We start from the raw sequence: 98628 nt of genomic DNA on the forward strand, positions 1-98628 counted from the left end.
TTGACATAAATACGGCATCTTTTTTATCAGTCTGCGATACAACTGTATAGTTGAGGGCACCTAATTCGACATCAGCTACGTCTTTTACTCTCAATATCTGCCCGTCCTGAGAGCGGATAATAATATTAGCAAACTCCTCGGCCGTTTTTAGTCGTCCTGTAAATTTGAGGTTGAATTGGAATGACTGGCCGCTGTTTTGCCCTAATTCACCCGGTGCAGCTTCGATATTCTGGTCTGTTAAAGCTCCGATGATTTCTTGCGCAGAGATTTTGTATGAAGCCATTACATCTGGCTTTAGCCATATACGCATAGAATAGTCCCTGGCTCCGTAAACTCCGGCTTCACCAACCCCATATACACGTTTTACCTGCGGTAAGATATTGATATTGGCGTAGTTCTGAAGGAACTTACCATCATAATCAGGGTTATCCGTTGTTAATGTAAAACCGAGTATCGTACTGTTCTGTTGTTTTGCCACAGTTACCCCGATCTGTGTTACTTCCTGAGGTAATAATGGTGTAGCCCGGGCTACGAGGTTCTGAACATTAACGGCTGCAATATCGGGATTTGTTCCATTTTTAAAGAATACTCTGATCTGGGCCATACCATTGTTCATAGCTGACGAAGTCATATATGTCATCCCTTCTACTCCGTTTATCTGTTCTTCGAGGGGGATTACAACACTGTTCATTACCACATCCGCGTTAGCACCCGGATAGGTAGCAGAAACCTGTACTGTCGGAGGCGCAATATCCGGATACTGCTCGATGGGCAGCGTAGCCAAACCGATAATACCCAATACAACGATGATGATTGAGATTACGGTAGACAATACGGGTCTTTCTATAAATGTTTTTAACATTATATTCTATATTTTTTGTTTAATAACTAAACCTTATTTTACTATAATTTTCTTACCGTTAGAAAGAGTGATAATACCATCTTCAACAATCCGGTCTCCGGCTTTAAGCCCATTTGTAACAACATAACTTTGTCCATCAGGTGTAGGTGTTACAGTAATCATAGTGCTAACAACAGAATCTCCTTGTACCTTGTATACAAGGAATTTATCTTGTCGTGTATATGTAGCTTTCTGAGGGATCAGCAATGCGTTATCAATATGTTTAGGAATAGAGATTTTGCCACTGAATCCACTTTTCAGGATGCCTTGCTTGTTCGGAAAATCTGCCCGGAAATTTACTGTACCTGTTGTCACGTTGACTTGTCCGGTTACAGTTTTTATTTTTCCTTTTTCAGGATAAATGGTACCATCAGCCATAATAAGTGTAACTTCAGGAAGATTATTTATTTTTTCGGCCTGGGTCTTACCTTCAAGTCCGTCAAGCATACTTACCAACTCTTTTTCATTTATAGAGAAATAAACGAATACGTTGCTTGTGCTTGATACTGTAGTAAGTGTATTATTTGAGTTCACCAGGCTTCCCAAACGGTAAGGTATTGAACCTACAACTCCATCTACAGGACTTGATACATTCGTCCAGCCTAATGTCGCATTCGCATTAGCCAAAGTGGCTTTTGCTTGTGCCAGTGTAGCCAGGGCTGTCTGATATGAGTTCTCGTAAGTGTTTAATTGAGTTACGCTTACGATACCTTTATCTGCAAGTGGGCGAATCCTGTCGACATTCAGTTTTGCAGTGTTCACCTGAGCCTGTGCACTTTCTATTGCTGCTTTAGCCGTATTTACGGTTTGCTCAGACGATGGTGAATTAATTTTAAACAGAATCTGTCCTTTTCTCACAACAGAACCTTCATCTACATAAATAGCATCGATAAAACCATCGATACGTGGTCTTATCTCTATATCTTCCTGACCTTTGATAGTCACTGGGTATACATTTTCCAATTGTACATCCTGCTCACTTAACACCTGCGTAGGATATTCCTGAGGTGAGGTGTCTTGCTGACCAAAAGGATTGGCGTTCTTGTTCCCACAAGAGGTCATAACCACAAGAGCTGTTGCTCCTAAAACAATCTTCTTTACATTCATAAACTTAAAAATTATTTAGTTGTTGTTTATTTTGCTTAATCTATCCATTTCGCCTAATAATATTTGAAGCTGGACTACCAGTGCATCTTTATCAATGTTCTTGAATAACAGTTCCTGGCCTTCTTTAACTTTTGTCATGGCTTTGGAAAAGAGTTCGGCTCCGGCTTCTGTAACTTCTACAATCCGGGCTCTGGTGTCGATAACGCTTTCTCTCCGGCTTATCAATCCTTTCTTCTCTAAGTTCCGTAAAATAGTAGAGGTGGTCATGGGATCAATTTCTGTTTCCTGAGATAAAACAATTTGAGTAGCTTCCATGTTCTGACAAGACATATGATATATAGCACCAAGTAATTCCAGCTGAGTTCCGGTGAGCCCGTATTCGTCTAGCAGTCTGAGCTTGCCTCTTTGCCAATACTTGGAAATCCTCCATATCAGATAGCCTACATCTTCATAAGGATTGCCTAATTTGTTACATTTTACATCCATTATTAATTTGTTTAATTTGGGTGCAAATATAATAAGTGTACTTATAATAAGTAGATTTTATTTTCATTAAAAGTTAGCTTTTTAACTTTTTTTGCATAAATAAGTGAACAGTCGTTCACTTATTTGCATTTGTTAATTTTTTTGTAAGAAAATCTTTGGTTTATACTCTTCTCCAGAGAATTATTAACCTGATAGTATGTAAGTGTTTACACTTTTTGTTGCTGCTTCACATTTTTTCGGGCTGTGATATGAGACTAATTATTTAATTATTCCATTGTGATTATATTAATAAAAAGAAGACCACTCTCTTTTAATAAAAATACAAAGGAATAGCTTTTTTTATAAATATTGTTCTTTTTAATGAAAAAAAACAGTCGGATTTTTATAATCCGACTGTTTTCGTATATATGTGAATTTATTGATCCTTTTAAATTCCCAAATCTTTACAAACCTGTTCTATTTTCTTCTCGGCTATGGCATCTACAGAATCATAATCTTCTCTCGATTTCAATTTGCCGTGGACTTCAATATAGAACTTGATCTTAGGTTCTGTTCCCGAAGGGCGGATAGATATTTTTGTGCCGTCTTCGGTAAAATATTGAAGAACATTGGATGTAGTAGGCATCTCAAGTATATATTCTTCGTTTAGACTAAGATCTTTTGCTTTCAGCGAAACGTAATCTTTAATCAGGTTGACTTTAGATCCGGCTATTTCTTTTATTGGGTTTTCTCTGAAGTTTTTCATCATTTTTTCTATTTCTTCAGCTCCCGTACGACCTTCTTTATATACAGAAATTCCTTTTTCTTTAGAGAATCCGTATTCTATATAAATGTCTTGTAACAGTTGGAATAGAGTTTTTCCATTGTCTTTAGCCCATGCTGCGATTTCGCCGAATAGTATGGCTGCAGAAACAGAGTCTTTGTCGCGAACGAAGTCTTCGGCCAGGAATCCGTAGCTTTCTTCTCCACCTCCTATGTATTTACGTTTTCCTTCCAGTTCACGCATTACTGATGCTATCCATTTGAATCCGGTGTAGCATTCGAACATTTCCACCCCGTTTTTTTCTGATACGGTTTGCATCAGGGCGCTGGTAACGATCGTGCGTACGGTATATTCTTTACCGGTAAGTTGTCCTAATTGTTTTTTGCGCGTGATGATATAATATATAAGCATCAACATTGTCTGGTTTCCGTTCAGAAGAATAAATTCTCCCTTGTCGTTACGGATGGCAGCGCCAAAACGGTCGGCATCAGGGTCTGTGGCAAATACAAGCTCTGCATTTGTCTCTTCACCTTTCTTCACAGCCATGGCCATTGCTGCAGGATCTTCGGGGTTTGGAGAAACTACAGTCGGGAATTCTCCGCTTATCACATCCTGCTCCGGTACATTTATTATATTAGTAAAGCCACAGGCCTTTAAAGCTTTTGGTATAATGGTAAATCCTGTTCCATGTAGAGGGGTGTAAACAATACCGATGCTTCCGTGACGTTTTACGGCATCAGGAGTGAGCATTACCGTTTTAAGGTCAGTAATAAACTGATCGTCCATATCTTTTGTCAATACTTCGATCAGATTCTTATTTCCCTTAAATTTGATGTCTTCTACTTTTACACGATTCACCTCGGCGATAATATTTTTATCATGAGGTGGCACTACTTGTGCTCCATCTTCCCAATATGCTTTATATCCGTTATATATTTTAGGGTTGTGTGAGGCAGTGATCATAATTCCGCTCTGGCCTCCCAATTTACGAATGGCGTATGAAACTTCAGGTGTAGGTCTCAGGTCTTCGAACAGGTATGCTTTAATTCCATTTGCCGATAATATTTCTGCAGATATTTCAGCATATTTCCGGCTGTTGTTGCGGCAGTCGTGACCAATTACTACTTTTATTTCTTTCAGAGAAGGGAATTCTTTCAGTAAATAGTTTGCTAATCCCTGGGTCGCACCTCCTATAGTGTATATATTTACTCTGTTTGTGCCTACTCCCATAATTCCGCGAAGCCCTCCTGTCCCAAATTCCAGATCTTTATAAAATACTTCTATCAGTTCTGTTTTCTCTTCATTGTCAAGCAATGCTTGTACTTCTTTTCTTGTTTCAGCATCATAGTTGTCAGAAAGCCATACTTTGGCTTTGGCGGTCACTTGCATCAGCAAATCATTGTTTTCCATTCCTTCTTTATTTTATTTTAGTTTCTTAGATAATTCAATTACGAAAGAGAAAAACAAAAATAATAAATTTTTGCGTTAAAATGGTTGCCAATTCTGTTTTTTAGATATGAAGTTATTTCTATCTTCTGTTATTTCGGCTCTGGGTGTGGTCAATAGTAGAAATATAAAAAAAGATAATACCAACACTTCGAATGCTGGTATTATGCTTCTTCTGTTTTGCTAAAAATTCTCCTTTTTGTAGATTTTTATAATTTTTGACAGGGACTTCTCCCGAAGTTTTTTATCACGCTCTGAGGCTGAAAAATGCCATGCTTCTTTACGTAGCTTCAGGTAGCTTTCATAAACACAACTGTCCAGCAATCCATTTTCTACTGCTTCAATTACGGCGCATCCGGGTTCGTTGGTGTGTGTACAGTCCACATAATGACACGATTCCTCCAGATCCGAAATGTGCATGATGGATGATAAGGTGTCCGGATCGACCGAAGTAATTCCGAATTCACGCATGCCCGGAGTATCTATCAATACTCCTGAGTGATCCATCAAGATCATTTCACGCCGGGTTGAAGTATGGCGGCCCTTTCCGGTAGAATCACTGATAGAAGATGTATCCAGTATCGTTTTCCCGCATAAGGCGTTTACAAGTGTACTCTTTCCAACTCCTGAAGAGCCTGTGAATACAATAGTTTCACCTTCTTTGATGTAATTACGTAAGGTGTCTATCGTATCGGGAGTATGCATACTTGTTACGAAAACAGGCATTTTATCGGACAGGTGTTTCAACGAATCGGAAACCGATTTCTCATCGTAACCCAGATCGGCTTTTGTGAGAATAAGCACAGGCGTTATCCCTTCGTTAAGAATCTGAACCATAAAACGCTCTATCCGGCGCACATTGAAATTATCATCCAGGCTTTGTACAATAAAAGCCTTGTCTACATGAACGGCTATTGCTTGCAGTTGTGCTACAGTACCACTTTTCTTTCTATATAAAGCTTTTTTTCTGGGCAGGATATCGAATATTATACCGTTGTTATGATCTGTCGGTTGAAAAATAACCCAGTCTCCGGTACAGGGATATTCTTCAGGAGATCTTCCATATAGCATATTTCCTGATAATTCACATTGAAACGTACCTTCTTCCGAAATTACTTCATAGCATGTCCTGTGTACAACTGATACACGGCCATGGGGAAAATGATTAAATTGTGATGATTGTTTTTGCTGGAATAATGTTGTATTCCATCCGTATAATGACAGATTATTCATTGTCGTAAAAATTTAATGATTGAAATAATAGTAATTAGAATAGTATCCGTACAGTTTTAATCCCACATGAAAACAAGCTTATCTTAAATATATAAGCTGAGTTATGAAAAACAAAACTGACGGAATCAAGCAATTATTCCGCTCATTAAATAGTTGTAAATGAATATTTTTGTCATAGGCTGCAAAGATACAAAATATTCTTTAATATATAAAATTTTGTATAGAAAGGATCTCTTACAGTAACTGTAATGCTATTTCCGCACAGGCCTCGGCATCGGCTAATGCATTATGGTGGTGGGTAAGATTGTATCCGCAATCTCCGGCAACAGTATGTAACTGATGATTGGGTAAATGTTTTAGCTGGCGTCTCGATTCGGCTAAAGTACAGTAGAAGATATAACCGGGATAATCCATCTGATAGGTTTTGAATACTGCTTTCAGACAAGCTTCGTCGAAGCCTTTATTATGAGCGACCAGAGGCAGGCTGTCTATAAGAGGCTCTATTTGCTGCCATACTTTCGAAAATACCGGTTCGTTTACAGTGTCCTCATAGGTCAATCCATGTACACAGCTGTTGCCATAACGATAGTAGTTTGGCTCTGGCTGGATAAGGCTATAGAAGCGGTCTGAGATTATACCATTTCTGACAACAACAAGCCCAACACTACAAATACTTGATGGTTGCTCGTTAGCTGTTTCAAAATCTATGGCGGCAAAATCACGGAGCATTTATTTAGTTCAATTATATGATGTTTATGAGGATAGATGTAAAGATATAAAAGAAAGAAGATTTATACTATAAGTGATGTTGTAAAATATTTTTGTCGACGAAAAATATAGGTTCGTCGCAAAAGTAGTCAGTTTGGTCTCATAAAAAAATAAGGTTCGTTAAGCTCGTGTACATTCGCATTATGAATAAGAAAAATAATAGTACAATTGAATTAATACACGAAATTATGCAACAGAAAACTAACATTATTCTATTTTTTATTTGCCTGTTTTGTTTTATAAACGTTTCGGCACAAGATAACCGTCCGCGACAGACTATTAAAGGTATAGTTATAGACAAAGCTTCAGGGGTTCCATTACCATCTGTAACTATCGGATTGCTGGATATGCCGCAGATGGGAACGATTACCGATGACAATGGACGATTCTCTTTAGCAGGGGTGCCGGTAGGACGCCACGATTTGCAGGCCACATCGGTGGGTTACGAAACTTCTGTTTTCCGTGAAATAATGGTGACCTCGGCCAAAGAGATCAATCTGGAAATACAACTTAAAGAAAACACACATGAATTGGGCGAGGTTGTGGTTGTTAGTCAGACCAACAAAGACCAACCGCTTAATAAGATGGCACTGTCCGGTGGCCGTATGCTTAGTGTGGAAGAAGCAAGGCGTTATGCCGGAGGGATGGACGATCCTGCCCGACTGGCCAGTTCATTTGCCGGGGTATCACCAAGTGCAGGCGATAATGGAATATCTATTCATGGGAATGCACCTCATCTGTTGCAATGGAGGCTGGAGGACGTGGAAATTCCGAATCCTAACCATTTCGCCGATATTTCTGTTTTGGGTGGAGGAGTGCTTTCGTCATTGAGCAGTAATATATTAGGTAATTCTGATTTTTTTACAGGAGCTTTCCCTGCCGAATATGGTAATGCGGTATCAGGCGTATTCGATATGAAAATGAGGAATGGTAATAATCAAAAATACGAGCATACTTTTCAGGCCGGTATTTTAGGTCTTGATTTTGCATCGGAAGGACCTTTCAGTAAGAAGCATAATGCGTCTTATATATTTAACTACCGTTATTCTACAACATCTTTATTGGGTAAACTCGGAGGGAGTGTAGATAATGGTTCTAAGATTGATTATCAGGATCTTAATTTTAAATTGAATTTTCCTACAAAAAAGGCAGGAGTGTTCTCTGTGTGGGCTACAGCTCTGATAGATAAATATAAACAGAGTCCGGAAAAAGATATGGAAAAATGGGAAACTATTGACGACCGGCAACTCTCTAAAGCAGACCAGACGGTGGCGGCAGTAGGTATTACTCATCGCTATTTCTTTGGCGACGATACACAATGGAAGACATCCCTGGCAACTACTTATTCAAAATATAAGCTGAGTATGGATATTGAGGATTATTCCCGGAATATGACTCCTTATCTGGCTTCGAACAGTAAATCCACGAATCTGATATTTAAGACTTCGTTCAATAAGAAATTCAGTTCCCGTTTTACGAATATGACGGGTCTCACATATACCAAATTATTCTACAATATGGATATGGATATGTCAGCGCATGAAGGATATCCTTTAGAGAATATTTCGAAAGGAGATGGAAATACAGATTTGATTTCCGCGTATAATTCTTCTTTGATCGGACTAAGTGATAAGGTGAGTTTAAGTGTAGGTGTAAATGCTCAGGTAATGACTCTGAATAAAGAATGGACTGTAGAGCCCCGGGCTGCATTACGTTGGCAGGCATCACAGAAAAGTGCTTTTGCTATAGCTTACGGATTATACAGCCGCATGGAGAAAATGGATGTTTATTTTGTAAAGACTAAAGGGACAGGCGAGACTGCAAACAAGAAACTGGGATTCACCAAGTCGCACAATTTCATGCTGACTTACGATTATAAGATCAGCGATGATATGCGTCTAAAGATAGAACCATTCGCCCAATTCCTGTTCGATGTACCTGTGATGGCAGACAGTTCGTATTCGGTGCTCAACCGTAAAGAGTTCTGGGTAGAAGACCCGTTGGTAAATAAAGGTAAGGGACGGAATATAGGTATAGACATCACTTTCGAAAGATATCTGACTAAAGGTCTTTATTATATGATCACCGCATCTTTGTTCGATTCAAGATACTGCGGAGGCGATGGTGTGTGGCACAATACCAGATATAACCGTAATTATATCGTGAACGGACTGATCGGAAAAGAATGGATGATAGGACGGAATAAGCAAAATGTGTTGAGTGTAAACCTCAAGCTAACATTGCAGGGAGGAGATCGTTATGCTCCAATAGATGAGCAGGCAACAATGAATGATCCTGACAAGGAAGTGCAATATGATGAGACAAAAGCTTACTCCAAACAACTTTCCCCAATGCTTCTTGGTAATTATTCCATTAGTTATAAGATGAATAAAAAGAAGGTGTCGCATGAATTTGCTATTCAGGGTATAAATGCGACAGGCTATAAAGAGTTTCACGGGCATGTTTATAATACAAAAAAGGATGTTATAGAGCCGTACAGGTCTTCAATGACTTTAACGAACGTGAGCTATAAAATCCAATTTTGATAATCAGGGTAGAATAACTGCACACAGAACAAAAATTATTAATCACTGTGTGCAGTTATCGGAAATGTGTATCTTCGGCTAATTTTAAATGTTTATGGAACAACAATCCTTTATCCGCGATTTTTTATTATCACCACGGTTTAGAATCTGGAGATATTTATCTCTGTTTCTTTTCTTTATAATTATATCTGTAAACCAATCGATAGTAAGATATCGCGAAATACTGACGGTGTTAGGGAATAAGGTTTATATAATAACGGCTTTGACAATATTAACATACACGGTTGTCTTTTATATCACACTGCGTGTATTCGTCTCGAAGTATCTGTTGTCTGCCAAATACGTTCAGTTTGTAATCTCTATTTTTGTAACTGCCGCTATTTTCGAAATAATACCTCTTACCACATTCGGTTTGTATATTGAAGATTACGACTATTTTTCAAGAATCAATATTGTAGATACTATATCTTCTTATATTATATATCTGCTATGTATTTCGGGAGTAATCATTCCTGTATTTCTCAGAAACTGGATCATATCGAGACAGCGGGTCGATCAGTTGGAGAAAAAGCGTATGTTCTCGGAAGTAGAACAGCTTAAAGAACAGATAAACCCGTCATCTTTTTTTAAGACGTTGAACGAAACGAGCGTCTTGATAAAATCTGATCCCAACAAAGCATCGATGATGTTGATGAAATTGAGCCAGTTGCTTCGCTACCAATTATACGATTGCAACAGAGAGACTGTTTTGCTCAGATCCGAAATTTCTTTCCTGCAAAATTATCTTGAATTGGAGCGTTTGTATTCTTCGAAGTTTAATTATAAGATGACGGAGAATAATATAAATACTGTTTTTATAGCATCTTCCATCTTATTGCCATATGTGCAAAGTGTGGTTAATGTGATAGAGAACCAGGACGAACCTACGGTTCTTGATATTTATATTTCTAATGAGCAAACACATATTAATGTTGATCTGAAGTTAACAGGTATTTATGATGAATTTCTCTTAAATAACGAATTGTCGAAAGTGAAGGAGAGATTAGAAACCCTGTATAAAGATCATTTTCGGTTATCTGTTACTACTAGTGAATCAGCTGATAATACGGCAATAAGTTTAGGACTGGATAAAGAATAAGATATGCGTCAAAACAATCATAATATTTTAATAGAACTATTAGTTTCTCCTCGTTACAGAATAGTAAGGCATCTCACTTTATTTATTTTTGTCCTGTTTGTAGCCATGAATTTTGTCGGATTTATGGAAGAGGATGGCGTGGAAATTTCTACACCTTTAATGTTTATAGGAATCACTTTTTTCATTATAGTCTTTATGGGAGGCAATTATTTAAATATTTATATATTAACTCCCAGATTCTTGCTGAAAAATAAATTCCTTCAATACTTTTTGAGTTTATTCGGGTTGGTTATAATAATAATGGCTATTATCACTCTGATCCCATCGCTTATTATTGAGGTGGGAAATCAGCCATCTGCCAATCCTGATCCTGTAAAGGCAGTTGTGAGTGTTGTATCGTCAACCCTGTCTTTCCTGTTTTTCTTTGCAGGTTCTACCTCCTTTGTCTTATTCAAGCATTGGATTTTAGATATGCGGCGGGCTAAGGAACTGGAGTCGGCTACGATGCAGTTGGAACTGAAAATGTTGGAGAATCAGATCAATCCCCATTTCCTTTTCAATATGCTTAACAATGCCAATATTATGATAAAAAAAGATCCCGATATGGCGTTGCATATTATAAATAAACTGGAAGAAATGCTGCGTTACCAGATGGATGAAAGCGGGCGGGAAAAAGTATCTCTGAAAGAAGAAATATTATTCCTTTCCGATTTTCTCGAATTGGAAAAAACGCGCAGGGATCGCTTTGATTATTCAATATCAGTGGAAGGAAACCAGGATAATATTCAGATACCGCCTTTGTTATTTATCACGTTTGTAGAGAATGCAGTTAAGCATAATCTGGATGGATACGCGGCATCGTATGTAAACATATCATTTGAAATAACAAAAAAGAGTTTGGTGTTCATTTGCGAAAATTCTATACCGCAACAAGTTACAGTAAAAGAAACCGGAGGAATAGGCCTTGCAAATATTAAACGCAGATTGAATTTATTATATGACAATAACTATTCTCTGGAACAAACTAAGACAGATAGCATTTATACCATAAAACTAGAATTGAAATTATGAAATGCATAATTGTAGACGATGAACCCATTGCCCGTGAAGGAATAAAATTGCTGGTGGAAGAAATCTCCCAGTTGGAGCTGATGAACTGTTTTAACAATGCGGAAACGGCATCTGACTATATTGATAAGACCAGTGTCGATCTGATCTTTCTGGATATTAATATGCCCGGGATCAATGGTATAGAGTTTGCCCGTAGTATACCGAAGCATACACTGATTATTTTCACAACGGCTTATTCCCAATATGCGTTAGATAGTTACGAAGTCGATGCCATCGACTATCTGGTAAAACCCATCGACTCGGTAAAGTTCCGTAAGGCTGTCAATAAGGCGATCGTGTACCATTCTCTTTTGCTAAATGAGGACAAAAAGAATGTAGATTCTGTGGAGGATGATTATATCTTTGTCAAGTCCGATCGGAAATACTTTAAAGTAAATCTGGAAGATATTCTATTCATTGAAGGTCTGAAAGATTATGTCATTATTCAGATGGAGAGCCAACGTATTATCACCCGTATGAGCTTGAAGTCCATTTATGAATTGTTACCTGCAAGCATATTCTTCCGGATCAACAAATCATATATAGTCAATAAGAATCGTATCGAATCTTTCGACAATAACGATGTATTTATCAAAACATACGAAATTGCTATCGGCAACTCCTTCCGGGACGATTTTTTCAGGGACTTTACTAATAATAAATCCCTTTGATATAATAATATACTGGTTTATATGTTAAATTAAGAGTCTGTTTCACTTTTTGCATACATATAAGCTTGACCAGAAAATGAATATTCGAATAGCTCTTCCTCTTTAAAGAATCGTTTGATTTCAGATATAGCCGATTCAGCGGAATCGGAAGCATGAACAATATTTTCCTGAACACTCATTGAGAAATCACCCCTGATAGTGCCCGGAAGCGCTTCACGTCCGTTTGTAGAGCCGATCATATTCCTCACTACTTTGGCGGCGTCTATGCCTTCCCAGCATTGCACGATCACAGGGCAGCTTTTCATTGAGTTTTTGATCTCTGCGAAGAAAGGTTTATCTTTCAGGTGAGCATAATGAATGTCAAGGATATCATCATCCAGTTTCATCATTTTCATGCCTGCCAGTTGGAGACCTTTTTGTTCGAAGCGTTTGATTATTTCACCGATTAATCTTCTTTGTATAGCTGAAGGTTTTAATATCAAGAGAGTTCTTTCCATATTCAATAAGAAATAGTATTACTATTGCAAAGTTGGATAATAATCGGATGTTTCTTATGCTCTTATTGTCTGTAAAAATGTTCCGATCTTCGTTATGCCCGTTTATCAAGGTAAAAAGGCGACAATTAGGACATTTTGTTAGACTACTAGGACGTGACAAATCGAACCAATCTTCAGACCTTTGTAAAACCTGATTGGCAACATCTTTTATCCTTTCAGAAATCTAAAGAATGAAATCGATAGTATATATATATTTGCTGTTACTGTTTTCAAATACAGTTGTAGCACAGACTATAGAGGGATTGATAACCGATACATCCGGAAAACCTTTGGATGCGGTAACTGTTATCATACCCTTATTAAATCAGGGATTAATCACAAACGCAGAAGGGCGGTTTAAAGTAAAAGTCAATCCCGGGAATTATACATTAATATGCAGACATCCAGGTTATAAGGACGTGCAATTTACAATAGTCGCTGGCTCAGATAACCGGGTTGAAGAATTCGTTCTTAAAAAAGATACTCTACATACTGGTTTAAAAGATATCTCACAAACAAAATTAGCTGAAGCAATAATCAGGGAGAGTATCATAAAGGCTCCGTCTTATTTTGATGCGGTAAAATGGTATGAGTCTGAAAATTATCAGACCGGGATATTAACACTTAAAAATGTTCACTCTTTAATAGATAATGCAAGCTACAGGTTTGGTAAGGTTCATGTGTCTGAATTTAAGGATAAAGCGCTCTTTCAGGAGATCTATTATAAAACAGAATTCATATTCCCTGACTTTTATAAAACAACAGTTGATGGTATAAACGGTAGCATTCCCGGTAATTTCACGGATAAAGGGGCTATGGATATACAAAATGGTTCTATTTATGCGAACAGATTCGGAAACTTTATATCTCCTCTGAGTCATAATGCGTTCAGGTTCTATAAGTTCAGATATATTGGCTATTACAATAATGAAGGAAATGTATATCATAGAATACGGATAGAGCCAAAAGTAAAAGATCCGGAACTTCTGAGCGGAGATCTTTACATCGAAGAAAGCTCATGGAAAGTGTATTTTGCCGTGCTAAAGAGTGAATCTCAAGGACTGGAAACAACAACCTCAATCTCTTATCATGATTTCGGGGATGATATTTCATTGCCGGTTTCTTATTTCAGTGATGTGAAATTCAATTTGTTATTGTCCAAAGGAATAATACGCTACTACACAGCAGTAAAATATGATAATATATCAAGATCAGAGATTGAACTAGACCTGCCTGAAGACGAAGAACCGGTGAAAAAACAAGTATTGACTAATGAATTAGCCAGTAAAAGAGAAGATGCATTCTGGGATAATCACAGATTGCAACCGTTAATAAAGGATTCCACATATCAAATGATTAGTGTACCTGACAGAACTCATATAAATTTCTCTAAATTCTGGTTGGGCAAAGTAATGCTGGGTGATTATATAGCCGGAAATGACACCACACGTTTTTCCCTGAAATATAATGGCGTGAAATATATATTCCGTGATTATAATTATGTGGATGGATTCTGGCTGGGAAATAAATTCGATCTGAAATACGATATAAATGGGAAAACAAATATAGAAGCTTATCCTTATATTTATTATGTGACCGGAAGAAACCGTATTCTGGGAGGGAGTGATATCACTTACAATTACAACAGAAGACGAAGAGGGCAATTGGCTCTTAACTTTGGTTCCCGATCCGACGATTTCAATAATCTGTCGCTTACCCGTTACCAAAATTATTTTGCTTCGCTGGTATTCGGAGAAAACTACAATTTCTTTTACCAGCGTGATTTCATAAATGTCAGCAACAGTATCCATCTCAATAAAAAGATAAAGGTGGCCGCTTCTATCGGAGCAGAAAAAAGATCAGGATTATCGAATCATACCGATTTTAATATTTTGGGGCGTAATCGTATAAAAGATAATATTTTCCCGAATGACCGCTTCGACAGAACGTATTACTCGGTTGGTGTTTCGTACTCTCCCAATTCATACTATTCTATAACAGAGGCTCTGGATATGTATGAGAAGAAGGTTACTCCGGTTCTCAGTATTGAATATCAGGAGGCTTTTTCTTCATGGCAAACAAATAATTCCACATACAAAAAACTGAAAGGAGGTTTTTCTCATAACATAGAATTGGACTATTTTAACTGGATCGACTATAAAGTAGAAGGAGGAGTATTCTTTGATAAAGGAGCCAATATGCACTTCACCGATTATCAGCATTTCGGAGCTTCGGATTTGTTACTCAATCTGAATTCGCTGTTTGATTCGTTTCTGTTGCTTGATAATTACGAATTACAAACAAACAGGTACTGGGTTAATCTGTTTCTTAACTATTCCGGAAAGTATGTTCTGATGAAGTATATCCCGTTTTTACAAGGAAAACCTTTTACTGAAAATATTCATCTGAAAACCTTGTTTACTCCTGATATTAAATCGTATGTGGAAACCGGTTATTCTATTTCCTTCAACCGCCATTTCGGTATTGGCACATTTGTGTCATTCCATAATGCGAAGACTAAGAAGATTGGAATTCGGTTCTCACTAAACCTGAGAGCTTTCAAATTCACTTAAATATGTGGACCGGTGATTAAACCTGTATTTTTTTTTGAAAACTTTATCAATGAATAAATAGTAGTCAGCAGTCAGTAAAGATGATTTTTTAATGAAGAATATCGAAAATAAAATATGTAAGAAACAACGTTCAGCGGAACGTAGAGTAGCTAATTGGCTCCGCTTTGCTCTGCCGAACGTTGTTTGTCCGGTTTTAGTAAAAAGCTAATAGCTAATAGCTAAAAATATGCGTCAACTTTGTCAACTTTTTAGGACTTTAACAATTGTACAAAACAATAAAGAATGAAGATAGATTTTAAAAGAGTATTATTCATAATACTATGTATACTTTTCTTTGATAACACTACTGCTCAAAATAGGGAAATTAGTGATAGCCTGGATCTTGTGATCCAAAGGCATCTCGATAAGACTCCCTTTTACAAAAGGGATCAATTGAATATCGATGAAGAAGATATTGTTAAGTTTGTTGATGCCAGGCCGGCTTTCGGGGTGTATAGAGATACATATTTTACTACCGGAGTTCCCTTGAACCGCACTATAGATAAGAACACAGCAGATGTATTATTCCAGATAAGTGTCAGGCACAGGTTGACCAGAAGCCGTTTACCTTTCAATACTTTCCTTTATCTGACTTACACCCAGAAGTCGTTTTGGAACCTGTATGCGGAATCTGCTCCGTTCCGTGATACCAATTATAATCCGGCTCTGGGTCTGGGGAAATATATCATTCATAACAATACGCTTAAAGGAGCCACCTTTTTTCAGATAGAACACGAATCGAACGGAAAAGATGGGGACGATTCAAGGAGCTGGAATATGATCAGTTTCTCGATGAGGTATTTTTTTAATCTGCAACTTGCCTTCGGTGGCAGAGCCTGGATTCCGATAGTTGATGGATCTAAAAATAAAGACTTGGTGGATTATCGGGGAATCGGTTGCCTGACAGCTGAATACATTACCAAAGATCAGAAGTGGTGGTTGACAGCAGAGCTGAATCCGAGAAAAGGCTTCGGAAATATAAATACTGTGTTTACAGCCGGATTTAAAGTATCAAAGAATCAGAATCAATATATCTATGCACGGTTTTATAATGGAATAGGGGACAGCCTGCTGGATTATAACAGGTATGATATGAACATCCGTCTCGGTTTCTGTATTAAACCGGATTTTGGAAGTATATTTTAATAATTAAATCTGATATGCCATGAAAGTAGCCATTTTTGTTAAAGATGAAAAAATCAGTTCTATCAGTCCGGATGCTTTCTATGTGTTGGTTTTCACTCTCAATGAGGACATTATCATTGGTTTGGAGATTGAAAATTTTTATAATAATAACATCGGTTACATCTCCGTATGGCTTTTAAATAGAAAAGTAAATGTGGTCTTTATGGAATCTGCAGAAGATGGTATCAGATATTATTTCTCTCAGATGAACATCGAAGTCCGGTCATTCGATGATCTGAAGAAAAATCATATTTTCAGAGCTTTTTTAATGTAGTTGATTCTTTTTATAGGGGGGATTAGATCCCAGTTTCAGTTTATAACTAAAATCCACATATACTTGTATATACGCTTAATTTATTCTCAGGAGCTACTGCTTCTTTATCGGGATTCGAGGAAACAGCTTGCGGAAACGAACCAGGGAGGTTTTTATATTGCTGCCTGCAATAATAAGTGTTACAGCCAGAATGATAAGTATAATCCCCGAAATGATACGTAGAGTGAGTGCTTCACCAAAGGCCATCACTCCGAAGAATACGGCTGTTACAGGTTCCAGTGCGCCGAGTATAGCAGTCGGTGTAGAGCCTATATATTGAATTGCACTTGTCGTACAAAGAAATGATATAACTGTCGGGAAAATGGCTAATGCCAGAAGATTAAACCATAAATACCATTTCTCCGGTATTATCAGGCTTATTCCGAAATCGACACGTACCAGAAATAGGGAAAGGCCGAACAGCAGAACATAAAAAGTAATGTTTAGTGTTGCAACGTCTTTTAGGAAAGGACGATTGACTCCTACAATATAGATGGCATACGATAAGGCTGAAGCCATAACCAACAAGGTTCCTGCGAGGCTTAGTGTGGAACCATCACCACTCTTGAAGAGCAAGCCAATCCCACTCAATGCCATTAGGATGCAAAATACAGTCAGCAAAGTTACTTTTTCACAAAAAACAACAACCATAATCAAAGCTACCATGATGGGGTAGACAAATAGCAGGGTTGATGCTATTCCGGCCTCCATAAAATTGTAACTTTGGAAAAGGGTAAGAGAAGAAAGAGAGACCAGAAGTCCCATAATAATCAATGGGAATATTTCCTTCCGTTTTATTTTAAAGTCACGTCCACGCGCCTTAATCATAATTCCCAGGATGGGAATTGCTAAAAGATAGCGGAAAAACAATACGGAATCGGCATTCATTCCCGACTGGTATAACGGAAGTGCGAACAGGGGATTCATACCGTATGTGGCAGCAGCTGTAGCAGCCAATAAATACCCTTTCGCTTTTCCGTTCATATCCTTAAATCATTAATTAAACGGATGCAAAAGTACAATAATATTAAGTATAGAAATATCCCGGAACAACTCTTTTTATCAAGCTTAGAGAATATAGCTATAAAAATTGAAGAGATTATAGTTTGTCAACCATTTTTATTAGTAAGAGTAATTCTTACCGCATTCATACCTTTTGGGCCGCGCTCCAATTCGAATGTTACCATATTTCCTTCTGTAATAGAGGCTGGCGCACTGCTAACATGGAAAAAATATTTGTCAGTACTTCCTGTATGTTTAATAAAGCCATATCCTTTATCCGGATTAAAATATTCTACTCTTCCATTCAATACAGGGTCTTCGATATCCTCTTTCTTCGGAGTAGATATTGCAATATCTTCTATATCGACTTTTTGCTTATTTGCACCATCAGGAGGGGTGCTTGTAATAACGCCATTTTCATCGACATACGCAATCATATCCTCAAAGGATGTATTACCCCCATTTGCTTTCCGCTCTTCTTTGCGCTTTAGCTTTTCTTGTCTTTTCTGTTCTTTTTTCTTTTCTAATTCTCTTTTGTTAAATGATATAGCCATTGGCACTGTTGTGTTTTTAGTTTTTAATTTTTTTATATTCTTGCTAATTCCGAGTTTCAAAGTTTATGCAGGAACTGCTGCGGTATTCAACTTTTTTCCTGTTAGTTTCTGTATGTCTTTGACCATCGGGTATTCTTCGCTGGAACAAAATGTGAGTGCTGTTCCGCTATGTCCGGCACGACCCGTGCGGCCGATGCGATGGACATAAGTCTCGGCTACATCGGGGAGGTCATAGTTGATAACCAGTTCCAGATTGACAATGTCTATGCCCCTTGCTGCAATGTCCGTAGCTATGATTACACGTGTTTTTCCCGATTTGAAATTGGTAAGGGCCCGTTGCCTTGCATTTTGGCTTTTGTTTCCGTGAATAGCTTCACATCCGATTCCTTTCTTATTCAAAACCCGTGCAATTTTATCAGCTCCGTGTTTTGTGCGGGAGAAGACGAGTACTGTTTTATCTTTTTCTTTACCCAGAATATCTATAAGGAGTTCACTCTTCTGAGGCTTTTCAACAAAATATAAACGTTGATCTATAATATCGACAACGGATGATACAGGGGCAACTTCTACTCTAACAGGTTTGTAGAGTATTGTTTTCGACAATGTTGATATTACATCGGGCATAGTCGCTGAGAAAAACAGCGTTTGTTTCCGCTTGGGTAACAATGGCAGTAAACGTTTGATGTCATGTATAAAACCCATATCAAGCATACGGTCGGCTTCGTCGAGGACAAAGTGGCGGATGTAATTGAGGGTGATATGTTTCTGAGAGATCAAATCCAATAAACGTCCCGGAGTTGCAATCAGGATGTCGACTCCCTGCTTTAATCTATCTACCTGAGGTTTTTGATTTACCCCTCCGAATATTACAGCATGGCGCAAACCTGTATATTTGGCATAATCACTGAAGCATTCTTCAATCTGGATAGCCAGTTCCCGTGTGGGGGTAAGGACCAATGCCTTTATTTCCCGTTTCTTATCAGCAGTTTTGTTTTGATATAGCTGTTGAATGATAGGTATTGCAAAAGCAGCGGTCTTGCCCGTTCCTGTTTGAGCCAGTCCTAGTAAATCATTTTTGTTCAACGCTGAAGGTATAGCTTGTTCTTGTATTGGAGTAGGATTTTCGTATCCTTTTTCGTTAAGAGCCCTCAATACCGGCTCTATAATTCTTAGTTCTTTAAATGTCATTAATTAAATAATAATCCGGCTGCTGTACCAGCAGTCATTTTAAGTTTATAAATTACAGATTGTGAGGGAAAAACTATTAAGGTAAGACCGACACTAAAATGTCTTAAAGCACAAAGGTAGTTATTATTATTTAATTATCAGAAGGATCTGAGCGAAACATTATATTTGAGGATCTAGCAATTAAATATTAGTTGAAAATAATTTCAATTTGGCTTTTAACTTTTTCTCGGAATTATATTTTATTTTTCAGAGAAAGAAGGAATGTTTCCTTTGTTGAAACAAGAATGTTTGATCAATCATTTTCCCGCTTTCAACTTTGTAAAAACGCTGGTTGGTAGTAGCATTATCCAATCCGCCATACCTTTCAATATACGCCCCAAGCTTTATATAGTCGAAGTTCTCAATAAAAACACTCTCTGGCAATTTTATCCTTCCCGAATACCATCCTGTTTTTATATTGCCGGTTGATTTTTCGCGTACAAATACAGATAATCTTTCCACTTCTTCCGGATCAATATCTCCACCCATAAAGCAAATGCAAGTGACAGAGTTACCATATTTATCCAGTAAATGTTCGAGGACATATTCATCAAATACTTCTCCTATATCCTGTTGCAGATAAAGGCTGTGGCAACCCTTGCATCTGTTAGGGCAGTTGGAGAGGTTGACTGCAAGTGTCACCTCTCCCGGTATTTCCTGAAAAACGATATTATAATTGCTGTACTTTAGCATAATGCCTTTGTTTAGCCTCCTTTTGCCTGCTTTGTGAAAAATTGCTTACGCGTTTCATATAACCTATAATCCGGGTCAGATAATCGAGATTTTGACTTTTACAGGAAGGACACTCTTTCAGGTTATGCTTACTAATATGTCCGCAATTATTACAAACAGTATTCGGTATATTGAAAGTAAAATAATTGCAACCTTCCTTTGCTGCGACTTTCAGTAGGTGTATATATTGTTGTTTACTAAGGTGCTCATCCAGATTCATATGTAACGCCGAACCACCGGTGAGTCTGTCGATATACCTTCGTCCGTGCAGCCTGAATTTATCTATAATATTCAAAGATTCATCTTCAACAATATAGAAATAGCTATTATAACAGTCCCGCTTTACAATATATCCGGCTTCTTTATCCCATTTGGCATGTTTTACACCTACATTTTCTGCCGGAATCATTTCGCAGTTGAACATTACCTCTTTGCTGCGGTATCTTTTGTTAGCATCTTCAATGAGGCCTAGTACGTTACCCACAAATTCTTCATAGCGGGGATTGTCACTGATTTCAATACCAAGCGATTCGGCGGCTTCTACCAATCCATTAACTCCTATAGTAAGATATTGGCGGCTCATATTGATATAGCCTGCATCAAACAGAGGCAACATACCTTTCGATTGCATATATTTCAGGTTTTCATTATATGCCATCTGTACCTTATGTACAAGATCAATCACCTCTTCGAGGAAAAACTGGTATGTCATTCCTTTCCTTGTAGCATGCTGGATACAACGGTTCAGGTTAATGGTCAATACACTCTTCGATCCTGTAGAGACGCCTCCCGCCCCTAGAGTATAGCTAAATCCATTATCCTGGATTTCGTTACGGAGACGGCAGCAACTGCTGAGAGAGTCAGCATTGTCGCTAATATATGTAAAGAATGAGTGCCCTTCTGCGTACATTTCTGCTGTAAATTCACCATATTCCTTATCTTTTGGTTCTTCATTTTCTGTAAGTAGCGCCATTGTCTCTACCGGGAAAGTCAATACAGTGCGGGTACGCTCCTGATTAAACCATTTCATGAAAAGCTTTTGAAGCCAGTTGAGGGAATCCCAATGTGGTGCACTGCCATCAGGGAACACGAAGTTGCCGAAAAGACTCTCAAAGTAATATTTATCATAATAAGATATATTCCAGAAAACAGCCTGAAAGTTTCTTGCTCCGGTAGGCTGATTGATTGAATAGACGATTTGCTCAAAGTAGTCGTAGATCATTTTCTTCAATGTGCGCTGTTTGGTAGAAAGATCTACAACTCTATCCGCATTCAGATAGTAATCTTTCCCATATTCCAAACCTATAAAGTAATTCATATACATCAGGAATTCGGGTGTGGCACATGCCCCGCTAAGCATACTGGATACCATAAATACCATATTAATGAATCCTCCGCAAAAAGATTTAAGATTGGTAGGAGCCTTTGAATTTCCACCAATAGAATTTGTTCCTCCAATCAACCATGGATACATGGTGATACTGGCACAGTAATTAGCCAGACTTGTTTCATCATTTTTATAGATGTAGTGATTATTCAGTAATTGAATGTAACGGTCTGATAGTTCCTTGCCATACATTTCCTTCAAACGGTCGGTAAGCATTCTGCGATTGAGGCGGATAAAGTTTGATTTCGGTAATTCACCTATCAAGGTAGCCATATTCTTATTTTCAACATTTGCATTTGAGTCGTATTTGCTGCCTGATGCCGCATTTTGTGCATCGCAATACTCCATAAGAAAGTTCAGCTTATCCCTTACCTCCCTGTCTTCAAGGTGTTTTTGCCTGTAAAGCATAAAAGATTTGGCTACCATGTAATATCTTTCGGCCATCAGAGCGACTTCTACCTGATTTTGTATATCTTCAACGGTAGTACCGTTAGTAATACTTACACGGCTGAGTATATTTGTTATTACATCTTCAGTGGCAAAGCTTCCGACTGACAGGAATGCTTTAGCTACGGCATTCTTGATTTTTTCAAGAGAAAAAGGTTCTCTTTTTCCATCCCGTTTAACAATAAGTATCTCCATAAGTTGAATTATAAAATGATTTCAATTTATTGGGAGAATCGTTGCAGAAGCAGAAAGCAGGAAGGTTTTTTACATTTGTGAAGTAGCAATGTAAGTCATCCATCCTGTCGCTTTCACCCGAAGCTCCGGACTTTCCCTAAATACGGCAGGTCTTCTGACTTATTTCAGAGTTAGACGCCTTCCCATCTTTTTTGTTTCTGACAGTGGCGCGAATGTCTAATTCTTTTACGAAATTTACAGCTACGGGGATAGTTCAGGACTTGCACCTGATTCCCTTTTATCCGATTTTTGCCGGAACCGTATATGAAAACAAAGGTATGTTATTTATTTAATATAATCGTAAAAAGTTTATGATAATAATTTTGTGTTTTCGAGTGATTTCTCTGAAAATATTTTCATTTAATTGATTATTAATTTATTAAGTTTTTATATTTGTTGAAAAGTTTTCCAAAATGAAAATTGTAATAATCTTTTGATATCTTTGGTGAAACTTTTTGTTAAACAATATGCTCTCTGTAAAGAATTATTTTTCATATATACCGATAGTAGATTATATTGCAGATTATAGGGATGTTGATAAATTTATTGTTTTTTGCAAACAATGTAGCAAATATGGTAATTGTTGGGCTTGTCCTCCTTATGAATTTGACACAACCGACTATATATTGAAATATAACCGGGCTTATATTATCGGAACGAAAATCAATCTGTCGTACGATATTCGTAAAGCATCTAAGGATGCAGAAGAAAGCAAATTGACAGGGGCTAATATTATAACTGATGTACGGAAAGTATTGGATGAACAACTTTTAAAAATAGAAGCGGATATCCCGAATAGTAAAGCTTTTTTTGCCGGAACTTGCCACATATGTGAGCCGGAAGGGTGTATGCGCATTCAAAATGAACCTTGCCGTTATCCTGATAAAATCCGTCACTCACTGGAGTCTATAGGTTTTGATATTGGCAAAACAACTGAAGAATTGTTAAATATAAAACTGAAATGGAGTAATGATGGTTTTTTACCCGAATACCTGACATTAGTGAGCGGCTTATTTACAAATAGCAGAGTGGATAATCTGGAGGATTATTTTACCTGAAGATTTATGCCATTAACCATCTGTATTCTAGTATTATAGAATGGTTGTTCTGGGGAATTAAGGTTTTGAAGTCTTGTAAGGGGTGAACTCATATTTGGTATTAATTTGTCGTTCAATTCCCTTACAAGACTTATTCCTGATTTTATATTTTATGTATTAATTCTCTCTTACAATCCGGAGATAGGTATCCATTTCGCCGTACTTGTCGAAGATGTGCTGACTATAGCATCTTCTCCACCTTCGCTATCGGATATAGAGAAATTGACGAGAATCTCTCCTGATTTAATATTTAACTTAGAACGAGGTATGGCTATTTCTGTAATATAACCACTCTTATCATTTTTATTGTTCTCGTATTTTACTTTTCCGGATACACCCAAATCAGTATTTGTCCAGCTACTACCGTTATAGACTTCGGAACTAACGATTCCATCATATGATACCTTTATCCGGCAAGCTTCGCTGGTTAGTTTATTGTCTCCTGTAACTGGATTCAGATAAATCGCAGCATAGTCTTCTTTTGCTATTGATTTGTCGAGGACTTCGACCAGAAAATATACATTATCTTTATCGAAAGAGCATCTGAGCGTAGCTTGTGCCTGCGATTTTCCGCCGACAAAAAGCGCGTGGTCGGTATCTGTCCATTCCGAGTTGGAGCCATCTATTACAACACTCCGGCTGGTAGCTGCAATGCGATGATTGAGGACGAACTGTGCCAACAAGATTGCTCCTTTTGAAGTATTAGGCATTACTCCGATGAGCTGATGGTCATTCATTACCTGCAACGACCCCCAGAAACCACCTGAAAACGGAACATAAGAGTCTCCGAAATTACGTGCCTTAGCATCACCCATTTTAAGGTTGAACTGATTGGACCGGTTATAGGAAAGGACTGTTTCTCCTGATGGAAATTGTACGAGATATGGTGCAGCACCTAAGAATACTTTGGTGTTACGGTCTTCCGGGCCAGCCTGGTCGGCTGTGAGATATGTCCATTCCCCATCTTCCCCAGAGTAGGCATAGGATATGTAATACTCATTTGCACTATTGGTGGTTTCCATAACGGCTGCCAGTTCGTTGCTCCCATTGAGTTTGATGACAGATGGCATTTGATCATTGAAATATGTTTTTCCATCTATTGTATGCTTCGATCGTATCACATAATAAGGATTGCTCCCCAAAAATGGAGTCCATGTCTGACCATTATCTTTGGAAACTATCATTGCTGTTCCTGTGTCTTTACCCTGAATGCCCGTTCGGTTGCTATCCGTAAAGTAGCAATGAATTTCGCCTGAAGGCAACTGTAAGAGGTATGGTTCCCAGTTGACTCCCTGAAAAATCTTGACAGGATCACTCCAGCTTGTCCCGTTATTTGTACTGCGCCTTAACATTATACCGGCATCAAGAGGGCGTTCCTTATAGCCATTGTTGGCTCTGTATGAAGCTACAGCTAGAATATCGCCATTGGACAGTACCACTGCATCGCATGTGGAAAAACGACACTCGTTTTCATCTCCGAAACTGTCTGTAATCTTATAAGTCGAAAATATTTTTCCTTTAGGACTCCATAGTTTAAGGTTTTGACTAATTGAGTAATCGCAGCCGGATCCAATTTGATTGTTATGAAAGAACATGATGTAGTTGCCGTTAGCCATTTTCTTCACCCGCGGGTAATGAGGGACGGTTACCCCAAGTGCTTTCTGGCCCAATTCCACATAGCTCCTGAAATTCATCTTTATTGACGAACGTGATGTGACATCGGCGTGTGAATTGATGGTAGAAGTTCCCTGATTGAGTTTTTCTATCGACGTAATATTTAAAGCACCGGGATTCGGGGTAGGAGTCTCATTATTATTGCCAGCATCCGGATTGTCATTATCACTATCGCCACAAGAGAAAAGAATACAACATATTGTTGCCGTTAAAAGTATTGATTTGAAAATCTTTCTCATAAATTTGTTGATTTTTATATGATTGCTCTTATTTGTTAAATATTTATTTTACACCTAAATAGAATTCTGTCATCTGTACAGTTCTTATCATTGTTTTCAATGTCATCACCACAGCTTGTAAATGACAATCCAGCAAATACGAATGTGATAAAAAAGAATACTAATTTGTTCTTTTTCATAATTTTTAAATTAATGTGGTTAAAAAAGATAGTTCCACTAAAAGGTGTCACTACTATGTATGACTTTCTCGATATTCTTTAGGCGATTGATTATAGCGTTTGGTAAATTCTTTGTAAAAATGAGATCTTGTAGTAAATCCTGTACTATACATTATCTCTTGGATTGTGAGATTTGTTTTTAATATCAATTGGGCAGCATATGTGATACGTTGTTCTTTTATAAAATCTTTAGGAGGAAGAAGTTCCAGATCCTTAAATTTACGATAAAGGCTTCTCATACTTACTCGCAGGTTATCAGCCAGATCCTCGGGGCTAAATTCAATATTATTGATATTTTTTTCTATAATATCTATGGCTGAATTAACAAAAATACGATCTTCTTTGGTTAATAACTGTCCATTGAGATAATCGTAGGCGCTGAGCGAACTGTTATAGTACTTTTTAAGGTTTTTCTCTTTTTCGATCAATTGTTTAATAACGGTTTTCAGGTATTGTGTATCGAAGGGTTTGGATATATAGGCATCAGCCCCTGATTCTATTCCGCTTATCTTATCATTAATTGCAGATTTGGCAGAAAGAATTATAAGAGGAATGTGCATAGTATGTGGATTACCCTTTATTTTTTTCGTTAGCGATATGCCATCATAGTTTGGCATCATGACATCTGTTATAATAAGGTCGGGTGCCATATCTGTCAGCTTACTGAATCCCTCGTTTCCATCTTTTGCAATTAAAATATTATAGTCGTCGCAAAGTATATCTTTCAATAAAGAGAGAACAGCTTCATTATCATCGATAACTAATATTGATGGACGTTTTTTCGAATTATGACAGGGATTATCAACTTCTGCCTTATTTTCTTCCAGTGTAAACAGATTCTTATTTTGTTTATTTGGATCATCCTTATTGACAATATTCTTTTCCTGTCCGGTTTGTTCCGTTCTTTCAGTTTTAGATAGATTAGCTGCTGGTAATCTTACTATAAACTCGGCATATTTTCCCACCTCGCTTTTTACTTCTATATTTCCACCCAGCAGGTCAACCATACTTTTGCATATTGCTAAACCTAATCCGTTTCTGGAAGAAAGTCCTTTTATAGAATTCGTTTCCACATCATCCAGAACAGAATATCTGTTGAAAATATAAGGAATGTCTTTTTTATCTATTCCTTTTCCGGTATTGTATATTTTCAGAACCAGTTCTTCCTTTTCGGTATAAACCGTTACATTTATAAATCCGTTTTCAAGAGTATATTTAAAAGCATTTGAGATCAGATTGTTCAATATTTTTGTTATACAATTTTGATCTAAATTCCATATTATTGTAGAAGCAATATTGAGACAGAAATTAATATGGTTTTCTTCAGCAAGGTCAGTAAACGATTCGGCAATTTCAGAACAGATGTTATTTATATTGCAACTTTCAATCTTACAAATTTTATTCCCGGTTTCTATACGGCGAAAATCAATTATCTCCTGGATCAGATTATTTAGCTTTTCGGCATTCGATTTTATAGTCCATGCGTATTTTTTGACAAAAGAGTCACTTCCTTCGTAGTTAAGTATGCGTTCGCTGGGTGTATATATCAAGGTTAGAGGTGTGCAGAACTCGTGTGTTATATTTGTGAAAAAGCGGAGCTTGTTTTCATACATTTCCTCTTTGTATTTCTGGGCGAGTAGCTGCTCTATTTTCATATTCTTTCTCTCATACTTCTTTTTTATATACCGGTATAGCAGAATAAGCAAACAAATAGAAGCTATCCCGTACAAGAATTTTGCATATATACTCAAATACCAGGGAGGTAGAATTATGATATTTAAATTCGCTATTTGACTGTCACTTGTATTTGCTCCGTAATATTTTACTCTTAATACATATTTGCCCGGAGGAATATTGGTAAACTGTGCTTCACAGGAATTTGCGTCCATCCACACTTCACTGAAATGATCCAGTTTATATGAATATTTCCCATTCATTCCATTAATGAAGTCATTTGCTATAAATGAAACAGTAAAGAAATTTTGATTGTATTTGAGTTGCAGGTGACTTTGCTTTCCTTTGTCGACAAGAAAATCATTAATGTTAAATTCTTCATTAAAAACCCGGAGACGTGTAAAATAAACCGGAGGTGTAAAGTACTTGTTCGTTTTTTCTTCATGTTTAATCCATACGACACCGTCGATGCCACCAAAAAAATACCTCGACTGTTGCTCATCTTTAAAATAAGCATTATCGCTAAACTCTATTACTTTTAAACCCGTCCTTTGATTGAAACTTCTGAATGTTTTTTCAGACGGATCGAATAATGTAATTCCTGCATTGGTGCTCAACCATAGTTTTCCGTCATAGTCTTCTAGTATTCCATGAATTGTATTATTGGGTAATCCATTACTTTCATTAAAATTCTGATAATCAAATTTGCCATTCGGCAGTATTTTTACATTGTTTATACCGTAGCTGGATCCAAACCAATTGTTCCCTTTTTTATCTAAACAGATACTCAATATATCATTCATCGGGGCAATACCTTTTTCGTCAAACGTAACAAGCCTGTAGCTTCCATTACTACAATTAAGACGAATAGCACCGTTTCCCCGCATCGCAAGCCACATAATTGAATCGTTCTCTTGTCTGATTGAGAAAATTTGATTAAATCTTTGCTTATTTTTTATATCAAACTCATATTTGCGAATATTCTCAACTTCCAGTCTATTCCTGCGTTTTTGGATATTAACCTTAAGCAAAGCGTGTGATGAAGCGACCCAAAGAATAGAATCACAAGTTTCTAATAAGCTATGCACTCCGACAAAACCAATGGGATTATTATTCGTAAGACGATGAATTTTTTTATCTTCATAAGAGTAATAATCAAGGAACGGGCCGTTTGATCCTATCCAGAGAACATTATTGCCCTGGCTCATTTCAAATGCGAAAACAGCGTCATTACTTAATCCATTTTCGTTAGTCAGATGCTCTACATTCGATCTGTTATATTCCTGGGCATTGTCATAATTTTTTATTTTGATGATCCCATTTCCTTTTGTCCCAAGCCACAGGTCATTATAACGGTCGGTGTAGATGGCACGTATTGGCCTTTGTTTGTTTATGGATAGCTCTTCCAGATTGATTCCGTTGAATACATATTCTTCTTTCATACAGGCATATACACCTTGCCCGTCGGTGCCAACCCATATTATATCCTGAGTATCGTCTTTTAATAAAGAGAAAACGCCGCAATTGACAGGCATCTTTTCCGCTTCATATTCCTTTTTGTGATTGAGCTTTATTAATCCGCTTATCCTGAATGCAATAAGGATGTCGAGATCATCAAATATGATAGAAGTAATGTCTCCATATTCTGCAATTGCAGAATATATATTTCTTATATATTTCCTCTCATCAGGTCTGACTACGAATAGATCTCCTTTTTTATCAACAATAATTAAGCTTCCTTTGTCATAAAAAGTATAGACAATAGCTTCCTGATGTTTGAAGGTTTCAACTTTGGATAACTTTGGCTTAGAGTTGTTCCACCAGTCAATGGTAAACTGTTTAATTATACCATTATGTGTAATCCAGATTTTATTATCCTGGTCGATTATAAAATTCCTGCAGTTATTGTATGCTTCAGGCTCGGGAAAGGATATTTCATTAAACTCATTTTCTATAAAGTCATAATAATATAGTTTCCCAGTTTGTGTCATAATGAAAAGATTACCTTTACTATCGCTCGTAATAAAGCAGTCTTCTCTGAATTCATTGAAGTGGGCTTCGACTTTGTCGCTCTTTTTAGAATATTTATCTAAACCTGATTTAGTTATAATCCATAAATAGTCATTTTTCGATTCTACTATTTTTCTGATTACATTTCCCGAAAGGCTATATTTATTATTAATGCTGGGTTTGTATATCTTTATGTCGGTACCATTATACTTGTTTAGTCCGTCATAAGTACCTATCCATAGATAACGTTCGGCATCCTGGAATAAGCATATAACAGCACTGTTAGACAGCCCATCTCTACTATTAATATGACGGATATTATAAGCACCAAGATAAATGGAGGAGCTGAAGAATGAAAATAATAGTATTATTATCCGGATGTGCTTCATCTGCTTTACTATTAGAATTTAAGTAAATCTTTACAAAGAAAAGTAATCATATTTTTAAATGCATACTTTTGGCCTGGAAAAATGTCTTTATTTCCGCCAAAATAGTCCTTCATGTTAAAATCGTGAGAAAGAGGATATGTTTGGCAGAAATGAGAATGTCGATTTTGTAAGATCAATCTACATTTGCCAAGACATTAAAGTACCATAATATTTTTAATACGAATGAAAAAAACGCTATTAATCTTTATTCTCTTTTTTACTACAATTACTTTTTTTGCGCAAGAAGTGCTGAAAGAGCGTACTTATAATTACATTCTGACTTCGGTCGACGGGCATGCAGGGAAGTTTGTCTGGAAGATGAAAAAGGCAGATGAATTGAATGTCCGGGCAGAAGACATTTCGACAAGCAATATAAACTCAACCAACTGGTTGCCAGCCATAGTCCCGGGAACAGTGTTGAATTCACTTGTGTATAATAAAGTATATCCTGAGCCATATTATGGACTGAACAACAAGCTGGAATCAAATTTAATTCCTGATTTGTATCATGTTGGTCGGGATTTTTATACATATTGGTTTCGTACGGAGTTTAATCTCGATAAAAACCAGCTCATAAATAAAAAGGTTTGGATGCAGGTTGATGGTATTAACTATCGTGCGGAAATATGGCTTAATGGAAGTATGATAGGTAATATTTCAGGTATGTTTGTGCAAAACCAGATTAATATTACCGATAATGTAGTTTATGACAAAGAGAATGTTCTTGCAGTAAAGGTATATCCTATTGATACTCCGGGGACGATTAAACCTAAAGGAGGAAAATCTTTTGGCGCAACCGGAGAATTTCAAAATGGAGGAAATGGTGAAATAGGTAAAAACGTAACACAGTTGATGACTGTAGGCTGGGATTTCACTTTTCTGGATGGTATAAGAGACCGGAATACCGGAATATGGAAAGATATTTCAATTTTCACGACAGGGAAAACAATATTACGTCATCCATTTGTAAAATCTGAATTGGAAAAGCCGGAGTATAATGTCTCAAGACAAACTATTTCGGTAGAAGTAGCTTTTCCTAATTATCTCCAGCAGAACCGGCGGCAGAAAGTAAAAGTGATAGGCGAAATGAAAGGAGAAAATATCAGGTTCGAAAAAGAGATTTCGATGTTCAGGGAAGAGGTAAGCGAAGTGGTGTTTACACCCGAAGAGTATCCTCAACTCATCATAAATAATCCGCGGTTGTGGTGGCCTGTGAATAAAGGGAAGCAGGAATTATATGATTTGGTATTAAAAACGGAAATCGACGGGGAAATAACAGACTCCATCTCCACACGCTTTGGAATAAGGGAAATAACCTCTACAACAGATACTCCTGATAAGTCCAGAACATTCTATATCAATGGTAAGCCCTTATTTATCAGGGGAACGAACTGGTTGCCCGAAAATATGCTTCGCACATCAAACGAACGGACTTATGCCGAACTAAGATATTCAGCCCAATCGGGAATAAACCTCATACGTTTTTGGGGAGGAGGCATAACAGAATCCGATTATTTCTTCCAGTTGTGCGATGAACTGGGAATACTGGTCTGGCAAGAGTTTTGGATGACCGGCGATACCAAACATCCCGGAGATTTAGGTTTATATTTATCAAATGTAGCCTCTACCGTGAAAAGAATTCGCAATCATGCGAGCCTTGCATATTACGTATCCTCAAATGAGAGCAGTGAAATGCCCTACACAAGATCTTTGATTAACTATTTGGATGGTACACGGGGATATCAGATGGAATCGGAAAGCGAAGGAATACACGATGGCAGTCCCTACAAACAGGTAAATATTATGGCGCACTATGAAAATACAGCGTCGGACAGGGGGAGCCGTGTTGACGGATTCAACCCTGAATATGGTGCACCGTGCCTTCCTACGGTTGAATGCTTGCGTGAAATGATGGATGAAAAAGACTTGTGGCCTATCAATAAGGAGGTATGGGATTACTCTGATGGAAATGGTTTCCACCTCATGTCGTCTATGTATACCGATATGACCAATGAATACGGGTTATCCAATAATATAGATGAGTTTGCGATGAAAGGGCAATTTGTAGGAGCCTTCAACTACAAGAGTATATGGGAAGTATGGAATTATAATAAACTGAACTATGGAGATCGCTATACATCCGGATTCTTGTATTGGTACCACAATTCGCCTATACGTCAAGTATGCGGACGTATGTGGGACTGGTCGTTGGAACCGACAGCCGCATTGTATGCCGCACAAAACGCATGCGAACCATTGCACCCTCAGTTCGACTATCTGAAAAATACAGTGTCAATTGTAAATGATTATTACCAATCATTTAATGACTATAAGGTTACGGCAGATGTATATGATTTGAATATGAGAAAAATATTTTCAAAACAGGCTTCTGTCAATCTGCCCGAAGACGGAGTGGTTAATGATGTTTTCAGGATTGATTTTCCGGATAATATTACCTCTGTGCAATTTATCAAACTAAGACTGTTTGATGATAAAAACCGACAAGTGGGAAGTAACTTTTATTGGCGTTCGAATAACAAATATGAAGGTCGTAAAACTCTTACCGGGCCTACTACGGCAGGATTTCAGGATATAAATAGACTTGCAAAGACTAAAGTTGCTGTAAAATATACAACATCAGTAAAAGAAGGGAAGCACTTTATCGATCTCAATTTGAAAAACACGGGGAAAACCCTTTCTTTTTTCACTCAGGTACAATGGCTCGACGGTAAAGGTAATCCTGTACGCCCTTCGTTCTATACAAACAATTTTATGAGTTTGCTACCCGGAGAGACAGAGCAGATAAAAATAGAAACAGATATGAGCAATCTTCCCGAAAATGAGTATCATTTGGTAATCAAGGGATTTAATATAGAAAGACAAGAATTCAAAGTAAGACTAAGGTAAATATAGATCTACTTCAATGTTTCTTTAAGTCCAGAAATAAATTCCATGAAAAGATATTATTGTTTTTTATGTATATCTGTTGTTGTTCTTCTATTCAGTTCGTGTATAAGGGCGAAACAAACAGAACCGGAACAACCAGACAAGTTGCCCGAATGGGCATTAGGTGAGTTTGTTCGTCCCGGAATAGACTCTCCTGTTATTTCGCCGGATACCATAAACGAGTTTTATTGCCCAATGCGTAAGAACAAGGTTAAATGGGAGGAAAGCGATACATTCAATCCTGGGGCGATTGTCAAAGATGGTAAAATAGTAGTATTATACCGGGCAGAAGATAATTCGGGACAAGGTATCGGAAAACGCACTTCCCGTATTGGTTATGCCGAAAGCAGAGATGGCATTACGATGGAAAGGAGAAAGACTCCTGTCATGTTTCCAGATGATAAATTTAAAGATCTCGAATATCCCGGAGGATGCGAAGACCCTCGGGTAGCAATGACCGAAGACGGATTATATGTGGCTTTTTATACAGCGTGGAATCGTAAAATTGCCCGTTTAGCGGTAGCTACTTCAAGAGATCTTGTAAACTGGGAAAAGCATGGGTTGGCTTTTGGAAAAGCATATAAGGGGCGGTTCGAAGAGCTGTTTTGTAAATCGGCATCGATACTTACAACAATAAAGAATGATAAGATTGTTATTGAAAAAATCAATGGAAAATACTTTATGTATTGGGGTGAACGGGCGATACATGCCGCTACCTCTGACGATTTGATCAATTGGGAACCTGTGTTGGACGATAATAATCAGCTGAAAATAATAGCACAGCCTCGCGACGGACATTTCGATAGCCTGTTTACAGAGTGTGGCCCGCCGGCTTTACTTACCGGTAAGGGGATTGTCTTGCTGTATAACGGAAAAAACGGGAAAAAAGATGGAAAAGGAGATCCCGGTTATCCATCAGGGGCATATTGTGCCGGACAGATATTGTTAGATGCCAAAGATCCATTCAAAGTATTGGACAGATTAGATAAGCCTTTTTTCTATCCGGAAGCTTCGTATGAAAAGAGCGGGCAATATGTACAAGGAACGGTATTCATACAAGGTTTGGCCTATCTCCATGGAAAATTATATCTCTATTATGGATGTGCCGATTCACAAATCGGAGTAGCAATATGTGATTATAAGAATAAATAAACAGTTTCTTAAAATAAAATTAATAACCCGATAAAACTATCTCGATAATAAACAGAATATTAAGTTTAATCAAAAAAATTATAATCAAAATTCAGTATCATGAGTAAAAAACTATTTTTCTTATTTTTTTTATTACCATTTCAATTCTTAGTCGCGCAGGATAACGTGTTGACCAATTTCCCTAAAGGTTCTACTCCTGAAGAAATTGGAAAACGTTTAGCATATCATTTCGTGGGAGCCAGGCATGATCTCTATGCCGGAAGATATATCCATTATGCCGAAGTATGCAGTTGGACAGGTGCACTCGGTTATGCTGTTCAGGTAAAAGATCAGGAACTTACTAAACTCTTAATAAACAGATTTGAACCTTTGTTTGGTAGAGAAAAAACTTTGTTGCCGCCGATGAACCATGTCGATTACAATATGTTCGGAGGTTTGCCTCTGCAACTTTATCAAATAACAAAAGATAAACGATACCGGGATATGGGAATGGCATATGCCGATAGCCAGTGGGAACTACCGGAAAATGCGAAAATGGAAGAAAGACATTGGTCAGAAAAAGGACATTCATGGCAAACGCGTTTGTGGATTGATGATATGTATATGATAACCTTTGTGCAGGCGCAGGCTTATAAAGTAACAGGAGACTCCAAATATCTCGACCGCGCTGCCGAGGAGATGGTACTCTATCTGGAAGAGATACAACGTCCCAACGGCCTTTTCTATCATGCACCGGATGTTCCCTACTATTGGGCACGTGGAGCCGGCTGGATGGCTGTAGGTATGACCGATATATTGCGCTATTTGCCTCAAGATCATAAAGATCGTTCGCGTATAATGAAAGGTTATCACGCCATGATGGAAAGCTTGCTAAAATATCAGGGTGCAAATGGAATGTGGAATCAGTTGATTGATAAATCTGATTGTTGGGCCGAAACATCCGGTTCTGCTATGTTCACCTATGCATTTATTGTAGGAGTGAAACAAGGATGGTTAGATGCCGCAAAATATGCTCCGGCCGCACGAAAAGCATGGTTGGCATTAGTTACATATATTGATGAGCGTAACAATGTAACAGAGGTTTGTGTTGGTACCGGTAAAAAGAATGACAAACAGTATTATTACGATCGTCCACGCCTTGCAGGAGACTTTCACGGGCAGGCTCCTTACTTGTGGTGCACTGTTGCTCTTATGGAAAAATAAGGTTAGCAGACCTTTTCTAAAGTATTTTTTTCTGCGCAGACAATTTGACTCTTTTTCCTGCGCAAGGTATACATAGAATAAAAAGAAATTTTAATGAAACGATTATCTGTCTTATTGTTTTTTGTCCTTTCTATCGCATATAACACCTATGCCTCCGATTACGATATTGTAATAGTAGGCGGTACTCCTGCTGGAATTACGACAGCTATTGCAGCAGCTCGAGAAGGTAAGAATTGCCTTATTCTGGAGAGAACGGAACATATTGGAGGGCTTCCGGTCAATGGGCTTGGAGCAACCGATATTGGCACTCGGGGGGCAACAACAGGATTGTTCGGTCAATTGGTAGCATTAAATAAGGCATATTATGCAGAGCGGTATGGAGCTGAATCTGTTCAGGTTCGCCATTGTAGCGATGGATATCACTTTGAGCCTCACGTAGCTGCTAATACGTTTGACCGGATGATTGCACAAGCAGGCCCCGGTAAAATAGATATACTAACGTCCCGTCAATTTGATTCTGATCCTCGTTATGTGATTAAGATGGGAGATAAGATCGAATCTATTCGTATTCTCAATAGATTAACGGGCAAAGAGGAATTTTATAAGGCAAAAATATTTATAGATGCAACTTATGAAGGAGATCTGGGTGCCGCAGCGGGAGTCCCATACAAATTAGGTCGTGAAGCTGCGGATGAATATAACGAACCATGTGCCGGCAAAATCTATCGTTGGTGGAAACATGGCCCTGACGAAGCCGGGACAACATATCAGGGTGATAATGCAATACAGGCATATAACTATCGTCTGTGCCTGACGAATAATCCCGATAATCGCATGCCAATACCTAAGCCAAAGGACTATAGCAGGGAAGAATTTGTCTCGCTGATCGACGATGTGCTGACCGGACGCAATACCGACATACTTTTTAGCCGTGTGGACAAAACTAAAATAGAGGAGAACAGAAGGAATATTTTAGCAGGAAAAAGTACATCTATACAAGGAGATCCTTGGGGAATACGGAAGCTGAGCAGCATGACTCAATTACCTAATGGAAAGGTTGATGCCAACAACCAACATCTGGCTCTTATATCTACCGACTTACCCGAAGAGAATTGGCCTTGGCCTACCTCCGGATGGGATTGGCGCGATCGTTTTGCCGACAGGCTCAGATCATATACGATCGGATTATTATGGTTTGCCCAAAATGATGAAGAATTACCTCTGCATTTTCGCGAAGCGTGTCGCGAGTGGGGATTTGCCAAAGATGAATATCTTGATAATGATGGATTTCCACGTCAGGTTTATGTTCGTGAAGGCAGACGTCTCGAAGGGACATATTTTTTTACGGCCAATGATGCTCTTCCTTTAAGAGAAGGAGGACGTCCGCCTGTTCATTCTGTATCTGTTACTGCCAGCCACTATGCATTAGATTCGCATGCAGTACGCAAACGTGAGCCTGGACGTGTACATCTTGATGGTTTTTTTAGTCATCCTTCGTCTGTTTATACAGTTCCATATGGTGTAATGGTACCGAAAATAATAGATAATCTGCTCTTTCCCGTAGCCGTATCTGGCAGCCATGTTGGTTTTTCTACTCTGCGGATGGAACCTTGCTGGATGGCACTCGGAGAAGCGGCGGGCATAGCGGCGGCATTGGCGATAGATAATTCGCAAAGAGTAAGGGATATTCCGACTAATATTCTCCAGGAAAAACTGCTAAACTATGGCGCTACTTTAATTTATTTCAAGGATATAAAGAGTACCGATGTCGATTTTGTTACAGTTCAGCGATTGGCATTGAGAGGGTTTTTCCCGGATTGGGAAGCACGTCTCGATGAAGTGGTAAATGAAAATACGGCTACTTTGTGGAGTAAACTTAGCGGGAAACAGCTTGTGAGTGGAGGGAAGACTAAAAGGGAAATAATCAGGTCAGTTTTATCCGATCTAAAGGAATAATATTCGATGATGAATATCAAGGAAATTGATAGTGAGCCCTATTCGCTGACTACAATTATAACTTTTGGAATATATGTAATCTGTTATATGATAATTAAAACAACTATAAGTTAAACTTAAATCTTATTGTATGATATCAAAAATTAAGTTTTGCATGCTGATGTTGTGCAGCATGTTCCTATGCATTTGTGCAAATGCACAAACAGGAAATAAGAATATCACAGGCGTGGTTCTTGATGGTAATCAGGAAGCTGTGATAGGAGCAACAGTTGCAGTGAAAGGTACCACTTTAGGTACAATGACTGATGTAGATGGTGTATTCAAGTTAAATGTTCCGGCGAAAGGGACACTTGTAATATCTTTTCTTGGATACGCTACTAAAGAGGTTCAGATAACAGCAAATTCCGAGTATAGAATTACAATAGAAGAAAACTCTTTGAACTTGGATGAAGTTGTGGTGGTAGGATACGGAACCATGAGAAAAAAAGACCTGACAGGCTCTATCGTCCAGATTCGTCCTGATAATATTGCAATCGAAAACCCGAAAACGGTTCAGGATATTTTGCGGGGAACTCCCGGCTTGAAAGTCGGTTTCGATTCGTCGGCTAAGGGAGGGGGAACATTAGAGATACGCGGGCAGCGTTCGGTTTATACTTCAGGAAATCACAACAGCCCATTGCTTGTCCTTGATGGAATGATTTTTTACGGAGAACTATCGGAGATCAATCCTGATGATATCGGTCAAATAGACATTCTGAAAGATGCTTCGGCCGCGGCGATTTACGGAGCGAAGGCTGCTAATGGTGTTATCATCATTACTACAAAGAAAGGACAGCAGGGAAAACCTACTATAAATGTAACAACTAATTTTGGCTGGTCACAATTAACCGCAAACAGGGAAAGATGGAATCCGGAAGACTATATGCAGCATCTTCAGGATTGGCTGGTGAAGAGTACTTATGGGGTAAATCCGCTGACAGGAGTTTATGAAGCATATCAAACCGGAGCAAATGCTTCACAGCCCGGATATCATATGAATCCCAACAAATTGCCATCGAATGTCTCTATCGAAGACTGGCGTGCTTATACAGTCAATGATGGCAATGAATCCGATTTAAGTATATGGGCTAAACGATTAGGACTTAAAGGCAATGCTTTGGAAAACTATCTTGCCGGCAAAACTGTAGATTGGAAGGATCATGCATTCAGGGTAGGCTTCAATCAGGATTACAATGCAAGCGTAAGTGGAGCCGGAGAGAAAGCTAATTACTATTTTTCGATGGGTTATTTAAAAAATCAGGGTGTGCTGAGAAGTGATGATTATCAGGCTGTACGTGCCAACATGAAAGTAGATATGGAGGTTACCAAATGGCTTCAGATTGGTGCCAATGTAAATTTTCAGGACAGATCGGATGGTAATGTGGACTTAACATTGGGAAGCCTGTTAGAAAATAGTCCTTATGCTGACTATGCCGACGAAAACGGTAATCCCGTACAGTATCCTCTGGACGATAATTTCAGTAGGAGGGGGTACAACTATGATTTTCAGAAACAATATCTGGAACTGGAGAGAGGTTATACGGTGCTAAACAGTATATTTAATGCGAAAGTAAAACTTCCGTTCAATATTACATACTCATTTAATGCCGCGCCGCGCTACCAGTTCTACTATAACCGTTATTTCATGTCGGCAGATCTGCCAAACTCTACAGCAAGTGATCGAGGTGTGGATCGTGAGCATACAAAGCGTTTTGATTGGTCACTTAACAATACCATCAATTGGGATTACGTTTTCGATAAAAAGCATCATGTAGTACTCACACTTGTACAGGAGGCTGAGGAACGTCAATATTGGAGTGACGTCATCAAAGCCCGCAATATTTTACCATCAGATGCTCTGGGTTTTCATAATACACAGAATGGGAGCAAAGAAGATAGTTCTTTTTCTACTTCAGACAGTTATGAAACAGGAGATGCTTTGTTGGCCCGCTTATTTTATTCTTTCGACGATCGCTATATGGTTACTGCTTCTGTACGCAGGGACGGGTATTCTGCTTTTGGTTCATCCAATCCATATGCCACTTTCCCTTCAATTGCAACAGCATGGACATTTACGAATGAGAAGTTTTTCAAATGGCAGGAGATTATGAATTACGGTAAATTACGCTTCTCTTATGGGAAGAATGGCAACCGGTCATTATCCAGCCCTTATTTAGCACTGGCTAACCTTTCTGCCGGAGGGGGAAAAATGCATGGCTATATCGACAAAGATGGAGAACAGGTGCTTTATCGTTACTTGATGGTGGACAGGATGGCAAATCCGGCTTTACAGTGGGAAAAAACCGAGTCATGGAATTTTGGACTCGATTTTGGCTTTCTCAACAATCGTTTGTCTGGAAATATAGAGTATTATCAAATGAAAACACACGATATGATTATGACCCGGCGTCTGCCCGAATTTACCGGGTTTGCTGATATTACTACCAATCTGGGGCAAGTCAATAATAGCGGTATAGAAATTTCGATAAATACACTGAACATAGATAATGAAGATTTTAAGTGGACTACCTCTCTTGGTTTTTCATATAACAAAAATGAGATTAAGCATCTTTATTACGACTATCAGAATGGAACAGAAATGGATGATAAAACAAATGGATGGTTTATAGGACAACCTGTCAGTGCTATTTGGAACTATCGTGTTACAGGTATTTGGCAAAAAAACGAGGTGGAAGAAGCTGCAAAGTACGGACAAAGACCTGGAGATCCGAAAGTTGCCAACCTCTACACCGCTGATGACAAAGTAAACGATGACGGGTCTGTTACCCCTGTATATAATAACAATGATAAAGAGATACTTGGGCAAACAAGCCCGCCTTATCATTGGTCTTTACGTAACGAGTTTACATTGTGGAAAGATCTTACTGTCTCGTTCAATATCTACTCTTATATGGGACACAAAAGCTTATCGACTAATTATCTGAACGATGATGATAATGGCGCCCGTTTAGCTAATGGAATAGTAAATCTTCCGGGGAAGGAGTATTGGACGATTGACAATCCGACCAATGAATATGCCCGTATTGATGCGGTAGGACCAACAGGAGCTGTGGCTCCGGGTAAAATATATGATCGTTCGTTTATTCGTCTGGAAAATATTTCAATAGGATATGTATTACCTAAAAAATGGACTTTAAAATATGACCTGGAGCGTGTCAAAGTATTTGGTTCTGTCCGTAATGTTGCCACATGGGAAAAAGAATGGGAATATGGTGATCCTGAAACCGAAACCTGGGCATCACGCATCTATACATTGGGAGTGAACTTAACTTTTTAACATCTAATAAAAGGAATTATGAAAACGATGATACAAAAAATGAATTATAGATGCCTTTCCTTACTTATTGGCATCATCATCTTGCTAAGTGGATGTTCAGACGACTTTCTGAAACCTGATCCTGTATCTATTTACGAACCTTCCGAGACATTTTCTACCGAGGCTGGATTGATGTCTGTTATGGCATTTTGCGACCGTCATATGAAATTATATTATGCGGCAGATCATGGCGAAATAGTACCTATGGGAACCGAATATATCTTTTCCGATTTAATGGTTGCTTCAGCGACCGATAGAGCTAAAATGCTTTGTGATATGGCCAATGCGCTTACTCCTACCAGTATAGGCATAACTGATGATAAAGGTGAAAACAGATTATTCAACTCATTGCTGCAGACCAATAGTATCTGGCACTTTTGGCACGAAACCTATTATATCATTATGCAGGCTAACACAATCATCCAATATGTAGATGGGGTAGAGTCTTTGGACGAGGCCACCAAGAATATGTATAAGGGCAGGGCATATTTTCATCGTGCCTTTCGCTACCTGAATCTGGTGTTTCAGTTTGGCGATGTACCATTGATCACAAAGGTTACGGAAGTACCTAAGCAGAATTACCGTAGTACCAAGCGGGATGCCATTCTGGAAATGATAACCCAGGATATGGAGTTTGCCGTGGAATGGGTGCCTGACCAGAAAGATATGAACCTGATAGGCATGGTGAATAAAGGAGCCTGTCGTATGTTGCTGGCCAAATGCTATCTGGCATTAGGTGAATATGGCAAAGCAAAAGAGCAGACAGATATATTGATAGATCAGTCAGGCTATTCGTTAATGCAAAACAGTTTTGGGACATTTAATGAAGGAGGAGAGCCTGAAACATGGCCTATTACCCGTAATATAATCTGGGATTTGCATCGTGCAGAGAACAAACTTATTCCTGCTAATAAAGAGGTTATTTTAGGCATAGTAAACCGTGGTTCGGATCAGGAAGCATTTGTTAAAATGGTTACAATGCGTATTTTGTATCCCTTCCTTTTTAACGACCAGGTACAAACAAAGGATGGCAAACGGGCATTGTTAAATACAATTCGGACCAGTAGCAGTTATAATAAGCAATATGACTATGCGCAGGCAATGGGACGTGGAGTCTCTACATTCCGTCCCACTTATTTCCAATCTCATACACTATGGAAGGTTAATGGCAGGATGGATGCTACAGACTTGCGTCACAGTTCAACGAATGGGAACTGGGTGCGTATGGAAGATTATAAGGTAAATAATCCGGCATCTTCCGAGTTTGGAAAACCTCTTTCTCTTTACGATGATAACGGAAAACTGTTGTGTAGCGACACTATCCGTCGTTGGTACGATGTCCCGCATTATAAGTTTTATCTGGATGACCCTGTAAATAAAGCAAAAATGAGTTCTGACGGTATTCAGGGAGCTACTACCGGAGGTAATGCAGACTGGTATCTTTACCGTTTGGCTGAGGCATATTTACTGCGGGCCGAAGCTAAATTTTACTTAGGTGATGCCACCGGAGCAGCTGATGATGTAAATGAAGTGAGGAAAAGAGCGCAATGTACTGAACTCTACAATGGTACTGTTACCATTGGAGATATAATGGACGAACGCGCCCGTGAGTTGTATTGGGAAGAATGGCGTAATGTAGAGTTGACCCGTGTGTCATTGTGTCTTGCCCGTAGTGGTAAACCTGATGAATGGGGTAATACCTACAGCCTCGATAATTTTGATAAACAGGAGGGTACGGATCCTAATGGCGGAAGCTATTGGTATCAGCGTGTTACCAAGTATGGTATGTATAACAAAGGCCCTATAAGTATCACCGCTACCGGCAACAACAATCCTAATTATACTATGGATAAAAAGAATATTTACTGGCCGATCTTTGATGCCTCTATCACAGCCAACAGCAAAGGGAAACTGGCTCAGAATTATGGATATGACGGTTATGATCCTGCTACTCCTAAATGGCAAACCTGGCAGGAAGCAGTAGCAGATGAAGATAAAACAGAATAAGATTGTTGTCTATTCGGGATAAGAATTAGGATAGGTTTAGGGTTAAGTGTGAATGAAGGAGTCTCAAAATGGGATTCCTTCATTTTTTATGGACCTATACAAATCCGTAGCAGATAAAGGCGGTTTTAAAAATAAATATCAAAGCTCGTCCAGTTATTTTTCGAGTCAAGATCGAATTTGCAATTGTGATTTAGCAGTACTTCCCTGACAAACATCAAACCTATACCTTGCCCTTCTGTTTTGGTGGTAAAAAACGGAGTGAAGAGTTTATGGCGAACTTCTTCTGTTATATCGCATCCGTCATTCATTACTGTAATGGATAAGGGATTACCACGTGTGATTATCTTTATTATCCCATCTTTATCAATCGCTTCATAGGCATTTTTTACAATATTCACCAGCACTTGTTCAAATTGAATACTGTCTATGCTGACCGGCTCTATAGGCTCTGCCAGTTCTAATTCTAGTCTGATATTCCTTCGTTGGCACTCTATCCTTGTCAAAGCATCGACAGAACGCGCTAGTTCGTTCAGATCTGCATCTCCCAGAGCTGGTTCTGGTATCTTGACTACTTCTGCAAAATTACTTATAAAGCGGCCTAAGTGCCTGCTACGCTCGTAAGAAGCATCTACAGCCGGTATCACATCTGTTAACTCCTTATATTCGTTTTGCCGCAATATATCCGATATTACATTCAGTGTAGCGCCAATCGCCCCTACGGAGTTATTCACTTCATGTGCCATCATGCGGATAATGCCCTCATATGATTTCTTCTCTATTTTGAGAAGCTCATGTGTTAGTTCCTCAATTAAAATAAAGGGGTGGGAAAATCCTCTGTCCAGAAAAAATGAACGTACACAACGATACATGGTAATTCCCGAACTGCGGATCACAATATCTTCTTCCGGTTTTAATGCAGCTAATTCAGTAGCGATACTGATACCGGAATCAGTCAGTTTCGTACCAATTACTTCAGATAGGTTGGTTATATTCAATAAGCGCATTCCCGCAGGATTGATACCAGTTATGTGTTCATCAAAATCCAGTATTATAACGCCTTGAGGAGAAGCATTGATAAGCAGATCGAGAAAATGATTCTTTTCCCTTACCTGCAAACGTTCATCTTTCAACTGATCCATCATTCTGTTGAAAACCGCAATCAGTTCGTTCGCTTCGCTGCTCGATGTTGGTCTTATGCGGGTTGAGAAGTCCTGGTTCTTGATCAGTTCCATGCCGTCCTGAATGATCTGGTACGGTTTGATCAATCTGTAATAGAGGTTAAGGAAAAGAAATATGGATAATATACCGATCCCTTCTATTATAAGGAATATATATAAGTTGGTATTAAAAAATAAAGTACCTATATACAAGATACTTCCAAATACCAAAACAGCAAGTATCCAAAAGATGATCTTTGATTTCATATTATACTATTCGTATTTTATACCATACTTCTCCAGTCTCCTGTATAAAGTTTGTCTGGTCAGGCCCAAGGCTGTAGCTACTTTCGAATGATTGCCGCTATATAATTCCATAGCTTTGATTATCATATTCTTCTCCAGTTCATCCAGAGGATAAACCGAATCTGAAGATATAGATGAATTTCCGGGAATCTCTATATATTGCCCCTTAAAGTCATCATAGCCAATCACCTGCTTACCGGAAACCAATATAACCCTGTCAACCAGATTCTTCAATTCCCTTATATTCCCGGGATATGACAATTTTTTAAGAAAAGATATGGCTTCAGATGTGATCTCGATATTGCCTAGTCCGTTAATCTCTGCTTGTTTCCTCGCAAAATAATCAACAAGAAGCGGTATATCATCAATCCGTTCGCGTAATGCCGGAACCCTGATCGTAATCAAGTTGATACGGTAGAATAAGTCTTCCCTGAAAGTCCCTTTAACAACCATGTCTGCCAGATTCCGGTTAGTTGCGCTGATAACCCTTACGTCGGCTTGTTTTTGCTTGCTGTCTCCTAACGATTCGAACGTCTTGTCCTGTAAAATCCTTAGTAATTTCACCTGGCAGGCTGCATCCAGATCGCCTATCTCGTCCAGAAAGATAGAACCTTTATTCGCCAGTTCGAAACGTCCTACCCTGTCGTAATGGGCATCTGTGAAAGCACCCTTTTTGTGGCCGAACATTTCACTTTCGAACAAAGACTGGGATATGCCACCGAGATTTACTTTTATAAAGGGGTTTTTACTTCTGTTACTGTTCTCGTGTATGGCTTCAGCAATCAGTTCCTTACCTGTTCCACTTTCTCCGGTAATCAGTACGGAAGCATCTGTTCTGGCTATACGCGATATCGTATTGAATACATTCTGTAACAAGGGTGACTTACCTATGATCTTATCAAAATGAATGTCGTTTTCCTGATAACCGGAGGTAATATTGCTGTTTTCCTTATTGTTCTGCAATTGTAAAGCTGTTTGTATGGTATTCAACAAAGCCATATTATTCCATGGCTTTGTGACAAAATCGAACGCTCCGGCCTGAATGCCTTTTACCGCCAGACTAATAGAGCCCCATGCTGTTATCAGGATAACAGGTGTATTGGGACAATATATTTTTACTTGTTTCAGTAGTGTCAACCCTTCTTCACCGCTGGTTCCCTTCGTGTAATTCATGTCCATCAATATAAGTTCAGGAACAGTATCCTTCACAAAATTGATGGCCTCTTTAGGAGAAGAAACACTGGCCGTCTCATATCCTGCACGTTTGAATACCAATATCAAAGATGAGCGTATAGCTGCATCATCATCACATATCAATAACATAAATATATCCTTTCAACAAATAAAGTTAACCATTTACCTATAATTAAAGCGAATCAGTAGTCGAAAAGTTGACAAAGTTGACACATATTTACAGTTAACAGTCAACAGTTATCAGTTAACAAAGGATTTCCACACTTCTGATTTTTAAATAAAAACTCTGTGTGACTCCGTTTACTCTGTGGTTTAACTAAAACCTGACAAACCTTACATATTTTGCTCTTATTATCTTTCATCTTTAAATTCTAAAATTACTGAATTTTAAAATCAACATAGTATAGATAAATAAGTTTTTAATTAATGATATTATCGTAGCTTACAGCCAGATCTTCCTTATTTATAAAATCATATAGCGTAAGACTGCGTATCTGGTAATAGTATGACCATAAAAGATACATTTGTTCTATATAATTTCTTCTGGCCTCATCTTTTGACGACTGGGAATCGTTCAGATTTAATACATCAATTTTTCCTAAGACGAAAGCTTCGATAGAAGTATTATAACGTTTTTGGGCTACTTCATCAGTTACTTTAGCCAGTTCCAGTTGTTTCGACTGACTATTGAAATTCTGCACCCGGAGATACACATTCTGATTAAAGTCCATCTGATCTTTTTCTACCTTGGCCTTCTCTACATCTCTGTTGGCTTCTGCTATTTTCACCTTTCCTTTACCACGTCCCCAGTCTAAGATTGGTATTGAGATTCCCACATTCACAATCTGGTTATTGCGCCAGTTATTACTGTTAAAAGCTCTGGAGAAGGTATCGTCTTGCCCCGACATACCAAACGATACAAAAAGTTTAGCATTCCAGCGATCCGCTTTTGCCTGGCTTATATCCCGGTCAGCCTCCAGCATCCGCCTTTGTATAGTCTGGGTAAAAGCATTGTTCTGGCGGGCCAGTGAAATAACCTCCGGATAAGATAAAACAGGCAGGGTTTCAGAAAATATATCCGGAATTACCGGCCTTATGACTACATCTTCGCCATATCCCAGATAAGAGCGTAACTGAAACATACGGGAATTGAACGATGCTTGGGCGTCGGTCATATACGATTCCGATTTTAATAAAGATACTTTGAGCTGCAATAGGTCATTCTCTGATATCTGCCCTATTTTTCTTTTAGCTTCGGCTATAGTATATAATTTTTCCGAATTCTTTAGATTCTGGTATGCTATCTCCAGGTTTATTTGCCCTACCAGTAGATTGAAATAATATGTAATAGTTTGATTAGATACACTTTCCATATCAGCCGTCAGCTTTCGTTTTGCTTCATTATATTTTACAGGTTCAATTTTTTGTAACCATTTCACCCGGTTGAAACCGAAAATAGGCTGTTCTAATGTAACAGACGCAGGTATAGCCATATAACGTGTCGTGTTATTATCCCCGTATTGCTGTAACCGTTGCAGGCTGCTTTCTACCGAGATAGAACCTCCTGTCAAAGGAATATTTTGTGAGATCGATAAGGAGGCGTCCATCTGGCTGTAATCATTACTTACATATGTGTAACTACCGTCAGAATTCTGAAATGCATTATAAGACTTGGAATAATAGGGTAGAGTAGTACTTAATGTAGCCAAAGGCAACAATTCGGACTTATAGGTACGGTATTCCCAATAACTGGACTTGTATTGGTTCCGTGCAACCACGGCATCCACAGAGATTGTTCTGCTGCGCCCGATGGCATCCACCAGACTGACAACAAGGGTATCCTGTGCCACCAGCCCGGCGGTAATGCCGGAAAGAAAGAGTATAATAATAAAAAGCTTTTTCATAATGTTCATACATAAAATTTCGGTTACTCGTCACGTAATGCTTCTGCCGGTGCAATTTTTGATGCCCTGTTTGCGGGATACCATACGGCGATAATGGAAATGATAAACAAAAAAGAAAATGTTAATCCATAGTTTATTAAATGTTGTATGGCGGCCACGGATTCCTCCCCCCTGGCAGGCACCGGAACATTTATCATTTTCACAATATCTCCGATGGCTATATTTACGCAAACAATGCTGGCAATAATACTTGCAAGGAATAATAACATGAAGGTTTCAGCTATAAACATTTTTTTTACATTTGCCTTACTGGCTCCTAATGCCAGTCGTAAGCCTATTTCGCTACGTCTCGATTGTATTCTGAACCAGAATGTTCCGATTACACCTAAAAAGATATTTATAACTAAAAATATAGTAATTGAATAAATACTTTTAAAGTTGTCGCCATAGCCTGACCAGCCAAGATATTCCTCTTTGGCTTTAGAAATAGGTTCAATTCCAGATAAGTAATAATATCCGAGTTGTAGCTGGCTACGCATATCTTCGGCAAACCGTTCCCTGAAATTTTTATCAGCTTCGGGCTTTACCCGTATACATAATTCCCGGTAGCCGGCTATAGATTGGCTCCATCTTTTTATCGGACTGTACATTATGGGTTCATAAGGTTCGTAGTCTATGCGTTTGTTCCTTTCGGCTACTCCGATGACCTTCCGGGCAGATTCTTCTGCTCCTATCAGCTCCACTTTTTCCGGATTCTTATCTGCAAACAGGTTATCATTGTTTGCGCTAATAATCACCGGATTGTCAGTTGCGATATTTTCCCAGTTGAAGGCTGTGCCATGTATTAATTTTATTTTAAATACATCGAAAAAACCTGGTGTGACAGACTTTATACGGAACCCGAAATTTACCGAATCAACATTCATGCTGGTTGATGAATATGAACCTGTATAAGGATAGGCCTGATTTGAAAAACTTATTGCTTCTATGGCCGGATATTTTTCTATACGATCATATATAGTCCATATATCTTCTGTAATTTGCTCCTTGGCTTCGGCATCAGAAGAAGATAATATTTTTCTGCCCTCGTCTTTCATACTTATGTTTATACGATATGTATGGTTTATATCAAAACCCTTAGGTTCAAGCAAACCTTTCAGTGTGAAAGACATATAGTCCATGCAGAACCATAATATGCAAAAGACAACAACGAGTTCCAGCAGAATCCAGGCATTTATTTTGCGCTCATTCCATATTGTTTTAAAAATATGCTTTATCATGGTTATCGGGTATTTTTATTAATAGAATCTACAATTAATGTTCTTGCGGCTCTGTATGCCGGTATTCCGGCCGAGATCAGGTTCAATAGCAGGCATACTACAAACACAGTGACGAATACAGGTAATGAAATAAAGGTTTCGAGAGGAAGAGAAGCCGTAGATCCTACACCTAATAGCCATTCCTTTAGCCAGACGACTACAATGTACGACAAGCCAAGACCTATAATGCCGCCAATAAGTGATGTTATAAGGTTTTCGAACAGTACCTGTATTAATATTACATAGCGTTTAGCTCCAAAAGCCTTTCTCACACCTATTTCTTCGATGCGTTTTTTCATCTGCGACATGCTGAAGCTAGACAGGTTGATAGCGGGTACCAGTAAGAATACACATAATATGAATATTGTCTTACGAGTTTCTCCCTTCATATCTGGTTCCAGGTTCGAAACATTCAATATATTCGTTTTGTGGTCGTATGGACCCAAAAGGGTAAGATTCCATTGGGTATCCACTGTATTGTGCCTCCGTTCAGCAGCGCGAACTTCTCCGGCTATTGTTTCAAAGTCTTTTTTGTCTTTTGCCAGAAGATAAATAGAGTAACTACTCTTTTCATAATCAGCATTAGAGGTGTAGGGAATATAAATTTCGGCATAAGCATGTTTAAATACCTGAGATACGTCTTTTATAATTCCGGTAATTGTATATGGATGGTAATCTATATATATGATCTTTCCCAAAGCATCTTCATTACCATAAAGCATCTTTGCTGTATTCTCCGTAATGACTGCTTTTCTCAGGCCTGCGGTAAAATCCTCCTGTGTAAACGGTCTGCCTTTGATAAAAGAAAAAGACATGAGTTTCCAGAAGTTTGCATCCACCGATATTGCCTTAAACTCCTTTATGTCAGCTTCATTTTCAGCCGTTGCTACCTGGCTTTTTTCCCAGGATCCTTTGACTAATGTAATAAATTCCGGGATTTTCATATCAGACAGATACTCCTTATATATATTGTAACCGATACCATAATTGGAGTTCATCGAATCATTATTTTTACCTTTTTTTATTTCAAATTTCATATACATAGTCCGGTCACGATTTATTTCGGGAGCAATGTTCATATTCTGTATAGATTTTGAAACGATTATTACCATAATCATCATAATAGCCAGAGCTGTACCGATAATGGTTATTAAGCTGATAAACTTATTCTGTTTCAGCATTTCTATGGCTTGTTTGAAATATATTTTATACATAGTCGTTGATGTTTTTATTTTATTCTTCATGAAGAGCCATCGCAGGTTGTATTCCTGATGCCCTGTTTGCCGGATTCCATACTGCTATAACCACAATAAAGGATATGAAAATAAAGGTGATGATATAGTTGATTATATACTGGTTTATACTCATCAGGTCACCTCCTCTTTCAGGAATAGGGACACCTATATCTTTCAATATATCGGCAAAGGAGATATTTATGCAAATAAATGCAGCAAGTATACTGGAGATGAACAGAAGTGATAATGCCTCAAAAATGAACAGTTGTTTGATATTTTTTTTTGAGGAACCTAATGCTATGCGCAATCCTATCTCGCTGCGTCTCGATTGTATACGGAACCAGAAGCTACCAATAACAATAAGAAAAATATTGGCCAAAAGAAACAGGGATATGGCATAAACACTCTTTAGGTTCCCGTCATAACCTCTTCTTTCCAGATAGTTTTCCCTGTTTTCTTTTATTGGTATTACCGAGGAAAGGTAAAAGGGGTGGATATCCAGCTGCGCATCCATATCCTGAACAAATTGTCCGGCAAAATTCTTATCTGCATCGGGTTTTACCCTTACACTTAAGTCGCTCATTTCTATGGTCATCGGGTTTTGCCTTTTTAAAGGGGTGTATACAACGCACTTATAATCATCAAATTCGCTGAATTTCTTTCTGTCGGCAACTCCTGATACTTTAAATGTTCCGGCTCTTTGCTGTATTTCTTTTAAGTTCTGTGGAATTTTCTGAGCAAAAAGCCCATCATGGTCTGCGCTTATTACAGCATAATTAAGTGCAGCATCGTCCCATGTGAAAAATAGGCCTGAGAGTTTTTTTATCTTAAAAACGTCAAAGTATTCAGGACTTACAAAATTTTCTGAAACGTCTTGTTCTACCGAATCAATCATATATTGAGTACTAGTTCTCATTCCGTAAGGGGTTGCAAATGTGGAAATAGTTACGGCCTCGATTGCCGGATGCCTTTTTACCCTGTCATAAATAGTCCAGAAGTTATTGTATATCTGATCTTTTTGAATAGAATCGCCTGAATATAACATATTTGCCTCATCATCTTTGATCCCCAGTTCTATATTATAAGTATGTTCTATATCAAAGCCGAGAGGCTGTAGATAACGCTTAGCCATAAAGTACAGATAGTCGACGCAGAACCAAAGTATACAGAAAGCAAGGGTGAGTTCCAGTAATATCCAGAAATTAATCTTACGATCCGACCATATTATTTTTAATATATTCATTATCATCGCTTCAACTGTTATTTACGGTTTAAAGAATCTGTTATTTTCATTCTGGACGCTTTATAAGCCGGAACTCCGGCCGATAATATATTAAGTAAAAGACATGCGACGAACACCGACATTACTATGGGTACAGATATGAGAGCCTGAACAGGTATGGCGTCGGCAGTAGTTATTCCCAGCAACCATCGTTTGAACCACAAAATGATAAAATAGGAAAAAACAAGTCCAATAAATCCTCCTGTAAGGGTCGTAATAAAATTTTCATACAAGACCTGAATGAGAATGACTGATTTCTTTGCCCCAAAAGTTTTTCTTATACCGATCTCTTCGGTGCGACGCTTGATACGCGAAATGCTTATTCCTGACATATTAATTGCCGGAATAAGGAGTAAGACCAATATTATAAAAATCATTTTCCGGTCGGCTTTTTTTACATTTGGTTCTTCTCCGCCTTTGTCCAGTTGTTGTACTTTGTGATCATATGGACCGAAGAGAGTAAGAGTCCATTGTTCGTCTACGGCATTGTATCTTCGTTCGGCGTTCCTTACTTCATTACGGATAGCATCGAAGTCCTTTTTATTTTTTGCTTTTAATAACAGAATACATATATCGCTTTCTTCGGATGGATATGGCAGGAACAGATCGGAATATCCATATTCAAATACAGGCGACACGTCTTTTATCACGCCACTTACGATATAAGGTTTAAAGTTTACCTGTATTTCTTTTCCAATAATATCATCATTGCTTCCGAATAACTCAGATGCAGTACTTTCAGTCAGGATAACTTTCTTAGCCTGAGTATTCAGATCGTCTTTTGTAAATGGCTTTCCTGCAACAAAATCAAACGACATAATCTTCCAGAACGAATCATCCACATTACGGCTTTCCAAACCAATATTTCGTGAAATATTGGCAGACCTGACTTTTACCTCTTTTCTGGAAGGACTGATGACTGATATCATTTCCGGTGTTTTCATTTCCGGCAACAGATAATTCTTGTAGATTGAATATGCTATATTGCGATTACGAAAATTGCTCCCATCTTTCATATCCATCCTTTGATATTTCAGATATAGTGTTTTATTCCGGTTGACCTCAGGAGAAATACTTGCGTTCTTTATTGAATATGCCACGATTATTACCATAATCATCATAATAGCCAGAGCTGTACCGATAATGGTTATTAAGCTGATAAACTTATTCTGTTTCAGCATTTCTATGGCTTGTTTGAAATATATCTTATACATATCCGTTAATACGATTTTCAATTGATATTATTCGTTACGTAAAGCATTGGCCGGTTCGATCAGCGATGTACGGTAGGCCGGATAACATACTCCGGAAAAGATTATACATGCCATTATCAGATATGTTGCCAAGATACCAAGAAGGAAACGAAACGGTGTAAATTCGATCCATTCCAGGTGTACGAGTTCGAATAATCCGATATTTAAAGCAATTATTATTACCGGAATCATGGCTAGTGAAAGTAAGGCCAATCCTTCGACAATGACTAGTAATTGCAGTTTCAGTTTGCTGGAACCTAAAGCTATGCGCAATCCAAGTTCACTTCGCCTCTGTTGGACACGCAAACCGAATACCCCCGATATTCCCAGAAAAATATTAACCAGCAAGAAACCCAGAAGAAGAGACCTTACATAAATTGTACTAGCCACGGGCCCTATAGTTCCTTTTCTTATATAAGATGCCGGACGCACATCCATCATATAAATATTTCCTACCATCAGCAGGGGAGCCATATCTTTGATAAAAGCATCTATAAAGCCGGGGCTTTCTTCCGGTTTTGTCCGTATACACAACTCCATATTCGATAGATTACCTGAATTGACCGTATGTGTAATATCATCTTCTGATAATAAGCTGAAAAAAGAACGATGCGGTTTAAAATATTCAGACCATCTGACCGGTATATATTCAGCTGTTATTTGTTTTTCCTGTCCATTCTCTCCGACTATCACATTCTTTCCAATGATATTTCCTTCTTTAGTCAAATCTTCGGCCATATTTGAAGAAATAATTATTGAATGCTGGCTCAATGCTGTCTTCGGGTCTTTTCCATCCGGTGACTGGATTTTAAATACATCGAAGAATGACAATGTAACCCGGTATTCCTGTGCAGAAACCCCAGTGTCATTATAAAGCAGTTTTTTATAGAAAGTCTGACTATACGGAGTTGCGGCATAAGGTTGTGAAGCAACAGACAGAGAGACCGACTCTATTGCCGGATATTGCCTGATGCGCTCCATTACAGCTAATAGATCTTCTCCTGTTGTAGTTGTTTTATCTTCCGGCGATATATAATTATCGCTGCCTTGTGTCCGTTCACTCAAGTCGATGCGATATGTGTTTTCTATGTTAAACCCCAGAGGTGTATTCTCAATCGTATACAAAGCCCCCATATAATCAATTATATACCAAAGGCATACTGATACGAATATCAATTCCATTATTATCCAGAAATTACTTTTCTGCTGATTTAATATTATTCTAAATACCTGTTTAAGCATAAATTAGTCCTCCCTTAACGATTCTACTATTGGTGTCGATGAAACTCTCCACGCAGGAATCCCTGCACTCAATACATTTATTACAACACAAAACAAAAATGTAAGAAAAAACGTACCCGGAGTAATAAAAACAGAGGGATTAAGAGCCGCTTCAATATCCAGCCCAAAATAATTATTCTGATTGAAACCAAAATCTTTCATTAACGAACAGCCTATATAAGAAAAAGCCAAACCCAAAACTCCTCCTATTAAAGAATATACCATTTGTTCGCTCAAAACCTGCCATATCAAAACATTCTTAGTCGCTCCATAAGCTTTTCTTATACCTAATTCGGTTATTCTCTTTTTCATTCGCGATAGAGTAAGCCCGGAAAGATTTATTGCCGGAACAATCAGAAGAATGAGTATCAGTCCGATATCTGACAGATATGATCTTTGCATATCGGGATAGCCGGCTCCAAAGCGGTGATCTTCAACATATCTTGTGTCCGGTTGACCGTAAAAATCAACTTTGTAGTCTGCAAGCGTTGTATTATAACGACTGACCTGCTGTTCGACTTCCTTGCGGATAGCACCAAAATCGCTTGAAGAGTGTGCTACTATCTGACATTTATACATTCCTGTTATACCTTCCGAGTCAGAGCTTTGCCCTGCCTGTACCGATGTATAAGGAATCCATGCATGGGCATAAGTAGCAACTGTAATCGGGGAAAGGTCTTCAACCACTCCGGCAACAATATATGGTATAAAATTTAACTGCACCTCTTTGCCTATGACATTCCCGGTTGTACCGAATATGGTGCGTGCAAGCTGTTTGCTTATAACTATTTTTTTAATACCAGCATCAAATTCTTCTTTATTATATCCGTTTCCCTCTGTAAACTTAAAATCGAAGGCTTTCCAGAATACATCGTCGGTATAGAGTACATAGCATCTTTTTTGATTGCCTCCTCCCGGTAAAGTTGCAAGGTGAGAATGGATAAAAGAGGACACAGTCACCGCTTCAGGTATTTTCAGCGATTGAAAACATTCCCTGATTGTTTTTAAAGACATAAAACCATTGACTACCCTGTTATCAGACTCTTTTTCTTTAACACCTACCCACTTTACATACAAAGAGCGGGTACGGTTATTTTCAGGAGACAGGTTCATCGTCTTTGCCCTTATTGCAACCAACAACGATATTATCATCCCTATAGATAAAGCTATCCCCAATATGGAAATAAAGGCAGAATAAGGATTGTCTTTCAATGATTTTAAAGCTTGTTTCAGATAACTTGCTTTCATAATGTTATTCCTCCAGTTTTAAAGCTATAGCGGGTTGAGTTTTTGATGCCAGATGTGCCGGATACCATACGCTGACCAAAGCAAACAATAGCATGAGGATGATAGTGGCTAAAACTGCAATTAAAAACAATAATATATCTATTTCAGGAAAAACAGTTCTATATAAATTCACAGCGATAAAGCAGCCTATCAGTATTGTAAGGGCTGTACTAAATATGCTGAGAAGAGAATAAAACCTATTCTTCAACAGTGACCGGAATATTATTTTAAAGTTGATTAGATTCATATTTGGGTAAATTGCTTTTCTTGTTTCTGGGATTACTTACTATTCTACTCGTCTTCCGTCAAAGAAACGTACAATGCGTTTTGTCGTTTTTGCAATATGTTCGTCATGCGTTACCATTACAATAGTTGTTCCTTCACTATTCAGGTTGAACAGAAGATCCATAATTTCCGATCCCATCTTACTGTCCAGATTACCGGTAGGCTCATCGGCAAGTATTATTTGAGGATTGCCAATAATAGCACGGGCTATAGCGACACGCTGGCATTGTCCACCAGACAGCTGAGACGGAAAGTGTTTCATCCGGTGCGATAATCCTACTTTGTCCAATACAAGTTTGGCCATTTCGCGGCGGCTCTTATCTCCTGACTTACGATAAAGAAGCGGAAGTTCCACGTTATCAAGTACATTTAGTGAGTTTATCAAATGGAAACTTTGGAAGACAAATCCTAATGTTTTATTACGGAACCCCGCCATTTCTTTATCTTTCATATTATTTGTTTGAGTATTGTTTATAAGGATCTTTCCTTCTGTCGGTACATCCAGAAGTCCCATAATATTCAGCATGGTACTCTTACCACATCCTGACGGGCCCATTACAGAAAGAAAATCTCCTTTTTCTACTTCAAGATTTACATTTTCCAGTGCTACTGTTTCTACTTCTTTTGTGCGGTATATCTTTGTTATACCTTGCATACTGATAATTGGCATAATCGTATTGTTTTTAATTTTTAATTTTTAGTTCTTTCTTGTTCCTATATTGATTCATATCCGAGATAATCACTTTTTCTCCCTCATTCAGGCCATCAATTACTTCGACATATTCAAAGCTGCTTTCGCCCAGTTTTATTTTTCGTTTTTCGGCTTTATTACCATTTACCACCCACAATTCGTAATCGCCTGCTCCGATATAATAAGATGCATTGGGTATACGTATGGCTTCATCCTGAATGCCGTGAGTAACATATACATCTGTTTTCAACCCGCTTCTAAGACGGGAATTGCCGTTATCTTTGAGCATAACAATAAATTGTATTACACCATTCTTCACCGAAGGTGTAATATTTACTACAGTACCGTCTAATTGCAATTGTCCGATTTTAATAATAGCTTTTGCTCCCGAACTCAATCGTTCTGCATAGCTGTCTGCGATCTCAGCCTCTACTTTGAAATGGCTTAAATCTGAAACTATGGCAATCTGTGTTCCGGCAGATACCTGAGATCCAATTTGATTATTCACATATGTCAGTGTTGCATTCTGAGGCGACAAAATACGGGCGTCTTTCAGTAACCGGGCACTTTCTGATAATGATTTTTCAAATATGCTCAGGTCGAGTTGTTGAACACGGGCTTCAGCGGTTGTATTTTTCTTCTGATTTTCTATTTGTTGTTTTAGTTGTTGCAGTTCCAATTTGGCAACCTCATAGCTTAATGCCGCCTGACGTACTTTGTCGGATGTGCTGGCTCCAATGCTATCCAGATAACGTTCATTGTCAAGTTCGGTTTGCATTTGTTTCAGGTTCATTTCCTTAACTTGCTTCTGCATTTCCAACTCTGAAATTTTATTATCTAAAGATATTTGCGATTGGATGAGTTTGCTTTTTTTCATTTCCAGCTCATCCAATTTTTGCTTATGTTCTGTTTCTATAGATGCCAGTTCCAGTTTTAATATTGGTTCTCCGGTGTTGACAGAGTCTCCGGCTTCTTTATATACTTCGAGTATACGGCTGGCTATAGGCGAGACTATTATTTCTTCGGTTAATGGTATTACTTTTCCCGATGCGTTCACTGTAACTTCTATTGTTCCCTTGTCTACTGTTCCTATTACAAGATTTTTTGAAGGAATAGATCCTTCCATTATATTTAATATAATGACAATGACTACAACAATTGCTACGAATATACTACCATACCGTATTATTTGCTTATTCCGTTCTTTCTTTTGAATACTCAAAGGTATTTCTCTGTCCATTTTTCAATGTATTATAGTTTTCTGTATATATTAGGCAACTCCTATGCCGAAAATATAAAGTACTTTAATTCAATGTAATATGAAAATTAAACATGTCCGTTATCGGACATGTTGTACGGAAATATTATTACATTTTGATTTATCTTTAAATAATGCAAAAGAGTTAAAGAAAATTACAATTTAAGTTCATACCCTAAAAAGAGATCTTGAAATCTGATTCAAAGACTAAAATTAGCATGTAAAGGTTGTTGAAGAACTGGATATAAATGCTGTAAAATGAGTTGGTGGGTAAATATTGCAGACTAATCAATCTGATGTAAAGAGGAGATGTATAAACAAATTTTTGTATTTTTGTATTCACTTACACACTTATTATGATAAAAGCAATTTTCTTTGATATTGATGGAACTCTTCTGAGTTTTAAGACACACGCATTATCTCAATCTACAATAGATGCAATAAATTCTGTAAAACAAAAAGGAATAAAAGTTATCCTGGCTACAGGACGCTTATTGAAGCAGATCAAAAATCTTGGAGATATTGAATTTGACGGTTTTATTACAGTAAATGGTTCTTGTTGTATCACCACCGAAGGTCAGGTTATTGGAAAAAGGCTTATACCTAGAGAAGAACTGGAATCCTTGCTCTCATACCAGGAAAAAGTAATGCAGTTTCCTTTTGCTTTTATGGTTCAGGAGGGATCGTGTGTTAATTATGTAGATGATACGGTAAAATTGATTTCTGACCTGGTAAAGGTGCCTGTGCCTCCTGTGAAGGATCTTAGAGCAATGATTGATGAGGAAATACTCCAGATTAACCTTTATGTAGATAAACCTACAGAAGACAAAATTATGAGGGAAGCATTAATTAGTTGTGAATCGAGCCGTTGGCACCCTGTTTTTGCCGATGTAAATGTAAAGAGTACCAATAAAAGAGTTGGTATTGATGAATTCTTACATTATTATAATATCGAAAAATCCGAAACAATGGCTTTCGGTGATGGCGGAAACGATATAGAAATGCTGAAACATGTAGGTATAGGTGTAGCTATGGGAAATGCCGGAGATGATGTGAAAGCTGCGGCTGACTATATTACCGATAGTGTGGACGATAACGGTGTGGCAAATGCGCTTCGCCATTTTGGACTGATAGAATAGCTTATAAATATAACAGAAACTTTTGATTTTTTCTTCCGGTTAAGCTTAGGAAAAGAGTGAGTGGATACTTTTGTCAAGTTTGTTAATCATCAGATTTGTATAGAAAGGACATTGTCAATTTTTCGGTTGCACAGAGATCGCGAAAATTCTACCTTTGTGATAAGATACAGTAATGATTATTAACTGACAAGGTATAATTACCGATTTTCAACATAGAGAAGATGGAAACAGAAAAGGATATATTTTATAAGGCATTTCTCGAAAGGGATAGTTCATTTGAAGGAGTATTTGTAGTTGGAGTAAAAACTACCGGTATCTTTTGTCGTCCGACTTGCCCTGCAAAACCCAAGTTGAAAAATATCGAGTTCTTTCATTCTGCCAAAGAAGCCATGGATCATGGTTACAGGCCATGTAAAGTGTGTAAACCATTGGAAAAACTGGGAAATCCGTCTGAAGACATTAAGCGGCTTTTGGAATATCTGGAAGAGAACCCTACCATTAAAATAAAAGATGCCGGATTAAAAGAAATGGGATTGGAACCAAGCCAGGTACGACGTTGGTTTTTAAAGAATTATAAGTTGACCTTTCACGCTTATCAGAGAATGTTCAGGGCAAATAATGCTTTTCAACGCTTCCAGTCAGATCAGAGTGTGACAGATGTAGCCTTTGATTCAGGATATGATTCATTAAGCGGATTTAATAGTATGTTTAAGAGTATTATCGGAGCTTCCCCTCACAAAAGTAAAGATAGGCGTATTGTTAATATAATCCGTATAGAAACGGCATTGGGAATGATGATTGCCGCTGCGACCGATAAAGGAATCTGTATGTTTGAATTCGCAGATTACAAGCACCTTGAATTAGAATTAAGGCAGTTGGCTGATTCTTTCGGAGCGCCACTCGTACAGGGTAATAATCCCCATTTCGATACGCTCAGAAAACAATTGGAGGAATATTTTAAAGGAGATCGTAAAGATTTCAGTATCCCTTTAGATTTGGTAGGCACTGAATTCCAAAAGCAGGTATGGCTTAGTTTGTTACAGATACCTTATGGTAATACAACGACGTATGCAAAGCAAGCCGAATTGTTAGGTAAACCTTCTGCCGTGAGGGCTGTTGCCAATGCAAATGGAAAAAACAAAATCTCCATTATTTTACCTTGTCATAGGGTTATTGGTGCAGACGGTACTCTTACCGGTTATGGTGGTGGAATATGGAGAAAGAAAAAATTGCTGGAATTTGAAAGAGATAATAATAAAATCGAATAATTGCAATCGTCTGCCTTTTGCTTTAAATATGCCCGATACCACGAAAAATATTATCTTTGGAGCAATAAATATTATGAAAATGGAAGATCTGATAGATAGACGCTGTGGGTGGTGTGGAAACGATGAGTTATATATAAAATACCATGATGAAGAATGGGGTAGGCTTGTTACTGACGATAAGATTCTGTTTGAATTTTTGATTTTGGAAAGTGCACAGGCCGGGTTGAGTTGGATTACTATCCTAAGAAAACGCGAGGGGTATCGTAAAGCCTTTCATAATTTTGATGCCGGGGAGGTTGCCAAAATGACAGCTGCCGATGTTGAGCGTTTGATGCAATTTGACGGAATCGTAAAAAACAGGTTAAAAATCACATCTACAATTACTAATGCAAAACTATTTCTGGACATACAAAAAGAATTTGGTAGTTTCTACAATTATACACTATCATTCTTCCCCGGCAAAAAGCCGGTAATAAATCACCTGAAATCGCTGAGTGAAGCACTTGTTTCATCTCCCGAATCGGATGCGATGAGTAAGGACATGAAGAAGCGAGGTTTTAAATTCTTTGGTTCTACCATTTGTTACGCTTATTTGCAAGCTGTCGGTTTCGTAAATGACCACTTGGTAGATTGTTTTTGCAGAGACAAAATCTGATTTCCGACTGTTTTTTAACAGTCTTACTGTTTGTGAATCAAATGATTAAGTTGTATTTCAAAAATACTCTGTTTTTGAAATGCAAGATTCATGATAAATAAATTGATTAACCCCAATAAAAATTATACATTTGCACCGAATTTTGGTGTTATCTTTTATATTCTTAGATGATGATGAAAAGGGAATTGGGTGAAAATCCCAAACAGACCCGCTGCTGTAAACTCTGTAAGAATCTTTGGACAAAGCTCAATACCACTGTCGAAAATAGTGAACAGTTAACAGGACGTAGTAATAATAAAGATTGATAACTGATGACTAAAGAGACGGGAAGGTTGTTCAGAGATAGAGTAAGTCAGAAGACCTGCCAAAATACTTGATGTTGTGAAGTTTTCGGGTTATAAAGCTTCAAAACGATCATATGTATTATATATCATTTAGAAAAGTTAAAATGTAGGTAAGCTGTTTTTATGGCTTGCTTCTTGAGTATATATTATTACACTAATTCAGTATAAATATGGATGCATATAGAAATTTTAATGGTACGGAATGGCAGGAAAAAATTGATGTAAATAATTTTATCCAGAAAAACTACACAGAATATAGCGGGGATGATTCCTTCCTTTGTGGCCCGACAGAGGCTACTTCAAAATTGTGGGAAAAGTTGTCTGACATGTTCAGGATCGAGCAAGAGAAAGGTATCTACGATGCCGAAACCAAAATACCATCACAGATAGATGCATATGGACCCGGTTATATAGATAAAGATTTGGAAAAGATTGTTGGAGTTCAAACGGATAAACCACTGAAAAGGGCGATTTTCCCTAATGGTGGACTACGCATGGTACAACAAAGTCTCGAAGAATATGGATACAAACTGGATCCTATCACAACCGAAATATATAGTAAATACCGTAAGACTCATAACGAAGGCGTGTTTTCAGCATATACAGATAGTATTCGCCGTGCACGTAGTAATGGTTTGTTGACCGGTCTGCCCGATGCATATGGGCGAGGACGTATTATCGGCGACTACCGCCGTATAGCATTGTATGGAGTGGACCGTTTGATGGCAGAGCGTGAAAAGCGTTTCCAGGAATGCGATCCTATTGTAATGACGGACGATCTGATCCGTCTTCGCGAAGAGTTAAGCTCTCAGATACAGGCACTGAAAGCGCTGAAACGCATGGCGGCAAGCTATGGATTCAATATCTCGCAACCAGCCAGAAGTGCTCAGGAAGCTATTCAATGGACATATTTCGGGTATCTTGCCGCTATTAAAGATCAGAATGGCGCGGCAATGAGTCTCGGACGAGTAACTACATTCCTTGATATCTATATCGAAAGAGACCTTAAAGAAGGTGTAATAACAGAATCTGAAGCACAGGAATTGATAGATCATTTTATCATGAAATTGCGGATTGTCCGGTTCTTACGTACGAGTGAATATAATGAATTATTTTCGGGAGACCCGGTGTGGGTGACTGAGTCGATAGGCGGTATGGCAAACAATGGTAAATCGATGGTTACCAAGAACAGTTATCGTATGCTTCATACGTTATATAACCTGGGGCCTGCACCTGAACCGAATCTCACAATCCTGTGGAGCGATCGTCTGCCGGAAAACTGGAAACGTTATTGTGCTAAGGTATCTATCGATACATCTTCACTCCAATATGAAAATGACGATCTGATGCGTCCGCAGTTAGGTGATGATTATGGCATCGCTTGCTGTGTATCACCGATGCGTATAGGTCAGCAGATGCAGTTTTTCGGAGCCCGTGCCAATCTGCCTAAAGCATTATTGTACACAATAAACGGAGGTAAAGATGAAATCACCAATGCTCAGGTACTACCTAAGCACTGGGTTGAAAAAGTTTCCGGTGATTATCTTGATTTCGAAGAGGTTTGGGCGAAATTTGACCGTACATTAGACTGGGTTGCCGAAACTTATGTGAAAGCATTAAATATCATCCATTACATGCATGACAAATATTCATACGAAGCTCTTGAGATGGCACTTCATGATGTGGATATAGTTCGTACGCAAGCCTTTGGTATTTCGGGATTATCTATCATTGCCGATTCTTTTGCTGCCATCAAATACGGTAAGGTGCGTATTGTAAGGAATGAAAACGGTGATGCGATAGATTATGTTATTGAAGAAGATTATGTCCCATTCGGAAACAATGATGATAAGACTGATAAGTTTGCGGTAGAGATTGTAGAAAAGTTTATGAATAAAATCCGTAAACGTAAAATGTATAAAGACGCGATACCTACTCAATCGGTATTGACCATTACATCGAATGTCGTATACGGAAAGAAAACAGGCAATACACCTGACGGACGTCGGGGTGGTACTCCGTTTGCACCGGGAGCTAATCCTATGCACGGGCGGGATATAAGAGGGGCGGTAGCATCACTTTCTTCTGTGGCCAAACTTCCGTTTGAGCATGCAAACGATGGTATATCATATACATTTGCAATTACACCTAACACACTGGGAAAGGGTAGGGAGGAAGAAGCAAAGAACCTTAGCGGATTGCTTGACGCATACTTCCTTCAAACAGGTCATCACCTGAATGTAAACGTCTTTGACCGCCAGTTATTGGTTGATGCGATGGAGCACCCTGAGCAGTATCCGCAACTTACGATTCGTGTATCAGGTTATGCAGTCAACTTTATTAAGCTTACACGCGAACAACAACTTGATGTTATAAACAGGACGATAACAACTGATTTTTAAAAGCAGAATATTTATCACACAGGGATAACAGATAAAAGGAGACTTTCTTTTATTATTATCTGTTTCTCCGTGTGAATTTTTAAACTTATATTTTAAGTATTGATGAAGGGCTATCTTCATTCTTTTGAATCATTCGGGACAAAAGATGGACCGGGTATACGTTTCGTCGTTTTTATGCAAGGATGTCCTCTCCGGTGTCTTTACTGCCATAATCCTGACACATGGAATATGTCGGATAATAGGATAGAAATGACTACTGATGAAGTTTTTGCGGAAATAAAGAAAGTGAAAAATTTCATCAGGACGGGAGGCGTGACCCTGTCGGGAGGCGAACCTCTTTTACAACCCGGGTTTGCATTAAAACTATTTAAGATATGTAAAGAACATAATATTCACACAGCTATTGATACCTCAGGTATATTCTTGAACGACAGGGTAAAAGAAGTGCTTGAATATACCGATCTCGTTCTGCTTGATATTAAACATATTAATTCTGATAAATATAAAGAATTAACCGGCGCCAGCTTAGAGCCTACATTAAAATTTGCTGAATATCTGGCTACGATTAATAAACCTTTCTGGTTACGCTATGTGTTAGTTCCCGGTTTTACAGATGATAAGAACGATTTAAAAAACCTGGCTAAATATGTGTCCCGTTTCAGGAATCTGGAAAAGGTGGATATTCTGCCGTTTCATCAGATGGCTACTCATAAGTGGAAAGAATTGGGCCTGAATTATAAACTGGAAAATATACAGCCTCCACTAATTGAAGATATAAAAAAAGGAGAAGACATATTCAGAGAAAACGGATTAATGATTTAGTGAGAAAATTATAAGTAAAATGGCAAACTATTATTCACCGGAAGAAACAACTTCAAACTTTGCAGCATCTGCTATTTATAAGAAAAATCTATCCCTATTTAAATTTATGCTAATAGCCCTTCTTGGAGGAGCTTTCATTGCTTTTGGCGGTTTATTGTCTGTCATGGTTGCAGGAGGAATGCCAGGGGTAGGGGAGTCTAACCCCGGCTTGATAAAGTTTATCGCCGGAGCATTATTCCCTGTAGGATTGATTATGGTTTCTATAACAGGAGCCGATCTTTTTACGAGCGATTGCGCCGCTTTTTCTTTTCCTTTATTACAAAAAGAAATCAGAATAAAACAATTTTGTAAACTATTACTTTTGTCTTATTTGTTTAATTTTGTAGGTACGCAGCTTATTGCTTTCGTGCTTTCCTATGAAGTAGGATTATTGGATAAAAATCCATGGCAGGTCTATTTACATCATTATGCAGAGTCAAAAATCAATCAGGATTTCATAAAAGTATTTATTAAAGGGATTGGTGCAAACTGGCTTGTTTGTCTGGGGATGTTTATGGGGTACGCAGCAAAAGACATTACGGGTAAATGTGTTGCTATCTGGATTCCGGTAATGTTATTTGTAACGCTGGGTTATGAACACTCTGTAGCCAATATGTTTTTTATTCCTGCCGCTATTTATTCCGGAGCAGATATAACCTGGGGAACTTTCTTTTTCCAAAATCTTATTCCTGCGACAATAGGCAACCTGATTGGTGGAGCTTTTCTGGTTGGCTGTGTATATTGGTATTTATTTTTGAAAGAGGAGAGGTCATGTAAGTCTTAATGTTTTGTATAGAATTTAGATGTATAGGCCTATGCCGGAAAGTACGAAGCAATGACGAAGTAAGTATAGGTTGAGTACAAAAAGAAAGTTATATGGATATCGGAAATTCTGTAAAAAGACTTATTTTTGTTTTTCATTATGACTGCATCAATAGACATTTCCAATAAAGAATTCAAAAATGCTCTCGACCTGATAGAACGGAGTAACCAGTCCGTTTTTCTAACAGGGCGGGCGGGTACAGGTAAATCTACTTTTCTAAGGCACCTCTGTCAGACAACAAAGAAAAAGTATGTCGTTCTGGCTCCTACGGGTATAGCAGCCATAAATGCAGAAGGTTCGACATTGCACTCTTTTTTTAAGTTACCATTCCGGCCGATGGCTCCCGATGATGCAGATTTAAGTCTTGTGGGCGGGCGTATCTTTGAATTTTTCAAGTACAGGAAGGAACATCGTAAAATAATACAAGAGGTAGAACTGATAATCATTGATGAAATATCGATGGTAAGAGCCGATACAATAGACTGTATCGATAGGATTCTCCGTGTCTATTCCAACAATATGCGTACTCCTTTCGGAGGCAAGCAGCTTGTCTTTGTAGGTGATGTATTTCAGCTGGAGCCTGTTGTTACACCGGATACAAAAGATATCATCAATAAGTTCTATCAGAATGCTTTTTTCTTTTCGGCTAATGTCTTTCGTGAAATAAACCTTGTTCCGATAGAATTTACAAAAATCTATCGGCAGTCAGATGAAAAGTTTATATCCATACTGAATAATATTAGGAATGGTAGATCGAATAACACCGACCTTAGCCTGCTTAATAACCGGGTAAATCCTACTTTCAATCCCAGGGAGGAGGATATGTATATCACTTTGGCTACCAAACGCGATAATGTTGATTACATTAATGAAAAAAAGATGGCTGAACTCAATACATTTGAATTTGTCAGCTATGGCATAAAAGAAGGTGATTTTCCTGAATCTTCACTTCCTACCGCTCAGGAACTAGTACTCAAAGAACATGCACAGGTTATGTTTATACGTAACGACATGCAATGGCCTCGTCGTTGGGTGAACGGTACTATTGGCATTATATCGGGGATCGATGAAGAAGGGCATGTGTATGTCCTTAAAGATGACGGATTTGAAGTTAAAGTGGAACTGGAAACATGGCGGAATTACAGATACAGGTATAATGAAAAAGAGAAAAAAATAGAAGAAGAAATCATAGGTACTTATACACAACTACCATTAAACGCAGCATGGGCAATAACCATTCATAAGAGCCAGGGACTGACTTTCAATAATGTGATTGTGGATTTTAGTGGAGGCGTTTTTGCTGGAGGACAGGCCTATGTTGCTCTGAGCAGATGTACATCATTAGAAGGGCTTATCCTTAAAAAGAATATCAACAGGACAGATATATTTATACGTCCTGAAATAGTTGAATTCAGTAAACAGTTCAATAATCAGCAATTGATAAATAAGGCTCTAAAAGAATCAGATGCCAGTTATCTTTACAGGGAAGCGATAGAGCGATTTGATGAAGGGAATTTTGATGAGTTTCTAACTCATTTCTTTAAAGCGATTCATGCCCGCTATGATATTGAAAAACCATTACCGCAAAGATATATCAGAAAGAAGCTGAATGTTATAAATAAGCTTAAAGCAAGAAATCGGGAGTTACAAGACAGGTTGTATGATCAGTCCGAAACTTTAAAGAAATTAGCGAAAGAATATTACCAGATGGGTAATGAATGTATTGTCTCATACAAGGATTATCGTGCAGCTTTGGCAAACTTTAACAAAGCATTGGATTTAGATCCTACCTATTTAGATGCATGGATCAGAAAAGGGGTTACTTATTACGATCAGGAAGATTATTATGAGTCCTTGAAATGTTTCAATAGAGCCGTGGAACTAAGTCCATTATCATTTAAGGCATTGTATAACAGAGGTAAGAACAGGCTTAAAATCGATGAGCCCGAGCTGGCACTTACCGACCTGCTAAAGGCTTCTGGCCAGAAGCCTCGTCATGCTTCCTGCCACGAGTATTTATCAGAAGCTTATGCTGCAATTGGTAATGTTGAATTATCGGATAAGCACTATCAGATTGCACAGGAGCTTAGAGGTACAAAGAGTAAAGATTTATAATTCCTGAATTATAAATAATTGGAGGAATTATTCAATTATAAATTGAACAAATTAAGAACAATATATAACAGAAAGATGTCATTTCCCATCTTTCAGGTGTTATAAAAAAATACTAGAATGATGGCTCTTAAGGATTTACACAAATATGTTTCTTCTTTGAAGAATACGTCTTTGATGCCAGCACTGTTTATCGGTCACGGTTCGCCGATGAATGCTATTGAAGATAATGAGTTCTCGAGGACATGGAAATTATTATCAGAATTGCTTCCTGTCCCTTCTGCTATAGTTTCTGTCTCGGCTCACTGGGAAACAAAAGGTACATCCGTTACAATAAGTTCACCGCCTAAAATGATTCATGACTTTTATGGATTTCCACGTCAATTATATGAACAGGAGTATCCGGCCAAAGGGTCACCCGAATTGGCAAAGGAGATAATAGCTGCTACAAAAAGAATAATTATAGAAGAAGATGTACAATGGGGACTAGATCATGGTACATGGTCTGTACTTAAATATATTTATCCTAAAGCAAATATTCCTGTAATACAGATAAGCCTTAATCGTTATCAAGATCCACAATGGCATTTTGAATTAAGTAAAGAACTGACTTTTTTGAGAAATAAGGGTGTTCTTGTCATTGGAAGTGGAAATATGATTCATAACTTACGGATTCTACAGGTTAACAATAATGACTTTAATGCTGAATATGGTTATGACTGGGCATTTGAATTGAACGATATATTGAAAAAGAAAATTCAGGAAAGAAATTTACCTGCTCTCATTAATTACCAATCCTTACATAAGGATGCGATGCTAGCCATACCTATTCCGGAGCATTATCTCCCGATGTTGTATATTCTGGGCATAATACAGGAGAGTGACGATATTTATATTTTTAATGATAAGGTTATAGCCGGATCCTTAAATATGACATCTTTTATGGTGGGATAAGATATCAGATTTTTATTACTTGTCCTATTATTGATTTTTAAAATACAGAAAACAATAGATAGTATGTATGGATAAATAAAAAAGTTGAAAAATAATCATATCCGAATTTTCGTTGTGTTTTCGTTTATTTTCGTATTTTTGTAAAAAGAAAAAATGAAATCAATGTTACCAAATCAAAGAAGGGAAAAAATTCTGGAACTTATCCGGGAAGACGGCCATGCTAAGGTGCAGGATCTGGCGCGGATATTTAAAGTGACAGAAGTGACTATCAGGCAAGATCTTGAAAAACTGGAAAGCGAAGGGCTCGTAGAAAGAGAGCATGGAGGAGCGATATTGAGCAATATCGGTAGCAATGTCAAAGATATAACGCTACAGAATCAATCGAATATACCTGCTAAAATTGCGATTGCCAGAAAAGCCATAGAGTTTATAGATGATGGGGATACAATTATATTAGATTCTGGTTCAACTACAACAGAGATTGCTAAACTAATTTCAGGTTACAAGAATCTTACAGTAATAACTAATGCCTTAAATATAGCTTTAATACTGGGGGCTAATCCGGGTATAAACTTAATGATGACAGGAGGCGAATTTAAGCCGCCTACATTGTCATTGACGGGTCAGAAATCCGCTGATTTTTTTAATAATATCAATGCTGATAAACTATTTCTTGCTACTGCGGGAATTAGTTTAAAAGCCGGCCTCACTTATCCAAGTATCAGTGATTTATGTGTGAAACGCGCAATGATAGATGTATCTGACCAGGTGTATCTTGTTGCCGATTCCACAAAAATAGGGGTAAAATCTTTTGCCAGTTTGGGTGCCTTATCTTTAATTGACCACCTCATTACAGATTCTAATATTACCAAAGAGAATATAAAAATGCTTCAGGAGCACGAAGTAGACTATATATTGGCTAATCTTTAGAAGTAAAAAATATACAGACTAAAATATAGTCCTGGCGTAATTTTATGCCGGGATTTTTTGTATTTGTATCTGTCTGTAAATCAGTTGTTTGTTGATTTGTTGTGAAAATATGCTTAAAAACATGAAAAATAAATCTTCGTTTATTTTCGTTTTTCGTTTTGTTTGTTTATGTTTGTGGCGTGAAAGCGAATTTAAGTAAAAAATAAACGAAAAAATAAATAAATCATGACCGTTCAAAATTTAAATATCAAAGCAGAAGAAATTCGCTTAAGGTTACTCGAGATAATCTATAAGGCAAAAGCGGGGCATACGGGTGGAGACCTTTCTGCTGTAAATGTTTTAACAGCCCTTTATTTCGATGTCCTAAATGTTGATCCTAAAAATCTAAAAATGGAAAGCCGTGACCGTTTTATATTGAGTAAAGGGCATTGTGCTGAAGTTTTTTACAGTGTACTCGAGGCTGCCGGTTTTTTACCAAGTGAAGATGTTAATACTTATGGGCAGGATTATTCTCCGCTGGCAGGTCATCCTACGGTAAAAAATCCGGGAGTAGAAATTAATACAGGAGCTTTGGGGCATGGTTTGTCTGCCGGGGTAGGTATGGCGCTGGCAGCAAAAATGGATTCTAAAAATTATAAGACTATAGTTCTGATGGGAGATGGAGAGCAGGCCGAAGGATCAATTTATGAAGCGGCCATGGCTGCTCATAAATATCAACTGGATCATCTTGTGGCTATAATTGACCGAAACGGATTGCAGATATCAGGTAATACAGAAGATGTGATGCCTCTCGAATCGATTAAGGACAGATGGGCGGCATTTGGATGGGATGTCATAGAAATGAATGGCGACGATATGGAAAATATAATCGATACATTTAATAAGATCAACTACAATAATAAGCAACCGCATCTGATAATTTCCAGAACAACAAAAGGTAAGGGTGTATCATATATGGAAAACGTCGCCAAATGGCATCATGGAGTGCCTAATGTTGATGAATATGATATTGCAGTGTCTGAAATTAAAGAAAGAATCGCTGTTTTGAGTGAATAAAGAAATCAATAGTTAAATTTAAGAAAAAATAGTAATGTTTGCAAATAATAGTATACCATGCAGGAAAAGCTTTACAAGTACTTTGCTAAGCTTAGCCCGGGAAGACAAGGATATAATAGCTGTGACTTCTGATGCCTCAGGGTCTGTTACTCTGAACGATTATGCTAAAGAACTACCCGGGCAATTCATCGAGGTGGGTATCGCTGAACAAAATGCAGTGGGTATCGCCGCCGGTCTCGCTTCGGCAGGGAAGAAAGTGTTTGTCTGTGGCCCGGCTTGTTTCTATGTCGCACGTAGTCTGGAGCAGGTAAAGGTAGATATGGCATATTCCAAAATGCCAGTAAAAATACTCGGCGTTAGTGGAGGTGTTAGTTACGGAGCTTTAGGGTCCACTCATCATAGTTTACATGATATAGCTGCATTACGCACTTTTCCCGGAATGCAGGTCGTGTTACCAAGCGATGTACGCCAGACTAAAAAACTGGTGGAACAACTGATCAACTATGATTATCCTGTTTATGTACGTGTAGGAAGAAATGCTGTGCCAGATGTATATCAGGATGAAAATTTCGAATTCAAAATCGGAAAGGCCAATACAATACTCGAAGGCAATGATATTACATTAATCGGCACAGGGGAAACTGTATTCCATTGCTACCAGGCTGCTTTAAAACTTAAAAAAGACGGGGTCAATGCGCGTGTTATCGATATGCATACACTAAAACCTGTTGACGAAGAGGTTATTCTTAAAGCAGCAAAAGAAACAGGAAAGATTATTACAGTAGAAGAACATAGTATTTTTGGAGGATTAGGCGCCATAGTTACAGAAATAACATCCCAAATATATCCTGTTCCTGTAAAAATATTGGGAATACCCGATGAAAATGCAATACATGCCAAACCTCTTGAAATATTTCACCATTACGGTATCGATCATGAAGGAATCTATAAATCCAGCCTCGAACTCCTAAGAAATAATATGAATCGAAGTTCGGTCTTTGAGAATGAAGCAAGCTCCATATAGCCTTAAAAGAAAACCTTTATTGTATGAAATACATTGTAGCCATAGATCAGAGTACCTCCGCAACCAAATCAATCCTTTTCAATGACAAATGTCAGATGATAGGGAAGTCGGCGTTGCCACACAAACAATACTATCCCCAACCGGGATGGGTAGAGCACGATGCAGAAGAGATTTACGATAACCTGCTTTTGTCATTAAAATCTCTTCTGAATAGTGCGAAAATTGAACCTGGAGCTTCCATATCGGTAGCTATCACTAATCAGCGGGAAACTGTTGTCGTATGGAACAAGCAGACAGGTAAACCCATAAATCACGCCATTACATGGCAATGTCAGAGAGGTGCTGATATTTGCAGGGAATTGCAGCAAAAGAACTATTCCCGTGAAATAAAAGAAAAAACGGGACTTATCATCGACCCCTATTTTTCGGCAAGCGGAGCAAAATGGTTACTCGATAATATTGAAGGTGCAAGGCAGGAAGCTGAAAAAGGAAACCTGCTACTAGGCACCATCGATTCATGGTTAGTGTGGAAATTAACAGGAGGAAAAGTCCATGCCACGGATTATACAAATGCGTCCCGTACCATGCTGTTCAATATCAATACATTGAAATGGGACAACGATTTACTCAAACTCTTCACAATACCCGAATCGATGATGCCCGAATTGAAGCGCTGTGACGAGATATATGCCGAAAGTGATTTTGAAGGATTGTTCTGCGCACCGGTTACAATAGCGGGAGTAATAGGTGACTCGCACGGGGCATTGGTCGGACAGATGTGTTTCGAGAAAGGAATGGCAAAAGCCACATACGGCACTGGTTCTTCTCTGATGGTCAATATTGGGAATTCCCCATTGGAAGCGCCTGATGGATTGGTAACCTCCATAGGATTTACAGCATATGGTAAGACTTATTATGTAATTGAAGGAAATATACATTGCACAGGAGGAACAATCAACTGGATGATTGAAGAGCTGAAGCTTATCGAAAATTCACAGGAATCGGAACAGCATGCTACCTGCGTGTCTGACAATGGAGGTGTCTATTTGGTACCAGCTTTTGCCGGATTAGGAGCACCATGGTGGAATCCAAACGCGAAAGCCATCATTACAGGTATGACACTTGGCACAGGAAAGGGACATGTTGTGAGGGCAGCCCTCGAAGCAATCTGTTATCAGGTAAAAGATCTGGTAGATCTGGTAAAAGATAAATCAAATATAGAATTGAAAGAAGTCCGTGCAGACGGAGGTCCGTCTAAAAATAAATTCTTGATGCAGTTTCAGGCTGATATGCTAGACACAAAAATAAACCGTTCTGATATTGAGGAAGCTTCTGCATTAGGCGCGGTTATTATGAATGGAATCGCTCAGGGATTATGGAAAGATCTCGATGAAGTATCGTCACTCAGGGAAAAAGATAATTATTTCTATCCGGGCATTGCAGACAAAGACAGGGAAAAATTACATAAAGGCTGGATTGAGGCAATAAACCTCATTAATATATAATTAACAAATACAAAACTTTTAAATTTTAATATCATGCTAAAATATTTCGGTGCGGATGCCAGTTTTGCATTAGACGGACAGGTTGCGATTGTAACCGGTGGTGCAAATGGTATAGGAAAAGCGACAGCAGATCTTTTCATTAAAAAAGGAGTAAAAGTTGTTCTCGGCGACTACAAGGCAGATGTAGCAGAAACAGCTAAGTTATTCGGCGAAAATTGTCTTGGTGTTCAAGTTGATGTTACCAAAGAAGTGGATAGGCTAAATCTGATCAGACAGGCATTGGATAAGTTTGGTAAGATAGATATCCTTGTCAATTGTGCGGGTATGGTTGCTTTAGAATCTGCCTTGGATGTAGAGGATAAAGACTGGGAAGACCTGATTGCCGTGAATCTGATGGGAACATTCAAAATGAACCAGGAGGTAGCCCGTTACATGGTCGCTAATAAAGTAAACGGATCGATAGTGAATATTGCTTCTCAAGCAGGGACTATTGCTCTCGATAAACATGTGGCTTATAGCGTAACTAAGGCAGGTGTTATCTCTATGACCAAGGTGCTTGCTTTTGAGTGGGGTAAATATGGAATTCGTGTAAATTCAGTATCTCCAACTGTTGTGTTGACCGAAATGGGACATAAGGCATGGGACGGACCGCAGGGCGATGCTTTCAGGAAAGATATACCTTCGGGACGTTTTGCCGAAACAGATGAAATTGCAGGACCTATCGTATTCTTATGTTCAGGCGCAGCAGGCATGATAACCGGCCATGACCTTCTCGTTGATGGGGGATATACTATAAAATAACTTAAAACTAAACAATAAATTATCATGAAAACATTATCACGAACACATAATGAATTTAAAGGAAAAACAGTTGTTGTAACGGGAGCCGACCGCGGTATTGGTGAAGGAATTGCCCGGCGTTTTGCCAGCGACGGCGCTAATATTGTGCTTGCTTCCATCGACAAAGGAGTCTTTGATACTGCCGAAAGAGTCGCAAAGGATTTTGGAGTTGAAACTCTGCCTGTATTGGTAGATGTTACTAAAGAAGAAGATGTTCAGGATCTTTATAAGAAAGCATTCGATAAATTCGGAAGTGTAGACATTTCCGTGCAGAATGCAGGTATAATCACTATTGAACATTTCGACAAAATGACACGCGCTGAGTTTGATAAAGTATTGGCTGTAAATACTACCGGTGTGTGGCTATGCTGCCGTGAAGCTGCAAAATATATGATCAAGCAGGGCACAGGTGGACGGCTTATCAATTCATCGTCTGGCCAGGGACGTAAAGGGTTCATCTACACTCCACATTATGCAGCAAGTAAAATGGGTGTGATAGGTGTTACACAAAGCCTTGCCTTGGAATTTGCTCCGCATAATATAACAGTAAATGCATTCTGTCCGGGTATTATTGTTACTGATATGTGGGATTATAATGACCGCGTTTGGGGGCAAATATTGAGTACCGAAAAGAAAAAATATCAAAAAGGAGAGTTGATGGCCGAATGGGTGGAAGGTATTCCTTTGGGAAGAGCCGGACAACCCGATGATGTTTCAGGATTGATCGCTTTTCTCGCTTCAGAGGATGCTGCTTATATTACAGGGCAAACCATTAATATAGATGGTGGTATGTTTTTCTCGTAACGAAAAATTCCAGAGCATTTAATAATGGGTGAGTAGCTCCTCCGGAATACTTCAATTTAATGATAGTTGATCTGATATCAGGTATTTAAATGAATACCTGGCGGGAGCTATATCCTAAAATCTAAATAATATTACATGGAAAATAATAATTTACAACCTCAATCCGTCTCATCAGGGAAGACTATTCTCGGATTAAATGTAGAGTTAATCTGGGGGCTGGTAGGTGTACTTTTCTTCATTGTCGGCGATGGACTCGAGCAAGCGTGGATTTCGCCATTCCTGATCGAAAAGGGGATGGTGATTGAGGAAACAGCAACTCTTATTTCTATTTATGGTATAGCTGTTGCGGTCGGCGCCTGGTTCTCCGGGGTGCTGGCAGAGGCATGGGGGCCTCGTAAAACAATGCTGGCGGGAGCTATTCTGTGGATTGTGGGGCAACTGTTGTTTCTCTTGGTTGCTTTGCCTACAATGAGCTTTACCATCATGATCCCGACCTACTGCGTCCGTGGATTCGGATATCCTTTATTCTGTTATTCTTATCTTGTCTGGATCACTTATAAAAATAATCCCAAAACTTTGGCAACGGCTGTCGGATGGTTCTTTGTTGCATTCACAGGTGGCCTTTATGTTGTATCTAATCTTTTCGCTTCGTTCATGATGCCAATCATCGGAAGTGTTGGCTTATTATGGAGTGCACTGGTATGGGTATTGATAGGTGTAACGATCATAATACTTACAGTAAGGGGTACCATACACGGGAATATCGGAGCAAAAGAGCAATTCAAAATTCTACTGAGTGGCATAACGATTATTAAGAAAAATCCAAGGGTCGGAGTCGGAGGACTCGTCCGGCTTATTAATGGCACATCGCAGTTTGCCATGCCGGTATTTTACCCGTTATTCCTCTCCCAATATGGTATTTCAACCGAACAATGGCTTCAGATATGGGCATTGGTATTCTTTGTAAATATATTCTTTAATATCATCTGGGGTATAGTTGGAGATAAGATCGGCTGGGGTAAGGCTGTCCAGATATTCGGTGGATTTGGTTGTGGGTCAATCCTTCTACTGATGGCTTTCGCGCCGCCATTCTTCAATGGCAACTTTGCCGCTATGATGATTGTCGGGGCTTTGTACGGAGCATTTATTGCAGGCTTTGCTCCATTGACAGCATTGGTGCCTTCTCTCGAGCCAACATACAAAGGAGCGACTATCACGATGATTAATCTGGGAGCCGGACTGTCCAGCTTTGTAGGCCCGTTGGTTGTCGCCATAGGGATAAACAAACTGGGTGCACAAGGTATCCTCATATTCTTTACATGCTTTTATTATTTCAGTATTCTGCTGATGAATTATGTGAAAAAGCCGGAGGTCGAAAGAAGAAAAGCTCAAAAAAAAGCGGAATTGAACGGAACACCCGTTGTTGAAACAGAATTATAATTACCATAATTCAATCTTATATATCTTGAAAATATTTAAATCATTTTAAATCTGACTCATCATGAAAAAATTAACTTTATTATTATCGTTGGTACTCGTTTTCTCGGGTACGGTATTCGGACAAGCTTATAAAAAAGAAGTACGTCCAACCAAAAATGTTATCCTGATGATTCCTGACGGATGCTCTATAGGTGTAGTGTCTAATTCCCGTTGGTACCAAATTTACAATAAACTAGGTAATGAAACTTTAGCTCTCGATCCATATATTTGCGGATCGGTAAAAACATTCTCATCAAATGCACCGATTGGCGATTCTGCACCAACCACATCGGCATATATGACAGGTATGCCGCAACAAACTGGGAACGTATCCATATACCCTCCGGTAGACCAGGGAAATGATTTGGTGTATGTAGATCCGGCAAAAGCTTATCAGCCACTGGCAACTATTCTTGAAGCAGTCAAGATTGAAAAGAAAAAAGCAACAGGACTGGTGTTTACAGTAGAGTTTCCACACGCTACACCTGCCGACTGTTCGGCGCACCATTACAACCGGAATGCTTATAGCCAGATCGGCTCGCAAATGGTTTATCAAAATATGGACGTAGTAATGGGTGGAGGTAACTCCATTATGTCAGAAGACATGAAAAACCATTTGAACAGCAAAGGCGTAACTCTTATTCAAGATGATTACAGGGCATTCAAAGCTCATACGGGTGACAGATTATGGGCGCTGTTTGGAGAAAAAGCTCAGGTATATGACTTAGATAGAGACCCGAATGCGGTACCATCGTTAAAGGAAATGACCGAGAAAGCACTGGATAAACTATCACGTAGTGAAAAAGGATTCTTCCTGATGGTAGAAGGAAGTAAAATCGACTGGGCGGCACATGCCAATGACGCAATCGGGATGGTCTCCGAATATCTGGCTTTCGATAAAGCAGTACAAGTAGCTATTGATTTTGCAAAGAAAGATGGCAACACAACTGTAATTATCCTTCCTGACCATGGCAATAGTGGATTTTCAATGGGTAGTGAACTATCGACAAAAGGTTATGATAAAAGGACTATCGATGAATTCTTTGCAGATTTCTCTAAGTTCAGGAAAACATCGGAAGGATTGGAATTTATTCTTGAAAAAGCAGAACCAAGCCAATTCAGCTCACTGTTCAAACAGCACCTGGGTATCACATTAAAATCAGACGAAGTGGAACTGTTAACAAAAGCACACCATCAAAAAGCCGCAAACTACATGGAAGTCGGAGCAAGTGTTAACATGAAGTCTACGATTGTTGACATTATGAAATCCCGTACTCCGCTGTGGGGTTTTACCACAGGTGGACACACAGGGGAAGATGTATTTCTGGCATGCTTCCACCCAAAAGGAGATGTTCCTATGGGTATGAATACCAATAATGATATCTGGAGATATTTATATACAGTGACAGGTTTACAGACACCAATGGAAGAAGTTACTCAGAATATTTTTTCTAAACATACCGATGTATTCAGCGGAATGGCTTATTCCATTGATAAATCAGATAAAGATTTCCCTGTGCTTGTAGTCAAAAAGGGTAAAAATACACTTGAAATACCTGCTTTTAAATCGATTGGTTATCTAAATAAAAAGCAATTTGACCTTGGCTCGGTTACAGTTTATATCGATAAAAACGATACATTCTATCTACCCAAAAACCTGGCTGAGCAGTTAAATTGAGCCATAAGGCCGTACTACTCTTGAGATGCAGAGGCTAAGCCTTTGAGTGAAGCCCCTGCATTTTTATTCGTTTCCTTTTAATCTCAATTAAAGGGTGTAAGGCCCTTTGCAATTTTAAATCTATGAAAAAGAAAACTAAATATAAAAGAATCCTTCTGTACATAACGGTTTTAGCAAGTCTTTCGGTTAGCGCACAAAGCGTAGATGTCAAAATCGGCAACGGAGATGACGATAAAATTAAAATCAGTTCTATGGGAAGGATCTATTTTGACGGAGCCGCATACATAGAAGATGAAACCGAACTTAGCAATGGAGTTGCTATACCTGATGTACGTTTAGGTTTGAAGGCCGTATACAAGAAATGGGATGCAAAGCTTGACTTCGGTTATGCCAACAGCAAAGCGAGCGCTAAAGATATTCATTTGCGTTATAGTTTCAATAAAAATTCTTCCATCAAATTAGGACACTATGGGGAAATGTTCGGTTACGAAAGCTGGGAAAGCACCTCGACCGTAAAATTTAACGGTAAGACCCCAAGTACCGCTGTATTCGAATCGGGAAGAAGAATCGGTATCGTTTATTCGATGTGGCAGAAAAAATACTGGCTGGCTGCGGGAATTTATGGTGACGGTGATGCTATTAACAATACGACTCAGGGTGATGATGGCTACGCTGCTACCGGACGTTTGTTGTATACTCCATTTAAAGAAGACGGGAAGATATTGCATATAGGTCTTTCGGGAACAATCAGAAAAGCCGATGCAAATGGTTTTGATAGCGATGGAAAAGATAATCCCCGCAGCCTTACATATTCCAGTTATTTCGGGACTACGTCTATTGATAGGAATAAGCCATTATCTGCAACAATCTCTGATGCAGACTATCAGGCTAAATACAATGCTGAGATTCTTGGTTCATACGGGCCGGTATTTTTGCTTGGAGAATATTACCATTCAAATGTGAAAAGGAAATCGGCATTACCTACCTATAAGGCAAGTGGTGGCTATGTAATGGCAGGATTCCTTGCTATCGGAGACAGCTATTCCTATAACAGTGCTGACGGGCGTATGCGATTACCCAAACCCGGTTCTCTCGAAATACTTGCCAGATACGATTATATTGACCTCGATGATAATAATACAGGTATCTATGGCGGCCGGATGAGCGACTGGTCTGTCGGGCTGAATTATTATATCAATAAATTCGTTACTGTTAAAGGAAATTATTCAAACATAAAACTTGGAAACAGGTCTGTAATAGCAGCCGGTGAAACTGTGCATGCTATACAGGCAAGAGTAATGGTTTTGTTCTGATCACAATAAATGGTTTAGTGGTTAATGAGCTGGTAATGGATAAAATCTATTATCAGCTTCTATGATTAAAATATAGATTTTCGTTGAAGAATGATTCGATTTTATCGGATGAAATTATGTCCATGTGGCAAGGGCATAGGTTGGCGGCAAGGATAATATCGTAGCGGTTGAGGAAGGTTGTTCTACTGTGGCTCTTTATCACTCTTTGAGAATACTTTGTCTCATTCCTGTGTTAAATTCAATTTTTAGTTCATGATAATGTATTGCGGATTAATTACCACATCATAGATTATTTTATAATATAAAAAACAAAATGGGGAAATTTCTCAATGGCCCCATTTCTGTTTATCAATTAACTTTCGAGAATTAATTGACATTTCACGGTCAACTAATTTCATTTTGTGGAATTGAATTTATTTATTCCCCAGTTAGATAGTATTCATATTTCACTGAAAATCTGCCGGGAAGAATATTCCTGCCGGAAAGTGAGTATAATTCTGGTAATTGTTACTCAATGCTGGTTCTGTACCTTCCAAATCAAATACACTTATATTATTAATAAGGAAATCCCATCCGTAGGCTTTTATTGTATTCAAATATACTTTTCCGGTTCTCGGGTGTACTGCAATATTATTATATACAATATTCGCGTTACTTACCAGTGTTTTAGCATTTACCATCTCTTTCGATTCTCCAGTACTAAAGATATGACGATATATCGTAGTCGAAGCATTACTATAATAAAGGGTATCTCCTTTTGCTGTAATACCCGGCGTAGCCCCCGCTCCGGCACCAACTTTACCTACTGCTATCTCGTTAGTTTTTATAACAGAATAGCTACTGCTGCTCACTTTTGATATTTTATTAGGCGTACCTGTGGTAGACACCCATATATTACCATCTTTCGATTTGATAACACCACTGATGGTAGCACCCATATCAATAGTTTGAGCCACATCCTTCATTCCTTTTTCCAGTACAACCAATTTGGTGCCAATGGAAGCAAATACTTTATTGTTTGCAACGGCCATTCTGTTCTTTTTAGCTCCTGTGGTTCCGGTAATTAATGTCACTTCTTTTGTTGTACTATTAAACAGGTGTACTCCATAATTATCTCTTATAAAGATGTTTTCTTCATCAAGCACAGCGATATGAGTAGGCCAATTCAGACTGGAGAGTTCATCGTTATAAGAGGCTTCCTTCTTCAACGTTTCACTATTAGCTACAACTAACATACCGTCATTCTCGAACCCGGTTCCTACCGGATTCTTTCTTCCATTTTGAGAGATGATGTACATTTTTCCATTATGAATAAACAGGTCTTGTGTTACGTTGCCAAGATCAGTTCCGTTTGAACTATTATAAACGCGGTCATACAATTGCCCTTCAGGAGATATATAAATTAACGAGCCGTTTTCTGTGGTCATATTCCCTTCATTCAAGATAAAGACACCATCTATGGCAGAGTAGCCCTTACCTGCAATGCTAACCTTTACTATCGCTAAATAAGTTAGTCCGTTTTTGTCTATACCCTGCAATTTGATTTCACCCATGCCATAACCGTCCTGAGCAGCGACAACATTTACATACTTGTCGGGTATGTGAATGTTAGTAGTCCATCCTTCAGGTTTCGATACGACTTCCATCGATTGAATATTAGCAAACTTTATTCTCAACCGTTGAGCCTGTCCGGCATTAAATACAGCAGATGTAACTTCGAAAGACAGGAATGTGCCTTGTGATTTAGGTATTACAATGGATGTATCATCAGCAAAGATAAAAGTAACAGTATCCTCATCTTCTTCTATTTCTTTAAAGAATGAGTCTCCCTGTGCTTTTACCAGGTCTCCATTTGCATCCTTAACCCGGGTGCCATCTATGGTCCAGTATCCCTCAGAATCGATTGTTACCTTTGGCGAACTCCCGCTTTCCCCATCTTTCCCTGAAACAGGTAATTTATTACCATCTTTATCAGTCAGAAAATCAGTTTGTCCATCGGTGGTTATTGTCCAATAATATATACCATCCGATTCTTTTACTCCTATAACCGGAGCCTCTTCTCCATTCAATACTTCAATGGATGTAGCGTCATTAAAGGTTATTTTATATCCCTTATTATCGCTTAATGTTTCAACACCGGTAATAACTTTTCCTTGGTTTAAGGCTTCTACAATCGTTTCTATAGATGAAACCTGCTTCTTGAGAGACTCAATATCTGTTTTTATTTTATCAATCTCTCCCCTAAGATAAGAGTCATCATAGTCGTCACTACAGCTGAATACTACTATACAGCTCATTAAAATAAATAGATAGTTTATTGTTCTTTTCATTTTTTGTATTTTGAAGTAGTTTATAATTAATTAGGTAATGCAGCCGAAAATTTACTTCCTAGTTGATTTCCTTCCCATTGGCTCATATCGTCCAGAAAAGACCAACCATTCCAACTACCATTGATGAGTTTACGGTTTGAGGCTCCCCAACTTGAGTATTCCCATGTAGCAGTTAACAAGTCTTTGGTCCAATAACTCCAGTAGCCATTATACCATCCTGCACACCAATGCCCGGCTGAATCTGAATAGGCCCAATCGTCATAATTATAGGCATCAGTGTAGACTATACCATCTACAGGATATTTAGGATTACTAGTTTCGTTGTTATAGATGAGATAGTGACTGCCTGTTTTATTAATATTATAACCAAATCCGGCAATTGTATATCCCATAGAACCTGTCATGTGAGTTAGAAATATCATCCTGGGATCAGCTTTCACTATTTCGCGTATCATGTCAATACCATAAGCATCTCCATTCCACTTGTATCCCCAGACTAATGCATCGGGACTTTTACCATCATGCCATTCAATTATTAATGCGGCTTTATTTGTTCCAGTTCCGGCCCAAAATTGAATGTCATCCATTGTGAAATTGGGATCTCCACCGTTTGAGGTATCAGCTGATTTGGTAAAATACGTTGATTTGAGACCTTTAATTGTCGATTTCGATAAATCATAAGGTTGTCCTTGTACCGTAAATGTATTCTCTGTTAAACCGGATACATTTAAGTTATCCATAATTGCATTTTCTTCCGAACAGGAAGAAAATGCAATTAAGAAAATCGGAATCAGATAAGAAAATAATTTTTTCATGATTTTGCTTTTTATTAATGTGATTATTCATTTATAGTATTTATGCTTTTCCCTAGCATATGGAGGTCTTCGCCACGTTCAACCTCAGTAGAGGACTCTCCAAGCCAGCCGTTTTCCTGGTTAACTCCATTATAGATTTTCACAAAGTCAATACCCGGCAGGTCAACCTTATTCCCATTTTTATCTATAGCCCAGTCTATATCAATTCCCGAGTTATCATGTATATTCGGATAATTATCTACATATCCATAATTAAAGCCATAAAGGACAAAGTAGGTGCTTCCTTCGTTGATTCCGGGAACATACTGTCCCTCATTAATCCCATTTTCGGGTAGTCGTATTCCTTTAAAGGTTAATTGGTTATCCTTTACCCAAGCCGGATAGTAAGTTTGCTGATGATAAACGTTTTTTACTTTATATCCGCTATTACTTTTATTATCTTCCCAACGTATATATTTCTCGATTGTCATATATGCATTTGGATTGTCTGGTTCTCCATTGATTTCAGGGTCCTCTTTGGTTGGTTTATAATAGGTCATCTGATAATCACGATAAACTTTTGTGTCATTTCCGTTTTCCACGGCATAACTATACCACGGCTCTTTTTCTGAAGAGAAATTACTGCTACCCTTAATCTCATACCATTCATCGTCATCAGGCTTTCCGTTTTTGTTCTTGTCGTATGCTACCATAATGATACCCGGTTCACAACTTCCCCCAAAGGGAGCTCCAGGGCGTCCGTTATTAGCCCCAAAAGCGTTTCCATTAATTCTGAAGTCCCGTTTTCCAGAAACGTTCACAATTGTGTGGTCGAAACCAATGATAACATATCCTCCCCAACCTCCGAGCGTGATCATCCAGGCATCTTCACCAACTAGCCATTCATTTGCTTTTTTTACCATATCTTCCTGAGTGTCTCCTTCCGTATATTCGGGTAAGGTATTTACAAATTGTCCGGGAGCAGGGAGATAATCAAAAACTTTGGATATATAAGCGGTTTGTTTACTTACAGACTTTTTTACGATTATTTTCATAGTACTTTTTATCTCACCATCAGTTACCTGTAATTGGTATTCACCCTCTTTTGCAGCGATGAACATCGGGGTTTTTGTCTTCGTGCCCGAAAGTCTGCATAACTCTGATGGTGAATTCAGGATTTCCCATTCCACGTTTTCCGAATTTGTTAAAAAGGAAGGTGCTTCAAGTGATATAATACTATATACTGACGTCTCAGCATTCGCACTTTCTCCGTTTACAAGGATGGTAAGTTCTTTTTCGGTGGTACCCTCTTTATTGGTTGCTTTCAGAAGTAATCTGTATTTTCCGGGTTGTGACACTTTGAATGTATATTCTTTAGTGTTTGCTACCTCTTCATCTTCCAGAAGCCATGAATAGGTTACTTCACTACCACTTACTATAGATGGACTAAGCTTTAATTCTGTGTTGGCATCAATGGTATATTTTTCTTCTAAATCTGAAATAACAGGAGGGGAGTCTCTCTCTACAACAGTAACAGAAGTTTCCTTTTGGGCACTTCCTCCTTTATTCACTGCTTTGAAAACAAGTGTATAACTCCCTTCTGTAGTTGCTTTATAGGTGTACTTCATTGTACTTGCAACTTTTTTGCCATCGATTTGCCAACTATAAGTTGAAGAGTTATCATTTGCAATTATCGGAGTAAGTTCCAATTCGTCTCCTGCCAGTACAATGTACTTATCTTCGATACCGGAAATAACAGGTGCTAATATTTCTTCTTCTTCGTTATCCGAACATCCTGCAAATAAAACGAGCAGGAGCATTAACCGGATTAAATAATTTTTTTTGTTCATAATATAAGAATTTGATGTTTTCATTCAGTTTTATATATTGGATTCAGGGCAAAATGTCCCGGGATATTTCCCGAGCGGACTGCCCATTTCTTTTTACCGTCTTTGTCGAAACAATACAGAAGTCCGGGTGTCACATAGTTTCCGGCATCAGTTATGAAAATGTCTTTTGTTTCGGGATGGACCATGATTCCATAAGGTTTTTCTATTTCTTTATCTGTACCGTCAGTGATAATATTCTTTGTTATGATCTCGTGGGTACGGGTATCTATAACACTATAGGATATAGTCCAATCGTTTGTTATGTAGCTCCATTCTGTGCCGTAGACATACAGAAATTCGTCGTCGATCCAATAATTTGTAGCAGCAATGGGAATAGTATCGGTGATTTGCTGTTTTTCGACATCCAGGAAGAATAAACGTGCCGGCAGACCTTTATAATCTCCCCGCGAGCTAACCCAGAGATTACCTCGTTTGTCTGCTTTTATACGTTCCAGATTGTATGCAACATCAATTCGTTTCTCTTCTTTAAAAGTTGCAATATCGATTACAGATACAGTTCGCTCATATCCGTCTGTACTACCTGCTCCCATATACCCCCCCGAATTTGCTACATAGATTTTGCCATTTACAATATCTAACTCATCGGGTTGAAATCCAACAAGGCAACGATCCACCTCCTTTAATGTTGCAGTATCTATCTTTGCAACAAATCCGATTTGTTCATAGTTTGGGTCAATCATTACAGGGCCGGCATATGATGTTACATAAGCGTATCTGTGGTGAAACTTAATAAACCTGCAATTCGGGATTTCTATCTGGGTGATCCGTTTTGTCGTTTCGGCTTCCATAACCTCCACTTTATTCGAACAGTTAATAACTGCATAAAGCTTACTTCCATAGATGCCAATATCATTACCCACATCGCCCAACTCTTTCGGAACAGTTGGATTTATTTCGGCGTATATGTTTCGTTTATAAATGCCGGTTGAGAAATCATAATAATCGAGAGTCGATTTATTACTACCCATATTTCCCTCGTTGAGCAGATAGAATCCTTTGTAACCTATTATCTCCTGTGGTTCGCCTACAATTTCTTCCTCAGAGAGAATCATTTCTACATCGTCCCTGCAACTGGCAAAGCAGAATGTTATTATGGCTAATAAAGTATATCTAATGATCGATTTTTTCATAATTCAACTGTTAATGAAATCTTGTAATTACGTTTAGGCATAGGATAGTTCAGCACTACTTCATAGTCCTGACTAAACAGGTTATTAACCTCGGCAGCAATGCGCATATTTGCCTTATTAAATTTGAAATTCTTGATAATTGCCATATCGTGAGTGTACCAGGGCTGTTCATAATCTTCCCGGATATTTGCAGAACTGTGATACCGTTCCCCAACATAGATGAAGCTATAATTGAGTTGCCATGATTTATAAGTCAAACTGGTTATTACCGAACCGCTGTGCCACGGTATATAAGGTATCTGACCTCCATAAGTTAGTTTCTGTAATTCTTCACTTTTACGTTCTGTAAAATCCTGTGCCTTCTGGTAGGTGTAAGCGAGTTTAAGGTTAAGTAATACATCAAAAGGTAACCGGAAAACTCCCGAAGCAGAAGCCTCAAGTCCCCTTATCTCCACATAGCCCAGGTTAATCATCATCCAACGATACTGACCACTTCCTTTAGGCACTGCGACAATCTTATCAGTTACTTCGTTATAGTAAACATCTGTTTGTAATTGCCATTGTTTTACAAATCCTTTCTTGTATGAGTTACCATATTGGAAACCTACATTATATTGGTGTGTAAATTCAGGTTTTAAAGCTATATTACCGATGTCGGTATAATACAGATCATTAAATGTCGGCATTCGGAATATCCTTTTATAGAAAGCTCTTATATTAAAGTCTTTATCCCGAAAGGGTTGATAAGAAATAAAGAATGCTGGTGTAAATTCTTTTTTATTGGGCGCAGCTTTTACCGAATCGTCCATTGCTGTATTACCGGATTCTATTCTTTCATTTATGAATGTTGCTAAAAGGCTTCCCTGCATTTTTACTTTCCCTATTTCGACTGCTGTGGCGGCAGCTATTAGTGTTGAAACCCTTTTGGGAAAAACAAAACCATCCATATTTGAATCCAAAGTATTGTATTGAATATCAGTAGATAGTGATACATCCCAGTTTTTAGTTATTGAGTATTTATTGACCAATGAGGCATATATCTCCTGTTGGCGGAAAGTGTTGTCAATCAACATAAGGGTAGTATCAGGATTTAGATAGCGCATGTAATCATAGGCATATTTCACATTTGCCTGTATCTCATGTTTATCTGATATACTCTTTTGAAAGGAACTCTGTGTGAAAAAACTCCTGTCCCATTGACGTTGAGAATTCAGCCACCTATTGTTTACTATGGCCCCGGGAATTCCCTTATTGGAATCGTAGTAATAAAGTTTAACTTTCCAATGCCCATCGGGAATAATACCATATAAACCGCCTTCGAGCCGGAAGGAAAAAATATCCCCGTTCTTTCTTATAGCCGTGGTGTCATACATCACCTTGTTTGAATTTGGGAGTACTCTTTTGTATCGGAACTTGTATTTACCTGACGAGTTTATGAGTTCAGTATTAAAAGATGCACTGATATTATTGCTGATTTTTTGTTCATAGAGAATTGATGGGTTGATTAAATCGAAAGAGCCCGTTTTAACAGTCGCTTTCAGATTATAGGTTTTACCTTGTGTAAAACGTGGACTACGGGAACGTAAATAAACTGAACCTGAAGAACCGAAGTCTTTGGCTGGTTGAAAAATATCACTTTTTTGTCCGTTGTATAGCGATATTTCCTCCATATTGTCAAGTGAGAATTTTCCTAAATCGATTTGTCCGTTTTGGGCGTTTCCCAATTGTATTCCATCATAAAATACACCGACGTGATGAGTTCCCAAACTGCGGATATTGACGGTTTTAAGGCCACCTATACCGCCATAATCTTTAACTTGTATTCCTGAGAAATAACGAATGGCGTCTGCGACAGAGAAACTGTTGAGGGCTTTTAAGTCTTCTCCTGTTAGTTTCTGGGCAGGGATGACCTCCTTGTGTGATTTGGCTGTAACAACAACTTCTTTGAGATGTTGTAGACTGTCCAATTTACTTTGGCTATAAGTAAATTGAAATAAAATCAATAGTCCAACTATTGAAAAGAGTTTCTTAGTATTAAACAAATACATTTTAGCTATATGAACGTTATCAAATAGCTTACAGAAAAATAATTAATTGAAGATTGAGTGAATAAGAAATCAGGAAACCTGGTAAAATATTAAGATTGATTTCTTTTCAGTGTTCTTCAGCTTTATTTCCCGAAAGCTTTAAACTAATCAATCTTGGCAGGTCTTCTGACTTACTCCATCTTTGAACGCCCTTCCCATTCATTACTGAACAGTGGTATTGAGTATTGTTCAAAGGCTTTGGCGGAGCTTACAGCAGCGGGTCTGTTCAGGATTTACACCTGATTCCCTTTTCATCACTTTTTCGAAGTTTCAAAATTGTGACACCAAAATCTGGATGCAAAGGTATATAAATGTTTTTATATGATAAAGAAAGAAATTAATAAAAATTAATAGATCCTGGCCTTTAACAAATAAATACTAGAAACAAATCGTAATATTTCTCATATTGATTTAATAACGTTTTTCATTTGTTGTTTTTTAAATATAAAATTTAAATGTTAAATATGATTTTGAAAATAAGTATGTTACATGACAGGTGACTGTGCGTTCGGATTTTGTAGGGACAATAAAAATACTCTGTAAAAATTGATTCACAGAGTATTTTTATTGTAAAGGAATTCGCGTTGGATTGATGGGTTTGTGTCTTAAATTGATGGTTCTTAATATTTTAGTAAATAACTACTGCTGTTTTAGTAGTAGTTTAGTATTTATTCGGAGCTTTTTGGTGTCTCTTAAAATGCCACCTTTGACTTAGTTGACGAATATTACTACTCCTTAAAAATACATATTTTCAATTTATATTCTGCCTTTCTACCATCCGTGTAAAAATTCCATTCTTTTTTCTCAGATCTTCAGGCAAACCCATTTCTGCGATATTGCCATTTTCCAATACTATAATCTTATCAGCATTCGCTACTGTCCGCATACGGTGGGCAATAATCAATACCGTTTTATTTCTCACAAGTTCAGATATCCCAGCCTGTATTTTAGTTTCATTTTCCACATCAAGGGAAGCAGTTGCCTCGTCTAGCAGAACAATAGGCGCATTTTTTAGTAATGCACGTGCAATAGAGATACGCTGGCGTTCACCCCCCGAAAGAGTCTCTCCGTTCTCTCCTATTACAGTATTATACCCTTGCGGCATGCTGTTTACAAATTCATTACACCTGGCAAGATGCGCTGCATGCATAACCTCTTCATCTGTAGCATCCCGCTTACCAATACGGATATTATCCATAATGGAAGCATTAAAGAGGACTACATCCTGAAAAACAACAGAATAATTTTTCAATAATGTTTCTGGTTCGATCTGGCTTATATCCTGCCCTCCAAGTAGTATCCTGCCTGACTGGATATCCCAGAAACGGGCAGCCAGCTTTGCAGCAGTGCTCTTTCCACTACCCGAGGGGCCCACCAAGGCGGTAATTTCTCCCTGCCTGGCTGTGAAGGAAACACCTTTCAACACTTGTCTCCCCGAATCATAAGAGAAATTCACATTATCGAATTCAATATTATAATTCTCTGGATTAAACTCCGTACCTCCCTGCTGTATAGGTAAAGCCTCCATCTCATTCATCCGGTTAATACGTATGTCGAGGTAGAACAAAGCTGCCAGGTTGTTCATAACTTCACTTACCGGACTATAAACCCGTGATCCGATAACCATAAATATAAGATAAGTGAATAAATCGATAGTCCCTGTTGCCAGCAAATTAGCACCTACGATAATAACACTGGCCAGGCCCAGCTTGAGAATACTTTGCGAACCGTTAACAAATATCCCGGTGAGTAATTCTCCCCTTGTCATCACCTTTTCATATGTGTCAATCTTAAGACTTAGCTTATCAAGGTAATCTTCTTCTTGTCCGTAAGATTTAATTTCCTGAATGGTATCGAGTCCTTCCTGAATATGTTCGCTAACAACTCGCTTGTTCAGATAATTTGTTTCATTGTCTCTCATAATTTTTTTCTTTGACAAAAGAATCATAGCTAATGCTAGCGGCACTACCCAGAACAATGCCAGAGTAAGCTGCCAGTTGTAGAAAAACATCCCGGTAGCAATAAGTAGAATACTGATGAGGGATGCAAACAATTGCGGCACGGCATGAGAAAAAGTATGCTCCAGATCGGTGCAATCGTCCATGATAGTAGCTGTGAGATCTGATAGGTTCTTCTCTCCGAAAAATGCCAAAGGTAATTTGCGAAGCTTTTCGGCAAGAGAGATACGGCGGTTGGCACTCTCATCATATACGGTTGTAAAAGTACTGCGGTACTGTAAAACTGCAATAGCATACATAACCGATATAAATACCAGGCCAAGAACAATATAATAAATCACGCCATGTAGTATCGGCGCCGAAGGGTCTAACACGGGCCTAAGATAATCTTCAAGAAACAGGAAAACGAAAACTGCGGGCAGCATCAAAGCAATATCGAGTAGTGTCGTAAACAATGTTCCCACACAAAAATCCCTGGCTCCTTTAGACGAAAGAGCAAAACGTTTTTTTATTATCTCAAGCATGACTAACCTCCTTTCCTATAGTCCAGCGAACCGATTGCTGGTATTCGTTCCACATATGTAAATAAATTTCCTGTTTAGCTAGCAGCTCGATATGTGATCCATGTTCTGCTATTTTCCCTTTGTCGATTACCAGAATATTATCGGCATCAGTTACACTCGTCAGCCGGTGGGCGATCATCAGCACGGTCTTTCCTTTCGTTAATTCCCCCAGAGCCTTGTGTATCAGATGTTCGTTTTCAGGATCGGCAAAAGCAGTAGCTTCATCCAGGACTACGATCGGTGCATTTTTCAGGATCGCACGAGCCAGTACAATGCGTTGTTGCTCACCTCCGGAGAGATATGTTCCTTCCGTTCCTATTTTGGTATTAAGTCCGAGAGGCTGTTTGTCTATTATCTCGCGGCATTGGGCCATATCGACAGCCCGGTGCACTTCGTCCATTGTTGCATTCGGATTGCCATATTTAATATTTTCGAGTAGAGTCGTTTTAAACAGCCGGGAATTCTGAAATACAAAAGAGATATGCTTCATCAATTCTTGCTGAGCAATATCCTTTACATTTATCCCGCCTACAAGGATTCGACCTTCGGACGCTTCCCAGAAACGGGGAACAAGACGGGCAATAGTCGTCTTTCCGCTCCCTGAAGTGCCGACTAAAGCTACTGTTTTCCCTTGCGGAATGGTAAAAGTCACCCCATCTACTGCATTCTGTGTTGCATTGGGATAACTGAAAAAGACATTATCGAACCGGATATCAAATTTTTCCACCGATTTTGGTTCTACCGTAGCTGGTAATACTGTAAAGCTTGTTAGATTATCGAGCCGGCCTATGGCTTCGCCGGCTTGTCCCAAAGCCTGATCAAGATACATACTTTTCATGATGCTTTGCGAGAAAACAGGGGTTATCAGTATAAACAAGAAGAAGTTGAGCAGGGTAGGAGCATAATTTCCGGAATTACCGATCAGCAGAATAGCAACAGGCGCCAGAACAAAAACAAAAGAGTTGATAATAACCGTAAATGCCGACATCGGTTTTTCCCATAAGCGGGTATATCCAAACACCATCTTATTATAATTCATAATGCTTTTGTGGAAATTCTTGAAAGAGAAGATCGTTTGCTGGAATACTTTTACGACAGGAATTCCCCGTACGTATTCAACAGCTTCCGTGTTCATTTCTTCAAGTGAAGTCATATAGCTTTTCATAAATTGGCGTTCTTTTCCACCCATCATCATAGCCATAACCATTACAGATCCAATTAGCGGAATCATGCATGCCAGCCCGAGTTTCCAGTCGAAAACAAAAATGAGCGCGATAGTCGCTACAGGCATCAATATAGTTGCTGCAAGGTCGGGCAACTGATGAGCCAGAAAGCTATGTGTAATACTGGCGTTATCGTCGATTATTTTACGGATGCGCCCGCTTGTATTATTATCGAAAAAGCCGAGCGGCATTTTTACTATTTTCTGCATCGCCTCACAGCGTAAGTTCGATTCTACCCTGAAGGCAGCGAGATGGGAAGCCATCAGTGCGGCAAAATACAGGATAACACCGACTATGGCTGATCCGGCTGCCCACCATGCATAAGTAACAATGTTCCCGCCCAAGGTATCGCTTCCTGTATTCAACAATTCTTTTACAATAAGCCAAATAAGAATGAATGGCAATATACCCGCCAAACCGCTTAGTGCGGACAGTGCCATCGATATGGGCAGGAGAGCTTTGCGGCTGCCCATATAGTGTTGCAGTTTTTTTAATGTATTCATACTATATGTTTATAATTAGTTCTATATATTTTTCATTCTTTCTCCCAATAGCGAACAATGTTTTATTTTGTTCAAAAAAGAAGGGAGGCTAAAACGGCCTCCCTTTACAATCCTATTAATTCACGCCATCCGGCAATTTCGAATCGAAAATACTCCCTGAAGAATTCCCGTATTTTCTGTTTATCCAGATTATGTGTGATAATTTCTCCGACAATACTCACCATGAATGCGCATAAGGCATGTGTGAAAAAAGGAGATACTTCTTTTACCTGTGGATAGTGTTTTTTTACTATCAGCATATGGTTATGGGAGATATCGGTTAAATATTCGGTAAAGGACTCCCGGAAATTTTCTACGGATGAGCCTTGCGAATGAAAAAGCAAAAGCCGGAGTTCTTCTTTATATTTTTCCAACAACTGTATGTATACTTCGACTGTTTCTTCCTGATAATCGAGTGTGGACATAAAACTAAAGTCGATATATTTTTCGGTATGCTTTTCGGTTACGAACTCGAATATGCTGTCTTTAGCCGGAGTGACGATAGTCAAAAATATTTCATCCTTACTCCTGAAATAGTTATAGATATTACTTAACCCTACACCTGCATTTTTTGCAATGACGCGCAGAGAAGCGTCCTTAAACCCTCTCTTTACAAATTCATTTCGGGCAGCTTGCAGGATAGACCTGTATATATTGTCTCGCAATACTCTCATACCTATAGAGAACAGTGTTCGTTATATTATGATACAAAGAAATACTATAATACCCTATTGTACAATCACTATTTTTCGGTATTTTGTTGGGAATAAATAGATACTAATTGCTATTTGGCTATTTAGCTATTTAGCTATTTAGATTATCTTCTACTAAACTTTCTTCTACGTTTCACGAAACGTATAAAGAAACCGCAAGACGAACTTTCACATGAAATAAAAGTCGGAAGTATGGGGTTTTTCGATACTTTCTATTTCTCTATAAGTTATATCTACGGGATATGATCTGCTTACATTCCTACCGGAGGGCACGGGCATGGACAAGGAAATGAGAGGGGGCTATTCGCATGGGAACGGAAATCATCACTAAAATTATCACGCAAGGCAGGATTCAGTAAATCTCGATTCTTTTATTGAATCCTGTAACTTTTGAATATAGATAATAACTCATTCATAACAGTTTTAAAAAATATGAAATTAATAGATTCTAATTTCTTATATAGTAAATTTGTATTTAAGAATTACGGATTATGAATGAGAGTATTATAAAATTATTAGAGGATCGAGAAATAAAACCTACATCCGGCCGCATATTGGTTTTAAAAGCAATGATCGATTTCGACAGGGCATTCAACTTATCCGATTTGGAAGCAAAACTTGAGACTGTAGATAAATCAACTATATCACGTACTATACACCTGTTCCATGAAAATCAATTGATCCATAGCTTTGATGACGGTTCCGGTTCTGTAAAGTATTCAGTCTGCAAAAGTGAGTGCAATTGCGATATGAACGATCTGCATGCACACTTTTATTGCAATTACTGCAAGAAAGCATTTTGTTTGGAAAATGTATCCATTCCTAATTTCGAATTGTCTCCGATAATGCAGGTGGAAAGTGTAAATTTGGTAATAAAAGGATATTGTGGCAAGTGTAATAAGTTTGCAACTTAGTTGCATGTTTTAGTCTGTACTTTTGTTATATAAAAACAAAAATTATGGACGAAAATAAAGTATATACATGTTCCTGTGGCGATTCATGTTCCAATGAACCATTGAATGAGTCACAAAGTTGGAAAGCCTATGTTCCTGTAGGTATAAGCCTTATTATGCTTTTAGCAGGAATTGCTATAGATAACTTCTTCCCCCAATTTTTTAATTTTTATATAAAACCCGGATGGTATACATTAGCCTATATACCTGTCGCCTATCCTGTATTAAAAGAAGCTATAGAAACAATACGGCAAAAGGATTTCTTTACTGAATTTACCCTGATGCTTGTAGCAACATTGGGAGCGTTCTTTATCGGAGAATATCCCGAAGGTGTGGCTGTAATGTTGTTTTATGCTGTTGGTGAATTATTTCAGAGTTCTGCAGTCAATAAAGCTAAAAGAAATATTAAAGCACTTCTCGATGTACGTCCTGATACAGCCGTAGTAGAAAGAAACGGCAGTTATGAAACAGTATTTCCTGAGAGTGTGGAAATCGGTGAAATAATACAAATTAAAGCGGGGGGAAAAGTACCTTTAGACGGTACAATGATTTCTCTTTCAAGTAGCTTTAATACATCCGCTTTGACAGGTGAAAGTAAACCGAAAATAATATCGGAAGGAGAAACAGTCCTTGCCGGAATGCTTAATATAGATAAGGTAATTACCATTCAAGTAACTAAGAAATACGAAGACAGTTCGCTGTCCCGTATTTTGGAAATGGTACAGGATGCCACTTCGAGAAAAGCAAAAACCGAACTACTTATCCGTAGGTTTGCTAAAATATATACTCCGATAGTATTTGCACTGGCAGTATTAATTACTGTGATACCTTATTTTATAGTCAGTGATTATATATTTCAGGATTGGTTGTACCGGGCTTTGGTATTCCTTGTAATATCCTGTCCTTGTGCATTAGTTGTTTCCATACCGCTGGGATATTTCGGAGGAATTGGTGCGGCTTCAAAAGCCGGTATCTTGTTTAAGGGAGCCAATTACCTCGACCTGATGACCAAAGTAAATACTGTGGTAATAGATAAAACAGGTACTTTGACAAAGGGAGTTTTTGAGGTTCAGGAGGTTGTTGTAGTCGAAAATATCGATAAAGATGAATTAATAGGCGTTGTAGCCTCAATGGAGAAATTCTCCAACCATCCTATTGCCAAAGCTATTGTTGCTTTTGCAGGGGATAAAGCGGATAAATATAATGCAACCGATATCGAAGAAATATCCGGTCATGGGCTGAAAGGCACGGTTAATGGGAAGGATGTATTGGTCGGTAATAACAAGCTGATGAAGAAATTCGGCATCGATTATGATATCAGGGTGGATTCCATCGTTGAAACGATTGTGATTGCTGCTATTGACGGTAAATATGCCGGATATATTACCATTGCGGACGAAGTAAAAGAAGATGCCGCTGATGCTATAAAAAATATGCATACAAACGGTATCGGTAAGATTGTGATGCTAAGTGGGGATAAGTCGTCCATTACTGAGAAAGTCGCATCTGTTCTCGGAATAGACAATGCCTATGGTGACTTATTACCTGAGGATAAGGTGAAGCATCTTGAACAACTGAAAGCAGATAAACGCAATGTAATTGCTTTTGTCGGTGATGGTATAAATGATGCTCCTTCACTAGCATTGAGTGATGTCGGAATTGCTATGGGTGGAATGGGGAGCGATGCTGCGATTGAGGTAGCAGATGTGGTTATACAGACAGATCAGCCTTCCAAAATTGCTACTGCCGTAAAAATTGCTAAATCTACCAGACAGGTAGTTATGCAAAATATAATCTTAGCATTTACAGTTAAGGGTATTGTACTTATACTCGGAGGTTTCGGGGTCGCAACCATGTGGGAGGCAGTCTTTGCTGACGTAGGCGTATCGTTACTGGCCATACTGAATGCAGTCAGGATTTTAAGAATGAAGTTTTAACAGGTTTTCTAATGTTTTTTTATTTGTTACAATCAATGATAAAATTTCTATTTTAATTATAGTTTTGAAAATAAGATTACTGAGAAATAGATAAATCTGGATTCTGATTCCTGTAGGATCAATAAAAAACCTCTATAAATGCTGATTTATAGAGGTTTGCGTTTCCTTGCGATCCGAGAGGGAACGCCCGAATTTATGTCTAAATTAATAATTGCCAGCCCAGCGATTTGATAACGGTTTGTTGTTACTTGAAATGCTTTTTGGGCTTGGAGTTGATTAATATTCTTGTATTTTCAAATAGAATAATTTACTTTAATCGTATTTCTTATAACCCCTCAGGAGGATCTTGAGCAGTATATTTATTCCTCCCATTCATGTTATGCTTCTCCACCTCGAATTTTTTTACCATAGAATTATTTATAGCTATACAATATAGTGTCCATTTACAAGGAGCATTAGTGGTCGGAGAACCTTTATCAAAGTCGGCATGTAATCTCCATGTACCATTATACTCATAAGCAAATACATTCTGAACCACAGTAGTGCCGAAATCAACATGATCCTGAGGATTGCGATTCATTACCGGTCTAAGGACGTAATCGCCAGGTATTGAAAACGATGAACCTACTATAATTAATGTATAATTAGATGTGCGTATGCTGGTATCGAAATCTCTAATCCAATCCATTTCCATATTTTCAATTTCATATATAATGTAATTGAAGGCTTTATTACTTCCTGCCGTACCAACTTTCTCTAAATGTCCATCATTAGTAACAACAACACTATAGGCATTTTCTGCAGATATATTTGTTGGCAGTTGTGGGATATATACACCCGCTGCTCCATCAAGTTTTGAGGTACCTACAACTTCCAGCCTTTTTGTTGGTACAGTGTTTCCCAGTCCGATTCCTACATTCCCGGCTTCTGTAATAGTCATCCGTTTCTGATTATCGGTTCTAATAGAAAGAGCCTTGTTGTCAGTAGTGCCAATAAAATTGACATCTGGATCAGTATTGCCATTTCCTTTCAGTTTCCATGCATCATCACTACCCCCACTACCTCCATATTTAGCCTGATTCCATTTCTCGCCGTCCCAATAAAATAATCCTTCTGGCAAGCCTGTACCGGAAGCATTATTTAGGTTATAAACCAGAGTCCCCTTATGCACTTTTCTTTGTTGCTCATAATCGGGATCATCCTTTGAGACTAGTGGGTGAAGTGAAGTAATAGCTTCCAATTCTACCCGGGATATTTTAAGTCCTTTAGTTGAAGTTATACCCCCATCATCGTCATCAAACGTTTTCAGGTCGAGAAGCACACCTTTGGACGGAGGTGTACCCGCACCGATTGTCACTTGTGCTAGTATCTGAAATGTTGATACTAGGGAGAATAAAAATATAATTGAAATTTTTGTTTTCATATTTGCTTAGGTTTTAGTTTACTTAACTCGTTATATATTTAAGCAGCCCGAGTTTTTAATTTGTTAATAGTCTTGTTATTTAATTTGTTTATCAGCCGTATTTTGAGTAGGCGCAGGGTAATATCCCGCTTCTAACCGGAGCAGGATATTACTACTATAGTTGAATGTTAAGGTTTTATTGCTCATCTCTACAATGTAGGATAAAGGAATATCAATATTTTCACTGCGCTTAGTCTAATCAGTTATAAGAGTTACTTTTCTCAGAGTTCCACAGACACCAGTATCTGTCATTACTATTCAGCCGCCAATGCGACCATCCTCTTTTCTGCACGACATCAGGTGCTGACATACCCCAGCTAAAAACATTGGTTCGCAGATTTAAACTTCCTTTAGGTAAGTATATTTGCTTATCCTGTGCCTTTAGATGAGGAATAAAACTGATAGGCAAAAACAGGGATATAAAAAATTGCTCTTTCATAAATATTTTATTTTATTAATTATAGCTAGATATTCTCTGATATAAACAGAATAATAGAATCATCATATTCCCGTAGTTTCATCTATGAATTATCTTTTAACAGAATCAAATTATAATAAGATGGGGGCAAGGTAGAAAGCTCAAAAAAGAGGCAGTTGCAAAATCATAAAAAAGTGATTGCAAAATCGTAAAAAAATAAATACGACTCAAGAAAACAAAAAAAACAGCAGTATCCAGATACTGCCGCAAATAGATATTCAAAAAATTAGATGCTTACTTTTTTGTTAGATTATCACGGTATTCTCCCGGAGTAATACCTGTAATTTTTTTGAATGAATAGTAAAATGAACGTTTACTATTAAAACCACAGGCAATATAAATATCATCGATAGAATTAAAATCTTTATTAGGGTTGTCCATCATGTGGATAGCTGAAGCTATCCGGTATTCATTGACATAAGAATTAAAATTTTTGCCTGTAATATTATTGATGGATGACGAAAGATAACTACGATTAATAGTCAGATCCTTAGCCAGTTTCTCAAGAGTCAGTTCGGTATCAAGATAATGCTTCTCAATAATTATGTAGTTATGTATAAGCTGCATGATGTTAATTTCTTCAGGCGGTGATTTTTCGGATATCTTCTCTATATCCAGCTTGTAGTCATTATTAATCTGTTCAGCCCATAATCTGCTTTTTTCTGCCAATGCCCGGTAAGCGGTTCGCAGACGGCGATATTGGATGATAGTATATCCTGCAAAGAGGATGATCAGGATAGAAATGATAATGCCGGTAATCATATTTCTCCTGTAAATCTCAGCCTTTTCCTGTGCTTCTTCGGCATCATGTTCCGATTTTTCCTGACGGGCATCAGCTATGTACTGTGATGTATATTCGAGAGCTTCCTGCTCATAGACATGTACAAGTGAATCGCTGTAAGCTTCTGTTCCGATAGCGTTTCCAATAGCTGCATTATAGTGGAGAAGGGCTGAAAAAGCCATTTTATGGCGTTTTTGGGGATGATATGTATCACGATCTGCATAATAAAGTATACTATCAGCCGCTATCCCTGCCCGATAAATATCTCCGGTAACAAGATAGCATTTGAAACGGCTATGAAACATACCTGCTAAATGACCGTAATCGGAATGGTTCCGGAAGAATGGGAGGATAGCGTCGTTCAGAATCAAAGCTTTGGTATATTTTCCACGTATCATCGCATTAGTCGCCAAATAACTTAAAGCATAGGCATTATAAACCGGACGATCAAGAATCAGATCGGGACTCTCTAAAATAGAACAAAGGTAATAATCTGATATATCCATCTGCTCAAGCTCAGCATAACATATTCCTATAATTCTGCGAGCATTAAGATTAGTACAGTCGGTAAATGATCGGGGTGGATGTTCACTAATAACTTTTTTAAGGATATTAATGCTTTTGTGAAAGTCGTTGAATAGGTAATAAGCTTCACCTAATTGAAAATAATCGAATCGTTTATCAGGATACTCTTCTTCTGCAATATTGTCCAATAGATTTTCAAGCTCCAGAGCCAAACCAAAAGCAGATGAATAATTAATGGAATCACCCCAAAGAGATTCGGTGAACTCCTGGCTGAGAGTTCGGGCTGCTATTGCTTTTTTTTTCTTATAAACAACTGGTAATGAATTAGCTAAAATATTATTTTTATATTCTTCAAAAGCTTTTTTATAAGCTTCTTTTTGCTCTATAGAAAGGGTTTTATTATAGAGTTCTAATTCAGGATAGCTTTTCTTTATTTGTGCTGATAATCCTGAGAATAGAGACAGAAGTATAAGCAAACAGATTATCCTTTTTATATATGTTGCAAAATAGGGATTCATTAAGATTTAAGTATTGGTCTTTATCGGTAATTTCATTAAGGAATAAAATACTTATGAAATTTTTTCACAACTTAAATACAAGTTAAATAAGAGCAAGAGATCAAAAATGTCTTCACAAAATAAAATAGTAATGTACAAAAGTCTGATGATAAAATCTCTTTAGTTAACTTTATTTTCTTCTATTTAATAAAAGTACAGACATTCTATGTATATGCTACTTTTATCTGGACAAATAAAAAGTTTAGATACTAATTTGATAGTAAATTAGATTTTGGATTGAATCTAATAAATTGAGTGTATGTAATTTTGTATGTAAAACAAAATAAGCGAAAGATAATCATTCATTATCAATCGCTTATTTATATAAAAAGTGATCCGATTTGGATCAACCGATCTATATCTTAAACTAGTGTTTTCTAATGTTTTACCAAATAATTATTGCTGTATCAGTAGTGGCTTAGTAGTTGTTTTTGTCCTCAAGTTGTCTATCAAATTACCTCTTTTGGCTTGGAGCTGGCTGTTGTTCTTATACAGATATATAAAGCAGGTCAGGAAGTGATGCCAAAGTTAAGTGTGAGGGCAACGAAGATATTGTGGTTTTTAATAAACGGCATGGGCTACGACGACACTATATCCCTGAATATGATGAAGGCGAAACAGATAACAGGTTATAAGAATGATGCTGATATTTACAGGGGTATAACAGA

At 38.2% G+C, this 98628-nt stretch carries 70 protein-coding genes and 3 riboswitches (1 of these 73 cut by a window edge); of the genes, 33 read left to right on the forward strand and 37 right to left on the reverse strand.

The window, feature by feature from the left end; translation table 11 throughout:
• From GGR21_RS07110 to GGR21_RS07135, 6 genes are all read right to left on the reverse strand, one after another.
• Window positions 1-862, reverse strand: partial view of an efflux RND transporter permease subunit gene (locus GGR21_RS07110; RefSeq protein ID WP_183306508.1) — the 5' portion only. Its footprint begins 2309 nt before the window's first position; 862 of the gene's 3171 nt are visible here — the first part of the coding sequence; it begins with the start codon at window positions 860-862; its stop codon lies off the left edge, out of view.
• Window positions 863-895: 33 nt separating this feature from the next.
• On the reverse strand, window positions 896-2008 hold the full coding sequence (locus tag GGR21_RS07115) for an efflux RND transporter periplasmic adaptor subunit (RefSeq protein WP_183306509.1): 1113 nt from the start codon (window positions 2006-2008) through the stop codon (window positions 896-898).
• Window positions 2009-2023: 15 nt separating this feature from the next.
• Window positions 2024-2494 (reverse strand): MarR family winged helix-turn-helix transcriptional regulator, encoded by a 471-nt coding sequence (locus tag GGR21_RS07120; protein WP_183306510.1) that lies wholly within the window; start codon window positions 2492-2494, stop codon window positions 2024-2026.
• Between the two features lie 427 nt (window positions 2495-2921).
• Entirely contained in the window at window positions 2922-4667 is a 1746-nt protein-coding gene (locus tag GGR21_RS07125) for a phospho-sugar mutase (RefSeq protein WP_183306511.1), read from the reverse strand.
• 219 nt (window positions 4668-4886) lie between these two features.
• Window positions 4887-5936, reverse strand: a complete 1050-nt coding sequence (rsgA, locus tag GGR21_RS07130) for a ribosome small subunit-dependent GTPase A (protein WP_183306512.1) — start codon at window positions 5934-5936, stop codon at window positions 4887-4889.
• A gap of 234 nt (window positions 5937-6170) precedes the next feature.
• Entirely contained in the window at window positions 6171-6665 is a 495-nt protein-coding gene (locus GGR21_RS07135; protein ID WP_183306513.1) for a 3'-5' exonuclease, read from the reverse strand.
• Window positions 6666-6892: 227 nt separating this feature from the next.
• Here GGR21_RS07135 and GGR21_RS07140 point away from each other — a divergent pair, with 227 nt between their 5' ends.
• From GGR21_RS07140 to GGR21_RS07155, 4 genes are all read left to right on the forward strand, one after another.
• Window positions 6893-9250: a TonB-dependent receptor gene (locus GGR21_RS07140; RefSeq protein WP_183306514.1), complete on the forward strand. Its 2358-nt coding sequence runs from the start codon at window positions 6893-6895 to the stop codon at window positions 9248-9250.
• Window positions 9251-9344: 94 nt separating this feature from the next.
• On the forward strand, window positions 9345-10388 hold the full coding sequence (locus GGR21_RS07145) for a sensor histidine kinase (RefSeq protein WP_183306515.1): 1044 nt from the start codon (window positions 9345-9347) through the stop codon (window positions 10386-10388).
• A 3-nt stretch (window positions 10389-10391) separates the two neighbouring features.
• Window positions 10392-11459: a sensor histidine kinase gene (locus GGR21_RS07150; protein ID WP_183306516.1), complete on the forward strand. Its 1068-nt coding sequence runs from the start codon at window positions 10392-10394 to the stop codon at window positions 11457-11459.
• Complete coding sequence (locus tag GGR21_RS07155; protein WP_183306517.1) at window positions 11456-12169, forward strand: LytR/AlgR family response regulator transcription factor; 714 nt, start codon at window positions 11456-11458, stop codon at window positions 12167-12169. The genes GGR21_RS07150 and GGR21_RS07155 overlap by 4 nt, the downstream gene beginning before the upstream one ends.
• A gap of 29 nt (window positions 12170-12198) precedes the next feature.
• On the opposite strand, the gene ndk is transcribed toward GGR21_RS07155, so the two are convergent.
• Window positions 12199-12666, reverse strand: coding sequence for a nucleoside-diphosphate kinase (gene ndk, locus GGR21_RS07160; protein WP_183306518.1), 468 nt, complete (start codon window positions 12664-12666; stop codon window positions 12199-12201).
• Window positions 12667-12896: 230 nt separating this feature from the next.
• Here ndk and GGR21_RS07165 point away from each other — a divergent pair, with 230 nt between their 5' ends.
• From GGR21_RS07165 to GGR21_RS07175, 3 genes are all read left to right on the forward strand, one after another.
• The gene (locus tag GGR21_RS07165; RefSeq protein ID WP_183306519.1) at window positions 12897-15278 is read left to right on the forward strand and encodes a DUF5686 family protein; all 2382 of its coding nucleotides are present in this window, start codon (window positions 12897-12899) and stop codon (window positions 15276-15278) included.
• Between the two features lie 282 nt (window positions 15279-15560).
• Window positions 15561-16463 (forward strand): phospholipase A, encoded by a 903-nt coding sequence (locus GGR21_RS07170; RefSeq protein WP_183306520.1) that lies wholly within the window; start codon window positions 15561-15563, stop codon window positions 16461-16463.
• A 19-nt stretch (window positions 16464-16482) separates the two neighbouring features.
• Complete coding sequence (locus tag GGR21_RS07175) at window positions 16483-16776, forward strand: hypothetical protein (RefSeq protein ID WP_183306521.1); 294 nt, start codon at window positions 16483-16485, stop codon at window positions 16774-16776.
• Between the two features lie 93 nt (window positions 16777-16869).
• Here the strand turns inward: GGR21_RS07175 and GGR21_RS07180 are convergent, their stop codons facing one another.
• The 5 genes from GGR21_RS07180 to nrdD all read right to left on the reverse strand — a co-directional run bounded on the left by GGR21_RS07180 (window position 16870) and on the right by nrdD (window position 22359).
• Window positions 16870-17799, reverse strand: coding sequence for a DMT family transporter (locus GGR21_RS07180; protein WP_183306522.1), 930 nt, complete (start codon window positions 17797-17799; stop codon window positions 16870-16872).
• 125 nt (window positions 17800-17924) lie between these two features.
• Window positions 17925-18371: a cold-shock protein gene (locus GGR21_RS07185; RefSeq protein ID WP_221232955.1), complete on the reverse strand. Its 447-nt coding sequence runs from the start codon at window positions 18369-18371 to the stop codon at window positions 17925-17927.
• 63 nt (window positions 18372-18434) lie between these two features.
• Window positions 18435-19559 carry a DEAD/DEAH box helicase gene (locus GGR21_RS07190; RefSeq protein WP_183306523.1) on the reverse strand — a complete coding sequence of 375 codons (1125 nt, stop codon included), beginning with the start codon at window positions 19557-19559 and terminating at the stop codon, window positions 18435-18437.
• Window positions 19560-19805: 246 nt separating this feature from the next.
• The gene (gene nrdG / locus GGR21_RS07195; RefSeq protein WP_183306524.1) at window positions 19806-20291 is read right to left on the reverse strand and encodes an anaerobic ribonucleoside-triphosphate reductase activating protein; all 486 of its coding nucleotides are present in this window, start codon (window positions 20289-20291) and stop codon (window positions 19806-19808) included.
• A complete protein-coding gene (nrdD, locus tag GGR21_RS07200; RefSeq protein WP_221232957.1) occupies window positions 20269-22359 on the reverse strand; it encodes an anaerobic ribonucleoside-triphosphate reductase in 2091 nt (696 codons plus the stop codon). The genes nrdG and nrdD overlap by 23 nt, the downstream gene beginning before the upstream one ends.
• 127 nt (window positions 22360-22486) lie before the next feature.
• Window positions 22487-22676, reverse strand: a riboswitch (cobalamin riboswitch).
• Window positions 22677-22865: 189 nt separating this feature from the next.
• Here nrdD and GGR21_RS07205 point away from each other — a divergent pair.
• Window positions 22866-23456 carry a DUF2284 domain-containing protein gene (locus tag GGR21_RS07205; protein ID WP_183306525.1) on the forward strand — a complete coding sequence of 197 codons (591 nt, stop codon included), beginning with the start codon at window positions 22866-22868 and terminating at the stop codon, window positions 23454-23456.
• 167 nt (window positions 23457-23623) lie between these two features.
• Here the strand turns inward: GGR21_RS07205 and GGR21_RS07210 are convergent, their stop codons facing one another.
• Both GGR21_RS07210 and GGR21_RS07215 read right to left on the reverse strand, forming a co-directional pair.
• Window positions 23624-25408, reverse strand: coding sequence for a sugar-binding protein (locus GGR21_RS07210; protein ID WP_183306526.1), 1785 nt, complete (start codon window positions 25406-25408; stop codon window positions 23624-23626).
• A 232-nt stretch (window positions 25409-25640) separates the two neighbouring features.
• Window positions 25641-29699 carry a hybrid sensor histidine kinase/response regulator transcription factor gene (locus tag GGR21_RS07215; protein ID WP_183306527.1) on the reverse strand — a complete coding sequence of 1353 codons (4059 nt, stop codon included), beginning with the start codon at window positions 29697-29699 and terminating at the stop codon, window positions 25641-25643.
• Between the two features lie 222 nt (window positions 29700-29921).
• Here GGR21_RS07215 and GGR21_RS07220 point away from each other — a divergent pair, with 222 nt between their 5' ends.
• From GGR21_RS07220 to GGR21_RS07245, 6 genes are all read left to right on the forward strand, one after another.
• Window positions 29922-32645 carry a glycoside hydrolase family 2 protein gene (locus tag GGR21_RS07220; RefSeq protein WP_183306528.1) on the forward strand — a complete coding sequence of 908 codons (2724 nt, stop codon included), beginning with the start codon at window positions 29922-29924 and terminating at the stop codon, window positions 32643-32645.
• Between the two features lie 45 nt (window positions 32646-32690).
• Window positions 32691-33836, forward strand: coding sequence for a glycoside hydrolase family 130 protein (locus GGR21_RS07225; protein WP_183306529.1), 1146 nt, complete (start codon window positions 32691-32693; stop codon window positions 33834-33836).
• Between the two features lie 99 nt (window positions 33837-33935).
• Window positions 33936-35039 carry a glycoside hydrolase family 88/105 protein gene (locus tag GGR21_RS07230; RefSeq protein ID WP_183306530.1) on the forward strand — a complete coding sequence of 368 codons (1104 nt, stop codon included), beginning with the start codon at window positions 33936-33938 and terminating at the stop codon, window positions 35037-35039.
• A gap of 93 nt (window positions 35040-35132) precedes the next feature.
• Window positions 35133-36995 carry an FAD-dependent oxidoreductase gene (locus GGR21_RS07235; RefSeq protein ID WP_183306531.1) on the forward strand — a complete coding sequence of 621 codons (1863 nt, stop codon included), beginning with the start codon at window positions 35133-35135 and terminating at the stop codon, window positions 36993-36995.
• 130 nt (window positions 36996-37125) lie between these two features.
• On the forward strand, window positions 37126-40332 hold the full coding sequence (locus tag GGR21_RS07240) for a SusC/RagA family TonB-linked outer membrane protein (RefSeq protein WP_183306532.1): 3207 nt from the start codon (window positions 37126-37128) through the stop codon (window positions 40330-40332).
• A gap of 18 nt (window positions 40333-40350) precedes the next feature.
• The gene (locus tag GGR21_RS07245) at window positions 40351-42378 is read left to right on the forward strand and encodes a RagB/SusD family nutrient uptake outer membrane protein (protein ID WP_183306533.1); all 2028 of its coding nucleotides are present in this window, start codon (window positions 40351-40353) and stop codon (window positions 42376-42378) included.
• Between the two features lie 125 nt (window positions 42379-42503).
• On the opposite strand, the gene GGR21_RS07250 is transcribed toward GGR21_RS07245, so the two are convergent.
• The 12 genes from GGR21_RS07250 to GGR21_RS07305 form a co-directional block, all read right to left on the reverse strand.
• Window positions 42504-43802 (reverse strand): sensor histidine kinase, encoded by a 1299-nt coding sequence (locus GGR21_RS07250; RefSeq protein WP_183306534.1) that lies wholly within the window; start codon window positions 43800-43802, stop codon window positions 42504-42506.
• Between the two features lie 6 nt (window positions 43803-43808).
• Entirely contained in the window at window positions 43809-45164 is a 1356-nt protein-coding gene (locus tag GGR21_RS07255) for a sigma-54-dependent transcriptional regulator (RefSeq protein ID WP_183306535.1), read from the reverse strand.
• Between the two features lie 290 nt (window positions 45165-45454).
• Window positions 45455-46939, reverse strand: coding sequence for a TolC family protein (locus tag GGR21_RS07260; protein WP_183306536.1), 1485 nt, complete (start codon window positions 46937-46939; stop codon window positions 45455-45457).
• A 23-nt stretch (window positions 46940-46962) separates the two neighbouring features.
• Window positions 46963-48219 carry an ABC transporter permease gene (locus GGR21_RS07265; protein WP_183306537.1) on the reverse strand — a complete coding sequence of 419 codons (1257 nt, stop codon included), beginning with the start codon at window positions 48217-48219 and terminating at the stop codon, window positions 46963-46965.
• A 2-nt stretch (window positions 48220-48221) separates the two neighbouring features.
• Window positions 48222-49472, reverse strand: a complete 1251-nt coding sequence (locus GGR21_RS07270; protein ID WP_183306538.1) for an ABC transporter permease — start codon at window positions 49470-49472, stop codon at window positions 48222-48224.
• Window positions 49473-49491: 19 nt separating this feature from the next.
• Complete coding sequence (locus GGR21_RS07275) at window positions 49492-50742, reverse strand: ABC transporter permease (RefSeq protein ID WP_183306539.1); 1251 nt, start codon at window positions 50740-50742, stop codon at window positions 49492-49494.
• 11 nt (window positions 50743-50753) lie between these two features.
• Window positions 50754-51989, reverse strand: coding sequence for an ABC transporter permease (locus tag GGR21_RS07280; protein WP_183306540.1), 1236 nt, complete (start codon window positions 51987-51989; stop codon window positions 50754-50756).
• A 27-nt stretch (window positions 51990-52016) separates the two neighbouring features.
• Complete coding sequence (locus GGR21_RS07285) at window positions 52017-53210, reverse strand: ABC transporter permease (protein ID WP_246348016.1); 1194 nt, start codon at window positions 53208-53210, stop codon at window positions 52017-52019.
• 63 nt (window positions 53211-53273) lie between these two features.
• Complete coding sequence (locus GGR21_RS07290) at window positions 53274-54557, reverse strand: ABC transporter permease (RefSeq protein WP_183306542.1); 1284 nt, start codon at window positions 54555-54557, stop codon at window positions 53274-53276.
• Between the two features lie 4 nt (window positions 54558-54561).
• Window positions 54562-54843 carry a nucleoside-diphosphate sugar epimerase/dehydratase gene (locus GGR21_RS07295; RefSeq protein ID WP_183306543.1) on the reverse strand — a complete coding sequence of 94 codons (282 nt, stop codon included), beginning with the start codon at window positions 54841-54843 and terminating at the stop codon, window positions 54562-54564.
• A 39-nt stretch (window positions 54844-54882) separates the two neighbouring features.
• Window positions 54883-55551 (reverse strand): ABC transporter ATP-binding protein, encoded by a 669-nt coding sequence (locus GGR21_RS07300; RefSeq protein WP_183306544.1) that lies wholly within the window; start codon window positions 55549-55551, stop codon window positions 54883-54885.
• Window positions 55552-55564: 13 nt separating this feature from the next.
• Entirely contained in the window at window positions 55565-56812 is a 1248-nt protein-coding gene (locus GGR21_RS07305) for an efflux RND transporter periplasmic adaptor subunit (protein ID WP_183306545.1), read from the reverse strand.
• Window positions 56813-57186: 374 nt separating this feature from the next.
• On the opposite strand from GGR21_RS07305, the gene GGR21_RS07310 reads away from it, so the two are divergent.
• From GGR21_RS07310 to GGR21_RS07390, 17 genes are all read left to right on the forward strand, one after another.
• Entirely contained in the window at window positions 57187-57969 is a 783-nt protein-coding gene (locus GGR21_RS07310) for a Cof-type HAD-IIB family hydrolase (protein WP_183306546.1), read from the forward strand.
• A gap of 221 nt (window positions 57970-58190) precedes the next feature.
• Complete coding sequence (locus tag GGR21_RS07315) at window positions 58191-59237, forward strand: bifunctional transcriptional activator/DNA repair enzyme AdaA (RefSeq protein WP_183306547.1); 1047 nt, start codon at window positions 58191-58193, stop codon at window positions 59235-59237.
• 79 nt (window positions 59238-59316) lie between these two features.
• Window positions 59317-59892, forward strand: coding sequence for a DNA-3-methyladenine glycosylase I (locus GGR21_RS07320; RefSeq protein ID WP_183306585.1), 576 nt, complete (start codon window positions 59317-59319; stop codon window positions 59890-59892).
• A 126-nt stretch (window positions 59893-60018) separates the two neighbouring features.
• Window positions 60019-60275: riboswitch (cobalamin riboswitch) on the forward strand.
• Between the two features lie 131 nt (window positions 60276-60406).
• Entirely contained in the window at window positions 60407-62638 is a 2232-nt protein-coding gene (gene pflB, locus GGR21_RS07325) for a formate C-acetyltransferase (RefSeq protein ID WP_183306548.1), read from the forward strand.
• 102 nt (window positions 62639-62740) lie between these two features.
• Window positions 62741-63460: a pyruvate formate-lyase-activating protein gene (gene pflA / locus GGR21_RS07330; RefSeq protein ID WP_183306549.1), complete on the forward strand. Its 720-nt coding sequence runs from the start codon at window positions 62741-62743 to the stop codon at window positions 63458-63460.
• Between the two features lie 19 nt (window positions 63461-63479).
• Window positions 63480-64283 (forward strand): formate/nitrite transporter family protein, encoded by an 804-nt coding sequence (locus GGR21_RS07335; protein WP_183306550.1) that lies wholly within the window; start codon window positions 63480-63482, stop codon window positions 64281-64283.
• A 138-nt stretch (window positions 64284-64421) separates the two neighbouring features.
• Entirely contained in the window at window positions 64422-66437 is a 2016-nt protein-coding gene (locus GGR21_RS07340) for an AAA family ATPase (RefSeq protein WP_183306551.1), read from the forward strand.
• A gap of 117 nt (window positions 66438-66554) precedes the next feature.
• Window positions 66555-67388, forward strand: a complete 834-nt coding sequence (gene ygiD, locus GGR21_RS07345) for a 4,5-DOPA-extradiol-dioxygenase (protein WP_183306552.1) — start codon at window positions 66555-66557, stop codon at window positions 67386-67388.
• A 162-nt stretch (window positions 67389-67550) separates the two neighbouring features.
• Window positions 67551-68318: a DeoR/GlpR family DNA-binding transcription regulator gene (locus GGR21_RS07350; RefSeq protein ID WP_183306553.1), complete on the forward strand. Its 768-nt coding sequence runs from the start codon at window positions 67551-67553 to the stop codon at window positions 68316-68318.
• A gap of 225 nt (window positions 68319-68543) precedes the next feature.
• The gene (locus tag GGR21_RS07355) at window positions 68544-69374 is read left to right on the forward strand and encodes a transketolase (protein WP_183306554.1); all 831 of its coding nucleotides are present in this window, start codon (window positions 68544-68546) and stop codon (window positions 69372-69374) included.
• Window positions 69375-69408: 34 nt separating this feature from the next.
• On the forward strand, window positions 69409-70398 hold the full coding sequence (locus GGR21_RS07360; protein WP_183306555.1) for a transketolase family protein: 990 nt from the start codon (window positions 69409-69411) through the stop codon (window positions 70396-70398).
• Window positions 70399-70421: 23 nt separating this feature from the next.
• Window positions 70422-71903 carry a glycerol kinase GlpK gene (glpK, locus tag GGR21_RS07365; protein ID WP_183306556.1) on the forward strand — a complete coding sequence of 494 codons (1482 nt, stop codon included), beginning with the start codon at window positions 70422-70424 and terminating at the stop codon, window positions 71901-71903.
• Between the two features lie 33 nt (window positions 71904-71936).
• The gene (locus GGR21_RS07370; RefSeq protein WP_183306557.1) at window positions 71937-72704 is read left to right on the forward strand and encodes a GolD/DthD family dehydrogenase; all 768 of its coding nucleotides are present in this window, start codon (window positions 71937-71939) and stop codon (window positions 72702-72704) included.
• A gap of 24 nt (window positions 72705-72728) precedes the next feature.
• On the forward strand, window positions 72729-73547 hold the full coding sequence (locus tag GGR21_RS07375) for a glucose 1-dehydrogenase (RefSeq protein ID WP_183306558.1): 819 nt from the start codon (window positions 72729-72731) through the stop codon (window positions 73545-73547).
• A gap of 135 nt (window positions 73548-73682) precedes the next feature.
• Window positions 73683-74987, forward strand: a complete 1305-nt coding sequence (locus GGR21_RS07380) for an MFS transporter (RefSeq protein WP_183306559.1) — start codon at window positions 73683-73685, stop codon at window positions 74985-74987.
• 61 nt (window positions 74988-75048) lie between these two features.
• Window positions 75049-76704, forward strand: coding sequence for an alkaline phosphatase (locus tag GGR21_RS07385; RefSeq protein ID WP_183306560.1), 1656 nt, complete (start codon window positions 75049-75051; stop codon window positions 76702-76704).
• Window positions 76705-76826: 122 nt separating this feature from the next.
• Window positions 76827-78017 (forward strand): OprO/OprP family phosphate-selective porin, encoded by a 1191-nt coding sequence (locus GGR21_RS07390; protein WP_183306561.1) that lies wholly within the window; start codon window positions 76827-76829, stop codon window positions 78015-78017.
• Window positions 78018-78463: 446 nt separating this feature from the next.
• Here the strand turns inward: GGR21_RS07390 and GGR21_RS07395 are convergent, their stop codons facing one another.
• The 8 genes from GGR21_RS07395 to GGR21_RS07430 form a co-directional block, all read right to left on the reverse strand.
• Window positions 78464-80347: a DUF5074 domain-containing protein gene (locus tag GGR21_RS07395; RefSeq protein ID WP_183306562.1), complete on the reverse strand. Its 1884-nt coding sequence runs from the start codon at window positions 80345-80347 to the stop codon at window positions 78464-78466.
• Window positions 80348-80373: 26 nt separating this feature from the next.
• Complete coding sequence (locus GGR21_RS07400) at window positions 80374-81162, reverse strand: hypothetical protein (RefSeq protein ID WP_183306563.1); 789 nt, start codon at window positions 81160-81162, stop codon at window positions 80374-80376.
• A 23-nt stretch (window positions 81163-81185) separates the two neighbouring features.
• Window positions 81186-82991 (reverse strand): PKD-like domain-containing protein, encoded by a 1806-nt coding sequence (locus GGR21_RS07405; protein WP_183306564.1) that lies wholly within the window; start codon window positions 82989-82991, stop codon window positions 81186-81188.
• A 20-nt stretch (window positions 82992-83011) separates the two neighbouring features.
• Entirely contained in the window at window positions 83012-84181 is a 1170-nt protein-coding gene (locus GGR21_RS07410) for a YncE family protein (RefSeq protein ID WP_183306565.1), read from the reverse strand.
• Window positions 84178-86229 carry a TonB-dependent receptor gene (locus GGR21_RS07415; protein ID WP_183306566.1) on the reverse strand — a complete coding sequence of 684 codons (2052 nt, stop codon included), beginning with the start codon at window positions 86227-86229 and terminating at the stop codon, window positions 84178-84180. Before GGR21_RS07415 ends, GGR21_RS07410 begins: the two co-directional genes overlap by 4 nt.
• A gap of 138 nt (window positions 86230-86367) precedes the next feature.
• A riboswitch (cobalamin riboswitch) is annotated at window positions 86368-86572 on the reverse strand.
• Between the two features lie 447 nt (window positions 86573-87019).
• Entirely contained in the window at window positions 87020-88750 is a 1731-nt protein-coding gene (locus tag GGR21_RS07420) for an ABC transporter ATP-binding protein (RefSeq protein WP_183306567.1), read from the reverse strand.
• Complete coding sequence (locus tag GGR21_RS07425) at window positions 88743-90515, reverse strand: ABC transporter ATP-binding protein (RefSeq protein ID WP_183306568.1); 1773 nt, start codon at window positions 90513-90515, stop codon at window positions 88743-88745. Before GGR21_RS07425 ends, GGR21_RS07420 begins: the two co-directional genes overlap by 8 nt.
• A gap of 104 nt (window positions 90516-90619) precedes the next feature.
• Window positions 90620-91228, reverse strand: coding sequence for a TetR/AcrR family transcriptional regulator (locus tag GGR21_RS07430; protein ID WP_183306569.1), 609 nt, complete (start codon window positions 91226-91228; stop codon window positions 90620-90622).
• A 530-nt stretch (window positions 91229-91758) separates the two neighbouring features.
• Between GGR21_RS07430 and GGR21_RS07435 the strand changes: the two genes are divergently transcribed.
• Window positions 91759-92181 carry a Fur family transcriptional regulator gene (locus GGR21_RS07435; RefSeq protein ID WP_183306570.1) on the forward strand — a complete coding sequence of 141 codons (423 nt, stop codon included), beginning with the start codon at window positions 91759-91761 and terminating at the stop codon, window positions 92179-92181.
• 44 nt (window positions 92182-92225) lie between these two features.
• Window positions 92226-94157 (forward strand): heavy metal translocating P-type ATPase, encoded by a 1932-nt coding sequence (locus GGR21_RS07440; protein ID WP_183306571.1) that lies wholly within the window; start codon window positions 92226-92228, stop codon window positions 94155-94157.
• Window positions 94158-94482: 325 nt separating this feature from the next.
• Here the strand turns inward: GGR21_RS07440 and GGR21_RS07445 are convergent, their stop codons facing one another.
• The 3 genes from GGR21_RS07445 to GGR21_RS07455 form a co-directional block, all read right to left on the reverse strand.
• A complete protein-coding gene (locus tag GGR21_RS07445) occupies window positions 94483-95580 on the reverse strand; it encodes a hypothetical protein (RefSeq protein ID WP_183306572.1) in 1098 nt (365 codons plus the stop codon).
• 238 nt (window positions 95581-95818) lie between these two features.
• Window positions 95819-96058: a hypothetical protein gene (locus GGR21_RS07450; protein ID WP_183306573.1), complete on the reverse strand. Its 240-nt coding sequence runs from the start codon at window positions 96056-96058 to the stop codon at window positions 95819-95821.
• Between the two features lie 273 nt (window positions 96059-96331).
• The gene (locus GGR21_RS07455; RefSeq protein WP_183306574.1) at window positions 96332-97879 is read right to left on the reverse strand and encodes a helix-turn-helix domain-containing protein; all 1548 of its coding nucleotides are present in this window, start codon (window positions 97877-97879) and stop codon (window positions 96332-96334) included.
• Window positions 97880-98628 lie beyond the last annotated feature (749 nt).

This window comes from Dysgonomonas hofstadii, assembly GCF_014196915.1.
GTDB classification, from domain to species: Bacteria; Bacteroidota; Bacteroidia; order Bacteroidales; family Dysgonomonadaceae; genus Dysgonomonas; species Dysgonomonas hofstadii.

Coding starts and splice junctions, on each gene's coding strand:
- GGR21_RS07115 (WP_183306509.1), bottom strand. CDS start 2,008: ATGAATGTAAAGAAGATTGTTTTAGGAGCAACAGCTCTTGTGGTTATG.
- GGR21_RS07120 (WP_183306510.1), bottom strand. CDS start 2,494: ATGGATGTAAAATGTAACAAATTAGGCAATCCTTATGAAGATGTAGGC.
- GGR21_RS07125 (WP_183306511.1), bottom strand. CDS start 4,667: ATGGAAAACAATGATTTGCTGATGCAAGTGACCGCCAAAGCCAAAGTA.
- rsgA (WP_183306512.1), bottom strand. CDS start 5,936: ATGAATAATCTGTCATTATACGGATGGAATACAACATTATTCCAGCAA.
- GGR21_RS07135 (WP_183306513.1), bottom strand. CDS start 6,665: ATGCTCCGTGATTTTGCCGCCATAGATTTTGAAACAGCTAACGAGCAA.
- GGR21_RS07140 (WP_183306514.1), top strand. CDS start 6,893: ATGCAACAGAAAACTAACATTATTCTATTTTTTATTTGCCTGTTTTGT.
- GGR21_RS07145 (WP_183306515.1), top strand. CDS start 9,345: ATGGAACAACAATCCTTTATCCGCGATTTTTTATTATCACCACGGTTT.
- GGR21_RS07150 (WP_183306516.1), top strand. CDS start 10,392: ATGCGTCAAAACAATCATAATATTTTAATAGAACTATTAGTTTCTCCT.
- GGR21_RS07155 (WP_183306517.1), top strand. CDS start 11,456: ATGAAATGCATAATTGTAGACGATGAACCCATTGCCCGTGAAGGAATA.
- ndk (WP_183306518.1), bottom strand. CDS start 12,666: ATGGAAAGAACTCTCTTGATATTAAAACCTTCAGCTATACAAAGAAGA.
- GGR21_RS07165 (WP_183306519.1), top strand. CDS start 12,897: ATGAAATCGATAGTATATATATATTTGCTGTTACTGTTTTCAAATACA.
- GGR21_RS07170 (WP_183306520.1), top strand. CDS start 15,561: ATGAAGATAGATTTTAAAAGAGTATTATTCATAATACTATGTATACTT.
- GGR21_RS07175 (WP_183306521.1), top strand. CDS start 16,483: ATGAAAGTAGCCATTTTTGTTAAAGATGAAAAAATCAGTTCTATCAGT.
- GGR21_RS07180 (WP_183306522.1), bottom strand. CDS start 17,799: ATGAACGGAAAAGCGAAAGGGTATTTATTGGCTGCTACAGCTGCTGCC.
- GGR21_RS07185 (WP_221232955.1), bottom strand. CDS start 18,371: ATGGCTATATCATTTAACAAAAGAGAATTAGAAAAGAAAAAAGAACAG.
- GGR21_RS07190 (WP_183306523.1), bottom strand. CDS start 19,559: ATGACATTTAAAGAACTAAGAATTATAGAGCCGGTATTGAGGGCTCTT.
- nrdG (WP_183306524.1), bottom strand. CDS start 20,291: ATGCTAAAGTACAGCAATTATAATATCGTTTTTCAGGAAATACCGGGA.
- nrdD (WP_221232957.1), bottom strand. CDS start 22,359: ATGGAGATACTTATTGTTAAACGGGATGGAAAAAGAGAACCTTTTTCT.
- GGR21_RS07205 (WP_183306525.1), top strand. CDS start 22,866: ATGCTCTCTGTAAAGAATTATTTTTCATATATACCGATAGTAGATTAT.
- GGR21_RS07210 (WP_183306526.1), bottom strand. CDS start 25,408: ATGAGAAAGATTTTCAAATCAATACTTTTAACGGCAACAATATGTTGT.
- GGR21_RS07215 (WP_183306527.1), bottom strand. CDS start 29,699: ATGAAGCACATCCGGATAATAATACTATTATTTTCATTCTTCAGCTCC.
- GGR21_RS07220 (WP_183306528.1), top strand. CDS start 29,922: ATGAAAAAAACGCTATTAATCTTTATTCTCTTTTTTACTACAATTACT.
- GGR21_RS07225 (WP_183306529.1), top strand. CDS start 32,691: ATGAAAAGATATTATTGTTTTTTATGTATATCTGTTGTTGTTCTTCTA.
- GGR21_RS07230 (WP_183306530.1), top strand. CDS start 33,936: ATGAGTAAAAAACTATTTTTCTTATTTTTTTTATTACCATTTCAATTC.
- GGR21_RS07235 (WP_183306531.1), top strand. CDS start 35,133: ATGAAACGATTATCTGTCTTATTGTTTTTTGTCCTTTCTATCGCATAT.
- GGR21_RS07240 (WP_183306532.1), top strand. CDS start 37,126: ATGATATCAAAAATTAAGTTTTGCATGCTGATGTTGTGCAGCATGTTC.
- GGR21_RS07245 (WP_183306533.1), top strand. CDS start 40,351: ATGAAAACGATGATACAAAAAATGAATTATAGATGCCTTTCCTTACTT.
- GGR21_RS07250 (WP_183306534.1), bottom strand. CDS start 43,802: ATGAAATCAAAGATCATCTTTTGGATACTTGCTGTTTTGGTATTTGGA.
- GGR21_RS07255 (WP_183306535.1), bottom strand. CDS start 45,164: ATGTTATTGATATGTGATGATGATGCAGCTATACGCTCATCTTTGATA.
- GGR21_RS07260 (WP_183306536.1), bottom strand. CDS start 46,939: ATGAAAAAGCTTTTTATTATTATACTCTTTCTTTCCGGCATTACCGCC.
- GGR21_RS07265 (WP_183306537.1), bottom strand. CDS start 48,219: ATGATAAAGCATATTTTTAAAACAATATGGAATGAGCGCAAAATAAAT.
- GGR21_RS07270 (WP_183306538.1), bottom strand. CDS start 49,472: ATGTATAAAATATATTTCAAACAAGCCATAGAAATGCTGAAACAGAAT.
- GGR21_RS07275 (WP_183306539.1), bottom strand. CDS start 50,742: ATGATAATGAATATATTAAAAATAATATGGTCGGATCGTAAGATTAAT.
- GGR21_RS07280 (WP_183306540.1), bottom strand. CDS start 51,989: ATGTATAAGATATATTTCAAACAAGCCATAGAAATGCTGAAACAGAAT.
- GGR21_RS07285 (WP_246348016.1), bottom strand. CDS start 53,210: ATGGAATTGATATTCGTATCAGTATGCCTTTGGTATATAATTGATTAT.
- GGR21_RS07290 (WP_183306542.1), bottom strand. CDS start 54,557: ATGAAAGCAAGTTATCTGAAACAAGCTTTAAAATCATTGAAAGACAAT.
- GGR21_RS07295 (WP_183306543.1), bottom strand. CDS start 54,843: ATGAATCTAATCAACTTTAAAATAATATTCCGGTCACTGTTGAAGAAT.
- GGR21_RS07300 (WP_183306544.1), bottom strand. CDS start 55,551: ATGCCAATTATCAGTATGCAAGGTATAACAAAGATATACCGCACAAAA.
- GGR21_RS07305 (WP_183306545.1), bottom strand. CDS start 56,812: ATGGACAGAGAAATACCTTTGAGTATTCAAAAGAAAGAACGGAATAAG.
- GGR21_RS07310 (WP_183306546.1), top strand. CDS start 57,187: ATGATAAAAGCAATTTTCTTTGATATTGATGGAACTCTTCTGAGTTTT.
- GGR21_RS07315 (WP_183306547.1), top strand. CDS start 58,191: ATGGAAACAGAAAAGGATATATTTTATAAGGCATTTCTCGAAAGGGAT.
- GGR21_RS07320 (WP_183306585.1), top strand. CDS start 59,317: ATGGAAGATCTGATAGATAGACGCTGTGGGTGGTGTGGAAACGATGAG.
- pflB (WP_183306548.1), top strand. CDS start 60,407: ATGGATGCATATAGAAATTTTAATGGTACGGAATGGCAGGAAAAAATT.
- pflA (WP_183306549.1), top strand. CDS start 62,741: ATGAAGGGCTATCTTCATTCTTTTGAATCATTCGGGACAAAAGATGGA.
- GGR21_RS07335 (WP_183306550.1), top strand. CDS start 63,480: ATGGCAAACTATTATTCACCGGAAGAAACAACTTCAAACTTTGCAGCA.
- GGR21_RS07340 (WP_183306551.1), top strand. CDS start 64,422: ATGACTGCATCAATAGACATTTCCAATAAAGAATTCAAAAATGCTCTC.
- ygiD (WP_183306552.1), top strand. CDS start 66,555: ATGATGGCTCTTAAGGATTTACACAAATATGTTTCTTCTTTGAAGAAT.
- GGR21_RS07350 (WP_183306553.1), top strand. CDS start 67,551: ATGTTACCAAATCAAAGAAGGGAAAAAATTCTGGAACTTATCCGGGAA.
- GGR21_RS07355 (WP_183306554.1), top strand. CDS start 68,544: ATGACCGTTCAAAATTTAAATATCAAAGCAGAAGAAATTCGCTTAAGG.
- GGR21_RS07360 (WP_183306555.1), top strand. CDS start 69,409: ATGTTTGCAAATAATAGTATACCATGCAGGAAAAGCTTTACAAGTACT.
- glpK (WP_183306556.1), top strand. CDS start 70,422: ATGAAATACATTGTAGCCATAGATCAGAGTACCTCCGCAACCAAATCA.
- GGR21_RS07370 (WP_183306557.1), top strand. CDS start 71,937: ATGCTAAAATATTTCGGTGCGGATGCCAGTTTTGCATTAGACGGACAG.
- GGR21_RS07375 (WP_183306558.1), top strand. CDS start 72,729: ATGAAAACATTATCACGAACACATAATGAATTTAAAGGAAAAACAGTT.
- GGR21_RS07380 (WP_183306559.1), top strand. CDS start 73,683: ATGGAAAATAATAATTTACAACCTCAATCCGTCTCATCAGGGAAGACT.
- GGR21_RS07385 (WP_183306560.1), top strand. CDS start 75,049: ATGAAAAAATTAACTTTATTATTATCGTTGGTACTCGTTTTCTCGGGT.
- GGR21_RS07390 (WP_183306561.1), top strand. CDS start 76,827: ATGAAAAAGAAAACTAAATATAAAAGAATCCTTCTGTACATAACGGTT.
- GGR21_RS07395 (WP_183306562.1), bottom strand. CDS start 80,347: ATGAAAAGAACAATAAACTATCTATTTATTTTAATGAGCTGTATAGTA.
- GGR21_RS07400 (WP_183306563.1), bottom strand. CDS start 81,162: ATGAAAAAATTATTTTCTTATCTGATTCCGATTTTCTTAATTGCATTT.
- GGR21_RS07405 (WP_183306564.1), bottom strand. CDS start 82,991: ATGAACAAAAAAAATTATTTAATCCGGTTAATGCTCCTGCTCGTTTTA.
- GGR21_RS07410 (WP_183306565.1), bottom strand. CDS start 84,181: ATGAAAAAATCGATCATTAGATATACTTTATTAGCCATAATAACATTC.
- GGR21_RS07415 (WP_183306566.1), bottom strand. CDS start 86,229: ATGTATTTGTTTAATACTAAGAAACTCTTTTCAATAGTTGGACTATTG.
- GGR21_RS07420 (WP_183306567.1), bottom strand. CDS start 88,750: ATGCTTGAGATAATAAAAAAACGTTTTGCTCTTTCGTCTAAAGGAGCC.
- GGR21_RS07425 (WP_183306568.1), bottom strand. CDS start 90,515: ATGAATACATTAAAAAAACTGCAACACTATATGGGCAGCCGCAAAGCT.
- GGR21_RS07430 (WP_183306569.1), bottom strand. CDS start 91,228: ATGAGAGTATTGCGAGACAATATATACAGGTCTATCCTGCAAGCTGCC.
- GGR21_RS07435 (WP_183306570.1), top strand. CDS start 91,759: ATGAATGAGAGTATTATAAAATTATTAGAGGATCGAGAAATAAAACCT.
- GGR21_RS07440 (WP_183306571.1), top strand. CDS start 92,226: ATGGACGAAAATAAAGTATATACATGTTCCTGTGGCGATTCATGTTCC.
- GGR21_RS07445 (WP_183306572.1), bottom strand. CDS start 95,580: ATGAAAACAAAAATTTCAATTATATTTTTATTCTCCCTAGTATCAACA.
- GGR21_RS07450 (WP_183306573.1), bottom strand. CDS start 96,058: ATGAAAGAGCAATTTTTTATATCCCTGTTTTTGCCTATCAGTTTTATT.